We start from the raw sequence: 115,343 nt of genomic DNA, 5'->3' as shown, positions 1-115,343 counted from the left end.
TGGAAAGGAAGCTGTAGTGTCGTGGGACTTTCCTTATCGCCTGGGAGGTCCCGTGCTGGCGTGGGAAATGCATCGAGGTAAAGATCGTCGCAGCATCATCATTCTCGGCATCTGCTTTTTTCTTCTCTGCTGTCTCCATTTTGGATCGACTGCTTTACAGTTTGACAGTCGAATCAACAGCCAGTACTACGCAGGGGAACGGGATAACCAGCGCTGGCAGGATCGCATTGATTATGTGAATGAATCCAAGTTGCTCTTTGCAGCACAATACCTGGGCAAGTTCTTCCCTCTGCAACTCTTTGTGTTGTTACTGGTAACTCCCGCCTTAACAGCCAGTGCACTCGGGCAGGAAAAAGAGAAGGATACGCTGACAGCACTGTTTTGTACTGAACTCTCCGACCATGAAATTGTCTGGGGCAAAGTGCTGGGACGCTACTGGCAACTGTTTCGATTCATGCTCTTCAGCATGCCGCTGGTGTTCGTGGTTGCGGGCCTGGCCAGGGTTGATTTAGTCCACATTCTAATCTGTTACCTGCATGCATTCATCATCACCTTTGCACTGACAGGCATCTGCATTTTCAGTGCTGTCATCACCAGACGAACGCGCGATGCCATCATGGCTTGCTATTCCATCATGATCATCGTTGTTCTGTTCAGTTTGACTTTACTCGGTGAAAAACCCATTCCGACCTGGATGAATCCGGCAGAAGTGGTGGTTGGCATTTCTGCTTATCCCTTCACCAGCATCAAGCCTGAAACATTGCTGGCTCACATGTTGTTCTTTGCCATCATAGGTTGGTTCTTTGTCAAACTTTCCTGCTGGACGATTCGCTGGGCGTGCCTGCGGCAACTGGAAGACCGATCGATGCGATGGCGGTGGGGCATTCGCATGAACACGATCGGCGCGGATCCCATTCGCTGGAGGGAACGGCACATTCTGGGCATTGCACCCTTGCCTGCGTTGCGATCCATCCCGACCTGGCTGGGCGCTCTGGGATGCATGGCATTTTCCATCAGCATGATCGGCGGCATCGTCAACAACATTACCCAAGGCCGACTGGTTTATCATCTGATCAGGCTGCAATGGCGTGAACTGCTTCAACTGTTCCAGCGATTGAGTCTGAATGCCATCGAGCGGGAAGTAACTCTGATGGGAGTCATTCTGATCGTCTTTGCGGCGATCACCGTATTCCTGCGCTCTATGGGCACCATTAATGAGGAAAAACGGATGAAAACCTGGGATGATCTGCTGATGACAGCTATCCCAGTCAGAAGTATTGCCACCTCTAAGATGTGGGGCATCATCCAGGCCAGCACACTTTTCATTCTGTGTTACTTTGTGCCTGTGTTTCTGTTTGCCCTGCTGGGTGGCAGGCAAGCTGTGTATCCCGCTGCGGTATGCCTGGTCATTGTCTGGCCCGTGGTCATCATCGCTGCCTGGCTGGGAATCAACTTCTCTCTGGCATCTGTAACCAATTCTTCCACAAGCCAAACAATTTCGGCAGTTGACCAACGAATTGCTACACAGCGTACTCAGGTCATAGACTAAGAGTCTGTTGATGAACTGTCAGCTGTGGCAGGGTCATGCATGTACTCATGCATGACCCTGCAAGAATACGATGTTAATTGCACATCCAGCAGGGTCATTCGGAGTACCGAATAACCCTGCCACAGTTAATCAACAGGCTCGAATAGACATAGTTCCCATTCATGAACTTTTGACATGAATCATCTGTTTGAATTACAACAGGTCACCAAAATGTACGGCAAAATACGTGCATTGCATGACCTTACGGTGCAGGCGCCGATGGGTGCTATTGGCCTGTTAGGCCCAAATGGCGCTGGCAAAACGACGATGATACGTACCCTGCTTGGCCTCATTTCCATTAATAATGGTTCCGGCAAAGTGCTGGGACTTGATATCAAGCGTGATCCGTTGACCATTCGTCAGAAAGTGGGATTTGTACCTGAAGATGAATGCCTGTTCCCGGGCACGGCCGGGATTGAATTTGTCGCCTATGCAGGAGAATTGGGTGGCATGGCCAGCAGCGACGCCATGCAGCGGGCCCATGAGGTACTCGATTATGTTGGCCTGGGAGAAGCTCGCTACCGGGCTACCGACAGTTACTCCACCGGTATGAAACAGCGACTGAAGTTGGGGGCGGCACTGGTGCATGATCCCAAACTGCTCATCATGGATGAGCCGACCAATGGCATGGATCCTCCAGGCCGTGATGATCTGATTGAACTGGCTCGCGATCTGTGTCGCAATAAGGGGATCAGTCTGCTTTACAGCAGCCATCTGCTTCCGGATGTGGAAGCAGTCTGTGATTATGTCATTGTGATGGGGCGTGGCAAAGTGCTCACGCAGGGCAAAATCACTGATCTCAAAATGATTCATCAGCAGGCGTTTGAAGTCCGCGTGAAAGTTGAGCAGGACAGATTCAAATCACGCCTGGTGGAACTGGGATGTGAAGCGCGATCCATTGACGATCATTTAATCGTGACGCTGCCTGAAAATCGAGACGAACGGATGCTCTGGGAACTGGCGAATCAGGAGTCGTTCCAGATCAGGCATCTGCGCCCGCGCAGAAGCACCCTGGAAGATGTGTTCTTGGAAGCCATTGGCAAATAGTCACCACCAAGCGAGACCATGATCCATGCCGATTTTTGATCAAGGTTACCAGCACTGGAATGGCAAGCTGGCCAGCCAGGTGTGGCGATGGTGGGCGATCACCCGTCATGGGGTGCGGATGCAGTTTCGCAGCAAGCTGACCAGGCTCTGCGTAATATCCTGTTTTGGCCCTGCCCTGGCTCTTGCTACGTTCATGATTATCTGGAGCTTATTTGAGCAAGGCAACACCTACATCAAACCACTGATAGGATTCATTCTGCCTGAAGAGCTACTCAACGTACCTGAAGAATATCGATTGACCGTTTGGACGCTGGCTTATCATTTTTTCTTCTACATCCAGTTTTTCCTGCTGATGATCCTGGTGCTTCTGGTGGGGCCAAACCTTATCAGCAAAGATATTCGTTTTAACGCTTTGCCTTTGTATCTCTCTCGCCCTATTCGCCGCTGGGAGTATTTTTTAGGCAAACTGGGTGTCATAACGTTTTTCGTGATGCTGGTGACGGCAGCGCCTGCGGTATTTGCCTGGATACTGGGCGTGCTCTTCAGCTTGAAATTCTCGATCATCATTGATGTACTACCTTTGTTGTGGGGGAGCATTCTGGTCAGCCTGATGATCTCCGTCGTATTTGGTTTGTGGATGCTGGCTCTTTCGTCGTTGACCAAAAACTCACGTTACGTCTCCATGATGTGGTTTGGCTGGTGGCTGTTGACCAACAGTCTCTGGGTGATGCTCTTTTTTGCATCACGATTTGAAGAATGGTCTAACCTCGCAAGTTTCACAAAGAATGTGCAACGAGTTGAGGAAGCGATCTTAGGCACTGAATCAGCCTGGAAGAAAGTGGATGACGCCTACAAGCTGACACGAGAACTTGCATTGAAAAAGGCCAGTAATCTTCCGGTGCCTGGCATGAACTTCGGGCGTGGCAATCGCAACAATCCCGACAAGCCATTGCCTGAAGATTATCAGGTACTCACCCAACGGATAACGGTGGGTGGAAAAGTTCTGGTACGCAGCAGTGATGTCCGTTCGCTTTACCCCTGGTACTGGTCCGCTGGTGTCCTCGTTTTCATGGGAGTGTTATCCCTGTGCATACTGATGTTCCGCGTGAAATCGCTGGATCGACTGCGCTGATCCGTTTTGACAATGTGTCGAAATGGTACGGCAACGTTATCGGCCTGAACAATATCACGCTCTCCATCGGACCTGGCGTTACCGGCTTGCTTGGCCCCAATGGCGCTGGCAAATCGACTTTTCTGCAACTGGTCACAGGGCAACTGAAGCCCAGCAAGGGAACGGTTCACATACTGGGGCAGATTCCCTGGAATAACCCCGGGCTGTATCGTCACCTGGGTTTGTGCCCGGAACAGGATGCGTTTTACGAATGGATGACCGGCTGGCAGTTCATTTATGCGTTTGCCAAGCTGCGTGGACTGACAGGCACCGACGCCAAGGAAGCTGCTCGGAAAGCGATTGAGTATGTTCAACTGACTGACGCACAGAACCGGGCGATTGGCGGTTATTCCCGTGGCATGAGGCAACGCATCAAGGTGGCACAGTCGCTGGTGCATCAACCCAAAGTCATCTTTCTGGATGAGCCATTTACCGGCACTGATCCGGTAGCACGTCGACAATTGATGGATATCATCCTCAAGCTCGCCAGCGAGGGAAAAAGCATCATTCTGTCGAGTCATGTTCTGCATGAAGTGCAAGGACTCACCCAGCAGATTATTCTCATCAACCGAGGCCGGCTCATTGCCGAGGGCAATCTGCGAGATATCCGCGAACTGATTGACAAATACCCGCACCGGATCGTGTTGATTGCCGACCAGGTGAGAGAATTGTCAGCAGCCCTCGTCAGGCATCCGGATGTTCAGGGGATCACAGTACAGGACAAGGATTCGAGAGTTATTGCAGAAACTAAAAGTCCCGATCTGTTCTATTCAAGACTGCCAGAATTGCTGCAATCGCAGTCACTGCGGGTGAGCGAACTTTATTCGGAAGATGATAATCTCGAAGCGGTGTTTAAGTATCTGACGAACTAAATCGGTACATCGGAGATTGTGCACGGAATCTGTGCCACACTCCGACTGTACTCAGTCGGGGTGTGGTTGCGGGAAACTATTTCTCAACTCAGTTATTCAAAGTGACACCACCAACGATAGCAGCACACCTCGACATGAGTACATGTCGAAGTGTGGCACGGTCACAGAATGTACGGATGGCGTCAGGAACACTGTTGTCGTGCCAGGATCAATGCACCCTGCACTACTACCAGTTCGCCGAGAGCGGCGAGTTGAATGTCGTAACATTCTGCAAAGGGTGGAAACACTATTTGTGCCAGCTCTTTGCGAAGTGGTTCCAGAAACAGGTGGCTGGGAGCCAATGATACTCCACCGCCTAGTACGATCCGTTGCGGGCAGATCAGTGCTATGACATGGCTGAGAGCAACAGCCAACCTGCGTCGGGCTTGGATCCAGATAGCTTCTGCATGCACATCACCATTTTCGATTGCCTTTAGTAAATCGGGGACATTGGCACAGCGGGATTGTTTCTGCAATGCCCAGCCTGATGCACGATGTTCGAGGATTGACCAGGCTGGTTCCTGGCGTGGATGCCAGAGAGTTTCATCAACATCGTAATCAATCCAGACATGGCCAATTTCACCTGCACCCAGGCCCGTGCCCCGGTGAATCTTTCCATCGAGAATCAGTGCTCCGCCAATTCCCGAACCGATGTTCATGTAGAAAACAGGATTAGAGCCTTTGCCTATGCCACAGGTAGCCTCAGCCAGGCCTGCAACGTCGGCATCGTTGCCAATGACAGTTGGAATGCTCCAATTTTCTTTGGCCCATTGTGCCAGGGCAAAGTTATCCCAACCGTTCACCTGGTGAGAGGTAATCGTGTTCTGCGTGCGATCATCAACAGGCCCGCCAAAGCCAATGCCACATGCTTTGATCTGTTTGAGTTGAACCTTGGATTTCTGCAGTAATTCAGTAACTAACTGTAGCAATTGTTTTCTGATGCCTTCTGCGCCTGCTTCGGGCTTTGCGGCTATTCGTTCACATGAGTGAACCTGCTCCAGGCCATCACCCAAGGCAGCCTGGAGCTTGGTACCTCCGATTTCAATGCCGAGATAGTACATGTACGAGTCATCCCACAAAAATAACTATGCGGGGAATTGGCACGGTTAGCGCGAGTACACGCAAACCGTGGCACCCACCCCGCATGACTAATGGGTGGGCACTTAGACTGCCGGGTAGGGACGAAGGGTTCCAGGCACATCAGCGGGTGCAGTTTTTTCTTCCACTTTAGGCGGAGCAGTTGTCGCTGGCTTGGTATCCTCCACGATAATTGGAGGCAGCACATCCAGGGATTCTGCATTCAACAGTAAGTCCACTTCTTCCTTGCTGAGTTCCTCACGCTTCAACAATGCTTCAGCCAGCAGATCGAGTTTCTTGCGGTGAGTTGTGAGATGTTCAATTGCTTTGGCTTCAGCCTCGCGGACAATACGTCGCACTTCTTCATCAATCAGCTGCATGGTGCCTTCGCTGAAGTCACGAGCCTCCTGAATTTCCTTACCCAGGAAGACATGTTCTTCGCCGATACGATAATGTACTGGGCCAAGCTTATCGCTCATGCCGAATTGTGTCACCATGAGGCGTGCAATACGGGATGCCTGCTTCAAATCCATAGCAGCACCGGAAGATGCTTCATGGAAAATGAGCTTATCGGCTGCCCGGCCACCCATGGCCATCACCAGCTGAGCCTTCAATTGTGGTTCGGTATGTTCCAGTTTGTCGTCTTCTGGACGGAATTGTGTTACTCCCAGTGCCCTGCCACGCGGAATGATCGTGACTTTGTGGAGCGGGTCGGACTTGGGTTCCAGCCAACCGCACAGAGCATGCCCAGCTTCGTGAATGGCAGTGCGATACTTATCGCTTTCCTTGAGCACTTCTTCCCGCTTGGCGCCTAATGCAACACGATCTGCTGCATCGGTAAAGTCACGGGTGGTGATCTTGTTTCTCTTGGCGCGAGTGGCATTGAGCGCAGCTTCGTTCGCCAGGTTACGGAGATCGGCACCAGTCATACCGATGCTCGCACGAGCAATGGCTTCCAGATTGACATCGGCAGCGAGAGGCTTATCGCGGGTATGCACTTTGAGAATGGCCAACCGGCCCTGCCAGGTTGGCCGGTCTATAGTGACGTGGCGGTCGAAACGGCCGGGACGCAACAAGGCAGGGTCTAATACATCGGGTCGATTCGTAGCAGCCAGCACGATGACCGATTCGGTGGGAGAGAATCCATCCATTTCGGTGAGTATCTGATTGAGAGTCTGCTCGCGTTCATCGTGTCCGCCACCCAGACCAGCACCACGAACCCGCCCTACTGCATCAATTTCATCAACAAAGAGGATGCAGGGAGAGTTCTCACGTGCCGTCTTGAAGAGATCACGCACCCGGCTGGCGCCTACGCCTACAAACATCTGAATAAACTCAGAACCGCTGATGCTGTAGAAAGGCACACCAGCTTCACCAGCTACCGCACGGGCAATCAATGTTTTGCCGGTTCCTGGCGGACCAATCAGCAATACACCTTTGGGTATCTGACCACCGAGTTTGTGGAACTTCTCCGGACTCTTGAGGAAATCGACTACTTCCTGGAGTTCAGCTTTTGCATTTTCCATCCCTGCGACATCATCGAACGTTACGCGGGTTTTACCCTTTTCATACTTGCGAGCAGGGCTTTTGATGTAGCTGGAAATGAAGCCTCCGCCCATCGGATCACGCATACGGGGCAGAATGAACATGAACAGGGCGATCAGGATGAGTATGGGCGCCAGATACACGAGCAGCGTAGTGATGGTACCCGAAGAATCAGCTTCGTAATCGTAATAGTCCAACCCATTCAAACGTGCTTTATCCAACTGAGCACTCAGTTCCTTGTCTTCCGTTCGCAGGGTAGTAAAGCTGTTGTCTGAATCTCTTCTGCCTTTACGATTATCTTCCGGCAATACTTTCCAGTCGCGCAGTTCACCACGGATAACAGTTGCCCCGATCCTGACGAACTTGACATTGCCTCGGGAGAGTTGCAATTTGAACTCACTATAAGGAATGCGTGTGTTGCCCAGGTACTGTTCGCGCATCAGCAGAAAGACAAACAATGCCAGGGTAACGACAATCAGTATCCACCAGGGACCGTTGAGAATCAATGGTGGGCGTTTGCGATCTGTTCCGTTATCGTCAGGCGAGTTATCTCGCGTTGCCATGCGTCGTTCCCATTCGTTCAAACAGTTACATCAAAACCTGTTGCAAAGTCACGATACTTTGCATGATGTATTCTACCCGTCATCGAGGTTGCTGACCAAGAATACCAAAAGATAAAGATACTGTATCATCAAATTTTTATTGAATTACAGATTACTCGATTTGTTGAACAGTGCTTGCAGACTGGTTATTTGTTCTTTCAGTTCTTGTACTGTCTGTTCAAGCTGAGTTACACGGGATTCCAATGCTGAAGATTTCGAGACAGCAGAAGTTCCTGCAACTGGCGGTGGCTCATCAAAAGCAAATCGTTCTGCCCTTGCCTTAATCAACTGTAATTCATCTGGAGTATGAAATCCATGTGTGACCATGGTTCCACGTCGACCTTCCGGAGTCAGGTAGACAACTAATCCACGTTCTGAGAGTGCCTTGACAACTGGTCTGATGGCATCGAGATCTGCAAAAGGCTCCATTCGAGAAGCACGGCCACGCAGATCGCCTTCCGATTGAGCACCTCGAAGAAGGAGCTCGCCGATGATGGCTATTTGTTGTTTATCGATTCGCCAGGCATCATACAGACAGTGGCGGAACTTATCAGTGCGGCCACTGCCCAGAATCTGTTGCATGAGACCTAATTGCTTGAGTCTTGGAATAGCTTCTTCAATTTCAGCATCAGAAACATCCATAACCGGTTCGCGGTTACTTTTCTGATTACAGCCGGTGACAAGAGCATTTAAGGTCATGGGGTAATTGTCGGGAGTGGTTTTTGCCTTTTCGATGAGTACTCCCAGAATTCGCCTTTCTAGCGGATTCAGACTTGGCAAGGTAATAGCTTCCCCAGCTTGTGCATTTACCGGCATCGCAGCGTCGCTCATTTTCGAATCCCGTTTCCGTGGGTCTAACCAGTCAAGATTACACATCCTAGCGAACTCAGGTGGATCAGGAAAGATGATTAAGTGAACCTTAACAGTTCGGCGGAATGTAGTGAGGTTAGGGATTGTTTCAAGAATAGCAGCTAAGCAGGCCGATGATTCACGCATCTGCTATAGTCTGCTTGCGCCAGTTGAGTCGCTGCAGACAACCAGGCAGTGGGGGACACGTGCCTCCGCCGTGGGGCCGTCAGGGGAACAGATCATGGCGAATCGCTGGGCAACTGGACTGCTGGTAGGGTTAGGGGTCGCGGGACTGTGCCCTGGGGTACAGGCTCAAGGCTATCCTGGTGAACCCATGCCCATGAACATGGCACCACCCAGTGGCATGCCTGGTGGCCAGACGCCAATGTTTGGCACAGGCTATGGTCCTAGTGGTCCCCCCATGCCAACGATGGCACCTCCTGGTGCTGGTGGCCCGATGATGCCAATGGCTCCCGGACCCATGATGGGCGGGATGGGGATGCCTGGGATGGGCGACCCCGGAATGCCTGCTGGGCCAACGATGAATCATGGACAGATGGGCCCCAATGGCATGCCCGGCGTTGGTTTGCCTATGGGTGCAACCTATTACCCTGGCATTTCCTGCGATAATCGCAGCAGTTGCTGGGACAAAATTTTCTTCTGCGAAGATGGCGAACGCCGTCGTTTCTACAGCAAGATTGGCTATGTCGGATTGAAGCGAAACAGCAATCCGGAATTCCCGGTGGTTTCCATCGAGCCAGCCTTCAACAATATTGATGGCGATGGCGACCCGACCTTCGGCTTAACGCCATTCATTCGAAGCTGGAATGATGTTTCCGGCCAGCTCAACAGTGGCGTTCAAGCCTACATCGGTCTGCAGGATGATCACGATGGGATCATCTACGAAATTGGCGGCTGGTACATTGATAACCAGAATGTTCAGAACACCACGGTCAGTCTGGGACGACTGAATTCACCTTATACCAACGCACCGGTTGGTTTCCAGGATCTTTTCGGTCTGTGGACCAATGCTGATCTGATGCAACTGACTTACACCAACAGCATCTACAGCGGTGAAATGAACGTTCGATTCTTCGGCGATTGCTGGAAGACTCTTGATGTGAATTACCTCATCGGTCTTCGCTACATCTACCTCCAGGATCAGTTCAAACACTACACCGTGGATGATGATCTGCAGTTTGGAATCAGTGATCCCACCACGCGAGCAACCCTTCGCTGGCAGGGTGAAAATAATATGTTTGGTGGCCAGGTAGGCTGGAGCCTGACGCAGCGATTCACCCAAACCTGGAGCTTCAGTTGGGATCAGAAGATTGCCTTGCTGGCCAATGCCGCAAGAACGAAACAGTCTCTGATTCGTGATGATGGTTTCCAGGGCTACAATGTCGGTGAAACCTCCTGGCGGTTTGCCCAGGCCTATGAAACCGGTTTGTATTTTGACCTGAACGCAGGCAACATGCGAATTCGTGCTGGTTACGATTTAAAGATCTTTGTTGGTATTGCCTCGGCTCAGCGGCAATTCAACTATAACCTGGAGTTAGGGCCAACCATGCGTAACACGGCCGACACTGCGGTTTACCATGGCCCCTCGGCATCCATCGAATTCGTGTTCTAATTGCCGAGTGTTATTTGATACTGAACAACCTCCGATGATCTCGGAGGTTGTTTTGTTAGAATACCTGCATGGAAATTCCCTTCTACCAACAATACAGAACGGCTCCGATTGCGTTTGACCTCGCTGCATTCGGCAAGGTGGCTTTAACTGGCAAAGACCGTTCCTCGTTTTTGCAGAACTTTACCACCAACGATGTCATTAAGCCTGGAACGGGCTCCGGTTGCGAAACCTTTCTTACCACTGCACAGGCTCGAATTGTCGCCTGGCTGAGGGTGGCGATTCGGGAACATGATCTCTACGTCAATATGGAACCTGGACTGGCAGCAGCGGTTATCCAGCATCTTGAGAAGTACATCATCGGCGAAGAGGTACAACTGCAGGACAAGACCGCTCAGGATTTTCTCCGGTTGATAACCAATTATCCTGATGCGAAGTCGATGGTGCCATGGCAAGTGAAAGATAATGCCTGGGACATCACCGGTGTTTCGATGCAGCGATGCGATTTTCCTGGAGCATCGTCCTGCTTTATCTGGGGTGACCGTTCACTGTTGCCACTCGTTGAAAAGAAAACTGCAGGTATTCCACTGTTGACGATACGCGATCCCTTGTGGACAACATTACGGCTTGAGACTAACACACCAGCACATGGCCTGGATTTTGATGCCAGCAATCTGCCACAGGAAGTAAACCGGAATGAAAGTGCGATCAGTTTCACCAAAGGGTGTTACATCGGACAGGAAACGGTGGCACGCATTCGAGCCTATGGCCAGGTCAACAAACAACTGCGTCGTATCAAGATCGAATCTTCGGATGCAATGAGCATGGAAGGCTTATCACTACTGCATGACAACAAGGCTGTTGGCACCATCAAGACGGTTGCGTATTCGCCTCAGTGGAAACACTGGTTGGCTTTTGCGATGATTCGGAAAGAGCATCTTACGCCGGGGACGAGACTGAGTGTGCAGCATGATTCGCAGAGTGTTTGGGTGGAAGTGATGGAACCCACGTAGGATGGGTCGAGCGCCAGAGTGCCAGGGTGCCATGCCCACCCCCAAGGTGGGCATGGTAAGTGCGGTTTGACTCTACGTACCTCGCTTTTGCTAAACCGTCACCAATAATCGTGGCAGCGATTCCAAATCGAGGGAAAGTGGGCCACTGCCTCGGTTGGCATGTTCTCGAGCACTCGACCAAAGCCAATCTTCCGGCTTCTGACACAGCCCTCGTTTCACCGGATTGCCGTGAAAGTAATCGATCTGTTGATGGATGACAGCTGGTTCGTACAGGTTGCGATCATATCCTCCGCCCCGTTGCCAGAATCGAAAGTGGATATCTCCATTCGGCTGCCGGTCAGCCATCTGTTTCAGGAATGCTGACGCATATTCACGCACCCAGAGTAATGCCTTTTTGGAAACAGACTGTTTCACCGAGTTCAGGAATTCGCTGACGTTGTAGGTTGCCAATGTTGGGCAAACGAGAACATGGGCATGTTCAGGCATGATGACGTAAGCCCACAGGTGATACGCGTGCAGTTGTCGGGCTCGATTCAGAGCATCGAGCATCCATTGACAAGAACGATCCTTGCTCAAGAAGGGTCTTCGCTGAAATCATGAAAAAGTCAAGGCATGAGCATGCCCCGGTTCGTTGTATCGCTTACAGCGTTTGCGGTGTGACATGTCCATATCGTAATTCCGAACGAGCAGTAATGCACGCAGGAAATCGGAAGTGAAGTATTCTCATTTACTCCATGCCCACCTTGGGGTGGGCATGGCACCCTGGCACTCCACGGATGGCTATCAAATTCATCAACCAGATTCGGTGCAACGGGGAGGATCGATTCGTTTACCGGTTCCTCATCGCTTTCACCACCAGTTCATCAATCAATCGATCCAGTTCAGCATCCCCGGGATTGCCCTCAAACTTCCGGCGAAGCACGCCTTTGTGATCGATCAAATACAATGTGGGCCATGCACGCACCTCCCACGATGTAGAAATGGGGCCACGAGTTCCTTGCGCTCCATTCCAAAACGAGCGCCAGGTGATTTGTTCCTGTAAGTTCTTGATCTTGATCTCTTCTCGATCCCTATCACTGTTAACGCCAATCAGGGCGAAAGGGTAGTTTCTCAGGCGTTTCACAAGCGACCGCTCGTGAGGGAACATGGCCCGGCAAGGCCCTCACCAATGCCCCCAGAAATCAAGCAGGATCACCTTGCCCCGGTAATCACTGATTTTGAATGGCACACCATCCAGGTCTTCCCCGCTTATTTCCTGTACCACCTTGCCGATGGCCGAATTCTTAATCAAATCGATTTCCCGGTTCGCCAGCACAGCCGCGTTCCCACTCATTCCCATCCCTTTGAGTGTCACTTCGCTATATTCCGCAGCCACCTTCTCAAACGCTGCAATCGCCTGCTTCATCTTCGTCTCGATGTCGGCATCTCTTATCTTGACGCTTTCGGATTGGGCCTTGAGGCTTTTGGCCAGAAGGAACGAAACTGTTCCTTTCACGCTCCTGGAAGGGTTCTGGGCCAGCACACTCTTCAGAAGGGCTTCATCATAATCACGATCACGGCGTGCTACATTGGGCAGCGCTTCCTCGATCTTGGGATTTTTCAGATGTAACTGGATAATCAACCGGCGTGCTTCGTCTTGAACAGCTTTATTCCCGCCATTCTTCGAGACAGCATAGACCAACGCTTCCAGCCCGACATCATCCTTGGGATTTTCCCTGGCCAGTGCCAGCGCCAGCCCAGCCAGCCTGGGTTGCAGTTCACTAACAATCATCCGAGACAGCTTTTGCTCAGCCGCCCGCTTCTCGCTGGCATCCTGAATCTGTTCGATCTTCTTGCGGCCTTCGGCAGAAACCCGGGCAACTTCCGCCTTGATGGCCGCCAACCGATCGGCTCGCGCTTTCGCATTGTTAGATTGACCAGTCTGTGCAGAAATAAGTCCGCACCAGCACAGGGCGAGCACCCCGGCCAGGATGGTACGCATGCGGTTTCTCCCCGAAAGAGCCTGATGATTTGTTCAATTCTACAAGCATAATTATCAGTAATCTAATCGAAAAATATCACAACCGACGGATTTGAAGAGCTATAGCAGTGTCATGCTCGGGTGGCATAGTCTGCTCGGTCGAGTAGCCCGGTGGAGTTTCACCCCCAGCCAGGTGCCCGGAACAATTTGTCCCAAGCGACCAGCCGTGGCAGGATCGTGCGGTACTCCGCTCGACCCTGAAGTCTCGCGGAAAGTTATTCCTCAGCAACAGGGTCGAGAATGAGTACATTCACGACCCTGCCACCACTTGTCAATCTCAAATGTTCCGGGCACCTGGCCGTGTGCTCATCACCGCGTCATCTCGACGGAGCGAGATGACTACAAACTTACGCCTCGCTTATTTCCAATTCGGATATTCATGCAACAGCATCGATATCATTGTTGTAAGGTTAAAGAGAATATGCACAGTTATGGGACCAATCAGGGAACGGGTCCGATAGGCTAAAATGCCAACAGCCAGGCTGAAGAGGAAGAGTGGAACAGGTTGTGGCCAGGCACCAGCGTGCAATGCTGCAAAAAACAGTGATGTAGCGAAGATGCCCCGTGCAGCACCAGGTTCACTGATCCAAGGCTTCACCCAGATTTCAAACAGGTAATATCCCGGTGCTGCAAAGAACACAAAGAGCAGCGGCCCCAGGCCCATGCCTCGATCTGGCCCTGTACCCGGCGTCATCAAGTTGGAAAACGCCCAGATGATGGAAAGTATGACAAGAACATCCGATGCCACGGGATTCCGTACCAGATACGGCTGCACCACGCCACGCAGCAGCAGTTCCTCTTTCAGGGGAGCAATCACACACGTCAGTATGCCAACGAGAATCCAGGTGCTGTACCGTGAATCCTGCATGAGCAGCATACCCATGGGATGTTCCGTATTTCTGCCCCACAGGGTTTCCCAGAAGTGAAGCAGGAGAATCAATAACAGGACATTGCAGATGGGAGTGATGACCAGCCAGACTAACGTGCCGAGTGTAAAGTTCTCTTTCCAGCGATTCAGGTGCAATCCCATCTGATAGAGCCTGGCCCCGCAGAGCCTCTTCATCACATTGAAAAATACAACCAGGAGCAGCGGGAAGAACAGCACCGTGTTGATGATGCGTGAACGAGCATCTTCGAGCTGTCGTGTTAATTCCGGCTTGTAGCTGACGAGAGCGCCAGGAAGAGTGAGTAAGCCACCGCTTAATCCCTGGTCAGCAGCAACCTGCATCGCGGATGCAGCGACACTGATTTGATACCCTGCATAATCTTCCGTCTGAAGTTTGTGTTTTCCCCACGGTAAAGTAATGATCAGTGCATCCATGATAAAAAGGAGAAGCAGTGCTGCCAGAAAGACTTCGAGCCAATCCCAGGGGACTCTGACTGCACGTTGTTTGCCTACTAGCACCTTGGGAATGCCGGTCTTGTACCACATCACAAACAGGACGATGCCGCACATTGCCGTAATGAGTGCAATGGCTGAACCGAGTAATTGAAGTTGATCAATGTACTTGCTGACTTGTGATGAAATCGAATCAGGCACTCTGATAATCCCTTAAACGTTGAATTATTATTCATCTTACGAAGTGAACACGCCAAGGTTCCATGTTTATGCACCCTACAAGTTCCCCTGTTTTCGGGATTGGTGCAGAATGATTGCACCTTATACGTCCTACGATTTGACTCGTAATCGCTCAAAGAATCAAAACATAGTGAAAAGTGCATGGCGTATCGAATCACGCCCCGGTATGATAAAACCATGAAACAGGCCGGGGACACCTGTTTTGCACTACAGCTTCGCCCAGCTTTCCGAAACTTCCACGGAAGGATGTCCCACCAGGTTGCGTCCATGAGTGATAAGATGCAGAACAGGCGTGCCGCCGATCAAATTGTCAATGTTGATCGCCGTGCGACCGTAGATCGACGTGGATCAGGCTCATCTGATCGTCGTAAAAAACAAATACCTGTGGCTTTCGAGCGCAGAACCGGCACCGATCGACGTACCGTCGAACGCCGCCGTCAGGTAGATCCCACTACCTGCGAACGTGATTACTCCGGCGAGGAAGTCGAGTTCATGAGCAACATGGACTTGTACAAGAGGTTGGCAGGTCGGCAATTCCCCACGTGGAGTGAAGTCCTGGAAGTGCTTCATGCCATGGGTTACAGAAAGGTGGCCGAGCCTACTCCACTACCCGGTCAACCAGGGCACATCAGTCGCCGACAGCAGTCATCTCAGTCTTCATGATTTCTGCCAGGAATACCGTGGCATAACTACCGGCAGGCAAACGAAAGTTCAAAGTAATAGAGCTTTCGTTTGCCTTCCATTGCAGTTCATCGACATAGATAAAGTTGTGCCTTCGGGTTCCTTCCAGTAATTTGCCGCCTCGATCAAATTGATCCATGGTCAAATGGTGTTGTTGCAGCAGTAGCATTTCTCTTTCATGAGCCTGCTGTTGGGCTGCCCGCATGCGACTGCCGAACATCGGTCCCATGGGAATGATCTCGCGATTATCAAGTCGAGTCTGCTCTGTTGTAAGATCTTCTGCAATAAACATACCACCGGCTGGCCACTTCCCCATGACATCACCCGGAAGTACCTGTCTGAAAAATCCATCCTCCATGCGATCGGATAAACACCGGTTAAACAAGGCAGACTGCACTGCGGAGAGCGACAATTTCCGGACAAACGGATTCAGCTTGAGGCGTTCCCCGTGCAGCATCCGCCAGCCTGAATGCAACGTCTCCTGATCTCGCCCGAACCTCTGCTGACCATAATAATTAGGCAAGCCTGCCTGGTTAATCCGATCAATAATTGCAGAAAGACTCTCTGATTGACTTATCTCTCGAACCACAATTTCAAACCGGTTGCCATGTAAATGCCCCAGTCGCAACTTGTTTTGGTGTTTACTGACTTGCAGTACCTTGATTCCATCTCCCTCAAGTTGACTCAATTTTGGCTCTGCCTTGGTTGGAACTGATACCCATTGGCGGGTGACCGCTCGGCGGTCTTTATTGCCCGCAGTTCCTATTTCACCGATAGGTATTTCAAGGCGTTGGGCAATCTGGCGCAGGAAGAACTCAGCACCTATATCGCGTTTTTCAATCCAGAGGTAAAGATGGTCTCCTTCGCCTGAGGGTAGATAGGCTGGGATTTCTTCGACTTGAAAATCCTCCAGTTGCTGCTTGAGCATCCCACCAATACCAGGCAGGTCTGCAGTCAACAGACGCCATGGATGCATCAGACTGGCTAATCCCGCTTCATTCACCATAGGTGATTTTCTCCATTCATCTTTTCTTGTCTGCTGGTTCCTGCACTCTACGCCGGTATATTGTAATGAACCCGCGAAACGGGGTATCAAGGTGACTATCGTTTATCGTGCATATCGGAATGACGACAACCCAGGTCTGGTCGATCTGTGGAATTCATCATTGACTACGCGCGGCTGTTGTAAAGGCATCAAACCGTTTTTTCTTGAGTTGCAATGGTTCTGCAAGCCATGGTTTGAACCAGCTGCCCTTCAACTGGCACTGGATACAACTCGCCAGGACAGCAAACAGATCATCGGCGCTGCATTGGCTGGGTTTGGTGCTGCTGCCACCAAAGACAAGGTTGATTATGCCAAGGGTGTCGTGTCGCTCCTCCTCGTTCATGCTGATTATCGTCGTCAGGGCATTGGTACGAAGTTGTTGAAGTCTGCAGAAGGCTATCTCAAATCCAAAGGCACGACCGATGCACGGTTCGGATGCAATGCAGACCGGATGCCTTACTGCTGGGGCATGCTGGGAAGCATCAGCCCGGCTGGTGTGCTCAAATCCATGACAGGCGTCGATCTTTTCATTGAAAAGCAGGGTTACACTGCTGCTGAAAAGTATGAGATTTATCATCGCCAGATGACGCAGGCTATCTCCTGGGGTGATCCACGTTTTACACACCTGCGGCGCAAATATGAAATGAGGAATATCCCGCGACCCGTCATCAACTGGTATGACGAGGCGCTGCATGGCGGCATGGAGACCACTGTTTTTCAACTTCTCGATTCGGCTCTCGAGCAACCGGTAGCAGAACTTCGTGCTGCTGAAATGACACAATTCCTGAGCAAGAACCAGCCGCCACAAGCCGGGCTGTATGATCTCAAGGTGAAAGAAGAACTGCGCGGACAGGGGCTGGGTAAATTCCTGATGGCCCATACGCTCCAGCATTTGAACGACCAGATGTTTCAAGTCGTGGAAACCGTGATTTCGTCGGATAATACCGAGGCCCGCAAGATGCTCACCTCGCTGGGATTCATCCTGATCGATGAAGGAATCAGTTATGCAAAGACTCTGCGTTAGCCTGCTTGGATTACTGTTCATCGGCAGTGTTGCAATGACACAGGATGTTCAGAATCCTGCCGACATTATTCTGTTCAATGGGAAAATCTGGGCTGGGATCAAATCACCGAATAACCATGCAACCGCCATTGCGATTCGTCAGGGCACCATTCTCGCGGTCACCAATGATCAGCAGATCAGGCAGTATCAGGCACCAGCGACCAAGCGCATTGACCTTCAGGGAAAACGGATTGTTCCCGGCTTTCACGATTCCCATGTTCACTTCCTGGGGGCAGGCATCTTTCTCAGCCAGGTTGATCTGAAGCTCTGTGCCAATGAAGCTGAGTTTGGCGCCAAGCTGAAGGAATTCGACCAGAAGCTGCCACCAGGTCGATGGCTGCTCGGTGGCAACTGGGATCATGATCGAACGTTTAACGGAATACTGCCAACCGCCAGCATCATTGATAAATATGTTTCGCCGGGCCGACCCGTCTTTCTTCGCCGATACGATGGGCACATGGCACTGGCCAACACGCATGTGTTGAAGCTGGCTGGAATCAATGCCAATACCAAAGACCCCAGTGGCGGAGAAATTGTTCGAAACCCGGATACGAAGGAACCAACCGGCGCTTTACGCGATAATGCCATGGGCCTGGTCGGGCATCTGATTCCCGAATCTGATGATGAGGCGATTCTGCAAGGGGTCAAGCGTGCACTGGAAGAAGCTCGATCCGTGGGTGTGACCAGTATCGACGATATCGATGGATCAGGAAAGAACGTCAGGCTGAAACTCTGGAACATTTACAAGAACCTGCAAGCCAAAGGGGAAATGACACTACGCATCAGGCATTTCTGGCCTATTTCGGAATCGCGACAACTAGCCAGCCTGATAAAGAGTGAGGGAACACGCCATGGTCTGGTTCAGCTTGGCGGTGTGAAGGGATATATGGATGGCTCGCTCGGTTCGAGCACTGCCAAGATGTTTGAAAGCTATCGCCATGAAGCCGGGCAAACCGGTGTCTGGGTAACGCCGCCGCAAAGCATGCTCAACATGGCCCTGGCTGCAGACAAAGCAGGACTGCAGGTAGTGGTGCATGCCATCGGCGATGAGGCAAACGCCCGGCTGCTTGACATCTTTGCCGAGGTGAACAAACAGAATGGCTCACGAGACCGTCGCTTCCGCATTGAACACGCCCAGCATCTGCGTCGCGAAGATTATGTGCGTTTCAAGGAAAGCTCAGTCATTGCATCCATGCAGCCTTACCACGTAGTGGATGATGGCCGATGGGCGGAAGGAAGAATAGGAACCGAACGTTGTTCCAGTTCTTATGCCTACCGCAGCCTGCTGGATAATCAGGCAACACTCTCGTTTGGGTCAGACTGGCCGGTGGCTCCGCTGAATCCGCTGGTTGGAATTGATGCTGCGGTTAATCGTCGTCCGCTGGATGGGAAGTATCCGCAAGGCTGGTTCCCTGCTCAACGAATCAGTGTGGAAGAAGCCTTGCATGCATATACCGCTGAGGCGGCGTATGCCATGTTTTCCGAGAAAAAACGGGGGACACTGAAGCCTGGCATGCAGGCTGATCTGGTTGCTTTGAATCGAGATATCCTTGATGCACGTGAACAGAATAACCTTGCGGAAGCCAAGGTTGTGATGACGATGGTGAATGGCAGGGTGGTGTTTGAGGGGAAGTAGCACCGAGTTGGATTTGCATCCCGAAGGGATGATAGCGATTCACGCAAGGAGTACCGCTAGACAGACTTCACGAGGTCACACCCTAGTCAGGTCGAGTACGACCAGACTAGGGCACCCGAGCCCGATCCTCAGCATCACTGATATCCAACATAAGTTTCTTAAGATCCTCGATGTCACATTGCGACATATATCACCTTCAATCATGGAAAGTAATTCATCGATGACTTTCCTCGACAGCCAACCCGCTAACGACTCATCGTATGTGCTCGTTGCCATCGATTAGTAGCATTCAACCTTGCGGTACCTCTCGATAGCTCGACACACTTCTCCTTCTACTCGAAATAAGTTGAATTAGCAGGATCAGGACAGAAGGTATTGCTGCGAAGGAAAGTACTCTAACCCATGGTGATCGAGGTGGCACGTCCCAGAGTTGTATGCCGTCTGACCCATAAATATAGCAAATGCTGCTGTCTGCGGTGTAGCTAATGCCATAACTCCGCAACTGATCATGGATGGCACCGCGTGAACGCCCTGTTGCAACATCGAAGAACCTGATTTCCGAATGCGGATCACCTATCCCGCGATTACCGTTTGCCTTAAAGAGAAATTGAAGAGTCCTAAGATATTTCTGAATCACTCCATCCTCGTCTTGATGATAAATTACCTTCACCGCCAGCAGGGTGCCGTCTGGGCTGAATTTCAAAGGATTGACTGACAGAGTAGGACGATCGACTTTCAGCTTTTGAATTTCTGCTCCTGATGGCAGATCAACGATCACAACATGATTCTTCAATGTGTTTGGAAATACAGGATTCGCTGGATTATCAGTTCTTTCGAAAGCCGCTCGTCTCCCATCAGGCGAAACATCCAAAACTGAAACATCTATCTGAACAGGTGGTGTTTTTGTTGCATTCCAAGCCTGTGATACAACGCCATCATGGGTAAAGAGAATCTGATTATTGTGGCTGTAGTTCAATCGAAATACACCTCTAAAGCTGGGTTTGTAGATTTTCAATGTTGGCAACACATCTAGCGTGGAAAGATTCCATTGCCTTACTTCGGCATGATTTTTGTCGAACTCATCTGGAGCTGTTGGGAAAGCATGAGTGCCTATCGCCACCATGTTCGAATCGTGTGAAATAGCGACAGATGCTGATGCGCGGATCCAGCCGTGGAGTTTTGAACGTATTTTTCCCGTGGGCAGATCACGAACATGGATGGATTGCAATTGGCTAAGAATTTCTCGTGGGAGCAATGGCAGGTAAGTTCCAGCTGCGAATAAATAATCGAAGAGTACGCCATTCCAATAAGACACAGGTTTCGCAAAATATTCTGCAGAAATGAGGGTCTTGCCGTCGGGTGACAAGCCGAAGCAGCGCACATTAGGAATGGTGGCACGAGGTTGACCGGATGGAATGTCCCAGATTTCCAGATCATTTTCGTTTGGGCTGACCAGCACCAGAGTGACACCATCTGGTGCGAAGCGCATATCGGATTCATAGCCATATCCCCTGGCGCCTTGCGGACAAGTTTTGAAACGGAAATGCATTTTGCCAGTCTGTCCATTCCAAACGGCAGCCTCACCATCCTGAGCAAGAGTGGCAATCCATTTGCTGTCCGGTGAGAAGACTACATGAGAAACGGATTGCCAATCCTGGGCGAGTTGAAAACGTTCGTTGCCGGTTTGAATGTCATGAATGCGTACGGGACCACCATAGACAGGCATCTCAAAGACCTTGTTATCCTTCAATGGTTCTTTGAGCTTGGTAGTGGTTGCCAGTAAATTGCTGTCGGGCGAAAAGCCGGCAAAGTTCAGACTGGGATCGGTAGAAAAAGTCAGGCGAGATTGAGTTGGGAGCAGATACCAGAAAACCCAAACAGATAAAAGGTAGACCAGCAGTGTCGCAAGCAAAATCCGACACCAACCCGGTTTTGTTTTTATCGCTGGTGCCGCAGCCATGGCTGATCTCGCAACGGACGATTTGCGACATTGTGACACTGGGCGATAGAGTGTCAACTTAATTTGCAGGTGGATTTACTGATTCATGCTCGAACTTAATCCCGTATCACCCCCAACTCCTTTCCTCAAAGGGAGAGGGGAGCATTTACCGATTCCACCCTGAGAGCTTCTCTTCCAGCAACTGGAAAACCGCTTCATCAGGCACGCCGTAGGGGCGGAATTTTTCGATGGTTCCCATTTCTTCGGAATGGTAGAGCGCGCGGTGTGCTCCGAGTTTGCCGGCAGCGGGGCTGTCGATGAGGTTCGAGGAATCGTTGGCGGACATCTGGAACAGAACACGCAGGGTAAACTCGCGAAGGGTAGCACGGTCGAAGGAGCGGGTTGCACCCGTGGCGGTGTCTACCCAGATGAGGAAATGTATGCCCAGGGTTGCTCCCTCTTTCACCAGTTCGGCCATCTGGTTGACAGGGGATGAACTGCTCTCACCTCCAAAATCGTCATCGCTTCTGCGGAGATCACGCAGGCGATGCAACCCGTGAATGACAACGAAAATCGGTGTCATGGGGGCATCGGGAGGTAGTGATCGTCGTGCAGTTAACTCATCGTGCAGGGTCTGCATGTGCTGGCTTACTTCGCGATGTTGACCGGTTGCCACTTCATGCGGCAGGAGTTTAATCAGGCGGTGCAAGGCCTGTGCAGGTTCCACTTCAAAGTTCGCAGCCAGGACAAAGAATTTTGCAGTACCGGGCGGATGCTGGCAGGCCAGACTGACCAGTGAACCTGCCAGGACGCCGACTGCGGCACGTTCATCCTGTCCCAGAATGAGCAACTGACTGCCCGACTGCCGTTTGAATACGGCAGTGGAAGCATCCTTGATGGCGATGGCTTCGCCGAGGAGTGCTGCAGGTTCTTTGGGGGCCTGTGCAGGTAATTTCTCCAAGGCTGCCAGCAAGGGTCTGCTGCGACTGAGTTCCGCAGGGGCATTGCCTTCAAAGACAATCGGTTCTGCAAACTGGAACTTGCCCGGCGAGCCGACATACTTTTTGTGAATGTCTTCCAGAAGTTGTTCCCGCTGATCATCATCGAGCCAGCAGATCTGGAACGGATGATTGCCTTCCACGCGGCCGCTGGCATCGTTGTAGATGGCCTCGCCTGGCCGGCTGAGCAGGCGGGCGGCATGGTTATCGTCGCCCAGAATCAGGTGCCCATCCGATTCTGAACAGGGCAGCACGATGCGAACCGCCATCTGATCGATGGTGCTGCGAGCCAGCGTGTAGGCGCCTCCCAGGGTTTGTGAACCAAGGATGACATGGATACCAAAGGCACGGCCCTGCCTGACCAACCGGTCAAGCAGCAGAGCAGCTTCCTGCGACAGCCGATCGTCATCGACAAAAAATTCCTGGAACTCATCGACGATGAGCAGAATACGCGGATACATGGCATTTTGATCTGCTTCACGCACATCCTTGATGTTGGCAATACCCAGTTCACGGAAACGCTCTCCTCGGTGTTTCAATTCCGCGTCGAGTTTCTGCAATACCGACAAGCCAAACTCTCGTTCACTTTCAATGGCAATAACGCGGGCGTGAGGCAGTGCATGCACCGCATAAGCCTTGAATTCAACGCCTTTCTTGAAATCAATCAGGTACATTTCGAGTTGTTCAGGGCTGTAGTGCAAGGCAGCATTCGTGATAAGAACATTGAGCAGAGTCGATTTGCCTGAACCCGTCTTGCCTGCAACCAGCACATGTTGCGAGGTGCCCTGCCCCAGCGTGAGGGCTTGCCGACGCGTTGCACCGACACGCCCGAGAGGGATGTTCAAACCCGTGGCGCTGTCGGCATACCACACTGGTTTCTGCTCAAAGTTAGGATGAATGAGCTTGAATGCCACCTCCACCTTGGCTGCATCGCGAGCTGCCTTGCCCACTTGATTGAGGAGTTCGGTAACACGCTGGTCATCGGGTGGAACAGTCATGCTTAAGGGCAGATCGGCAAAGTCCGGGTCGCCTGCACTGAAGCGTCCATCCTTCCACGCGAACAACAGGCTGTTCTCTTCCAGAATGGTCAGGTTGATATCTCGAGGCTGATCGGCACTGGTGTCCATGCTGATAAAGGTGCTCACTCCACATCGCGAACCACTGGCTGCCACGCTGACCAGTCGCTTGGCGGCTTCGGTATTGAAATTAGCTGGATAGTTGGCCACCACCAGCAAGCGGAAAGGTTCAGCTACTTCGCCTGCATCCTGATTGTAAGCCTCGATGCTCGGATACTGATTTCGTAGATACTTTTGAATGATGCTTTCCATGTGGCCGGTCAGATCGACCAGGCGTTGTTCGAAATGGTGCTCTTCCGTCCAGATGCGGTGGGCGATCAGTGCTTCATCGTAATCCGCCAGGTGCATGAGGGCGGCAAAGTTGTCGCCTAACCCGACAGGGTCGAAAATGGTCAGCCTGGCTTTGCCTGCAGGCAACTGGGTCAGGAACCGCAAAGTCAGTTGCTGCAAAACCTCGATAGCAGCTTCCTTGCCTGGCCCGTTTGCCTTCAACAAGACATTGCCACCGGTAGGGAATGAAGCCAATGCAGGAACAGTCTGTTTCAAAGGCGGCTCGGCTTTGAGCTCAGCATCAGCAGGAATGCCACCAGGTATGCTGGCAAAGTCGATGGTGAATTCGCCATACTGCACGACATCGGGCATGCCATTCGCCGACGGCAGTGATTTCCAGTTGTTCCACGCTGGGCAGATCGTCGCAACATCCTGTTTCAGCGATGCAGATTCATTCTTGATGTTTTCGAGTGAAGTTTTCCAGGCATGCACCATTCCCTTTCGAGCTTCCTGGTATCGCTGGCGAACGGTTACTGCATCGCGTTGATAATTTTCTTCCGCATTTTTCAAGTCGCTGGAATATGCAGTATTGATACGCTCCAGTTTTGACTTGTGCTCACTCTCAATGGAATCCATGTCGGTCTTGAATCGAGCCTGCATTTCAGCGAGCTTGGTATCCTTACTGGCGAAGAAAGATTTGGATTCCTGCTCGAAGGTAATCTTCTGCTGTTTGATCTGCGGGACAAAAGTCTTGTCGTGCGCTTCCAGGTCAGCATTTTTCTGATCCTGCAGCTTCTTCAGCAGATGCTTGATTTCCACCTCAGCTTCTTTTTTGCAATGAGGCTCGAGGGTAAGTGCTTCTGCTACGGTATCGCCCAGTGGAAACGTCGCTTTACGAGCCTGCCAGGCTGCAACCTGGTAAGCCGAGTAGACAATGGCAAAGCTGATGATTGCTGCTGCTGGTATACCCATGGCAGCGCCGACGAGTTTATTACCGGTCAGCATGATCACCGGAATGGTCAGCAATGCAGTGAGAATGATGGCGAAGGGGATGACAATTCGGAGTTGCACCAGTTTTGGGAGCAGCAAGCCTTGCAGCTTGGATAATTGTGCTTCCCCTTTTTTTACCATTTGTTCAAGCAGGTTTTTGGGCGACGTTCCCTCAGATACTTTGAGTGGCTCCACTTTGGGTAGCTCGGCATATTCAGGCCGAAGTCGCCAGGCTACCAGGGTTTCTTCCGCCTGTTTCAGGAAGCCACGCAGTTTCTGGCAGGCTGCGTGTGCCTCGTGTTCTTTCGCCCGCAGACTCTCATTGGCAGCTTTTTTGTCACCTTCGTAAATGGTCTTGGTTGACCAGACTGCATCTTCATAAGCACGTTTGAGACTTTCCGTCTCCAGGTAATGCCTGCCAGTCATGTCCTGCTCGGCTTTAGCCAATGCCTGCTTGGTCGATTCGAGTTCAGCATGGGCAGACTGAGCAAATTTCAGTTTGCGATCCTTGAACTCCTGATCCAGCTCAGCAAGTTGCTTTTCCTGCCTCTGCTTCAGATCAACCTGAATTTGCTTCCAGGTGTCTTCAGCAGCCTGGGCTTTCTCCAGGTGAACCGTTGCCAGTTCATTCTCTGACGCTGTTCGATTCTGGATGGCAGATCGAACTTGATGGACAAGGTCTCGCAAGCGCTTGAGCAAAAGTGGTTCTGGCATAGTACCATCTATCTGATGAGGGTTGGTGTTCTCTATTTGCAGTCCTGATAACAGGCCTGCATCATGCGTGACAAATCTTCCTGTGCCTGCATGGTTGTCTTCAACTGGTCGACCAGCGGCTCGATGAACTTTCGTTCAAAATCCTTCCGCACCTGATCGTCCCAGCAGGCTTTGGTTTCTTCCCACTTGATGAGCAGTTTTTTGAGTCCGTCCTGAAGCTGTACCGTGCCTACTCCGGATGTCATGGCTTGGTACCTCCGGCAACAGCGACAGGCGCCTGCAGTTTCAGATACTGATCCAGGCTTTGTATTTTCTGATCGAGAAATGCCAGTGCACGCACCATTTCCGTCTCAGCCTGCACGGATAAACCCTGTCGCGGGCCCAGGTAATCGTTCACCTGATGTTCTAACCGGGGCTTCCATTTCTTGACGTTGGCTACTTTCACCTCGGTAGCCTGCCATTTTACCTTGGCTTTCCGGGCGTCTTCTTCTGCAACGGTGGCGTCGATTTTGTGACCGAAAGCGCGGCCCAGTTCCTTGCGCTTGAGAATCTGTTTCGCTTCCACGTAGGCTTCATGCCTTTTCAGTTCTTCCATTTTCCAATGCTGCTGCTGCTGCTCAAGAAAACGAAAGGCTGAAGTTATCTCACCTTCGGTGGTTGAGAGTGCAATGATGATCTTTTCCTGCAAATCGACCCAGGCAGCACGGAATTCGGTCAAGGCATCGACGGAAGTTACATTGGCTCCGGAACTCATAGCACCTCCATCACCACAAATACTCCTACATCACTTGAGTGATGTGACTATTTAATGCCGAGAGATGTGGCAGGGTTATGCATGTACTCATGCATGACCCTGCAAAACTACTGAGTTTTGCACATCCAGCAGGGTCATTCGGAGTACCGAATAACCCTGCCACGGCTAATCGGCTGGCTGACGCGTCTGCTCATCGCTGCTGCAGATATTCTTCAATGCGCTTGGCTTTGCGATGCAGGAACGGCACGTGCTCGGTGGCCGCAGCGGTAAATCGCTGCACCATGATTTTCAGTTCCTGAAACGCTGTCAGAAACTTTTCGTGCTCCTGGTCACGCCAGGTATCACCCAGGGCATTGAGTTGTGCCTGCAGCACGGTTTGCCCGGTCTGGATAGTCTGTGTGAAGTTCTGCAACTGTTGCGCGAAACGCTTGAGCGCTTCCGGATCTGCTACGGCTTGCGGCATGATTAATTCCTCAACGATGCAGGATTGCGAGTCTGCATGATGTATTTACATTCTAACGCAAACTGGATGCCAAGTTTATCCAATTCCGCTCAGAGCACTGACATATTGGCTGAAGATGTTGAAAATCAGAACGATGATAAAGATGGCTACCATCAGCCAGACGAGCCAATAGGCTGCGGTAGCGAGTATTTTGAGACGTGCTTCAGCAATCTCGCTGTATTGTTTTGCCTGACGGGCAAAGGTTTCAGGCTCTTTGCCGCTCACTTCGGCAGTGTGAACCACATCCACAAACACTTCGGGGAAAATATGCTGCTCCCGCAGGGTATCTGCCAGGGTTTCACCACTTTTCAGCATCGACTGAGCAGGAACCACCCTGGCGATGTAGGCATGATTACTGGTAGATTCCAAGGCCAGCTTGATGCCGGTTTCCGGAGCTACTCCTGCTTCCTGTGTCACCGACATGCCCAGGGAAAACCGGGCTAATGCCAATGCTTCGAGTGTTGGCCCCAGTGCATAGAGCTTCAATGCCATGCCATCAATCAACGGCCCACGCCCCACAACATTTCGCAAAACATAGATTCCCACGAAGATGGCAAGAACAAATCCCCAAACGCCAAAGAAGAAGATGGCTGCTCCCTTGGATCCCTGCAGACCAAAGACGCTCATGCCATGTTTGCCATCACCCAGAATACCTAACAGCCAGATCAGAAGTGTGACAACCAGCGTTGCCAGCACGAACTGAATGCAAGGCCAGGTGATCTGGGCAACAAATTTCTTCCAGAGACTGAGTTGCATGGAAAAGAAGTGTTCCAACTCTCGAAGCACTTCAGGAAGATTGCCTGTCTCTTCTGCAACTGCACCCAAGGATAGATAGAGTGGGGGAAAATACTCTTTTTCCTCTTCCAAGGCATCCTGCAGGCTTTCTCCCGCTTTCAGGCTGGCAGCCAGCCTTTTGGCTACCGGTTTCATGGCAGCCGGTCCTGATTTTGCCTGATGACTCATGACCTGTGGCAACGTCAAACCTGTCTCCAGCATGTGACGGGTGGCCCGACAATGTTCAATCAACGCTGCCAGCGGAAGTTGTTTGGAAAACACACTGACCTCGTGTTTCGATTTATCCCCCTCTCCCTCCTGGGGAGAGGGGCTGGGGGGTGAGGGGAAATTTTTGTGGCGTAAGCCCATCGTCTTGATTGCAAATGATCGTAACACGATAGGCTTACGCCATGAGATAAAACCCCTCACCCTAACCCTCTCCCCGAGGGGGAGAGGGAACTACTTCTCTATTAAACCGACGAACCAGCATGATTGCCAACAGTCTCTGAGATTTTCCCATGCCTCTGGAAATAAAGAATCCGTCTCTTAGTTTAATAAGGACAAAAAAGTCAATGTTTCTGGAGACTGCCATGTTGCGTCTTGCTGTTGCACTTTTAACCTCGCTGATGCTGTCCAGCATCTGCCATGCTCATTTCCTCTGGCTGTTGCCTGGCGACAAGCCTAACACCGTGAAGCTGGTCTTCAGTGATAAGCTGGCTCCCGATGTGGACAATGCCGAGCTGATTGACAAAGTAAAGCAAACTGGTCTCTACGTTCACGATCCAGCCACCAAGCATGTTGATCTGTCGATGGAAAAGGGAACCGCAGCCTTCGTTGCCGCATTCCCAGAAAAATCCCATGTCATTCGAGGCAAGTGTACCTACGGCGTATTCCAGCGGGGCAACAATCCGCCCATGCTCTTGAACTATTACTGCATTTACAAGAATGGCGACTTGAAAGACTCCGCCTGTTTCCATTGTCAGCCTTTGCAAGCTCGTGAAGACAAGACTGGAACGTTTATCGTGGAATATGAAGGCGATCCGGTAGTAGACTCCGAAGTCGTTCTCGTTGGTCCCGATGGATTCAAAGAACTCAAAGGCAAAACGAACAAGGAAGGCGTCGTCACTTTCGATATGAAAGACGCCCCCAAAGGTCTGTATGGCTTGCGTGCCAGACACATCGTCAAGGAATCCGGCGAACACCAGGGGAAGAAGTATGAAAGCATTACGAATTATGTGACGCTGGTGTATCAACGATAAGTAACTCTGGTTGTGGCACTGCTTTCGGTATTCCGAAAGCAGTGCTGTGTTATGCATAGATTTCGCGAGGTCCAGCACTGCTTAACGAGTAGGTGAAGCAGTGGCACGGCAACCGTCTATGGTAAATCAGAGCCACCCTGCCGCTAGAACGCTAGAACTCAGCATAACGTAATTTTGTTTGCAATCAGTTTCAGAGAGATTAGTATATCGACCTGCTAATACGACTTTTTCAATTCTGAGGTTACTATGTTCACTCCTCGAAACGCTAAAGGTTTACGTAGAATTCCATTGCAACTGGAAGTTCTGGAAGATCGCACAGTACCTGCGATAGTGATTAACGGAACACCAGGCCCCGATGTTATTACTTCTGCAATGTTCCCGATTGAAGGTTCAACCCTTTACCGCGCTGAAGTGTACTTGAACGGTGAGACAGTGCTTAGTTATACCGGCAAGTTATTCAGCAACGGGTTCGGCGTTCATCTACCGGAACAACTGATCGTCAATGGAATGGAAGGCAACGATCAGATTGATCTATTCAACCTGCGTGATCCTGAGCCAACTTTCCCGGGTCAGTTCCTGCCAACGATCATACACGGTGGTCCAGGAGATGATGTGGTAACGGGCACCGTGGGCCATGATGTTATTTATGGAGATGCTGGTGCGGATCGACTGAATGGTCTGGCTGATGAAGATGTTCTGCACGGCGATGAGTTCGATCTTTCGTTCAATGGTGGCGGCGGCAACAATGTCCTGGCATTTGATTCCTTCTCAGGTACGCTTCGTGTTACCGCCACGCGAATCAATATGAATGGAAACATTCTCACAGGACAGAACTACCTCAACATCGGCGCGCTCGATGTTACGGGAAGTGAGAACGACGATGTCTTTGATTTCGACCAGTTTCCGGGATATTCTGTCAAAGTGAGAGCACTGGGCGGGAATGATGTCATTCGTACGATTGCGCAGAGTATTCAGTTGGATGGCGGCGAGGGGGATGACAACATTGTTTCACGTGGACAGTATTCCAGCTACTACTTTGACAGCATACATGGCGGGCCAGGCAATGATCGAATAATTGCTGCCTCATCGCTCAGCATTTATGGGGATGAAGGCGATGACTTTATCGATGTGCGTTCTGCTCCCTTTGATGTCAACAGCGCTGGTATCTACATCTTCGGCGGAGACGGCAATGATACCATTCACGGCTCCAACATGATGGATTATCTCTATGGAGATGCTGGCGACGATATCATTCGGGCACACGGCGAACTTGATTTTTTGACAGGTGGGGAGGGAGCAGACATTCTGATCGGCGGTGAGGGAGATGGTTTCTTCGAAGTCGATGAGCAGGATATTCGCTGGGTGGGTGGAACAGGGTATGATATTGTCACATTCGTCGAGAGTGTCTCACAAGCAAATATAACGAATACACGCGTATTTCTTGCCAATCATACCGTTCGCGCTATCGACATGGATTTCTATGTCATCAATGGTACCAGTGGCGATGACACCCTGCTGGCTGGCTCATTTGGAGGAGGCGTCTGGTTCACCGGGTTTGAAGGGAATGATAGGCTCTCCGGAGGATACGGTGGAAACAATCTGCTCTATGGTGGCGAAGGCAACGATCTCTTGCTGGGCGGCCCCAGTAACGATGAACTGGTTGGCGATGAAGGTGATGATATTTTGCTGGGTGGTGATGGCCCTGACTTTCTCTTCGGCGCCGAGGGCGTCGATCAGCTCATTGGTGAAGCGGGCGACGATTTCCTGGCTGCAGACATCAGCGACAGCATGCTCGACGGCGGATCGGGCGTGGACTTCATCAGCTTTCAATCGAATCATCAAACCGTCTTGGTTACAGACACTTTCTTCGAACTGGATGGGGTACTCATCCCTGCCGCAAGTCTTGAAGGCGTCAGCTTGTATGGCACGAGCGGTGACGATATTCTAGATGCTTCCACTTTTTCGGGATCCGTGGAGTACTGGGGGTCGGCAGGCAACGACACGATTACCACCGGTTACGGAAACGATCTCATATACGGTGAAGATGGCGATGATTTCATTAATACGGGAGCAGGCGACGACACCATCTACGGCGGCGCGGGCGATGATGTGATCAATGCGGGGGAAGGCAATGACTACCTGGCTGGCAATTCAGGCATTGACACCTTGATCGGCGGTTCCGGTGCGGATATGTTTCTGCGTGATTACGACGATATCATTGCCATCCTGGAAGCGCTGCTTTGGGATTTCAACGAACTTGAAGGAGACATCCTCTTCTTCTGACCAAATGCGTCAGCCAAGTGCCCGGATCATTTTGAGATTGACAAGTGGTGGCAGGGTCGTGAATGTACTCATTCTCGACCCTGTTGCTGAGGAGTAACTTCTCCGCGAGACTTCAGGGTCGAGCGGAGTACCGCACGACCCTGCCACGGCTGATCGCTTTGGGCAATTAATCCGGGCACCCGGCTGCCCCGACGGGCAGGTATGCTCCCATGCCATAGGTTATTTCCGTCTAACTATGCTGGCTCATAGAAGCACTCTTGCCAATTTCCCTCACCGCCGCCTACTCAATCATTACAAGGGCGATCAACTCCGCACTGGATTGATTGGAAACGATGCCGACTGATCCGTAGTGAGGCTAACGAAAGTTGTTTCGAGAATTCGACGGCCGAGTACGGCCAGACTATGGCACCAGCGCACAAAGCAACTTGACAAGTTTGTCATAAGCGATAGGATGTATTTATCATTAAGGGCCGGCTAGTCAGCATGCGCCACGACTTGCCACTCTTCACTAGTCTGTGAAAGGGTGACTCATGCCTTTCGAGGTTGTTGTCGGCGCGAAAGCACAACAAGAGTTCATCGAGTTGCCGTTAGTTATATAGCAACGTGTCAACAAACTCTTTCATCGGCTCAGTAACTGGCCCAATGTGAGTGGAGCTAAACCTCTTCGGGGCGACTTGGCTGGCCATTACCGACTTCGTACGGGTGACTATCGGTTGCAGTTCTTCGTTTCGGACAACCAGGTAGTCATCGAAAAGATCGGCCATCGTGACGGCTTTTACGAGGACTAAGTTGATGCCTGCACAAGTCACCAAACGAATGATCCAACTGGTTAAGGGCAGACGATATGTTCTGATCGAAGAAACAGAGCTGCTTCGATTAGAAAGACGTGCTGCCCGGACCCTGTCGTCACCCCTTCCGGCCTTCCCCCCGGCCGATGCCCAGGGCAACCGGCCTGCAGTGGAGTTCGCCCGCGTTTCCATGGCACGCAATATCATGCAGCGGCGGCAGGCCGCCGGGTTGACGCAGGAAGAGTTGGCTAAGCTGGCAGGAGTGAGGCAGGAGACGATTTCCCGATTGGAAAGCGGCAAACACTCACCTACCCTTCGAACGCTCGAGAAACTCGATAGAGTGTTGCAAAACACTCGGGTTCCATAATTGGCCGTAACTAACAAAGGAACGATGCCATGCCCTCTCGCCGGCACTTTGTGATGACAACCGCAGGAACTGCACTGGGTTGGGCTGCCTCCTCGCACGCCAATTGCCTCGACAGAATCCGTATTGGTCTGATCGGCACGGGCGGCAGATGTCGCCATCTGCTGCAAACCTTGATGAAATCTCAAAATGCCGAGGTGGTAGCCATCGCTGATGTGTGGGATGGCGCGCTGGCTGCGACCCAGAAGCAACTCGGCAGAGAAGTAGTTGCGGATCGTGATGGACGCAGGATTCTTGATCGCAAAGACATCCAGGCGGTACTGATTGCCACGCCGGATCATCTGCACGTTCCGTGGACGATCGCCGCCTGTCAGGCCGGCAAAGATGTCTATGTAGAGAAGCCTCTCACGCATAATCTCGAAGAAGGGCAATCGGTCATCGATGCGCAGAATCAGCATCAGCGCATCGTGCAGGTGGGCATGCAGCAACGGAGCATGCCGCATCTGATCGAAGCGTATGAGCAATACGTCAAGGCTGGGAAACTCGGTCAAATCTTCAAAGCCCATCTGTCCTGGAATCGGTGGGCCGCCCAGCGGGGTCGGGCCAAATACGATATCAGCCCCAACCAGGTGGATTGGAAGGCATTTCTCGGCACGGCTCGCGAGCAGCCTTTCGATGCCTATCGCATGCGCGAATGGCGCTGGTTCTGGGACTTTGGCGGCGGACTCTTCACCGACTTGATGGTCCACTTCCTGGATGTTTTTCACTGGATGGCGGGCGTCAGCAAGCCGAGCCGGGCTTGGTCGATGGGCAGCTCGCAGCATTCGCAAGGCGACTGGGAAACGCCGGACACCGTGCAAACGCTGCTGGAGTATCCGCGTGCCAACCAAACCCCCATTCAGGTTCACTACGAAGGAACTTTCAGCAACGCTCACTACCGTGCCATGCTGACGCTGATGGGAACCAAAGGCACGTTGTACCTGGACAGAGGTCGGTACGAATTCCAGCCCGAGGGCGGCGGCCCGCTGGAGAGCAAGGTGCTTGCGACCAAACCCACTTACAAGGGGGCTGACTTCTATGACAAGCCTGATGGCGAGTTAGTGCATCTGGAGAATTGGCTCGCTTGCATCCAAAGCAGAAAGGCGCCAACAGCCCCCGCGGAGACAGGTGTAGCGTCGGCTGCGGCTGCGCACCTTGCCAACATGGCCCTGCGTTCGGGGAATGTTGCGAGCATGCCTGGGAAATAGAAAGGCTTGCTCGATGAGGAAGAGGTGGATGCCCAGGGCAGTCCTCCGCACGGTGGAGTGGCACTGCTTTAGGTACTCCTCAAGCGGTGCTGGAAGTGCAGAATATTCGCGTGTCCCAGCACTGCTTAACGAGTACGTGAAGCAGTGCCACCCTGCCGAATCGAGTTCGTACTCCTGCGGACTGCCCCTTCGCCTCCCGAGGCTCCTGACTTCACCTTTCGGTGACGCCAGCTCGCTTGGCTACAGACCGGAGAACGACTGTCTGAAAGGACTTCCACCTCCTGATTCATGAAGTTCGTCAACGCACTGGCACTGCTTTCGGTATTCCGCAAGCAGTGCTGGTTGTGCAAAATCTTCGTGTGTTCCAGCACTGCTTTACGAGTACGTGAAGCAGTGCCACCTACTCAACTGGCTACTGTTTCTTCTTAGGCGGCTGTTTGGAATTCGATGCTTTCTTCGATTTGGTTGATTCGAGTTGCCATAATTGGGTATCATTTCCCACAAATTTTGCCTGAATAACTTTGATGTTGTCCTCTTTGGAGTTTTCCTCCAGAGTAAGAACCATGTTGCTGTGTAACACCACCAGAGAGAAATAGCCATCTTTGGTTTTGTTCAACTTCCAAAGCTGATTCTGGTTATCCTTACGGTTTGGATTCGAAGTGTATAGCACCAGAGGGGCACCTGCTATGATGCTTCGATTCGGCACATCCAATACATAGCTGCTTTTTCGATTTGCCACTTGGCAGAAGTTACCGAAAGGTACGATCTGCCATTGCTGGGTTTCGGATCGATCTTGACGAGTGAACTGCACAATTTTAGCGCGAAGGTCTCCGGAGCCATTCTCGACATCCAACACTTTTCCTGACGCTTTGTTGATGATCCGGTAGTATTCAATTTCTTGCGTGCTAGTGGTGCCCTGAAGAAAGAACAGCACGTAAACGACCACAAGTAGTTTGGAAGTCCACATGACACAAACTCCTCATATTTGAAACGATACTATCACAGAGGTTGTCGAGCAGCAAGCTACAACGCACGGGTGCCATCGTTTGGCGGTACTCCGGCTAACAATGCCGAGGAATATGATAGTTCCGTCCTGGTTAGGTCGAGTACGACCAAACCAGGGCACCCGAGCAACTCGCGAAGCGAGTGAAGTCTACTGCCGGCTTGGCACTGTTACGAAGTACCGAAACAGTGGCACCCGTGCAGTGCCACATAGCCCCATTTTGCTTTAGCGTTTGTCCTCCATCTCCGTTAAAATGACGCTCAAATAGTAGTACCCATCGTACAAGGAGTAAGTCATGGCTCATTTCTATCGGTTTAATCCACCCTTTGTCAGCCAAGGCAGCGAAGCACATTGCTGGGCTGCAGCTATGGAATCGTGGCTGGCCTGTGTTGTTGGTGTGTTTGGCGAGAAAGGCGGCACCTGGAATGGCATCAGCACTGAAGTTGATGGCAGCGCCTGGCGGAGAAGGCGACAGACTAAGGATAAACTACTCAACGACTACAAGGACCAGGAAGATAGCGATGGCTCTCTGAAGGGACACTCCATGGAGCCCTACCGAACGTTAGCGTTGGACTACGGCATGGAGATTGATTTCCTCGATCCCGCAAAGTTGACACTTGCCTACATGCGAACCAAACTGGAAAAGTTCGGTCATCTTTACATGACGTATTTTTCAAACGTCATGCGACATGCAGTCGTCGTCTATGGCGTTTCCGATGCAGATGGGCTTGCTGTCATGGATCCCAACCCCGATGTTAAATACACCCATCGCAAGATTGAGTTCTTCAAAACGCCGGAGCGACTCAAAGAGTGGATCACCGTTGGGTGGGCAACCAAGTGATAAAAACCACTGGTTGCGATGCCTTGCACGGATACTTCAGCGACTAAGCACCGAGGCAGTGCCACTCATTCTGACAAAAACAGTTATTTAAAAGGCTGGTAGACAATACTCACGCTGACTACTAAAATTTTCGGTGTCGATTCATCGGCAATTCAGGCTGCCAATGCCTGACGGCAGGGAGAAATATCTACTGTCGACTTTCCTTAGAATTATAGTCCTCGCGTTATCACTCCTCATGGGAAAGTCTCATTCATGAGTCATATGATCGAAGTTCACCAACTGACGAAACAGTTTGGCCAGGTCATCGCTGTAGATAATGTCAGTTTCTCAGTCAAAAAAGGGGAAGTAGTCGGCTTCCTCGGCCCTAATGGCGCCGGGAAATCGACCACCATGAGAATTCTGACTACGTATATTCCTGCAACCAGTGGCACCGCTACGATTGCGGGCTACGACATTATGAATGATTCGATGAAGGTACGTGAAAACCTGGGCTACCTTCCTGAGAATGTACCGCTGTACGCTGAAATGCGAGTGATTGAATACCTGCAGTTCAGGGCTCAGATCAAAGGGGTTGACCGAAGTAAGCGACGTGAACGGATCGATTACACCATTGATCGCTGTCGTCTGGAAGGTGTTCGCCGACGCCTGGTGGGCACGTTATCGCGAGGGTATCGGCAACGTGTCGGATTAGCCGATGCCCTTTTGTCTGATCCCCCTTTATTGATTCTTGATGAGCCAACCGCAGGGCTTGATCCCAATCAACAGAACGAAACACTGAAGCTGATTCGTGAACTAGGGCAACAGCATACGGTGCTGCTGTCTACTCATATTCTGCCGGAGGTTGAAGAGACCTGCCAGCGGGTCATCATTATTTCGCAAGGCAAGCTGGCACTCGATGATCGGCTGGATGCACTGCAGAAGGAAACGAGCATCGTCATCGAAGCACGTGGTTCATCGGTTGACCTGAAGCAAGCACTTCAATCACTCGATGGAGTGACCGCGGTGAAACCCATCACTGCAGAGATGGTCGATGCAGGAGTTCACGCGTTTGAAATTCAAACTCGTGAAAATACTGACATCCGGGAAGCAGTTGCCTCTCGCGTTGCAGAACGAGGTGCTGTATTGCGCCGTCTCGATTTGAAACGTCAATCGCTCCGTGATCTGTTCATGCAGATTACCACCCAGCGAAGTTCCGCTGCTTGATTCAGATTACAATGCCATGGAATCGAACAGTATGAGTCAAGATACTCTCAAACAGAATGATGCGAGTTTCAGCACGCCATCCCGTGTTGACCAGGATACGCCAGCATGGGTCAGGGTTGTCGGTCTGGCAGGCAAAGCTGCCTTTATTCTTGGCTTGCTCATGTACCTGTGGAATGCATGGGTTTATCTGTCGCCCGTCAAAGCTGCCACGGAAGGCGCTGGACTGACCACGGAACCATCGTCACGCATCTACCCGTTGGCCATTCCACTGTTTGTGCTTGGCATTATCATCATGCTGTATCACGCCAGCCGTGAACGTGATCATATTCAGCGAAGAATCATGGGCATCCTGGGCATCGTGTTCTTTTGCCTGGGTGTATTGTTTGCTACACAACTTCTGGCGAGCGAAGCCATTAAAAACTGGCTGATGACGTATCCTGAACCAAGTCTTGAGACGGCCAACAGCCGAGGTAAATGGGGTGGCTTGATTGTAACCATCATCATGGCCCTGGTGCTTTTCAAAGCCTGGATTGCACCTTTTATTCGTGCTGCTGCAGGGTATCGTGTTTCGCTCTTGGGCTTATCTGCGTCATGGGTGAAGTATCTTGGCAAACCTCTGGTGGCTGCCAACACGCTGTATGGAGTAGTTTTTTTAACGTTGCTGGTCGCCATCGCCTTTCTTTTGAAAGATCCACTACTGGCTTACAGCGATACCGTTCTTAAGTACAGCGAAGATAATCGCGTTGCTTATGGGCTAGGTTCGTATGCCCTGCTCTTCATGATGGTGGGTTTGCCGTTCATGCTGGTGATGGCGAACACCGAAGCGGAAGAGAGTCCGTGGGGTCGAGTGCCTACCAGCATCATAGGATTGGTAGGAATTGTTGCTGCCTTGATCGGGTTGCTTGGCTTCTGCACTGATCTGCTCAAGATTCCCGATTTCACTCTGCCTTACGGCTTTACACTTTCGATTCTCGGCCTGTTTTTAATCTCGCTGTATATTTCGCAGCGCAACAACTACAGCGAAAGCGGGCATATACTGGCACGTTGGACAGGTTATGCTGGCTTGATGGTGTGTGTGATTGCAGCACTCCGAAGCCTGCTCCCGTCTATCACGGAAATCACCTGGCTGCAGGATACTTTTGAATCGCTGGAGAACCTCAATCTCAAGGCTTACCTCGTTCCGAATGGCTTCCTCTACATGTTGCTGGGCGGCCTGTATTGCTTTGTCGGCTTTTTGTTTTGCTCTGAACGTAAGCTGATGATCCTGACACGGCGTGAACTGGCAAGCTTCTTTACCTCGCCTATCGGCTACATTGTTCTCGGAGCAACACTGGTGGTTGCCTGGTTCGTCTACTCCAATTGGGTTGATGAACTAGTGATGGCAACCAACATGGGTGCTGCGTTTCCCGAACCAGTGGTAGCACCCTATTTCTTCGATATGTGGATCATCATCTTCATGCTGATCGCCATCCCCATGATGACGATGCGTGTGATGAGCGAAGAGAACCGGGCTGGAACGATGGAAATCCTGATGACTGCACCGGTCGATGAGTTTTCCATCGTGGTCAGCAAGTTTCTGGCAGCCTGGCTTTATACGATCATGATTTTCATGACATGGGCGATTTACCCGCTGCTGCTTCGCATTGCCGGACAGGAAGCATTCGATTTCCGACCGATGATGAGCTCGTTGCTGGGTCTGTGTATCGTTTCCTTTGGCTTTGTGGCGATGGGTGTTTTCTTTTCGAGCATCACCAAGAACCAGATTGTCGCGCTGCTCCTGACTTTTGCAGGCATGCTCGCCATCTTCATGCTGTACTTCGTTGAGCAAACCTTATCGAGAAACCCGAAAGCTGATCCGAACAGTCCACTGTTTGAATTCCTGCGCTACATCTCGTTTGTTCATCATGTATTCCTCTCTTTTGCACGAGGCAAAGTGGAGTTCAAACACATTCTGTTCCATCTCAGTTTTGGCGCATTCTGGTTGTTCCTGACAATCCGAGTGCTCGAATCACGCAAATGGCGTTAAGACCACGAACTGATATCTGCATACATCCGGACTGTATTGAGGCGTCACCATGTCTGATATGACTTATAACACGAAACATTCTCGATTTGCCATGATCGTCATGTTCGTGTTGTCTGTGGCTGCATTGATCGGTGCGATCAGTCTTTTCACCAAGGCTTACAACCAGGTATCTGAAACGGAACCGAAATCAGCGCTCACCAAGCCTGAGAACGCCGGCGAAAAAGCACAATCAGCAGCATCGATGAGTTCTGCCTTCTCGCAGGCTACCGGCAATCCGTGGTTCTGGTTCTGCCTGTTGAATTTCATTGTTCTTTTGGGCTTGGGTTTGTTTTACCTGGCACGACTCTCTTCCGCAGAAGCTAGATCGCAGAGTTCACAGCAGGACAAGCAATGGGGCAAACTGGGTTTCTTTGCCATGTTCAGCCTGGTTGGGTTCCTGACTGTAATCTGCCTGGCTATTCCTTATACCTGGATGCGGTCAGGAGAACTGCTTAACCGTCAGGGTTGGTCAACGATGCAGCCCTGGCTGATTGTGCTTGCCTACGTGGTGGGTTTGGGAAGCATGTTTGCCAGCCTGCTGGCCATCAAATCGGAAGAACGCAGCAGTGCCGGGTTGCGTCGGTGGATTTATGGCTACAACGCTTTTCTCGGTGCGCTCTTGTTCCTGGCTATCCTGGGTGTGGTGAATGCCTGGTTTGCCTTGTATGGCCCGGAACCTTCAGACTGGACCAGCGAAAACATCTATTCACTCAGTCCTGCGACCAAGAAGCTGGTGAAATCGATCGAGAAACCGGTCAGAGTCTACGTCATCCTTCGACCTGATACTCTTCTGGAGCAGGATGTTCTGGGGACGCTCAACAACTGCAAAGCTCTCAACTCGCAACTGGAAATTGTCGAGTTGCCTCTGGTGCGAAGCAACGTCAAGCAGTTGGACGAATTGATCAAGAAATATGAAGTCCTCCGCGATGCAACAGGATTTGCTCAAGGGTTACTGCTGGTTCAGGACCCCAGCAGCAATACGCCGCTGTCCACGTTCATCAGTGAAGAAGATCTCGAAGAAGTGACTGGCGGCATGCGTGGCATGGGGCCGGGTCAGCGGTTCTACAAAGGTGAACAGGCCATCTATTCTGCACTACGCGATTTCAGACAGGAAAAGAAGAAAGTAACCATCTACTTCACCCAGGACAGTGGGGAGCTCTCCATCGATGAGAATGCTGCCCGGAATCAGCGTGAGGCACTGGCATCGAGGTCCATCGTGGCATTGAAACAGCGTATTGAGAAAGCAGGGTATGTTGTCAAGCCACTGAATCTTGGTCAACTGGAATCGGATGGCAAAACACTTTCTGCCATTCCCGAAGATGCCTTGATGGTAATAGTAGCTGACCCATTACGCATGACGCCAGAAAAGGCATCGGTACTCGAAAACTACCTCAAGCGCCCCAAGAAAGATGGCGTCGATTCGGGCAAGCTCATTGTTTTGCTCAATACACATTTTGGTCAGGATGGCAAAGTACTGCCAACTGGTCTGGAAGGGATTCTCAATACCTATGGAGTGCAGGTTGGGCAGGATGTGGTGTTTACGATTTCTGAACAAAATCCCATGCATGTACCTGTAGCGCCTGCTTCCATGGTAAGCAATCTCCCCACTGATGCCGAGATTTCTCAAAGTATCGAAGGCATCTTCAGAAACGCCACTTCGAATCTTGATTTCAAGGAAGCACGGAGCGTTAAACCTGTTTCAGCCAGCGTTGGATTTGATACTAAATCACTGTTATTCGCTGTGGCTCAGCCTATTCAGACTCCGTCAGGAACACGAATGTTTGTCTGGACTGAGAATCAGAAAATTCCTCAGCCTAAAGAATACCTTAAAAAACTGATTGAATCCAAGGACATCCTCAAGAAGATTGATTCCCACATTCCTCCCACGGTTGCAGTAACCGTTCGCGATCAGGGAGCACAACTGCCCCCTCAGCAGCCCGGCATGCCGCCGATGCCCGGCAAGCCGGGATCGCCACGCATGGTCGTGTTTGGTGATGCCTCCTTTATTACCGATGCTGAGCTGAGAACGTCGGGAGAAATGGGCGCGAATCTCATGTTTTCCTGCCTGGCCTGGGGACGAGGCAAGGCAGAACTCGATTCGGGCGATGTCAAACCCATCGAACGGAAGTCGTATCGGCTTCGCATGTCCAGCGAAACGCTGACGCGTGTCGTGTGGCTGCCACTCATCTGGCTGCTATTGGGCGTCATATTGCTTGGTGTCGGTGTTGCGATTCTTCGCCGTAGATAAGCTGCTTCAATCACACATCAGGATACACCTCAGGTGATGTCATGAAGATACGGAACACGGTCATCCTTTTTGGATTGTTTGCTATTGCCCTTTTGACTTTTGCTGCCTTCCAGTGGCTCAACATCAAAACCGGGGAGGAAAGCAAACACGCGGAACGGTTTGTCTTCCCTGATCTGAACCCGTTTAATCCTCGGAAAGAATCGCCGGAGCAGCCGAAAGATCCTTTCGCGAAGGACCAACCCAAGGGGCCTCAGCAGGCTCAGCCTGAAGAGTTTACCCGGTTCATTATCGATCGCTATCAGCATGAGGCTGGAAAGCATCAGCGCATTGAATTTCAGCGGAAGGCTTCCGGAAAAACTTCCAAGTGGACCATGGTTTCGCCTGTTCAGGTACGAACCGATGATGCACAGATCACTTCGTTGATCCGCTCGCTCATTACACTGGAAAGACCAAAGACCCGCGAGAAAGAACGCGACCTCGCCAAACTCGGATTAGACAAGCCTGATACCACCATCACGCTGACTCGTGGCGATAAGGATTATGTTCTATCTCTGGGTGCAACGGGGCCGGCCACGAAAGACCCGGTCTATTACAGCTTATCGTCTGATGGAAATAACAGGCCATTTCTGTTGGCCAAATCCAAGATTGAAAAGCTCTTTGATGATCTGGCGAGCTACCGCGACAAATCACTGATCAGTTCCAGTTTTGGCCACAATGGACTGAAACTGGCAGGCACTGCCCGCCCTCTGATGGAACTGGCAAAGGATAAAGACTGGGTATTCAAACAGCCTGCCCTGGGCGAGGCTGATACGCCTGCAACGGATGAACTCACCAGGCAGCTTTCGGGCATTCGCGTCGAGAGAAATGAGGATTTTGTTCTTGATACTACTGATCAGGCGAAATTGGCCGAGTATGGAGTCAGTGATGACAAGCCTGTCTATACGTTTTCCATCACACAAAATCCCATTGATCCCAAAGACAAACCCGTGGTTGAACAAGTGCTGATAGGGAATGCCGATGAGACTGCCATCAGGCAAGCAAAGCAGGCACGCATTGCAGCGCTGGTTGTGGATTCGTTGACGTCTCCGACAACAGCACTTGCGGCTTATGTTGCCCGCGACAAGCAACCCGCTGAACCTGCCTATTATTACGCCAGGCTGGCTGGTGATTCTTCCATTGTTCGCATCCCTGCTCGTAACATCCCGATCCTGAAGAAATCGGCTGATGAACTGCGGCTGAAAAACCTTGCCAAACTCGATAATTCGAAAATCGATGCGGCATACATCTCTACCGGCAGCGAAAAGATTCGCATCTATCGGCCTGATCTTCAGGGCGCAGCATCCTGGGATATTTACGCCAATGATCGAAGCATGGTCAAGTGTCAGCCTGCTGCCATTCAGTCGTTGCTGGATGCAGTGGCCAAGATTGAAATCAAGGATGTGAGAGCATTTCTGGACGATGACGCCAAACTGAAAAGCTGGTTTGGCGATGCATCGATTGATCTGGGCCTGGACAAGCCTGTTGCCACCATTGAACTGTGGAAAGAAGGCATCCTGCGTAATAAGGACAACAAGCCCGAAGGCGACAAAGAGCCGAGATTGCGAGACGACATCAAGGCGAAGCCCACTGTCAAATTGACCATCGGCAAAAAAGATGATGCTCGCAAAGTGGTTTATGTTAAACGGGAAATGCCCGATGTGAAGCCCGTTATTCTGGCAGTGCCTGATCCATTCGTTGCAGGCGACAGCGCTGGAGCCATGCAGGCCAACGCTGCACCGCCTGATGGCAGACAACTCTATTCTCTCAGCAACCTGGCAACACGGGGATACCTGGCATATCGCGATCGTTCTCTGCCAAGTTTTCGACTGGATCAAGTGACTGGTGTGGAAGTAAAACGACCCGATGTTACCTATGTCCTGGAACGCACTGAAGCCAATGATGAACGAGGCAAGCTGGCAGCAACATGGAAGCTGACCAAGCCCGTTGAAGGTTCGCCTAACGCTGGAGTTGCTGATTATCTCATCTCCAGCCTGATGGGCGCCAGTTCAGACAACCTGCTCAATGACCAGGCAACGGAAAAAGTCATGGATGAAGAGTACGGTCTGATCAAAACTCCACTTCTTCAAGTGGTAGTCAAAACCAAGCCTGACAGTGATAAGCCAGCAACAGCATACCAGAATGTCCCCAAGGCCCACCCTGGTGGCACTTTCATTTACACCATCGGCAAGAAAATCACCAACAACGCTCGTTACCCCAATCACTTTGCAGCCAGAATAGAAGCTCAATTACTTGATAAGTCAACTCCGAATTCCAATGCATTTGTGCTGGCGGTTCCAGCCAGCTTCGTGCAATCGCTGGATCTGGAGTTGCGCAATACGACGATCTACCCAGAAGAAAAAAGCAGGCCCGATTCGCTGAAACTGACATGGAATACCACCACTGCTGACAAGAAAACTATGGCCACTTCCTTAGAACTGAAGCTCAACAACGAGCAATGGGAAATTGTCAAACTGACCGAGAATGGCAAAGACAATAAGGCGTTGCTGCCCAAGCTGGAACAGGCCAGAATCAATGCTCTGCTTCGCTATGGACCACAGCCTGCACCAGGTGGGCCGAGCATCAACCCGTGGGTGGTAGATCGCTTTCTGCAGAACTCAGGCAAGGTGGATGCCAGCTACCGGCTTGACCCATCCAATGCTTCATTGCCTCCGCTGCTGACCATTGAGGCGAAATATTCCGATGGCAAAAGTCGAACCATTATTCTGGGTTCGCTCTTGAAACCCGATGATCGACTGCTGCCAGCCTGGAGTGGTTCTCAGTTTCACTATTGTGCTTCACCAAACCTTGCGGGGGCGGTGATGCTGGTACATGAACCCACCTGGCGATTGTTGATACAGGGGCCAGGATATTTTGCACCAGCAGAGCCTAAGCCTGCTCAGTGATCACGCCGACTAGTCTGCGAGAATGGGATCAATCATCGCGAGCAGGCTCTGCTGAGTAAAAGGCTTGCTCAGGAACTGGGCTTTTAAGTCTTCCAGTTTGGGCGCCAGTTCTCTGGAAAAATAACCACTGATGACCAGGACAGGCGTTTCATTGCCCTGTCTGCGCATTTCCTGCAAGGCCGACATGCCATCTCTTCTGGGCATGGTGAGATCCAGGATGACGAGCCTGAGCGCATCGGCATGCCGATCCAGTAATTCCAGTGCTTCTTCGCCATCCTCGGCTTCGATGACAGCAAAACCCCGTTTGGAAAGCAGTTTTGCCAGCACCATGCGAACGGAGGGTTCATCATCAACCACCAGAATGGTTCCCTGCTTGCGAACCACACTGGTCGGAACAATAGTGGGAACAGCATTCAGGCTGCGGGCAGCGGATGCATCAATGGGAAAATAAATACGGAAACTGGTTCCCTGATGGGGAACGCTCTTGTAGTGCAGAAAACCTCGATGGTTCCGGACGATTCCTGCGACGGCGGACAGGCCCAGGCCACGTCCAGTGAACTTGGTGGTATAAAAGGGTTCAAAAATGCGCTGGCCCACTGCATAGTCAATTCCCGATCCGGTATCTCTGACTTCCAGCCAGACGTATTCCCCGGCGACATGCTGCTGCACAAACAGACATTGCTGCAGTGCAGGTTCATCCAACGAGCGAATGCCGGTCAGAACATCAATTGTGCCACCTTGAGATGACATCGCTTCCGCAGCGTTCTGAACGAGGTTCAGCAAAGTTTGACGAATCTGGCTGGGATCGCCAGCAATGCTGGGTAGCCCGCTGCTCAGGTGAAAGTGCATGCGATGATGACGGCTGGCTGCAGAATTCAGGAGCGCCCGGGAGTTTTCAACAAGCTCGCTCAGGTTAAACGGGCGGTTTTCCAGCTTCCCTCGTCCTGCATACGCCAGCAACTGCTTGCATAACTCTGCTGCCTGTATGCTGGCCTGCTCCGATTGCTCGATCGCGTCCTGATACCTTTCCTGCTTCGAGGCTTCCTGTTTCAAGAGGGACAAATTCCCCATGATGACGGTCAGGAGGTTATTGAAATCGTGAGCAATGCCTCCTGCGAGCACGCCCAGGCTCTCCATTTTCTGCGTTTCCTGCATGTGTGTTTGCAGTTCCTGCATTTCCTGCTCGGCCTGCTTACGAGCGGTCAAATCTTCCGCGATGACAAAGTAATGTGGCTTCTCTTGATTCTGATAAGCAATCAGCTTGCTGCGAATGAACACCGGCAGTTGCGTACCATCACTTCGGGTAATGATCTGCTCTTCCATGAAGTCCAATTCGCCGTCGCTTGTTGCGTTTTTCGGATGCAGCAAGGTGTTCCAGGCCTTGAGGCTGTCCATGCTGCAGACATGGCTGCCAATCAACTCGGCCACTGGTAATCCTACCAGGTCTGCAAATGCCTGATTGCATTCCACGAGGAAGTGATCTGGATCAATGACTACCAGGCCGAGAGGAATATCCTGAAATAACTGATGAAAGTTCTTTTCAGCAGCACGCTGTGCCTGTTCCGCCTGCAGCCTGGGCGTGAGGTCAATGATGCAACCCACCATGCGCTCGGCTTGTCCATGCTCATCGCGAATTGCCAGGAAATTGGAATGTACCGTCAGATAATGTCCATCATGATGTCTGATGCGATAGGTAATATTCCCATGCATTTCCCTGCTTTGAATAAAGCGGTAGGCTTCATCAATCGTCCGCTGTCGATCTTCTACATGTATCAGATTCTGCCACCAGGCAGTGTTTGGAATGACCTCCTCAGCAGAGTAACCGAGAATGCGATAAACACCTGTGGATCGATAGACAATATTCGATTGAACGTTCCAGTCAAAAACAATTCCCTGGATGGCTTCGGTGGCAATGCGATATCGTTCTTCACTGAGCCTGAGTTCCTGCTCGGCTTTGATCTGCTCAGTGATATCGAGATAACATCCCGTGACTCTTCTGGCTTTGCCCTGCTCGTTTCGTTCAATGATGCCATGTAATTTCATCCAGCGATATTCGCCATTCTTATGACGCATCCTCAGCAGGCTGCGATACTGCCTATCGGTAGAAGCTAACACCTGCTGGTGCTCTTCAGGAATGCGAATGCAGTCATCGGGATGGTAGAGTGACTGCCCCCATTCCAGCGTTGGCTTTACTTCATGAAGTTCATAGCCCAGAACCCGAGTAATATTGGACGAGCGGCTGAAGACGTTGGTTTCGAGATCCCACTCGAAAGTCACGCCGTCAAACGCATCGGTCGTAACCCGGTAACGCTTATCGTTCTGCTGCAGGGTTCGATAGATATTCTGTTCAACTGTTACATCACGATAGCTGGCGACAATGCGAAGCGGCTTGGAAGTTCCCAATTCCCGGTGTACGACAGCCTGGCCGCGGATATCGCGATAGTCTCCGTCCTTGTGCCTGCAGCGCACTTCAACACTCAACTCAGTCTGAGTGCTTTGCAAAAGTTCCTTTACCGCTCGATCAAATTTATTCATGTCATCCGGGTGGATGACTTTTTTCATCCAGTCAACTCCATTGCCGATCTCATCCTGCCGATAACCAAGAATTCCTTCTGGGATGTTGATACGCGAGAAACGGCTATGGATCAGATCCCAGTCGATGATGACACTGTCGACCGCGTCCAGAATCATCTGATTCTGCAATTCCACCGTCTTGAGAGCTTCTCTGGCCCGGAGCAATTCATGATGCACTCGGGCGTTCTCCGAACGCAGCGCTTCCAGGTTTGAAACGGGATCAGCTATGACAGGACGATCCATGAATCCATCACAATGGAGTGGGAGAGATACTACATCTTATTTCATCTGTAACTGGCATGCCAGTAAACTATGGAAATGATGCACCCCTTGTTCGCGACGCACACTGTAACGGCCTGTATCAAAGGATTGACTTAACAATCCTCGTTGAACATCTTCGCAAATGCCCACATCTTCTGCCTGTATCAGATCTGCCACTTTCATGCTCTCCGTCTGCCTGGCAATAGCTTCAGGCGATTGATCCTTTCCATGGAAGTAGAAATCAAAGACGACCCTGCACCTGTCTGGCCCCATGGGATACACCACATTGGTATCCATCACACCTTCGTAGGCATTGAGCATCAGATTGGGAAATATCCACCAATAGGCTGCTGCCTGGCCGGTTCGTACCTGGGCGGCTCCCTGGTCATCACCTGCCTGTGGCGCTCGCAGTGGGCTTGATTGCACACTGGTATACTTAAAGCATTCTGTCTTGTAATTCTTGTAGTCCAGCACGCCTGCCAGTGAAGGATGGATGGCGTTCACATGGTAGCCACCATCGAGATAGTTATCGATGAAGACTTTCCAGTTGCATTGGAGAATGTATTCCTTTTGACCCACACAGCGCAATTGCTCAATGTTGAAAGCCTGCAATTTCTCGGGCATGGGATGGAGGGCATCGGTTAATGCGATAGCTGGCTTCCCGAGATGAACAAAAACCAGTGGCCCCCAGGTATCCACGTGCACTACAGGCAATCCGTTCTCTTCCCGCTTGAACCCGGTAACGCCATCAAACTCAGGCACGCCTCGCAATTGGCCGGAAAGATCGTATGTCCAGCCATGGTAGGGACATCGCAATCGATCAGTATGACCACACGAAGTGGTCACTACACGTGCAGCCCGGTGTCGGCACACGTTGATGAAGCTTCGCAAAATTCCATCTTCGCCTCGAATCACCAGAATGGGTTCATCGGCGATTTGTACCGTCAAGAAGTCACCGGGTTTGGTTACCTGATCCGTGCGGCCTGCGTAAATCCAGGTGTTGTTCCAAAGAAGAGCTTTTTCCTTCTGGTAGATCTCAGGGGATGTGTACCATAGCGAGGGAATCGTCGATGCCTCATTCAATGGTAAAACCTGATAATTCACGTTCGCACCTCGGTTTCTACACAGCAAGACTTACGAGTAATTTCCTGTAACTTACCAGTAGGACATGAAGAATACTATTCCGGAATTCCAAACAATGCATTCATTCAATTGGGAACGGACTGATAATGGAAAAGCTATCGCTCGAATTCAGGATATGGTGTTGCATTGCGATGCACTCAAGGGGTTATCTCTGACTGCAGGTCATCTGCATCTGAATTTACTTTTAGGTCTTGAAGTGGTAGATGCCATCAACCTGGGTCCACAACCTCTGGCTTCGCCAGGATCGATACCGGATATGATCATCCGACAAAATACACTGACGGTGCAGTATGCCCCGACGACGAAACGACCCGTGGAATGCCAGGCACGCTGGCAACTTCACCCAGAAGGAATTATCGACCTGGAAGTATCTACGCTGACACCCGGTAAATGGGATGGATTAGCAGTGCAGACACGAACTCAGTTTAAAACTCAGAAGGCGGATGTCGAAGTTGTCATCGACGAATCTGTCAAGCCTGCCATGTTGATTTACCGCCCGATGGGATTAGAGATCAGCTATGCTGAGTTTTGTCATCCACAGGATGGAATAGAACTGTATCATCAGACAGATTCAGGCATGACTACTACACGGTTTCGGTTATTCGGTCACGATCTGGAAAAGGGGGTCATACTGCGAGGCAGACTGCGAAGTATCGTGGTGCCTCGCGCATTTGACATGCTGGCTGCCCACGCAGCGCGTGATCGATTTATGTCGGAAACACCTAATCTGGCCTTGTAATTCACTCTGAAGCTATCTCGAATGTCTACGATTAAACTGAATACCGGTTCGCAAACAGTGGAATACCAGATCCCGGATGGGAAATGGGTACAGGGACAGTATGAAAGTAAATCGCCTGCCCTACCTGATCTTCTGCACGCTGTGGCTGAACAGCTTGAAACTCCGCTGGATTTCCCTGCATTGCGCAGCGCCTTGACGCCAGATGATCATCTCGTGATTGTCTTTCGAGATTCCATGAACGGCGCTGTTCAGGCACTTCAGGCAGTCTTGGAGCATATCCAACAAGCTGGTGTTCAGATGGAACAGGTAATCGTTCTGATGCCATCGCAGCAGGAACCCATCTGGAAGCAACAACTTCCAGCTCATTGCCTGGGATTTCATCTCGAATACCACGATCCAGCAACTTCCAAGATGGCCTACCTGGCAAGTACGAAGGCAGGCCGACGTATTTATCTCAACAGGCACGTGGTGGATGCTGATCAGATTATTATTCTCAGCAATGTTCGGTTCGATGCTATTTATGGCATTGCCTGCGGACTTGCTGATGTGTTTCCCGTGTTAAGTGATGTTCCAACTCGTACCGAGCTGAATCGAGTTTTTCATTCGCATGTACCAGACTTGAAGCATTCCTTTCCCATCTGGGGAGAGGCTGAAGAAGTCGGCTGGCAACTGGGTATGCCGTTTGTAGTTTGTCTGGCCGAGGGCATAGGCACAGCAGTGAATCAGGTTTTTGCCGGAAATGCTGCTGCCATGCGCAAACAAGCCGACAACTGGCTCAGGAAGCATGCGACATACCGATTGCCGTACCAGGTAGATCTGGTGGTTATCACGTTGACTGGAACGCCAGATCAACAGGATTTCACCTCAATTGCAGAGGCAGCGATTCATGCAAGTCGAATCGTCCATCAAGGAGGGCGTATCGCCATTCTTTCTGAAGTATCCGGCGTATTACCACAGGGTTCTGAGATATTTTCAGCAGCCGAAACTGCGGTGGCAGGACTATCGCAACTTCGGCATCAGCCGGAGGTGGATCGCTTGCCCTGGTGGCAACTGGCAACAGCTTTGGAACAGGCAACGGTTTATCTTTTCAGTCATTTGTCGCAGGAAGTCACGGAAGCATTGTTTATTACACCACTGGATAATCCAAGCCAGGTGGGGCAACTCATGGAACAGGCAAAAACGGTGGCGATAGTGGAAGGTGGTAATCGTACTTTGATGGAGCTGAGTAAATCGCCAAGTTAATGGCTGAGAATTTTGATAATCAGCAAGGCGATCAGCGCTACACTGCAAATGGCAATGAGGGCAACCAAAGTAAACATCAGAGTCTGTCGGCTTACATCTTGTTGAATCTCTTCCGTGACCTCTTGAACCTTGGGTGTTTCGGTTGAATCTTTCTCAACTGGTGGTTTAGCCACCGTGTTTTTGTTACGCTTGCTTTCCGCGTGGTACATGTCTTGAAGGATATCTGCAACTTCCTTGGCCGATCCTGGTCTGTCAGCAGGATTTTTGGCCAGCAAGCGAAGGACGAAATCGTCTAATGCTTCCGGGATATCGGGCTTGTGGTTCCGCATCGATTGCGGGTCATCCACCGCCAGTGATGTGAGCAACGACAGGGTGTCTTCACCTTCAAAGGGATATTTCCTGGTACACAGCCGGTAAAGGACCACTCCCATGCTGAAAAGGTCGCTGCGGGGATCAAGTTCCTTGCCTCGTGCCTGTTCAGGAGAAACGTAGTGTGGTGTGCCGACGACCATGCCAGCCTGCGTCACGCCACCTTCCTGCTGGGCATATTTCGCCAAGCCGAAATCGAGAAGTTTGAGTCGTGTTTTACCCGCCTGCTTGTCGATGACTTCCAGCCAGATGTTGGCGGGTTTGACATCACGGTGAATCAAACCGTTGGCATGAGCAACCGCCAGGCCACGTGCGATTTCACGGCCCAGTCGCATGATCTGAATCCAGTTCAGTCTTTTCTTTTTCTGAATGATCTCTTCGAGCGACTGCCCTTCCAGAAACTCCATGGCCAGGTAGGGTATGCCCTGCTCTTCGCCAACATTGTAGATGGTGACGATGTGCTCATGTTTGATGGCAGAGACCATGCAGGCTTCGCGTAAAAAACGTTCCTTGGAGACCTGATGCATTGCCAGTTCGGGTCGCAACGTCTTGATGGCGACTCTTCTCTTGAGCACCGGGTCTTCAGCCAGGTAGACATTTCCCATGCCGCCTTTGCCGAGCAACTTCATCACTCGGTACTGCCCAAACTTCTCAGGAAAAACCTGATCGAGACTGGGAATCGGAATCTGTTCAGCGGTCGGCTGATCTGCGCTAGGGAACTTGCCCAACGTATCGTGCGGGATGGGAGTAACTTTCGGCAGCACTTTGTCTGAAGGAGTATCCATATCTCAACTCGGGCAAGTGATTACAGTGTAGCAATTCTTCGAGCAAATCAACAGTCTAAATTTAGGGAGATACATTAAAATTTCATGCCAAAGCATTTTCCCCCAGTTGCATGTTATCGATTAAGCGGGTTTCACCAAATCTGGCTGCAATCAAGGCTAATGCAGGCCCTTCGATGCGGCTGATCGGCTGAAAAGTTTCTGGATTCACAATGACGGAATACTCCTTTTCGCAGCCTTCCGTTTCTTCCAGCATACCGGCCATGATGACTTGAAGCAGCCCTGCATCACGTTCACCTTCTATGACGCGCTCTCTTACTTCATTTAATGCATGGTATAAAACTGTAGCGTTTTCGCGCTGCTTCGATGTCAGGTAGCGATTACGTGAACTCATGGCGAGTCCGTCATTTTCTCTCATAGTGGGGCAGACAACAATCTCGACAGGCATCGAGAGTTCACGCACCATGGTCTGGATCACAGATACCTGCTGGGCATCTTTCTGACCAAAATATGCCTTATCGGGCAAGACCTGGTTGAACAGTTTATTGACAACCGTTGCCACGCCACGGAAATGTCCCGGGCGGGATTTGCCATCCAAGATATCGGATATGTCCGGCACTTCCACAAACGTGCTGCGCGCCCGCTCGCCAGCGGCAAAACTGGCTTTGCCATACATTTCTTCCACACTCGGCGTGAATACCAGTTGTGCACCAGCCTGGTTGCACATTTCAACGTCTTTCTCGAGCGTGCGTGGATACTTATGGTAATCTTCGCTTGGTCTGAATTGCGTGGGATTCACAAAGATGGAGACAATGGAATAATCACATTCTTCCACTGATCGCTTTATCAAGCTCACATGTCCGGCATGTAATGCTCCCATGGTTGGCACAAAGCCAATACGTTGTCTCTTCTTTCTTGATTGATGAACTGCTTGACGTAATTCCCGGACTGTTGAGACGATAGTGGTATTCATGACCTTATCGTAACACAACCAGGTTGTTTGTACATTGTTATTAGAACGGCTTTCACCATGCCCCCTCACCCTCAACTCCTAAAGGGGAGAGGGGTGAACAAAATGAGTTTCAGGAGAAATCCATGCCTGATCGACCGGAGAATCCTGCTGGTTCCTATGTAGCCAACCCAAAACCAACCGAGCAGCAACGGAGTGAACTGATCAACATCATTAAGCAATTCCCGAAAAAACTGCGACAGGTGGTTGAAGGTCTCACTCCTGAGCAACTCAAAACGAAATATCGCAACTGGACCGTGCAACAGATTGTCCATCACCTGGCAGACAGCCATGTCAACGCCTATATTCGATTCAAAATGGCACTGACAGAGATCAGACCGACGATTAAACCTTATGACGAAACACGCTGGTCATCGCTGGAGGAGCCGCAAACCACCGATGTCGTCATCTCGTTGAATTTACTGGATGCACTGCATACCCGATGGGTGCGTGTGCTGGAAAACATGCACGAACAGGATTTTCTCCAGTCGTATTTTCACCCGGAACATCAAACCGTGGTTTCTCTTGGTGAAGCACTGGGAGCGTATGCCTGGCATTGCAAGCATCATCTGGCACAGATTGAGTTGGTTAAAAAAGAGGGGTGAGGGGATAAATGTGTCAGAGTAACTCGTTACTCTCCACGCGGCTGCTGGGTGTGCAGGAACAGTCTTGCTTTGCAGGGTTATGCATAGGCAAATGCATAACCCTACGACGGTTTACCTGTCCTAATTCTCCTGTGTCTTTTCGGTCATGTTGGCGCCGGGAAACCACTCAGCTGCTTCCTGATAGTAACGCATATCCTGTCGTTTGAGCGCAGTGACAGCTTCTGCCAATGGTACGGAGGTAATCTGCCCGCCTTTGAGGGCTGCCATCTGTCCCCATTGGCCATCCAGCACTAATTCAGCAGCTTTGATGCCATAGCGTGTTGCCAGCACACGATCAGCGGCACTGGGAGCGCCGCCTCGCTGGAGGTGGCCCAGGATTACACAACGTGTTTCGATTTTGGTCTGCTGTTCAATGATCTTGGCTACGACATCGCCAATGCCACCTAATCGAACGTGGCCAAATTCATCGTACTCGCCGACGCTGGTCACCATGCCAACTTCAGGCAGCCTGGCACCTTCACTGACAATCACGATGCCATGCGTTTTACCTTCTTCTTTGTTCTTGAGCAAAGTTGCACAGAGATGCTCTACATCGGTTGTTACTTCTGGCAACATGATGTAATCAGCGCCAACCGCCATGCCAGAGAGGCAGGCAATCCAGCCCGCATGACGGCCCATGGTTTCCACGACAATAATTCGTCGATGGGAATCTGCAGTGGTTCGCAGACGATCTACTGCTTCCATGACGATGTTCAGTGCCGTGTCAAAACCAAAGGTGACATCGGTTGCGTTCAGATCGTTGTCGATGGTTTTGGGAACGCCCACGACAGGCACCTGATAAAGATGGTGCAATTTGTGGGCAACACCCAGTGTATCTTCGCCGCCGAGGGCCACGAGAGCAGTCAGTTCATGCTTCTTGATCGTATCCAGCACCTTGGTTACTGCTTCGCACTTTTCACCCTTCTTAAAGGGATTAGTGCGTGATGAACCGAGGATGGTGCCTCCCAGACCGATGATGCGGTCGGTTTCGCGTGGCTCCAGCGGCCGACTATGATCTTCCACCAGGCCGCGCCAGCCTTCGAGAAACCCGATGCATTCACCACCTGCGTTACTGATCTTGCGGACTACTGCACGAATCACTGCATTCAGGCCTGGACAATCGCCACCGCCAGTCAATAGACCTACGCGCATCAAACAAACTCCTGAATAAATGCTCACTCTGACAGCTACCAACTTTTGGAAAAAAGCAGCAGGCTGAACAGAGTTAGCTTTTGAGTGCGGGACGTTCCTTCGATTTGCCTGCAAGATAGCGTTCGATCATGGTGGTATCCACATGACCTTCTACAAAGTTGGCAAGCTCGAAGATTTCTTTATGGAGAGGAATGGTGGTTTTGATGCCTTCGACCGCGAACTCGCGGAGAGCTCGTCGCATCGTGGCAATGGCTTCAGCCCGTGTAGGCTGATGCACCAGCAGCTTGGCTACCATGGAATCATAATTGGGAGGGACACGGTAGCCAGTCACAACATGCGTATCAAGCCTGACACCCGGCCCGCCAGGAGTCTGCCAGCGGCTGATGGTTCCCGGTGATGGAGCAAACTCACGTGCCGGGTCTTCAGCATTGATACGGCATTCGATGGCACATCCACGATGTACCACTTGTTTCTGAGTGAAGGAGAGCGGTTCGCCCGCTGCCACGCGAATCTGTTCTTTGACGAGATCAATACCCGTCACCAGTTCTGTGACAGGATGTTCAACCTGGATGCGTGAATTCACTTCGATGAAGTAGTACTTGTGATCTTTGTCTACGAGAAACTCGCAGGTACCGGCGTTATAGTAGCCTGCTGTCTTCGCGAGTCGAACAGCAGCCTGGCACATTTCTTCACGAACTTTGTTTGGCAGATGTGGTGCTGGAGATTCTTCAACCAGTTTCTGATGACGACGTTGCAGTGAACAATCGCGTTCCCACAGATGAACTACGGTGCCCTTGGTGTCTCCAATGAACTGCACTTCGACGTGGCGAGGCTGCTCGACATATTTCTCGAGAAAGACGCTGCCATCCTTGAATGCAGCTTCGGCTTCCTGCCGTGCCTGTTTCAAACCGGTTTTCAGGCTGATTTCATTATGGGCGACCCGCATGCCACGACCACCGCCACCGGCGGCAGCTTTGACCAGCACCGGGTAACCAATCTGTGCTGCGATTTTGATGGCTTCTTCGTCTTTGGTAATCAGCCCTTCTGAGCCGGGAACCAATGGGACCTTGGCAGCACGGGCAATCTTCTTGGCTTCATTCTTGTTGCCCAGTTTTTTCATGGCATCGGCAGGTGGGCCGATAAATTCAATGCGACAATCGCGACATATCTGGGCGAAGTGTGCATTCTCTGAAAGGAAGCCATATCCCGGATGTATAGCCTGCACATCGGCCAGTTCAGCAGCAGCTATGATACGACCAATATGCAAGTAGCTCTCTGCCGCGGGAGGTGGACCGATACAAATGGCTTCATCGGCCAGCTTGACATAGGGTGCATCGCGATCTGCTTCGCTGAATACGGAAACTACCTGGATGCCCAGATCACGACAGGCCCGAATCACCCGTAAGGCAATTTCACCACGATTAGCAACGAGGATGCGCTTGAACATCAGTTTCGATTAATCCGGATCAACCAGGAAAAGGACTTGACCGTATTCCACGGGTGCTTTGTCATCTACTTTGATAGATGCAACGGTACCTGAAACCTCTGCAGGAATCTCATTGAAAACTTTCATCGCTTCAATGATGCAAACTACCGTGTCAGGTTTAACCTTGGAGCCGACTTTGATAAAGGGTTCAGCATCAGGGCCGGAGGCACGGTAGAAGGTACCGGGGGTCGGACTCTTGATGGTTATCTGTTTTTTCCCGGGAGTTGGAGCCGGTTCCGATGCTGCTGGAGAAGCTGGAGCAGGAGCTGCTGTAACTGCTGCAACAGGAGCGGCAGGTGCTGCAACAGGCATGGTTGCCACGGCAACATGTTTCGGACCGCGACGAAGGCGAATGACCTGATCGCCTTCTTCCAGGTGCACTTCAGTTAATTCATGCTGGCTCATCAATTTGACGAGATGATCAACCACTTGAACATCAAATGGCCGAGGCATGTTGCTATTCTCAGTTTTCTTTGGGTCAGCCACGTTGGCATTCTCCCTGTGAGTGAGTTCGTGACTCACATAAAAGCGTAAATCTTCAATATCCAACCGGAGGTTATGACCAGTAGACTTCCATTGCTTCAAAATCTCTTGGCAATGTGGAGAGTCGCTGGGCACCGCCGGGAGTAATCAGATAGTTATCCTCAATTCTCACTCCTCCCCATTCAGGGAGGTAGATACCAGGCTCAATCGTCACCACCATTCCGGGTTGGAGAATGGTCTCCATACCCAGTCTCATTTGTGGCGCTTCATGAACATCGAGGCCGATGCCATGTCCTAAACCATGCGAGTAGGGAACCAATCCCCTAGCTTCAATTTCAGTGCGAGCAGCAACATCAATGGCAGAACCAGGAATACCCGGTTTGATGGCAGCTGCAGCAGCTTCATGAGCGACCAGCACAGCGTCGTAGATTGGCTTCAGCCTTGAAGTTATGTTTTTATGAAGGGGTAAGGTTCTGGTCAAGTCAGAGACATAACCATCGGTTCGAGCACCCCAATCGACCAGCAATAATTCCTGTTCTGCAATAATTTGCCTGGTTGGAGGTGCATGAGGCAAGGCGGCACGAGGACCTGCAGCAATAATTGCCGGGAAACTGCCCTGCTCTGCACCACCATCACGCAAGAGCATCTCTATGCGATGATAAAGGGCCAGTTCACTATCTACCGGCCTTAAGTACTGTTTGAATCGGGTAAATGATTGTTCAGCAACCTGAATAGAATGCTGAATAGCGATAATTTCCGATTCATCTTTGATCATGCGTAACTGTTCGACTGCATCTCCCAATGCATTCCAGTGAACAGCAGGCAATCCGGAACGATACATCTCGAATTCAAAGATCGTCAGGTGTATTGCTTCACAGCCAATACTTTTCCAACCCGTTTTCTGTAACCGACTGATGGCAGCGGCTGGAAGTTTTTGCCCGGCAGGGCGAATGTACAATTCAACGCCGGGGCACTCTTCCTGCAACTGCTGAGTATACCGCCCATCACTGATCAGAAGTGTCAACGAGGAATTCAGCAGCAAGTAGGTAGAGTCGCCGGTAAAGCCGGTGAGATATCGAACATTGGTTGGATTGGTAACGAGAATTCCCTGCAGGCCAATCTTCTCGATCATGCTGGCCAGACGATCACGACGCTGTTCATAAGGATGAGGCAATGGTTCCAGTAATTTCTCGATCATACATGATCCTGCTGGTGTAATTCTTTGAACAGCATAACTGGTTCTTTGCAGGATGCCAGCGGAATGCGGATTAAACTACGGTTCCCCGGCACGTACCCATGCCAATTCGAACGTAGCCCTCACGCTGGCAAAATGCAGTCATCACAACCTCATCCCCATTTTCGAGGAAGGTGCGTTGCTCACCATCTGGGAGAACCAAAGGCTCCTTCCCACGCCAGGTCAGTTCAAGAAGACAGCCTCGGTTGCTTTTATCTGGTCCGGAAATGGTGCCGCTGGCGATCAGGTCGCCGGGGCGAATTGCACAACCGTTCGATGCATGATGGGTAAGCATCTGGCCCAGTGTCCAATACATGGATGCGAACGATGCTCGACTGACCAAATGAGGTTGATTCATGGATTTGGATTTGAGCAGCGTTTCAACCGTGATATCAAACGCACCCTGGCTTGGTTCTTTCAGGTAAGGCAAAACAGGAACATCATGTGCTGATGCTTCTGTTCGAAACGGTTCCAGCGCCTCCAAGGTTATCATCCACGGAGAAACGGAGGTTGCGAAATTTTTTGCAAGGAAGGGGCCTAATGGCTGATATTCCCAACGCTGAATGTCGCGTGCCGACCAGTCATTGACCAGACAGACGCCAACCAGATGTTTCCTCGCCTGACCTGCTGGTATCGGCTCACCCTGTTTGTTGCCGGGGCCAAGATAAACTCCCAACTCGGTTTCGTAATCGAGTTCCTGGCTTGGCCCAAACTTGCCTTCGCCCAATTGTCCCGTGGGTCGTCGAATATCAGTGCCACTCACCACAATAGTCGATGATCGCCCATGATAGGCAATAGGCACATGCTTGTAATTGGGTAACAAGGGATTATCTGGACGAAACATGCTGCCAACGTTGGTGGCATGATGAATGGATGCATAAAAATCGGTGAAGTCGCCGATAGCCATGGGCAACAGCATCTCGCATTCAGACTGTAAATGCAGATTCGTTTTCTTCGAGTCGCTGGATAACAATCTGCTCCATTCAGATCGAAGTGCCTGCCGATCTTCAACATTCATCGCACAATACTGATTGAGTGTCTGCCCAGGCAGCCAACTGCTGACATCGAGGATGCTGTCTCCAATGGCGACTCCAATGCGAGGCGAACCACCACGAGGCTGATAGACACCTAACGGTAGGTTTTGAATGGGGAAATCGCAATCCGGTTTATTCGCTGATTCCACCCAGCTTCGCAATGCGGGATCATGTGTCTGATCAATCATAACCATCCTCGTGCTTGCAGGTCTTGAACAGGTTCTTCAAAGGAACATGACCCAAAGGCATGGGCAAACTGTTTTCTTGCTTCGTGAATCTGGGATTGGCTAAGCGTGCGATCCTTCCACGCAAGGTGTAGATCAAAATGAAATGCATCGGGATCCTCTTCACACAGTATGGGAAGAATATCTCGATCCCCATGCCAGGCGAACGATGCAGCCATGAAGACATTCAGAAAGCCGTGCATGGTGGCACGAGGTGAATCTGGTGCGTAGGTCAATGGGTAGACTGCACGCACCGGGTGATGCAATCCTGCTGTCGCCTTGAATGGCAACCGTAACTCAGCACATTGGATGATGAAGTCTGCCACAACTTCGACACTTGGTATACCTTCCGGCTTAACACTGCCTGTCCGTATTTTGGCGAAGCAACCTGTTTCTTTTACCTTAGCTAAATCATTGAGTGGCACTTCACAATAGACTGGTTTATCAACGGCAAGTATCCGTCTCGTTTCGACTGCAGCGACGCCTTGAACATCGTCTTCAGCCAACACCGACAAATGCGACTTCAACTCTGCCGATACTTTATTCATGTCAGTAGAATTGATTACAAACCATCGAAGCATCCAGGCATGTTCATGTTGTAAATACTGCTGAAACTTCTCAATCGCAGCAAAACAGGATAAATGTGCTGGAGGGAACATACCAGCATAGTCTATAATGCCATGAAGGAGAGCATGCAGGGCTGGAGATACCGCTTGTGGCATTTTCAATTGCTCCATGTCTCGCGACAGCGTGGCTTATGACCAATTACCTGGAAGAACTACTATTGATCAGCATATCAGTCGAGTAATCACATCAAAAATGATATTCGAAGAGAGGGTAATGTTTTTTTATTTTCTCAGGTTACAGTATTTGCCTTAACTTGATGACTGACCTATCCTTCCACAGGAGGTCGCTATGCCAACTGACACCGCTAATTCATTCCTTGAAAGTCTGAAAAAGAGTGAATTGCTGACGCAGAAAGAACTCGACGACGCCTTGATGAATTACTCAGGCGATACGGATGATACCGCGCGACTGTGCCAGTTCTTCGTACGCAGCAAGCTTCTCACGGAATTTCAGGCCAAGTTCCTCAAAGCCGGAAAGTACAAAGGCTTGACCATAGGCCCCTATCACATTCAAAGCAAACTGGGTGTGGGTGGCATGGGTATTGTTTACCTGGCCGAACACAAGAAAATGGGACGACGGGTTGCGATCAAAATCCTCCCCGAAGATCGACTCAAGGATCAGCTGGCGGTTGAGCGATTCTATCGTGAAGCACGTTCTGTAGCGACATTGGACCACGTCAATATTGTCAAAGCACATGATGTGAATGAGCACGAAGGCTGCCATTACCTGGTCATGGAATATGTGGATGGCACCAATCTGCAGAAACTGGTGGAGAAAAAAGGGTTCCTTCCCTGGAAAGCTGTCTGCAATATTCTGATTCAGGTTTGTCGCGGCTTGCAGCATGCCCACGAGCGTAGTTTTGTACATCGCGATATCAAGCCTGCCAATCTGCTCCTGGAAAAATCCGGGCAAGTCAAGATTCTCGACTTTGGATTGGCAAGATCGTTAGAGAAGAGGGACGATAACCTGACAGCAGACCTGTCGGAAGGCAAGGATGTGCAGGGGTCAATTGATTTTGTTTCGCCCGAACAAGCTATCGCCAATGCTGCGATCGACATTCGTGCAGATATTTACAGTCTGGGTGCAACAGCCCATGTACTTCTGACAGGTCAATCACCAGTCCATGGCACACCTGCGCAGAAACTGGTGCAGCATCAGTTGCAGATGCCTACCCCGGTTCATCACATCAGGCCCGAAATCCCCGTTGCCCTGTCTGAGATTGTCACCCGGATGCTTGCAAAACAGCCTTCACAACGGTTTTCAACGCCGGATGAAGTCATCTCTGCACTTCGAAGTCTGACCAATCCAACGGCAAGCCTGATAACCGATGTGACCATACTGAATGACATCAGCACTGCTCCGATTGAACAGCCGACAACGGGTTCTTTTGCCAACACGACTGCCGACGTCAGGGTTCATGACACCGCTTCAACCAAGCGGATTACCAAGAAGTTGCCACGAAGCAAGAAGTTCAAAAAGAAACAGAGCAAGAGCGATATGACGAAGTGGATTGTCATTGCTGCTTCGTTGCTCATTCTTGTAGGCGGCATTTGGGGGTTGGTAGCACTATTCTCTGGTGTAAGTGCAGAGCGCAAAGAAGAGATCAGTTACAAGGCTGAGGACATCATCAAGCGCATGCAGACAGATATTGAAAAGGCTCACAGGAATGCTGCTAATAATCAGAATCCCAAACCCGGAACAGATGTAGGATCCGGCAATAGTTTCGGACGCATCACTCTTGGTAATAACAAGAATGATAAGGAGGAAAAACCTCAAGCTGATCCTGAAACTGCTCAGAAGCCATCAACCGATACACCTCCGGGAATACCAGGTAACAATGATCCACCACCAGGCATTCCAACGACTTCCAATTCTGGTACTTCTGATTCATCACAGGACAAACTGGCGTCGAAGCCTCCAGAAAATAATCCCGGAAACAACACCGGTAATTCGAACGTTGGAACAGGTGCGTTGGGACGAAGTGCCAACTACGATGACCCTACCACTGGCAGCAGTCCAGTACCCGGATCGAACACTAACAACACCAATGCTCCTGGAATCGGCACGAACACTTCTCCTGCCAACCGGCCAACTCTGGGAGGTGGGCAACCATTACCAGTTACTTCTGGAGGTACTTCCAATAATCAGGTTCCTCCTGGCACTGCTCCTTCGAGCAATAGTTCTGGACAACCAGCAACCCAGCGACCATCAGTGGAGAATGCTGGATCAAACTGGAAGCCTGCTGTTAACCGAAATATTCCAGCTAAGAATAATAACTCACGCCAGGCACCTGCTAATCGTAACACGAATCAACCAGGTGGCGGCTCATTCAATGTGAATTCGAACGGAACAGGAACTGGTTCAGCACCGGCATCAAATCCTCCCTCACCGGGTGCGCTCAATACCACTTCGAACAGCTCACTACTGAAGGCTGGCAGCAAGATGGTTGATATTGTGGGTGAAGACCTCGATGGAAGGAGCATGAAACTTTCAGAAAATGACGGCAAAGTCGTGCTGATCAGCTTCTGGGGGTATCATTCACCTGATTGTGTGAGTATGTTTTTCTACGATAATTCACTCATCACACGGCACAATGGTCGCCCCTTCGTTATGGTTGGCGTTAATACCGATACCAATGAGCAGGTCATTGCCAAAGGGTTGGCAGCCTACAAACAGAATCGAAGATCATTCAAGAATAAACTGCCTGACGGGACCCTGGTAACCAAAGCATTGAATATCAATACTGTCCCAACCATGATCCTGGTAGATCATCGTGGTGAGATCAGAAAAGTCTGGACGGGTGTGCCGGATACGCGAGAGATTGATTTTATGGTAGATAGTGTAGTGAGAATTGCAGAAACCGCACTCGAGACGAAGAGATAAGCTACCCGCCATCCCCATTATCCATGTAACAAGGCGAAGCTCTGCTTCGCCTTGTTTCATTTGAAACACCTGGAAGGGTTCTAAAAGGCTTAATGTCTAGAAGCCGGGTCTGAACTGAGTTCTCACTTGCAATTCATCGCAGTTCGGCTATCCTTAAAGACGACAATGAATTAGGTGTTCTGCTGACCGGTCCAGCTCCTACGGACCCTGCTGCACTTAACTGCCTACCTGACTGCCTGACGCGGAGACAACTCCATGCTCACCCTCTTTGGTCGATCCTCCTCCACGCTTTGCGATGGTGTTACTCGACGCAACTTCCTGAAAATTGGCGGATTAGGTGTATTGGCAGGTGGGCTGAACCTTTCCACCCTGATGCAGAATGAGGCCAATGCCAATAACAAGGCCACCCGACACAAAGCAGTCATCAACGTCTTTCTTGGTGGTGGGCCGCCTCATCAGGACCTTTTTGATCTGAAGATGGATGCACCTTCCGAAATTCGGGGGGAAATGAAGCCCATCAAAACCAATGTTTCGGGCATCGAAATCTGTGAGGTGTTTCCTCGGCTGGCCCGGAAGATGAATCATTGTGCAGTGATTCGTTCTGTGGTGGGCTTGCGTGATGAACATGCATCGCATCAGTGTTTTACCGGTTGGCCGAGCAATGGCCCGAGTGCCTTGACTGCTCTGGGTGGCCGGCCCAGCATCGGGGCAGCGTCAGCCAGGCTGCTGGGACCGGTTGACCCTGCGGTACCGAGTTTCGTGGGACTGGCAGCACGCACGCAGCATACCCCATGGTCAGACCCGGGTGCGTATGGCTTTCTGGGGCCAACCTATGCCCCGTTCAAGCCAGATGGCCCGGGCATGGCCAATATGACTCTCAAAGGCGTTTCCCTCGAACAACTGAATGACCGTCGCAAGCTATGCAGCAGTTTTGACGGACTGCGCAAGGAAATTGATGCTTCAGGCATCCTGGCAGGCGCTGACCACGCCAGCCAGCGTGCTTTTGATGTGCTCACCTCCAGCCGACTGGTGGATGCCCTTGATTTGTCGAAGGAAGATCCACGAATACGTGATCGCTATGGTGATGGTAAGCCCTATCAGTTCCAGTACGATGGCGCCCCAACCTGCAACGAACAATTTCTGATTGCCCGCCGTCTGATCGAAGCTGGTGTGCGTGTAGTTACTCTTAGCTATGGTCGATGGGACAGCCATGGCCAGAACTTCCAATTGGTACGAGATCATGGTGCCAAGCTGGATCAATGCCTTTCCGCATTGATAGAAGATCTGGAACAGCGGGGCATGCTGAACGATGTCTGTATCGCTGTCTGGGGCGAATTTGGCCGCACTCCCCGCATCAATAAGGAAGCAGGCCGCGATCATTGGTCACAGGTCAGTTGCGCATTGCTGGCTGGTGGAGGACTGAAAACCGGACAGGTGATCGGCTCCACGAATCGTTTGGGAGAATATGCCAAGGATCGACCGGTACATTTCGCGGACATTGTAGCCACGCTCTATCATGTGCTGGGAATCGATACCACCAAGACCACCATCAATGATCCAACCGGCAGGCCACAGTATCTGGTAGAAGGAAATCCCGTCTCTGAATTGATTTAGTTTCAAATCTTCCGTCGTACTTTGTACCATGTCATGATGGTATTTCTTCTATTGCTTACTTTTGTTCTTCACGATCTTTGCGCTAAAGTAGAGCGGCAAGGGAACCAGTTGCAGATCGAAGCCTGGTTCGATAATGATACTCCAGCTGATTTGGCAAACGTGCGAATCCTGCAGAACGACATAGTTATCCGCGAATCGAAGACGGATGATCGTGGACTGTGCACCATGCCCGCACCTGATCCAGGAAAATATGTTCTGCAGGTTCATGCCGGGGGTGGACATCGTACCGAAGTTGCCTTTACCATCGAATCTCAAATGACAGAGCAAGCTGCAGGCCGTACCCATGAAGAGGTTCAGCAGCGGCGCTGGTGGGGTACACTGGCAGGCCTCGCGTTAATCGCCCTTCTCACAGTGTTTGCCCGCAAGCTTATACCATCATCTCACTCTGCATCCGGTTCCTCAGCTGTTCCTGAAGGTTAACATGCGTAACGGTCTGGTACTCATCCTCTTATGCATCGTGACAGTTGCCCTCACAGCGGGTGACCATTGGACTGAATATCGTGGCAACCATGGAACTGGCCACGCTGCACCAGGTACCACGCTTCCACAAACCTGGAGTGAGAAAGAGAACATCCGATGGAAGACGGCCATTCATGGCAAAGGCTGGTCTTCACCGGTAGTTCTAAACAATCAAATCTGGCTGACCACCGCTCCGGAAGATGGCAAGCAACTATATGCCGTGTGCGTTGATCTTCAATCAGGTTCTATTCTTCACAACATCAAGGTGTTTGATGTGGAGAAGCCTGAGTTCTGCCATGCGACGAACAGCTATGCCTCCTGTTCGCCAGCCATCGAACCGGGTCGGGTGTATGTCCACTTTGGTTCATATGGCACAGCCTGCCTGGATACTGTTAATGGCGCCAAGGTTTGGGAACGTCGCGACTTTCCCTGCGATCACTTTCGCGGTCCAGGCTCTTCGGTCGTCTTATTTGAAGACCTGCTGCTATTGAGTTTTGATGGTGTGGATCAGCAGTATCTTGCTGCAATCAGTAAAACTGACGGCAAAACCGTCTGGAAGAAAGAGCGCAGCACGGACTACAAGACCAGTAACGGCGACAACAAGAAGGCCTACAGCACACCGGGATTGTTCAAGATCAACGGGGTTGTGCAGATGATCAGCCCAGGAGCAGTGGCCAGCATGGCCTATAACCCGAAAACGGGTGAAGAACTCTGGCATGTACGGCATGGTGGCATGAATGCGTCTGCCAGGGTACTGCATGGCCTGGGACACTTTTATTTCACTACAGGTGATGGCCCCAGCAATCTGATTGCTGTGCCTGATACTGGTTCTGCAGAACGTAAGCCGACATGGACCAATACTAAAACGGTTCCCAAGCGTAGTTCTCCGATTTTAATCGATGGCTTCATTTACATGATCAGCGATGCAGGTATTGTAACCTGTCTCGATGCCAGCAATGGCAAGGAACTCTGGCAGAAACGGCATGCAGGTAACTTCTGGGCCTCGCCGGTCTATGGAGATGGAAAGCTGTTTTTCATGAATCAGGAAGGCAACACACTGGTGCTGGCTCCGGGCAAGGAATACCGCTTATTAGCGGAAAATAAGCTGGAAACCGGTGGCAATGCCTCACCTGCTATTGTTGATAACAGTTTGATACTTCGCACGAGAAGCCATTTGTACCGGATTGCGGATAAACGATGACTCATTCAGCCCGCAAACGTTTATATGTAATGAATTGGCACGGTTAGCGTGCACGCAAACCGTGGCACACGTCTTGCGGGATTTCCTATGGGAGAAGTCGATTCATTGCTCCATGCAATAGTTAAGCAATCATGATTTTTACGATTATGCTGAACTAATTCAAATTCCCATCGTCTATGGTGTTAATGGTACCACTCGTGGCAGTGGAAGTGATTTCGTTGCCATGGTATTTCATTGAAATATGGCATTTCTCACAGCATGAGCCTGTAAAGTGCGCTAGGGTTGGACAACAACACAACGCTAAGTTACAGCTTAACGAACCGCACTGCACCAGAATGATGTGCCAAATTGGCAAAGGATTGCCTGATTGTGATACAAGGCTTGCAAGTTTCTCCCTGTCGCGCATTTAGTGTGAGACAAGAAGAAACGAATCCTGCGGCAGTATATCCAAAAACTGACCAGCAGAACAACAATTCTCCAGTGAATGGCATGATCCTTGCTCCTGTCAATTCACCTTTTAGTTGAAACGTTCTCGCTGGTTTGGCGAATAATGTCTCAACAACTGGTCTATCACCTTGAGGAGAACAACTATGGCACGAAATGATGCTTTACTGAAGCTTCATCAGCGCCTGGTTGAACGTCGAGATTCTCTCCGCGCCATCCTGGCACGGGATTTGGCCGATTTGAATATAGGCGATTCAACGGGCGATGAAGCCGACGCTGCGTTTGACAGCGGCGCTGAGGAAGTGAACAGCTCCCTTGCGGAGATCGAATCTCGTGAGCTGACGCTCATCGAGAAGGCGATTTCCAAGCTTAAACACGGGACCTACGGTATCTGCGAGCATTGCTCGAAGAAAATCGTAGTGGCACGGCTGAATGCACTGCCTTACAGTGTGTATTGCATGCCCTGTCAGCGGGAACTCGAAAGGAACCCAGCTGATTTCCATGACAATCGACGTGGTAACTGGGAAAATGTCTACGATTCTGCCCGTCGTTACCACGACGAACCCAGCAAGCTCGATCTGGCTGCGCTGGAACATGACTAACTGACAAACTGTAACACCTGGGCAAGCCGGTCGGTTTCGACCGGCTTGCAGTCTTTTATATCTGCATTTTCCACGATTCTGCTGCAACTGATCCTGAGTCAGACGGCTTGAACAGGTACAATGGCATCCAGGTAAGCCCACAATAGTTACTCTGCGGTGAATTGCACGGTTAGCGTGAGTACACGCAAACCGTGGCACCCGAACGCATGACTTTTTGCATGGGCTGTCAGGTTACTTTTGTCTGCGGAGTATTGCCATGATTCGCCTGCTGATAATCACCGCAGTCTTCTGCATCTCCAGTTCGTGGAGTATTGCCCAATCGCCACCGGTTGTCACCGATGTGGTAGCACTCAGCGAACGTTTCCAATTGGTTGCCAGGAAGCTGGCTCCATCGGTGGTTTCCATCGAAGCGCGTAAAACACAAACTGTCCAAAGCGTCAAGAAGCAACTGGAAGATTCAGGATCGGGCGTCATTGTCAAACTCGATAACCGGCCAGGCTACTATGTCTTTACCAACAACCATATTGTCGAGTATTCGCAACCTGAGAATATCATTCTGCAACTGGCGGATGGCAAGCTGATCAAACCCAAAAAGGTCTGGACGTACCCTGCTGCAGATATTGCTGTGCTGCATCTTGATACCAATGATAACCTTGCTTCTGCAGCTATTGGGAACAGCGATGAGTTACAACAGGGGCAATGGATACTGGCCATCGGTTCGCCATTCGGTCTCAGCCAATCTCTTACGCATGGCATCGTCAGTGCTTTGGGGCGTGGACAGGTCAGCCTGGGTTCCGAGATTCACATCAAGGATTTCATTCAAAGCGATGCAGCGATCAACCCCGGTTCCAGTGGCGGGCCATTGATCAATCTCAAGGGCGAAGTGGTCGGCATCAACACCGCTATTGCATCGCCCAGTGGTGGCAGCAATGGTATTTCCTTCAGCATTCCCATCAATTATTTCAAGAAGGCTGCAGAGCAATTGATTGACAAGGGCTTTGTATCACGAGGTTACATTGGCGTACAACTGGCGGTTTCACTGGAACCCTTTGAGGCACTGAAGTTGGGACTCGACCGAGGCTGGGGAGCCTTGATTGAAGATGTCCGCCGCGATGGCCCGGCTGGTAATGCCGGGTTGCAGCGAGGTGATGTTATTCTGGAGGTGAATCAGCAGGTTATTCGCAATGAAAACCACTGTATTAACATGATCAGCAGTTTGCCCATCGGCAAACCAGCCACGTTTGTGGTCTGGCGGGAACGACGCAGGGTAGTGGTTCAGTGCCCGATTGAAGATTATTCGGTTCGGTTTCCCAATATTCGAAAGTAAAACGAAGAAACCCACAGACAGCAGTCCGTGGGTTTCTGAATAGTAGAGTGTGTTTACTCTTTTTCTTTCTCGGTTTCAGCGGTTTCCAGAGCAGGAAGCACTTCTTCCTCGCTGCCTGATGCACTGCCTTCGATGGAGGCAACATTCGCCATGGGCTTGGCATCCAGGGGAACATCTTCATAGACCGCACTGGAGAGGACGAAGTCGAGGGTCTTGCGTTCGAGAACTTGAGTCATGAGGGCTTCCATCATGTTCTCACGTTCAATGCGGGCACGCACCTTGCGAGGCGATTCATCACTGGCCTCAGCCATGGTTTCGATTTCCTGCGTGATGTCATCATCTTCAACATCAATCTTCTCAACTTCGGAAATCTTCTGCAGAACGAAGTATTCTTTCAAGCCACGAGCTGTGGTGGCCATCGCATCCTGCTGAAGGAGTGCCAGCTGGCTGCGAATTTCTGGTTCCGAGAAGCCTGAGCTACGCATTTCCATGACGCGGCGATTGAGGGTCTTGGAAGCCTGACGGCGGAGCAGATCAAGGGGAAGATCCCAGGTGGCGGAACCAGCCAGGATTTCGAGCACCTGGCTGCGGGCCTGCTGGCGCTGTTCATACTGCAACTGGCGTTCGAGTGCTTCCTTGATCTTTTCCTTCAGTCCATCGGCGTTGTCTACACCCAGTTCGCTGAGGAATGCTTCGCTCAGTTCAGGCATCACGACTTTGGAAACGCTCTTGATGCTGAAATGGCCTTTCACCTTCTTGCCACGCAGGTTTTCATCAGCCAGTGCGTTGGAAAGAGTGATGTCAGCGATTTTCTCATCGCCTGGCTTGGCGCCTACGATGCTCTTGCCAAACTGCTCAGCGATGCCATCCTTGAAGGCCAACTGAGGATCGACTCGCAGCTGCAGGTTTTCGAAGGTGGAAAGCTGGTTGTCGCCGTCTTTCACTACGACATCAGCGACGACAATGTCATCCATAGCAGCAGGGCCATCTTTGTCTTCGGTGGTAGCAAAGCGACGCAGGAACTTGGTCTGGGCGTCGGCAATGTCAGCATCAGTGAAGGTTCGGGTTGGCCGCTTGATCTTCAGCCCCTTGTAATCGGGCAGATCGAACTCCGGTGCGACTTCGACATCAAATTCATAGGTGAGTGCCCCGTCTTTGGGCATATCGACCTTGAACGGATCAATCTGAGGCTGAGAAATGGGGTTGAGCTTGTAATCATCAGCCAGTTGTTCCAGGCTCTGGAGCAGCAGTTCGCCTTTGAGCTGATCTGTCACTTCCTTGTGGAACTGCTTTTCGACCAGCTTGCGAGGGGCCTTGCCTGGGCGGAAGCCGGGGGTGTGCACTTCTGGCATCATTTCCTTGAATTTGCTTTGAACGCGCTCGCTGATGTCGTTGGCAGCCACCACTACCTTGACATGCTTCAGGCAGGGGCCGGCATCCTGAATGGTAACTTCCTGGGTGAGCGGCTTGGGCTTCTCAGGCTCGGTGCTTGCAGGTGTCTCAAGGACTTCGCTCGCCATTGCTGACTACTCCGACAAAAATGCCGCGCCACGGCGCGGCTTCTGCTAATATTGTCTAACTAACGAACTAATAATGTAGGGAAACAGGGGTGAAAGGCCAGAGAATACAAAGTGCTCAGTGCTGGGTGCTCAGTGCTCAACTTAGTGGCTAATTCATTAGGAAATGTCAAAATATCCTATTCTCACTGAGAACGGAGCACTCAGCACCGAGCACTTGTCTTTAAAGCAAATCTTCCCGTTTTTTCTCCTTGAGATGCTCGACCAGTTTTTTGATGCCCGCTTCATCATCGCGACGGGCAATCAGCGTGTAGGGGCCTTCGCGAACGATCAGTAAATCCTCCACACCCACCGTGGCGATGATCTGGCCGGTAGTGTGGTCACCCATCACAATGCATCGACTGGTATCGAGCTTGATATGCTCAGCGCCGATGACCGTGTTGTGAAGTTCATCCTGCGGGAAGTGTCGTTCCAGGGCCTGCCAGCTTCCTACATCATCCCAACTGAATGGGGCAGGTAGCACCAGACCCTGCTGGCAATGTTCCATTACGGCATAATCAATGCTGATGCGTTTGAGCGGTTCAAATTCCCTGCGAAAGACTTCCAGCCGATCGGGCGTGGGCCAGGCTGCTGCGATTCGCTGTACCGCATCATGCAAGGTGGGATGCAGCCGCTTCAGTTCAGCCAGAATCGTGGCAGCACGCCAGACAAAGATGCCGGAATTCCAGTAAAAACAACCCGCATTGATATACTGCTGTGCTGTTACCGCATCGGGTTTTTCCTTGAATGCCTTGATGCGAAAAGCTTCGACGCCGCTGCGGCCTGGCAACTTTTCTCCTCGTTCGATGTAGCCAAAGCCTGTTGCGGCATAGGTTGGCGGAATACCGAATGTTACCAATGCCTGTGGATGTTCCTGGGTGAGTTCCACCGCTGCAGAGACTACCTTTTGAAACAATGCAATCGGCTCAATGACATGATCTGCCGGGGTTACCACCATGACCGCATCAGGATCGGCCTGGGCAACGAGTGCAGCAGCCACGCCGATGCAGGCTGCGGTATCGCGCCCCATCGGTTCAGGCACCAAGCGATCTGGCAGCAAGTCAGGCAACTGTTCATGCACCAGGCTTGCCATGCTGCTGCCCGTGACGACCCAGCGATGTTCCGGCCTGGCTATCGCTTCTATCCGGTCAAAGGCAATTTGAATGAGCGAACGGTCGCCAGTCAGTTTCAAAAACTGCTTGGGTCTGGCAGCCCGACTGCGTGGCCAGAACCGCGTTCCGCCTCCACCTGCCATGATGATCGCGTGAGTAGCCATCTTTAGAAATCCACTTTTAACCCGTCGTATGCCAACTTAATATGCTCTGGCAATTCGTTGCTGATTTCGGCATGATCCATTTCATGGCTGATGTGCGTGAAATAAGCCTTGCTCGGTTGCAGTTCCCGCACCGTATCAATTGCCTGTTCCAGCGAAAGATGGGCGGGATGATGCCGACGCCGTAGTGAATCTAGAATCAGCGTATCCAGCCCGGTGAGTAGATCTTTGCTGTTGTTGGGTATTCTGCTGACATCCGTGCAATAGGCGAGGTTGTGGATGCGGTAGCCGAGCACATTGAACCTTCCATGCTCCAGGTATACCGGTGTGATTTTTTCGCCCAGCACTTCAAACGGAACGCCCGGTTCAACTCGAATAAACTGAATCTGCGGCAACATACCTCGAGGCAGATGCTCCACGCCGTCGGCAAAGGCATAGGCGAAGACCTTGCGGACTACCGCTTCAGTTTCCTCATTGCAGTAAACCTGCAGCGGTCTTTCCAGATGACGGGGAAACAGCCTGACATCATCCAGGCCATAGAGATGGTCGACGTGGAAATGGGTGAGCAGGATAGCGTGAACGAAAGGCACTTTCTCACGCAGCAGCGACAGACGCAGTTCAGGCGGTGTATCGATGAGGATTCTGCCTTGCGGTACATTCAGTAGCACGCTGCTGCGATAACGATGGTTGCATGGGTTGGTGGAGGTACACACCTTGCAATCGCAACCGAGAACAGGAACACCGGTTGACGTACCTGTACCGAGAAATGTAAGTGAACGACCTGATGGCATACTCGCATTTTAGAATTTTGCGTTGTGATTGCATTGGTATTTGCGGTGGAATTTCCGATGCTATTTGGCCCTCGGCCCTTCGGGCCGGGGGCGTGACCGCGCGAAGGTGTAATGTTATTGCAAGGGAATATCGTAGTTGACAATCATCACCGCACGCACCCGCCCCCGACTTGAAGAGTCGGGGGCTAAATGGGGAAGAGGATTTTTTAGTGGAAGCCGCCGGCGGGTTGACCGGTGGGGAGCAGTTCTGCCTTGTAGCCTCCCCTGCCCTTGAAGTAGAGGATCAGGATGAGGTAGCAGACGAGCATGAAGATCGGGAAGACGACGACGGAAATATCAGTGAGCGAGAAGAGAGCGCTCTTCTTGGAGCCATCCTGAATATCCTTGACCGTCTTTTTGTCATCGTCCGAGAGTTTGGCCAGCTTGTCATTATCGATGGGCTGATATGGGCCAAACAGACTCGCCTTGGTCTGTCCCATCACCTTGTCGTGCAGTGCGGTGTGTTCTTTCTTGAGTGTGGAATCAATGTTCTGATCCTGGATGTTACCGAGCAAGGCAGCACCGAGCACACCGACTCCAAGCATACCCACGCCACCCATCATGTTGAGCGTGAGGGCACCACCCTTGGGAAACTGTTCCGAGACCACGCCCAGCATGGTTGGCCAGAAGAAAGTCTTGCCAAAACCATAGAGGGTCGCAGCCACCAGAATCATGATGCCTGTCGATTTGGAGAGTGCCATCAGGCCAACAGCGGCAATCAAGGCACTGACTGCGAGCAGACCCAGCGGAGTGAGCTTGTGCACGATGGGGCCTGCGAAGAAGAGTCGCAGGATCATCATGATGGCTGAGGTATATATGAGCACCCAGGCCGGATCGAGTTTGCCTACACCCATGCTGATGCCGAGGGCTGCCATTTCAGGTTCCATCAGGCTGGTGATCCAGGTGTCGGTACCCAGTTCGGTGATAGCCAGCGGAATCATGATTAGCATGAGGAAGAAGAACATGAAACGGCCCAGGGAAAGTACCCACAGACCGAAGAGCAGGCTGATGCCGAGAATGATGCCGAGCTTGACAGCGAGTTTCATTTCAATGGGGAACTGGAATTTGCCTAACTCAAGCGTATAGACCACCTTGCTCCACTCAGCACCGCCGAACAACTTGACTGCATCCATGCCTTCGAGAACGCGGGTCACTTCGAAAACGATCAGTGAGGTAACCACCAGAGCGCCCAGGAAGCCGACTTCCTTGAGCATATCGCGGTAGGAAACTCCCGCTGCAACACGCTCATTAACGGGGAATTTGCAGCCCAGCATCAATAAGCCGTACAGAACGACAGGAATAGCCAGCAATAGCACTCGCGTACACCAGACGGGAGCATCGGGAATGAGCTGAAGCTCAGGAGCGTAGTTTTTCATGCCGATGACTAGCAAGCCGGCAAGGACCAGTCCGCCGGGCCAACCTGCGTGCAGGATGTTGAGCCATTTGGTTTTATCGCGAGAGAACATGGTGGCTACAACGGGATTGATCACTGCTTCCACGGTGCCATTGGCCAAGGCGACAATAAAGTTGGCAAAGTAAAGAATCCAGTAGGCTGATTGCCGCATCTGATCTGCTTCAGCGGCAGGCAAGCCGGCGGCAGGCTTGAATTTGTAAGCGTAGATGGTGAGGGCAATGGAACCAAGGTGACAGATGAAGGCAAAGAACATTGCCTTTCCATAACCGATTTTGTCGATGATCAGGCTGAAGAGAACGATACTGATCGCGAAGGGCCAGAGGCCAACGCCGAAGATTTCACCTTTCTGTGTTTCGCTGAAGCCAAATTCGGCTGCCCAGGTATCCATCGTCAGGGCACGAATGATGAAACCAAACGACGTGGCAATGAGTGCAATGAAGCACGCAATAAAAAGCCGCATATTTCCACTGTTCATCGACGTTCTTTCCTGCTGGTTGGGTAATGCTCTTCAGGCAGAGACTACGCGAGCGGGTGAGGCTTGTCAATCATGGATTTTGGAAGTTGGGTGAAACGAGCAGGGATTACGGCTTCACCCAAGGCACAGGTTTCTTATCCAGAAACGCTTTGAGGCCTGATTTGGCTTCAATGTGCAGCCGGGCATCGGCACTTTCGCGGGCCAGGCCGGAGTTGGCAGCGGCACCGGCACGGCATTCGGCAAGCAGTCTTTTGGTGATGGTTAACGCATTGGGAGAGCTTTCGCCCAGTTCTTTGGCAATGGCTAATGCACGGTCGAGAGCTGAGGTTGCCGGCTTGATGCCCAGTGCTTCATCATTGGCAGTGAGGTTGGCATCCACCACTTCGTTGATAAAGCCCATACGGAAGGCTTCGCTGGCATCAACGAGTCGGCCGGTGAGGAGCAGGTCGCGGGCGGCCCGCTCTCCGACCAGACGGAGCAGATGGGGCATTACCATGGCAGCGACCAGTCCACGTTTTACTTCGGGATAGCCCAGTTTGGCACCGGGGTCGGCTATCGCCAGATCGCAGACGGAGACAAGCCCGGCACCACCTGCTACAGCAGCACCGTTCACGGCAGCAATCGTCGGCTTGGGGTGGGAATAGATCAATTCGAACAGGTTCGAAAGCCTGCCTGCATCTTCATGGACCCGCTGGGCTTCATCGGGTTTATCGAGTGTTTCGGATAGCTCGGCCAGATCCATGCCTGCACAGAAGGCTTTTTCGGTACCAGTCAGAATCAGGCAGCGGCTCTGATCGGTCAACGCGGCCTGGAATGCATTGGTCAATGCGGTTACCAGTTCGCGGTTGAGGGCATTACGCCGTTCGGGACGATTGATGGCAATGATCGTGGCATGAGGCTGATGATTGATGAGGATGACGGAAGAGGACATAAGTATCTCACTGTTTTGAATAGGTCATGGCATCGAGGTTGTCGGGTTTGGGAATACGCATTTGGAGCACGGCCTGGCCCAGGGCTTTACCCTGAGTATCAATGCGGAGGGAACGACTGGCACCTCCACCCAGGGCATCGTAGAGCATGAAGTTGAGTGCGTTCACATTGGCCGCCTCGAAACGTTCCACTTTGCTGGAGCCGAGTGAAGCGAAGAACTGCTCAATCGCATTCGTCGTCACATGCTGTTTGATCCAGTCGTAGCCTGCGGCAGTGTACGCGAGGATAGCAACGTTGGCATGGTTGCCCTTGTCGCCAGAGCGGCTGTGTGCGATGTCGTGAAGGGGGATGGTTTGCATGGTAGTCTCTGTACTGTTTGGTTCCCTTCTCCCCCTTGGGGAGAATGGTTAGGGATGAGGGTTTCTTCTCCATGTTAAACCAGATTGTTCTTACACAATCGGGTTGAATACGATTATCAACCCCTCACCCTGGCCCCCTCTCCCCGTGGGGAGAGGGGAGAAGTTATTCCTCATACTCCTAAAGTATATCCACCTGTGGCTTCACCACTGACCGCTCAATTAGAGCGGGCCAGTAGGCGAAGACTTCGCGGACGGCGGGTCGGCCGGTGGTATAACCGGTGGTACCGGGCGGGCCAGCGGTCACCAGCGGGGCGAATTCCTTGGTGAAGCGTTCGACCGCAGCCTTGTTCGGATCGTGCACTGCCACACGGAGCATCACTTCTGTAGCCTGGCTCTTGTCATTGCCGAGCGGCACGACAGCACCGGCACCGATGGTTTCAATATTGGTACGGGCATAGGTGAAGCCAGCCCGTTTGAGGCGATCAAGAATCACCTGCCCAGCCTGGCGTGCTTTCTCGGGAGCATTGCCACCGTAAATGGCCAGGGTGCCACTGCTCATGAAACCATCGCGGTAGGCGATGGAGACTTTGAGCTTGTCGGGTGCAGGTTTGCCTTGAGCCTTGGTAACCTCAACACGGTTTTGGCCCAGGTCTTTCAGTGCAATGCTGGTGAAATCGGAAACGACATCGGGAGTGTAATAGGCAGCAGGATTGTTGACTTCATAAAGCAACTGGCCCGCCACGGTTTGCAGGTTGACAACTCCGCCGGTGCGTTCCGGCTTGGTGATGATGAAATCGCCGCTGGGAGCGAACTCTGCAATGGGATAGCCTACATTGGCGAAGTCGGGCGTCGTGTTCCAGTGTTCCCACAAGCCGCCGGTCGCCTGGGCTCCGCATTCAATCAAGTGTCCTGCTACCGTGGCGGAGGAGAGCTTGGCCCAGTCGTCCCATTTCCAGCCGAACTCGTGAATAGCCGGGCCGACGGTCAAGCAGGCATCGGCCACACGACCGGTGACGACGACGTTGGCACCACGCTGCAATGCTTCGACTATGGGCTGTGAACCCATGTAGGCATTAGCGGAAACGATCTTGGAACGAATCTTTTCAAGCGGTTCACCGGTATCGAGATTAATGAGCGGATGCCCGGCAGCTTGCAGTTCATCGAGTCGAGGCAGCAGATCGTCGCCAGTGACCACACCGACTTTGTAACTTTTGAGTTCAGACTGGTCGAGAATGGTGCGAGCCTGTTGGCCACATGCCAGCGGATTCATGCCGCCTGCATTAGTGATGACTTTCAATGGTGGCTGTTGTTGCAGGTGAGGCACCAGGCGTTTAAGCACGCCGAGGAAATCGTGAGCGTAGCCGAATTGCGGATCGCGCTGCTTGAGTAGGGCCAGAATCGACATGGTCAATTCAGCGAGGTATTCGAGTGTGAGGTAATCGAGCTTGCCATCGCGAGCGAGTTCGATGGGGGCATCGACGTTGTCGCCCCAGAAGCCACAGCCATTACCAATGCGGAGAGAAGAACGCATGATGATTCCGGGAGAGTATTTGGTTCCCTTCTCCCCGTTGGGGAGAAGGGTTAAGGATGAGGGGGTTCATCTTGTATTCAACCCTTTTGTTCAAACAATCGGGTTAAACACCATTAATAATCCCTCACCCCCAGCCCCTCTCCCCATGGGGAAGAGGGAGAACACCACTGTTATTCTTGTAGCCTGGGGGAACTTTGGCTACACTGGAAACGTCTAAGGGTCTGGCACTTATTCTATCTTGCGAACATCATGAAATATATTGCCTCACTGCTTCTGGCCTGCTTTTCGACGGTTTGTCTTCAGGCACAAGACGTTATTGCCCAGGGCCAGATTTCGTTTCTGGAACTCGGGTTCAACAACACGAACGTCAACAATCCGTTCTGGATTGTGCAAATCAATGATGAATCGACCCAGACGGTGTATGATGCAGCGTTCAGCAGTTCACTGGGACGTTTTGTGTTTGACGCGCCAGGCGGAGCGACTTTCCTGGTGGGTGGGCCACAGCATCTTTTCACTAGACCGGTGCCCACCAGTTGGTCTTTTGTTGGTGTGGGGCCTAACCAACTGTTCCGGGCCACGCCTCAGAATGGTGATCCGGTTACTCGATTGATCATGGGGGTCGCCTCGTTCAGTGTGCCTAATGGCGTGTTGGTCAATAACCAGTTCACGATTACCATGTCGGTGGCGGGCATCACGAACCCCGGTGCGTTTTCCTATTACAGCAATGATGATCCGTTCAACAGTGCGCTGGGAAACCTGGGTACGATCTTGCTTTCGACTGATCAGAACATCACTTCGTTTACCCGCTTTGCCGGCACCCAGAACAATTTCAACATGGCCTTTTCTGCTCCGGGTATTTATGACATCGATTTTCGGATCAGTGGCACACGCACCGAAGCAGCGGGTGGCGGTGAAATCATCAGTCCCTTTTACCGATACACTTTTGAGATTGCTACCTTCGCTGTTCCTGAACCAACGACGTGGGCTCTGATGATTGGCAGCAGCGTGGTGGCAGCGAGCGTGGTCTGGCAACGAAGAAGAAGACGGCAGCGGGCTTTGGATGAGGTGATTGGGTAGTAGAGTATCGAATATTGATTGTTGTTTCGGTTAATACCGAAACAACAACCTTCCTCGCGTTTCCGGCAAAACTAAGTCAAGTCTGCACAGCAAGGCTATCCGAAAAAGTGCGTCCGAATCCTGGGAAGAACTACTGGCTTGCAGGTGGTGTCTGTGCATTACTGGATTGAGCAACGCCACCACCGAGTGCCTGGTAGGTATTGACCATGGCTGAGAGTTGCTTTCGTTTTGTTTCAATCAAGACCATTCTGGCTTCCAGCAGATCACGTTGCGCAAACAATACCTCGCTGTATTCTGCGCGTGCGTTCTGAAAAAGGTTGGTTGCCGTGTTTACCGATGCTTCAAGAGCAGTCAACTGTTGTTTCCTGATTTCAATGCTCTTCCCATAATTATCCGCCATGGATACGCGGTTGATGACTTCAGTGAAGGCATCGAGGATAATTCGCTGATAGTTGTAAACCGACTGCAACTGCCTGGCATTCGCGTTACGGTATTCCGCCTGTATGGCCAGCTTGTTGATCAGGGGAGAAGTCAATTCGCCAGCAGTATTGGCAATCAATGCGTCTGGATTGAAAAAGTATTTTGGATTGAATGCCCGAAAGCCAATGCCTCCAATGATGTCGAGAGAGGGATAGAATTCAGCTTTGGCGATTTCTATATCAAGCCCTGCCGCTTCCAGTTGACGTTGCGCCTGCCTGATATCGGGACGATTTTGAAGAAGCTGGGATGGAATACCAGTATTGACAGCCTGTATTTTGAGGTCAAGGAATCCTGCAGATGCTCGTTCAACAGGCTGGGGAAACCGACCAGCAAGAAAATTGATGCGGTTCTCGACTTCAATGATTTCCTGTTTCACCATGAGTGTTTCACTCTGGTTCTTATTCACCTCAGCCTGGAATCGCTGCACTGCCAGTTCGGTATCTCTCCCAGCTTCCTTTTTAGCTTTGGCAATGCGCAAGCTTTCCTTTTGCAGTTCGATAGTCTGTTCCAGTGTTTTCAGTTTGTTATCCAAAGCCATGAGGTCGTAATATTTTTCAGCAACTTCAGCAACCAGACGGGTAACGACGTAATTTCTTCCCTCACTGGTGGCGAGGTAGCGAAGGGTAGCAGCGTCTCTGGCATTTCTCAATTTTCGCCAGATGTCAACTTCCCAGCTCACATTCGCAGCCAGCAGAAAATCGGGGAGTGGATCCGGGTAATTCCTGCCCGGCTGGTATTGCAATTCTCGTTCAGCGGTACCCAGCGGTGTAAATGCGCTCGACCTTTCGAATCCTGCACCAGCTTTCATGTTAACAAAAGGGAGGTAGGCTCCTCTTCGTACATCGATATCATTGTTGGCTATTTCAATCTCTTCAGCCAGTATTTTAAGTTCCTGGTTATTAGTCAGGGCTTCATTCATCAATCGAATCAGCATTGGGTCGTTGAAAAACTGATCAACATGGAGTTGTGCTGAACTTTCTCCGCTGCTGCTGCTACCAGTAAAACTCGAAGGCGTTTCCGGACCCGTCTCTGCTTGCCGGAGATTGGGAATCTGGCATGATGACATCACGATGGAGAATGATAAAAGGATACTGCCATGTGTGACAAACTTATGGTGTTTGCCAGGTCTGTTATTCAAACTGGAGAACATCATCAGCATCCTGCCAAGTTTACCCGCCACAAGAACCATGCGGTGCATTGGCACGGTCACGCCATCTGTGGCATCGAGGCTTTCTCACATTGCATGAGCAGGAACTCAAGGTTCCCTGACCCACACAATCATGGTAATCGTCATTTTGTCCGGTTTGAGAGCACTGAAAAGGCATAATCTATTCAGAAATTCTCATGTAATTGATGCCTTGTGACGACGCACCGGGTGCGCAACATTGGCCATTCATGTATCCAAAGTATTGCAAGAACCATTGCCGGAAATGAGAACTGCTGCTCGTATCAGATTTAGTGGTCGTTGTTCTCCGGAGCTATGGCATTGTGTTCAAAAAGTTCACTGAGTGGTTCATCCACCTCGTCTCGAAGGAATTTCTTTCCTCCTGAGAGTACGCCAAACAGATAATACAGCCCTGGAATAACCATAACCCCAAAGACCGTACCTACGAGCATACCGCCAACACCAGTGGTTCCAATCGTACGGTTTCCGATGGCTCCAGCGCCTGTGGCAATCACCAGTGGAACCAGTCCAGCAATGAATGCAAAAGAGGTCATCTGAATCGGTCTGAATCTGAGCTTTCCGCCTTCAATGGCAGCTTCCTTGAAACTCAAGCCATCCCTGTGGCGTTGGACGGCAAATTCCACAATCAAGATCGCATTCTTTCCGAGAAGTCCCACGAGCATGACCATGCCAATCTGTGCATAGACGTCGTTCGCCAACCCCAGCAACTCCAGGAAAAAGAATGAGCCAAAAACCCCGATAGGCAGGGAAAGAATGACAGCCAATGGCAGTATGAAACTTTCGTATTGTGCAACCAGAATGAGATACACAAAGGCAATCACAATGAGGAAGATGTAGAGAGCTTCATTTCCCTTTTTCGATTCATCATAGGAAAGACCTTCCCAGCCGATGCCATATCCTTGCGGCAGGGTCTGTGCAGCAACTTCCTGAATGGCTTGCAGGGCCTGCCCGCTACTGAACCCATGAGCGGGAGCTCCCTGGATTGAGGCGGAAGGATAGAGGTTATAGCGAGTGATTTCATTCAGCCCCTGCCTCTTTTTGACTGAAAGGAAGGAAGTGTAGGGAACCATCTCGCCATGATCATTCTTGATGAATAAATTGTTCAGATCTTCCGGAAAGCGGCGGAACTCAGGCGCTGACTGTACATACACTTTGAAGAACTGCCCAAAGAGTATGAAACCCTGCTCGTAGGTGCTACCAATGAGGATGTTGAGATTATCCAGTGCCTTGCCAATCGAAACACCCTTCTGCATGGCAACATCATTGTTGATGATCAATTCGTATTGAGGAAAGTCGGCAGTATAGAAGGTAAACAGATTGCTGAGTTCAGGACGTTTTTCCAGCGCTGTCATGAACTTCGCGGTTACCTCGCCAAGTTGTTTGTAATCGGTTGAATTGGTCTTGTCGAGGAGCCGCATGGAGAAGCCTCCTGCAGCTCCGAAGCCTGGCACTGCTGGAGGTTCAAAGAACTCGATTTTGACATCGGTTATCGCGTGGCATTTCTTTTCGAGTTCTTCCATCAGTTCGCGGGCAGTCCGTTTGCGTTCAGACCAGTTTTTCAGATTGATAATGCAGGTACCGGCATTCGATCCTCGTCCTTCCGTCAGCACTTCATAACCCGCCAGGGACGTGACGGAGCTGACTTCGTCGAGTTCCTTCGCAGCTTTCTGCAACTCATGTGATTTGGCATTGGTGTATTCCAGAGTGGAGCCAGGAGGTGTCTGGATTACGGCATAGATAATTCCCTGATCTTCACCTGGGATAAAACTGGTAGGCAACATCAAGCCAACCACATAGATACCGGCGATAAAGCTGCCAACAAAGGACACAGTCAGTAATCGACTGGTTACGATCCATCGAAGAATCCCGGTATATCCACTGGTAATTTTCTCCACTGCATAATCAAAAGGACGCCTCAGCACAGGAACTGCCAGCAGGATAAAACCCACTTTGCCCCACAAGTAATATGCCAGATAGGTGACCAGGCCCAGTACCAGTAATCCTCCCAGGGCAAAGATCACTGTACCAAGGATTGAGCGCCGCTTCCTTTCAGAATTCGAATGTCCATTGGATTGATGAAGAGGCTTGAGGATCATCGCGCAGAGAACTGGAGTTAACGTCAGGGCAACGATACCCGAAAGAACGATGGATGTTGCCATCGTAATTCCGAATTGACGGTAGAATGTTCCGACAGGTCCGGGAATAAAGGTTACCGGCACAAAGACGGATGTCATCACCAGGGTGATAGCAATGATGGCGCCGCTGACTTCATGGAGAACTTCCCAGGTTGCTCGATACGGCGAAAGGTGCTTTTCATGCATCTTGACATGAACTGCTTCGACGACCACGATGGCATTATCCACGACAATACCAATCGCCAGCACCAGGGCAAACAAGGTGATGAGATTGATGGAAAGCCCGAACATCTGCATGAAAAAGAATGCTCCCACGAGGGAGACGGGAACTGCCAGGATCGGGATCAGCGTTGATCGCAAATCACCCAGAAACATATAAACGACCAGTGAAACCAGGACAAATGCTTCCAGAAGCGTGTGCAGCACTTTTTCAATGGAGGCGTCCAGAAACTTGGAGACATCATAAGCAAGCTCGTAATCCATTCCGGGAGGAAATGACTCTTTCTTGATCTGCTCGAGTTCTTTTTTGATTTCCTCAATCACCGCAGTAGCATTGGAGCCGGGACTCTGCTTCAAGATAATGGATGCTGCAGGATGGCCATCGAGATCGGAATAGATGTCGAAAAACTCTGATCCCAGTTCAACATCTGCAACATCCTTGAGTCGAAGTATCTCTCCTTCGGGATTAGCTCGGAGAATAATATTGGCATACTGATCCGGCTTGTTGTATCGGCCGATGTAGGTCAAGACGTATTCCTGTGATTGCGAAGTCTTGCCTGTAGCCTGGCCGAGTCGGCCCGGTGAGCCAATCACGCTTTGTTCTGCCAGCGCTTTCATGACATCTTCAGACGATATTTTGTAAGCGCGCATACGATCCAGCTTGAGCCAGATTCGCATCGCATAGGCGCGGTTGCCCAGATTACGGGGAAGCCCGATGCCCTGGATTCGCTTGATCGCAGGCATCACATTGACATTGGCAAAATTGTAAAGGAATTTCTGATCCGTGTTCGGAGCCGTGCTGTAGATATTGACATACATCAGCATGCTTGGAACAACCTGGCTGACGAGAATACCTTCCCGTTGAACCAGGGGAGGCAACCGGTTCATCACAATGTTGACACGGTTCTGCACATTCACCACGTTGATATTGGGATCCGTTCCCGGCTCGAAGAAGATTCGAATGGTGGCTTCGCCGGCACTGGTTGCATCGGAAACGATGTAACGCATATTCTGAACGCCGTTGATGGATTGCTCCAGTGGGATCAGAACGGAATCCACCAGCACATTTGCACTGGCGCCAGGGTAGGCAATAGCTACTTCCACGGTAGGTGGCGTGATGGAGGGGAACTGCGCAATGGGAAGGGTATAAATTCCCAACACACCCAGAAATAACAAGATGATCGAAATGACAATTGCCAGTGCTGGCCGGTAAAGGATTTTAGTGAACATGGCTCGGTACGTTCTCGCTGATCAGGACTTCGATATGATGTAGGCTATTCGGAGTGATACTTCTGCTTGGACAGCACTTCATCTGCTTCTTTTAATTCGTAATCAGAGACCTTATCGCCATGGTGCACCTGGCGAACACCTTCCACAACGAATCGATCCTTTGCATCCAGTCCCTTCTTAATCACAAAAATGTCATCCAATTCCTGTTCGATCACAATCTCGCGTTGCTGCACGACGTTGTCCTTGTCAAGGACATAGACGAATCGCTTGTCCAGAATTTCAAAGGTTGCCCGCTGAGGAATGACCAGGGCATCATGCAGCTTTTGATGAATCAGGACATTTCCCGTTTGCCCATTTCGCAACAGTCCATCTGGATTGACGAAGTCTGCCCGAAAGGCAATATTTCCCGTTTCATTATTGAAATCAGCTTCAATTGCTCCAATCTTTCCGGTCTGAGAAAACTTGCTCCCGTTGGCCAGGACGAGTTCAATCTGGCGATTGTCTTTATCATCGGGATAGCGTTGAAGAATCTTGCGATTGTTGACGGAATCTGTTGATTGTTTTTCCTGATCGGAATTGGACATATATTCGAGATAACGTGCTTCAGGCACATTGAAATAGACCCACATCAGGCTGTTATCTGAAAGAGTAGTCAACAAATCTTCTTTCTTGACCAGGCTGCCTTGCTGCTGTCGCAAACGATCAATGATGCCATCGTACGGAGCTTTGACAATTGTAAAGTTAAATTCCGCTTCTGCCTGCGCCACTTTGGCTTTGGCTCGAGCCAGCTTGGCTTCGAACAGCGCAACTTCCTGAATGGACACGACTTTCTGCTCATGCAGTCTTTTGGTGTTATTCAATTCCAGAAGTGCCAGTTCTGCCTCTGCCTTTTCTGCATCCAGTCTGGTCTTGTAGAGAGTTGGTAGAACTTTAAACAAGACATCCCCTGCCTTGACTGTCTGCCCTTCTTTGACAGGAATCTGCTCAAGATAGCCTTCCTGCAAGGCTCGGATTTCAATGTGCCGATGCGAGTGAATCTGGCATACATATTGTTGAGTAACGACAACATCCATTTGCTTAGGTGTTGTGACTACAACCTTATGATGGACCGATTCCGAATGTTCCTTATGCTTGTTGCATCCGGCGAGGGTGAGCACCAGCCAACCCAGCAGCATCCATAAGCAGTATGACGTTCGTTTCAGGCGAATCGCCGGAAGTGCAAGGCCAGACATTTGATTCTCGTTCATTTTCAGTTTCGTGGAAAACAGGCGTTGTCTTGCGGATTCAGTCATTGGATACCACACGTAGGGAAACATCAGGTTACTGCTCATTGATCTCAATTGACCAGGAAGCTGACTTCATCACGAAGACCTGCTTGACCCATGAGCGCAAGATGTCGGAGCATCAAAAAGATTGGAATAGTTTCGAGCGGTTGGATGGCGAATTAGATCACTGATCACAAGATTGCGCAACAACACTAGTTGTTTGCGACATCATGATGATGAGATACTTCGAGACTTGGCAGTTCAAATCTGGAGACGATTAATGGAAGTGAGCAAATCTCGAGAAGACTTGAATTCGGAAAAGTGACTTTCACTTAATCTGGACTCGATTCTTACAACACATTGAGTCCCAATAGCATCTGTGATGTAATCTTTGAAGTCAGTATCTACAATTTTACCACTTTCCCAACATCCTTCACATGGAACCGGTATTTCGGAACTGTCGGCAGGTAGGCCCGTGTGAGACGGTTGTGAAATTGAAGATTTAACTATGCCTGGAAAGAAAGTAGCGCAGCTAAAATGCAACAAATAGCATATTAGAATTAGTTTGGCTAATTGAGCAAAACGCATCCTTCTTCCCTCGTCTATTGCAGGATATACCCAATCCAAAGTTAAAGTCAATAACAACAGTTATCATTACTACGCAGGAAGAACGTGAATCATTCAAATTCTTGTTCTCGATTTACAGCTAAGTTCGTCTGTTAATGATTTCACTGCGCTTCGATATTTGTCGTGAATATTTTGCGGTAAAGACTTTATCGAGCTGCATTGAATGTCATCGTTTGTATGACACCACAGCCTGCTGATTAGTGGGTGGAAGAGGGTGGAATTCGCTTCGAGCGAAGCCGCATCGGGCGAACATCTGCTCCAATTCTGCATAGGTGTATGCATCGCCTCGTGCCGTGCTGGCCAGCATGACCAGGGCAAAGCTCGCGGTAGAAGGTGGCGAGATGCGATCTTCTTCTGGGATAAACTCGAGCGTGATGGCACATCCGCCTGGCGCCAGTGCCTGATGAGCCTTCGCAGCGAGTTGCTCGCATGTTGGCTTATCAAAGTGATGCAGGAAATTGGTCAGCAGCACCACATCGTAAGGTCCGCCCCAGTTTACATCAAAAGCACTGCCGGGGTTCAAAGTGTACCGCTCTTCTACACCCGCCTGCCGGGCATTTGCCTGAGCAACCTTCAGCACGTTGGGCCAGTCGAGCGCCGTCACCGTCGCCTTGGGAAATCGCCTGGCAAAGGCAATACCGAACATGCCATGCCCTGCTGCAACATCGAGCACGCGCAAAGGCTTGTCTGTCACATCACCTGCCAGTTTCGTCAGTAATTCTGCAGGCAAAGTCATGAGCGGGCCCATGGCTTGGGCAAAATCGACCCAGATCGGGTTATCATGCGAGACGGTACCCTCTTCGGAGATAGCTGTACCCCCGCGTTTCACCGCTGCAGTCAACTGGTAGAAACCTTCTTTCAAATTTGGCGCCAGCATGAATTGCACCGCACCACCAAGATACGCATGTGACTGCTTATCCAGAAACACCTGTGAATCAGGCGTCAGCGAATAGCGTTCTCCCTCTTTGTTCAGAAACCCGATAATCGTCAGGGTGTCGGCAAGAATGCGAACGCCACGCTCGGCTGCTTGGCACGCCATAGCAAGCTGTGCCGCCGTCTGATGTCCCCGTGCAATCTGTGTGAAAATTCCGAGTTCGATGCCTGCCTTCAGGGCTTCGGTCCGCTGATAGGCACTGAGGGTATCAAAAAACAATGCTGGCGATGGACCACTCATGGCAGCTCCAGAACGAACACGTTTGTTTCGTTATACGAGTGCGAGTTAGCGACGGTAGGCGTAGGTTGATGTGACGAATTACGCTGTTAAAATTCCAGGGTCGAAACTGAGTATAGTTACGACCCTGGCACAGGCTGACCGTTTGTTTTAACACGTTACAAACGAGTCCCACGCTTTATTTCTTCGTCTCCGCCTCGGCATTCTTGACAAGCGTTTCGATGGCTTCATCGAGCACTTTGTCGCCGGGGCTGCCTAGCCACTTGTTGCGGATGATGCCCTGGTGATCGATCAGATAGAGCGTGGGCCAGCCGCGGACGTTCCATTGTGTTGCAATCGCACCAGCGTCCCCTTCTCTTTCGTTTTTGAACGAACGCCAAGTGACCTGATGTTTCTCCATGTTCTTCTTGAAGCCATCGTTATAGGTATCGGAATTGACGCCGATGATGACAAAGGGCTTACCTTCGAGGCGTTTCACAAGCGACCGCTCGTGAGGGATCATCGCCACGCAGGGGCCTCACCAGAAGCCCCAGAAATCGAGCAGCACCACTTTGCCTTTGTAATCAGACAGTTTGAATTCCTTGTCGTCGAGATCTTTGCCTGCGATTTCCAAGGCGGGTTTGCCTACCGAGAGAAACTTGAGTTCATTCAGCTCTCCCGATGCCATGTTCTTGACATTCTTATCGAGCTTGGGAAACTCCTTCAGAACGCGTTCGAACATTTTCTCTGCATCGGGGTGGGTAAGTTCCTTCTTGGCATATTGCTTGCCCAGGGCCAGGCACGCCTTGGCTTTGACATCCTCATGCTTGGTCTTGTCGAGAATTTTCTTCAATGTCTCTGTTGCTTTGGCATCTTCGGAATCGGCCAATGACATGCAGACATCACCCAATTCAGGTGCTTCAATAAACTGATCGAGCATCAGCTTCTGAGCATCGCCTGCGACCTTGGCCGCCTGGTCGGAATAGACACCCTGACGGGAGACCCAGACCAGAAGTGGTACTGCGTGTTCATTCTTACCTGCGGATTTTACCTTCTCAAAGACTGCAGCAATGACCTCGCGGTTGTTGAGATAGTAGTATCGTTTCAACTGCTGATTGAGCGCAGGAAGATCGGTCCTGGTAATCCAGCTTTTGAGCCACTTGGCACAGGCCTCTTCCTGCTTGCCTTCCACACCATTCATGAAACACCAGAGCACAGCATCTGCAGCCTTGGGTGCAGTGGGGTTTTCGTTAGCCAGCTTCAGCACACGCTCGGCATAAGTGTCAAATTTGGGTGCTTCCTTCTGATAAAACTTGGCTCGTTCATTCTGATCGTTGATTTCCTGGAATTTCTTGAAGAACTCGCCCCGCTTGGTGTTCCATTCGGATTGAATGGCACTTAGCTGTTTCTGAACTTCATCCTGTACAGATTTTTGGGCCGGCGGATCATCGGCCTGCATGGATCCTGCCAAGAGGATTCCCATGCACAGCATCCACGTGGCATAACGCATTGGGATACTCCTTGTTGATTGAATGGCTGGTGTTATGTGTATGCGGCGAGGGGCGTGGGGACAGGGTGCAAGAATAATGACACGTTGAAAACGTGTCCCACGGAAACGTTCTGAAAAAGTTGGCAACTAACAGCGTAGCCTCTATCACAAGCCTTGCATCCTTGTGAAAGGCTTCTCCCATGCGTGAACTGGTAGCGAAAATAGAGACCGAGGCAAAGCAGATTGTCCTGGGTGGCGGCAAGAAAGCGATCGAAAGGCAGCATGAAAAAGGGCGACTGACCGCTCGCGAACGCATTAACAAACTGTGCGACCATGAAGGCAAGAAAGTCAAGTTTCTGGAACTCGGTTTATGGGCTGCCTGGGGCATGTATGAAGAATGGGGCGGCGCTCCGTCGGCAGGTGTGGTGACTGGCGTCGGCACGGTGGAAAAGCGGCGGGTGATGATCATCGCCAACGATGCAACGGTCAAGGCTGGTGCGTTCTTTCCGATGACCGCCAAAAAGGTGCTCCGTGCCCAGCGAATTGCCCAAGCGAACCATTTGCCTCTCGTCTACCTGGTTGATTCGGCGGGCGTGTTTCTGCCTTTGCAGGATGAGGTATTTCCGGATGAAGATGACTTCGGCAGAATATTCCGCAACAACGCGGTCTTTTCCGCGGATGGTTTGCCGCAGTATTCGGCGATCATGGGCAACTGCGTAGCGGGCGGAGGCTACCTGCCTGTGCTGTGCGATAAGTTGCTGATGACGGAAGGTTCAGGTTTGTATCTGGCCGGCCCGGCACTCGTGAAAGCTGCCATCGGGCAGACGGTGGATCACGAAGACCTGGGCGGGGCGAAGATGCATGCCTCCATTTCAGGCACCATTGATTTCCGTGAAGCGGACGATGAAAGCTGCATCAAGCGGCTGCGTCGACTGATTGCCCTGCTGCCCGCCAGCTATGCGGTGCCTGAACAACCTTTTGAGCCAGCCACCAAACCAGTGGAAGAGATCAACACCATCATCGATATTGATGGTCGCAAGGAATACGACGTTCGTGACCTGATCACCGGCCACCTGGTCGATGGTGGCGTGTTTGATGAATACAAAGCCGAGTTTGGCCAGACGCTGGTGTGTGGCTACGCAAAGATTGGCGGCATTCCAGTCGGTATCATCGCCAATCAAAAAAAACGGAGCAAGAATTCCAAGGGTGCGCTCGAATACGGCGGAGTGATTTATGTCGACGCTGCGGACAAAGCTGCCCGCTTCATCATGGACTGTAACCAGACCCGTACCGCGCTGCTCTTTCTGCAGGATGTCAATGGCTTCATGGTCGGTCGCGATTCGGAGCAGGCCGGTATCATCAAGGCGGGTGCCAAGCTGGTGAATGCGATCTCCAACAGCGTGGTGCCGAAGATCACAGTGATCCTCGCTGGTTCTTATGGAGCAGGCAACTATGCCCTATGTGGCAAAGCATTTGATCCACGGTTCATCTTTGCATGGCCTACGTGCAAGTATGCGGTGATGGGTGGCGCCCAGGCGGCCAACACGCTGCTGGATGTTCAGGTTAGCGCTCTGAAACGGCAAGGCAAGAACCCTGAAGCGGAGGAACTGGAAGAACTTCGCAAGAAAGTCAAAGCAGCTTATGATGAGAAAACCGATGTGCGATATGCCGCTTCGCGGTTATGGGTCGATGGCATTCTTGATCCTGAACACACGCGGGATGTGCTGATTGAAGCGTTCCAGGTCGCCAGCCGGGTGGATGAAGGCAAGCCGTTTAAGACGGGAGTGCTGCAAGTATAGTGCTAAGTCCTGAGTGCTAAGTGCTGAGAACTCAAATATATCTACTTGATACTTGCAGCGTTCAACTCTACAATTTCGTGACGATTCACAATTCTGCGTTGCCGCGGTGCGGCGAGGCGGGAGGGGACCCACGCAATGGGGCTTTGTGAACCTGGTCAGGCCGGAAGGAGCAGCCATAAACATCCGCTCTTTGTGCGTTGGATCAGCCTCTCCCGTCTCGCCCTGCCGCGGCAATTTTTTTATGAATAAGAGATGAGTGACAAACCACTCATTTTTCAAATCGTTGTCCACTCTTCCATTTTAACCTCGTCTAGACAATAAGCGGCACACTGCACGGAGTTGTCGTGCTGCGCGGTGGCTGCACTACCTGATGCGAGGGTCATCATGTCTGCACATCTCTCCCCGGCTGTTGCGTTCCTTTCCTGGATGCTGATGACAGGCTGCACCGAAGCGCTGCAAAATGAACCAAGGCAGACGCTGCCACCAGGCAAAACAGAACCCGACATAGTGAAGGAACTCATCGACGATGCAGAGCAAGCATTGCAATCGGGCAAGAGTATTTCCGTGTTGCTTTCCGATGACAAATATATGCCTGCCCATGCCTGGCCCCGCTTCAGGCACCTGATACGCGATCATGCCAAGCCGGGCACTGTGACCATGGTGACCGAGAAGGAACCAGGCGAGAAGTTTCTTTTCGAAGGCGTGGTGAAGGATGTCCAGGGTCAGCCGATCAGCGGGGCATTGATTTATCTCTATCACACTAGCGCCAAGGGTTGGTATTCAGACAAGGCTGCACACATCACCGGCAACGGTGGCGATTTTCAGCACGCCCGCCTCTTCACCTATCTGAAGACCGATGACAAAGGCCGTTATTCGTTCCGCTCCATTCGCCCGGCGAGTTATCCGCAAACCGATCTGCCTCAGCATGTGCATGTAGCCATCAGCAAGCCAGGCATATTGCAAGAGCTGCTGCATACTGAGATTCAGTTTGAAGACGACCCGATGCTGACTGCAGAGAAACGGAAAGATTCCGTTCGGCACGGCTGCGTTGTCGTTAAGCCGGTGAAACAGAAGGATGGGGTTTTCCATGTGCAGGCGGATTTCAAGGTGGGACGGTAGGGGTGTGATCTTTGGGACACGTTTTCAACGTGTCGTCGGCGATGATGGAGTAAGTCATTGCTCGACGCTATCACGATACAATCGTGACCAACGATTATGTGGGACAGGTCTCCGAACCTGTCCTCGATGATAATACGTTTATTTCGCTCGACACTGTCAGAATTGGAATTCTGACCCACCAATCACTTCTCCAAGTAGGTACGTTTATACCATCGATTTGCTTCACCGATGATTAATACGCCAGAACTGATGACAATGATCCAAAGCCATTGCGTTGCGGTCAGTGGGTAGGTCGAAAACACTGCGCCGCCGAACTGAGTGATGATGAACTGTCCGATGAGAATGGCCAGGGCAATGCCCCAGAAGTAGCCATTTTCAAAGGGATGATCAAACACTGAGCGGGATTGCCCAAACCGCCGGGCATTGAACAGGTTCCAGAACTGGAGCATCACATAGAACGTGAAGAAGATGGAAAGCCGTTGCTGGGTAGCATGTGCTGCTTCCTTTTCAATTTCACTCGAATGTACATCACGTAGTATGTGTTGCGCCGCTTCGTAATCAAAGCTGCCTTGCGACTGGAACCAGAACAGCAGGCCGGTAAGCAGTACGACGAAGAAAGCTCCCATCGCCAGGATACGGCGGGTCATAGCAGGCGTGATGATGAAATCATCGGGATGGCGTGGCGGCTTCTGCATCACGGTCGGGTCGGGTGGTTCACTAGCCAGCGCTAATGCTGCAAAAGTATCCATAATCAGGTTCACCCAGAGCAACTGCATGACGGTCAGTGGTGTGCTGCCCCCGGTAACAAACGCAGCCAGCAGTGCCAGGGTGAGCGCTGAAAGATTGATGGTTAACTGAAACAGCAGAAACCTTTGGATGTTCTGATACAGAGACCGGCCCCAGCAGATGGCGTTGACGATGCTCTTGAATGAATCATCGAGCAGGATGATATCGCTGGCTTCCTTGGCGACCGCGGTTCCTGTCTTGCCCATGGCCAGGCCCACATCGGCATAGTTCATGGCCGGGGCATCGTTGGTGCCATCGCCCGTGACTGCAACCACTTCGCCCTTCTGCTTGAGCAGTTTCACAAGACGGAGTTTGTCCATCGGCCTGGCTCGTGCCATCACTTTGAGCAGATCGACTTCCTCCAAGGCCTGTTGATCGCTCAGGGCAGCGAATTCGGGGCCGGTGATGATGCGGCCTTTTACCTTGTCATCCTGATCGTTCCACAAGCCAATCTGCCTGGCGATTTCCCTGGCAGTGGCAGGATTGTCGCCGGTTACCATTTTGACTTTGACACCCGCCTGCTGGCAATCGAGCATGGCCTGTGGCACTTCTGGTCGAATGGGATCGTGAATCGCGAAAAAGCCGAGCCAAACCATGTCGCGTGTGATGTCTTCCAGCCTGGTATCATCGTTGATGGTGGTGGTTACAGCATCGTGATAGGCAATGCCGAGCGTCCGCATGCCACGCAACTGATACTCTTTCAGTTGCTTATCAATGGCCAACTTGTCGTGCGGTTGAAGCGGCTGTTTGGCACCATCCTGCAGAACAAATTGGCATTTCTCCAGAACAATTTCGGGAGCGCCTTTGAGATGCAGAATGCCCGAATCCATTTTTGGCGCTTTGCCAAAGGTGCCCATGCATTTGCGTTCGGTGGAGAATGTCCATTGCCTGACAACACGAAACCGCAGCCGCCAGGTGCGGTAGTCGATTGCCTGGTCATGCAGCCAAAGAAGCGTTGCAGCTTCGGTGGGATTCCCTACAGGATTGGTTTGCCCAGCCTGCTCGCTCAAATGCGCCGTGCTGTTAACGCACAGCCCTTCGATAAGCAGCCCGGCGGTCTGGTGCTGTAGCCAATCCGCTTTATCAGTGCCTTTTGGCCCTGGTTCCTGTCCCCATAGAACTGGAACATGTACGGCATGAACGCGCATCTGGTTCATGGTGAGCGTGCCGGTTTTATCAGTGCAGATCACGGTGGCAGCGCCAATGGTTTCGCAGGCATGCATCCGGCGAACGAGGTTGTTGCTGGCCGCCATGCGTCGCATCGAATAGGCGAGAGCGAGTGTCACACTCATAGCCAGGCCTTCGGGCACAGCCACCACGATGATAGTGACCGAGACCATGAAGTAGCGGAGAAGCATTTCACCGACGTTGCCGGTGAGCCAGGTGCTGGGCTGATAAGTAATCCAGCCGAGTGATGCGAGGAGAAAGACCCCTATGACAAAAAGCAGACCGCCAGCCAGTAAGGCACCGATCCAGTTCATGATCGATTCGGATTCGAGCCAATCGGGTTTGCTGACCTTGATGCGGAGCATTTCCAATCCGTCGTAAACCATGGGCAGCCAGACGCGGATCATGGCGAGGAATACGCTGGAGATGGTCAGCCAGGTGAAGACCCATTGCTCATCACTGAGAATGATGCGTCGGCTGAGCCAGGCCTGGAGCAGTAAGCCGAAGAAAGTAATGATGGCAAAGCACATACCGAGCACACCGATGAGCTTGCTGAGGCGCGCCAGTTGCTTGTTCAGTGGCGTTACTTCCTTGACTTCCTCGCTGGCAGCCCGGGCTGTTTTGCCAATGTCGGTATGATCGCCCACTGCAGTGACTTCGAGGATGCCGCGGCCATCAGCAACAAAGGTACCTCGCAGCAACCGGTTGCGGGCGTAGGCAGCTTCCTCCCGTTCCTGTGTGGCAGGTGCAGGGTTGGCAGATTTCGTAACTGGCACCGATTCGCCTGTCAGCCGAGATTCATCAATCTGCAGATTAACAGTCTCTAGCAGATTGCCATCGGCAGGAACTTCCTCACCGATCTCAACCAGCAGAATATCTCGTACTACGACATCGCGTTTGGGAATTCGTGCCACCTCGAAATCTCGAATGACCTGCACTGGCACATCATCATCGAGACGGTTGAGCAGATCGAACTCTTTGCTGGCACGAAACTCATTCCAGAAAGCCAGGAAGGTCGAGAGGACAATGGCTAGCAGTATCCCCACGCCTTCGATGTAATCGCCATGATAAATGCCTGCAGTAATGGCAATAACGGCGGCAATAATGAGGATGCGAATGACGGGATCATTGAATTTTTCGAGGTAGAGTTTCCACCACGGTTCACGCTTGGCAGGCGTGAGCACATTGTCGCCATGTTGTGAACGGCTGGCAGAAACCTGATCAGACGTCAAACCGGAGTAAGGTAAAGTTGCTGGCATGCGATCTTCATTTTTCCGTAAAGTAATGGATCGCAACGGGTTTGGCAAAAGCACAGAACCACACTGGAGCAGTATCCACGGTTAATTTTGGGACAATTGGCCTAGCTTTCCAAGACTACCTGAGCTATATCGTCTAATCTCATCGATGCATAATCCAGCCAGGGAGGGCTCGATTTATGTCAGGTACCCGTTCCGCTCATATCCATTCTACTGCAATTGTCTCGTCGGAAGCTATCATTGCAGATGATGTGGTGATTGGGCCTTTCTGTATAGTTGAAGGCCGAGTCCGCATTGGAGCGGGGTGCATACTGCATGCACGTTCGCATCTGATTGGGCCGCTCACCCTGGGCGAAGGCAACGAGGTCTTCAGTAACGCCATCATCGGCGAGAAGCCTCAGCACTTCATGTACAAAAACGAGCCGACCAGTGTGGAAATCGGCGATAACAATATCTTCCGCGAGAATGTCACCATTCATCGTGGTACCACTGGTTCATGGACGACGAAAGTTGGCAGCGGCAATTACCTGATGGCCGGCGCTCATATTGCCCATGACTGCAAGATCGGCAATAAGTGCATCCTCGCCAATAATGCCCTCATTGGTGGGCACGGGGAACTCGCTGACAATGTCTTCATTTCTGGCAATGCAGCAGTGCACCAGTTCTGCAAGCTGGGCCGACTGTCGTTCCTCTCGGGAACTTCGGGAACCACCAAGGATGTTCCGCCCTTTATCATTCAGCAGAACATCAACCATGTGGTGGGTGTGAATATCATCGGCATGCGACGTGCCGGACTGACCACGGTGCAGATCAATGCCATCCGCCGGGTCTATCACATCATGTATCTGCAGCATCTTTCGGTGCCTACTGCCATATCGGTTATTGAGGCAGAACTGGGGCATATTGACGTAGTGCAGGAGTTTGTCCAGTTTGTGCGTGAATCGAAGCGCGGCATCAACGGCTGTGTGGAAGGTACGGCCCACGCCCTGGATATGGCTGCTTAACGATATTAGCTGAGTTAGTATTGGCAGGGTCGTGATGGTACTCCATCTCGACCCTGTTTGACTGTGTCAACATCATCGCAGTGAATCAGGGTCGAAACGGAGTAACGTTACGACCCTGCCCTGTCACACCTTACTGCAATAACTCTCAGATCATCGCCCGAATGGTCTCTTGCAACGGGGCGGGCTGAGCAGTTCGTTCATCACGAACACTGCCCGCATGCCATCGCGTGATTTCATCAACGCCTTGGCATGATGAATCGGGGCAGATTCGGTTCCACGAGGCAACGAGACGACAGGCGCATCCAACTGGTATGCCGATTTCTTCGGCTTGGTAACCGTTTCCTTGATCGGATCAGGCATTTCATTCAACACCAGGGCATTCTCGACAGGCTCCCGGATAACGACCTGCCGCTGCTGCACCTGGTGCTGTTCGATCTGATGTTGTTGTACTTTCTGAATGCGCGGCGTTGCGGACTTGGCCTTGGGTTTAGGTGGTGCCTGTTGAACGGGTGGCTGCGGCGCAGCTTGCCGGGCCTGCTGTTTGCGCCGGTTTACTTCTTCCAGGAAACGATCTATTTCAGATGAAGAGGGTCGCGCCTTGGCCATATTTGGTCTCCGCAGGGTCGAGTGGAGTACCAGGCGACCCTGCTACGGTTTATTTCAGGTAATGCTGGCACGGGTTTGATTAGCACCGGTACCGGCAATTGAACTGCGCATTTCGGTGTCGGAGATCAAGTTGCGCATGTTGTAGTAATCCATCGCACCCATTTTGCCTTCGCGGATGGCTGAGGAAAGGGCTTGTGGCACCTGAGATTCAGCTTCCACGACCTTGGCCCGGTTTTCTTCAACGAGTGCACGCATTTCCTGTTCGCGGGCCACCGCAGCGGCACGTCGCTCTTCAGCTTTGGCCTGGGCGACTTTCAAATCGGCCTGAGCCTGGGCAGCCTGCAGATTGGCACCCACATTCTCGCCTACTTCCACGTCGCCAATATCGATGGAAACGATGTGGAACGCGGTGGCGGCATCGAGACCTTTATCAAGCACTTCGCGGGAGATAATGCTTGGATTAGCCAGCACTGCCTTATGATCATCTGCCGAGCCGATTGCGGAAACGATACCCTGCCCCACGCGGGCGATGATCGTGTCCTCAGTGGCACCACCGACGAGGCGTTCGAGTTTAGTCTGCACTGTCACGCGGGCTTTGACCTTGAGTTGAATACCATTCTTGGCGACGGCATCCAGTGTCCGGGCGCCCTTGGTAGGATCAGGGCAATCAATCACTTTGGGATTCACACTGGTTCGCACTGCATCGTAAACATCACGACCGGCGAGATCGATGGCAGCAGCGGTTTTCCAAGGGAGTTCAATGCCGGCTTTGTAAGCAGCAATAACCGCAGCGGCAGTCTTGGGCACATTTCCTCGTGCGAGGTAGTGTGCTTCGAGGTCACGATTTTCAACTCGCACACCAGCCTGAGTAAGAGCGATCTTCTGCTGGACAATCATGGCATAGTTGACTTTTCTCAGCATCATGCCCACCAGGGTGGGTATGCTGATGTTGGCGCCGGTCAGCCAGGCCTGAATCCACAAGTTGAAGAACTTGAAGAAGAGCAGGATCAGCACCAGAGCTATGATGGCAACAATGGCCAGGCCAACATACCAGACGATGTCGCTGGTCTTCATGTTGGCAGGTGCCTGGGCAAACAGATTCATCGTGCTGAACATATCGAGCATGGGGAAACCTTTCCTCTTTCTGCTGATTCACAGTTGTCTTACGATTGTCACCAGTACGGGGACAGAGTCAAGCAGTTTATCTGGTCTGAAACGAAACCGATGAGAGTTTAGTATCGATGGTGTCGATAACACAGGAAAGATTTATCAACTGGTCAGATCAGTTGGCAGATCTGTCAGTTCCTGTCTGCCGAGTGGTCGTACGATCAGTTGGCTGCCTGATACGCCGATGACACGGACGAGTTGGCCGGCTTCGACAAAGATGCCCTGTGTGGTGCTATCGTAACGTTTGCCCTGGATTTCGGTGGCACCGGATGGTTGATGCAGCGTGACCGTTTTGCCAACCTGATCATAGAGTTTTTCAAAAGCCTGCTGAGCTTCGGTGACCACGGCAGATTCTTCTTCGGTAGGCTGTTTCAAAAATACAGCTCTGCCCATCGGTGTGTGAGGCCACCAGTAGAACAAACCTCCACCGACAACAGGCAACAGCACCAGCAACCCGACGATGGTCATGATGCCGGCACGCTGTCCGCCACCTTCGCTTTCGGGAGTGAAGAAAATGAGCACGACGCCAGCTCCAAAGGAGAACAGCGAGAGAATGAGTAAGAGCCCGGCTGAGGGCAGAAAGACTTCCAGCACCAGAAACAAGATACCCGCCAGGATGGCAATAATCGCCCAGGTCATAGTGAGTCCTTAAACAGGTTTGACTACCACGCGTAATCCATCAATTTCAATAATCTGCACACGCTTGCCGGCTTCGACAAAACCACTTTCGGTGGTGACATCAATATATTCATCGCCAAAGCAGGCGCGGCCAGCCGGGCGCAATTCGGTGACAGCAGTCCCAACGGCACCCAGCAGATTGGGCGATGACGCGGGTGGAATGGTACCCGCCGCTTCGCTGTTGTCTTCATCAGGCGCTGGCAGAATCAGCCAGTTGAACATCGGCACGCTGGGAAGGAAACGGGCGATGGCAAACGCCCCAATGATGGACAGAATCAATCCACCGCTGAAGATGCTGAAGTTCTGCCCCAATGTCTTGTATTCTTCGGGAGTCTGAGGCCATTGCTTGACGACGACCAGAGACAGGGCCAGCAGGATGAGAATGATGCCACTGACACCAGTGACACCGAAACCGGGAAGTACGAAGACTTCCACTCCCAGCAATACCACTCCGAGTAGAAAGAGCAGGATAGCCAGAGCATTCACCTGACCGGACAGCCACGAATGCGCCCAAAACAGCAGCAGGAAGCAGCAGGCGGAAACAATGATGGGCACCGTGGTACCCGGCGCTTTGATTTCGAGAATCAGCCCCAGGAAAGCGAGAATGGCCAGCAGGGTGGTGGTCGCGGGATGCTGAAGGAACAAAACAAGATTATCGAGCCAGCTCGCACGCATAACCACGACATCGCCTGCAGAGATGCCATACAGCGTAAACACTTCATTAATGGAAGGAGCAGCGCCGGCGGCATCCTTGGTCTGCAGATAAGTGCGAGCCAGGCCGATAGCCACAGCCTGCTTGGCATCGAGCACCATCAACTGGCCTTTTCTCTTCACTACACCCAGTTCATTCCAGCCTGGCCGGAGTTCCACTTTGTCCTTGAGCTGGATGGCAAGATTCTGTTCCGGCTTGTTCGGATCGGGTACTTCCTGCACCTGAACGATTTCCAGATCAGGCTGAAACATACCTTTCACAATGACTTCAGGAACTCCCGACTTGCTGCAGATATTGATCAGGCTCTGTTGACGTTCGTTGATGAGATTGCGCTCGAATGGCTGGTTGGGTTTTTCGTAAACGAGATTGTTCATATCGCCTATTTTTGCTTGCGGACCCATAACAATTTCATCACAAGCCAGGGCAATGAAGTTGGCAGTACCCAGACAGCTTTCAGGGATATAGGCAACGGTTTTGATACGGCGTTCGCCTCGTGTTTTGTCGAGCAGTTCGTTTGCCATCTGGGTTGCAGAGGCAACCGTTTCGGGTCCGCCGTTCATATTGATCAGGTGAAAAATGATGCAATCAACGTTCTCACGAATAGCCCGTCGGATTTTATCCTGAGCCATTTCATAAGTACCATTGCCCACATCACCGGTGATTTCAATGACAGCCGCTTTGGGATGCTCCGGTAGCGGACTACGCCCCATGGGCACTCCTATACGGGTGGCAATTTCTGCCTTCGTCTGATACACGCGGTTGATCAGGCTCAGCTTTTCCGCTTCATCGGCCTGGTAAATTCCTGGTGTGCCTGCTCGCAGATATTCCTGAGGCTGCACGCGAGCATCGTCTTTGCCCAGCAGGTGCTTGTCGGAAACCGGCAGGTTGAATTCATCGCACTGCTGTTTGTTCAGGCGGAACTGCAGACCATCGCGATCAAAGCGGTAGACGATCAGTTCGGGCTTGAGCATCTTCAAGAGCAACGCCACTGGCCTGCCACGGTTTTCGCCTACTTTCATGTAGGCAGCAACTTTGGTCACATCAACCTGGCCGCTTTTTTCGAGTGCACGCTGATCGAACCCCAGGCTGGCGCGTGGTGTGGCATAGATAGATCGGCAAGCCAGCACCGCCAGGCAGGCGTGTCCGTTAATGGGGCCATCGATGACCGCAAATGTTTGAATGCGGCCTTGAATGCCTTCGAGCAGAAATGTGGAAAGATCGAGACAGGGGCCGAACTCGCTCAACTCACGGGATTGAAATTCATAGACGATTTTCTGCACGCCACGCTTGATGGCCCGCTCGGTATCATTGCGGATAGTGCGATAGACTTCGGTGGTAATTTCGCCAGGAACGACAAACCATTCACCGTCTACAGGCTGGGCAGCAAGGGGTGAAGGTACAGAGGCCAGGCACGCGAACATCACCCACGACAGCAGAATTACACGGATGATAAGATGATGCGGTGCACCAGTCAGCAGAGAAAACTTCATGAAATGCACCATGCGGAAGTCATAAGCAGGCCAACGTCACCCGACGCTGGCAATATGGGTATCGTTATTATAAACTCAGACTACCCCGTGGGCTACAGAATAAGAAAAGAGGATCCACAGGGAAAAGGTGAGGGCGAAATAATCAATAGGTTTTGTTCTGACTTTTATCTTTTAACATCCTTATTCGTACCGGGGCGTTGAAGTTCGTCGAGTTTTTGCAACAAGAGTTCAGCAATTTTGTTGCCCTGCTGTTGGCGTAACACCATCTGTAACTGTTCCCGGGCATCGGCGTACTTTTCTAGCTCAAAATAGAGCCGGCCGAGGTTGAGTCGCCATTCGGTCTGCAGTGGCCTGGCACGCACGGCGATGAGCAGGTTCTGCAAACCCTGTTCCCGTTTATCCACGCCCCACAATGCCATGCCGTAGATAAACTGGTTTTCGGGGGACAGTACATCTTCCCGTTTTTCGAGCAGTTCGATAGCCCGTTCCATGTAAGGTTTGCGAGCTTCCACCTCTTTGGCCTCAGGATGGAGCGCCCAGGCAGCACTGACCAGTTGGGATGCGGAAGAAGGAGGCAGCAAACGGGTCATGACCTCTTCCCGCGACAACCTCATTTCTGGTTGGAGAGCATCCTGATGACAACTGATAACAATCTGCGCGATAAACTCATCGGAAAGTTCGAGACATCGACGCCAGCTGGCGATGGCTGCAACGCGCTGACCGTTGAGCCATTCCAGTTGACCAGCCAGATACCAGGTTTCGGCACGATGTGGCTGCAACAGCTTGATGCGATCAAGATAGGCTGAAAGGCTATCGCAGATCTTCCAGTAAAGCTGAAGGTCTTTCTCCTGCAGAGTGGCGTTGGCCGGCGGAACGTGCTCTGCGATCGCCAGGTGCGGTTTCCACAGCACCGGGCAACAGTTACGGGCCGTACGGATTTGATGTGCCTGCATATTCCAGGATGTCTGATGCGATTTTCGCAAGTCTTCCGCCATGCTGGCCTGTACCAGGTATGGCAGCAGGGCATCCTCGGCAAAGAGACCGAGCGGGATGACTGTCATGCCCGTGAGACTCGTTGGAATACGAACAAGGGCCTGTGCCGTCAGCCGACGGCTCAGGTCAATGCGTGCATGTTCCTCGACTTTGACGAGCCGCTGCTGTTCCACTTCGTAGCGTTCCATGCGAACGCGTGCATGTGCCGGTGCACAATAAATGGCCATGTCAAGAAGATCGACGGCTCGCTGGAAGGCATCGAGATCGTTTTTGTCTTTGCCCTGCTGCATGGCAAGAAGGCCTCGCTCACGGAACCACTCGCTTTGCCAGTATCGCCAGGAACCGGTGAACAGGATAAGTGCCAGTGTTCCAGCAAAGACTGCTGCGATGACCGGCCCCAAACCGAGGAACCTGCTTCGGATCAAGGTGTCTGTATCTCCATCGTCGAGTCGTTTGCGGGACAATGCCTGCAGGAATCCGCCCGTCATGGCGAGAGCGCTGGCAATGGCAGGCAGATGTATGCCAAACTCAACGACACTGTGTAGAGCCACCGTGACACAGGCAGCCCAGGCCCCGAGAATCATGCCGGTATCGCGAATGCCAGATTGTGGATGCAGAGCCAGCCAGCCAGCCCGCAGCACCAGCCATACCAGGGCCAGAGTGATAAGCAGCCTCAACACGCCACCTTCAGCAAACGCTTCCAGATATTCATTGTGTGCATGTAAATGAGCGATGATCTGATCAACGCCGGCAGGGCGATAGACTGGTTCCACGTGGGTAAAGGTGCCAAAACCAGTCCCCATCAGGGGGAAATTCCTGCCGATTTCCCATGCCGACTGCCAGATGCTGAACCTGCCTTCCATCGCAACAGCCTGTTCCTGTTCCAGTCGGGCGATGGTTGGCGAAGCGCCAAACCAGGCAAGGATACCCATGGCCAGTACTGGAATCAGAATCAAGGCAGCGAGATTTCTGCCACCTGCCCGTCGCCGCCAGATTAACAGGGTAAGGGCCAAACCGGAAACCAGGGCCAGAATACCGCCACGCGAAAGGCTGGCCAGCACACCAGTCATGCAGGTGGCAATGGGAATCAGCAGCCACATGGCGATCGGGTGCTGCAGGATTTCACTCCAACTATCCGTGCTGTAGCTGATGGGCTGCCGCTGCCCATCCATGCCAGTTCGGTATTGCGTTTTCCGGCTGCGCATCTGGCTGATAAACAGGCCCAGCCCCAGGAAAATGCAGATATTCACATAGGTTGCGAAATGATTGCGGTTGATGAACGGACCGAACGGTTCACCGGCAACACCGATTCCGTAGATGGTGTTCCCCGTTGCTCGAAGTTTCTGCAACAGTGCGAAGATGGAAAGCAGGCAACCATTGATAACCATGGCCCAGGCAAATCGCTTGAACCGCTCAGGATCGGCCAGGCTATGCCGAACCAGGAGGAAGACCACCATGACAGCCAGCAGTTCCAGCAGTGCCTGCTGTGTTGCACCGGGGTAAATGCTGAGAGTAGTGCCGGGAGGGAATGGTGCAGGCTCATTGATTCCCCCCTGCTCCATCTGTTCCTGCTGACGGGGGAGAAACTTCTGATACCACGATGCTACCTCAGGCGAGATGGATTTCAGTGTTGCAGGAGGTAACGATAGCAAACTGAAAGACGAAACTACAAACAACACGACCAGCAGCAGTGATGCAATGCAGAAATGCAGTTTGAGCTGCCAGTGAATGATCTGCTTGATGGCCCAGAGAACAAGCGCAATCGACAGCCCTGCACAGGCCAGATGCTGGAAATAATTGTGGTAGCCCCCGAACAGCCAAGGCGTGATGAGCACGATAGCCAGCAGTACCAATTCCATGAGTCCATCGAGTACCAAATCCACCCGATGCAGCAGGCTTGGCGAGGGCTGTATGGTAGTGCGAGATTGTCGATTCATGATTTCGTTACGTTATGAAAACAAAACTACCCGGATAGCAGTAAGCTAGCCGGGTAGTGAAATGGATCAATCAGGAATTCTTATACACCACGGAAATTGAAAACGTGAGGCGAAGAATTGTTCCATGATGAGGTGGTAGCACCAGAGCGAGTGTAGGTAATGGTAACCGCCATGCGGTAGGTAGCTGCTGCGAGAGTGTTCTGTTTGAAGAAATCGTTCAGCGAAGGATTGTATTGCAGTGCAGGATTCTGAGTAATAAAGCTGTAGGGCGGGAAATTGAACGGATCATTCGCCACGCCGTATCGTTGAATGGAAACGTTGACGTTGATGCTGCCATCCTGAATGTAGCTACCGAAGCTGTGACTGATGCGAACCAGTTCGCTGGGATCGGTAACACGGAAATCACGAATAGCAGTGACAGAAACCTTGGTGACGCCGGAAGGAGCTGCAACAGCACCCATGCTGATCGTCAGGCCGTAGTTGTTAAAGTCATCAGTGAATGTTTGGGAAGTAATACCGGGATGTGTGGCGAAGAACTGCCAGCCACCCAGAAAAGTAATAGCCAAAGCGGGTACCGGAAGCAGTGCCACGAGTACCAAAGCAGTGGTGAGGATTTTACGAACGAATGATGTCTTGTTCATGGGTCCCTTTCCTGTCGGTGAACCTATGAAAGATAGATAAACTGTCTCTCTCATAAGAACTTATAGCAGATTGAGCATGATTGCAAAGTTCAAAACAGGTAATTTCATCATTTTTATGCAAAAGTCGGAGAAATGTGTTTTCATGAGAACCGAACAATTCCTACAAAAATGAGGCGGCTTGTCGCTTCCGTCTGAATCTCGCGAACCTGCAATATATCGAGATTCTCTCCAGTTGGCTGAATAACTCCCTACCACTCCAGGAGTCTTCCATGAGGTCTGTTGCGATACGTTGTCAGGGCCTCAAGAAGACTTACCCTGCCAAACCGCCGGTGGAAGCGGTACGAGGGCTGGACCTGGAGATAGAATCGGGGGAATGTTTTGGCCTCTTAGGCCCCAATGGAGCAGGCAAAACCACCACGATTGAAATTCTGGAAGGCCTGCTGGAACCCACCAGCGGAGAAGTTGAAGTGCTGGGCATGACCTGGAAACAGCATGGCACCAGCATTCGCGAACGCATTGGCATCTCACTGCAGGAAACTAAACTTTCTGAAAAGTTGAGCGTGGGCGAGACAGTTCAATTGTTTCGCAGCTTTTACGCCAACGGCACGCCACCGGATGAGGCCATCCAGGCAGTCAGCCTGCAGGAAAAGGTGAAAACCTGGGTGGGGAAACTTTCAGGCGGACAGAAACAACGGCTGGCAGTTGCCTGTGCCATCGTTGGCCAGCCTGATCTGCTTTTTCTCGATGAACCAACTACTGGCCTTGATCCCCAATCAAGAAGACAACTTTGGGACATCATTCAAGGGTATAAAGACCGAGGCAAAACTATCCTGATTACTACCCATTACATGGATGAGGCAGAAAAGCTCTGTGACCGGGTCGGCGTAGTTGATCATGGCAAGATGATAGCTTTGGGAAAGCCAAGGCAACTCATAGATGAACTCGGGGGCGGGCACGTTCTCGAATTTGAGTTTGATGTGCATCAGGAAAGTGATCTGGAATCGCTGAAGACCATACCTGCATCAACGGAAGTGAGACGGGAAGGCCAGCGGTTCACCATGGTGGTGAAAGAAGTGCATGTCGCCTTGCCTGCGCTGCTCGAGTGGACCAGGCAGAATCAGCGTCAGGTCACCAGCCTGGCAACACACACGGCTACCCTGGAAGATGTTTTCGTGAAACTCACCGGCAGACACCTGCGTGATGAAGGAGCCAACTCGTGAATACTGCTGCATCACGCTGGGAACCGTTCAAACAACTGACTTTGGCACGTTTACGCGAGTTTTTGCGGGAACCCGAGGCTGTTTTCTGGGTGTACGGCTTTCCCTTGCTCATGACGCTGGTACTGGGCATTGCCTTCCGTGAAAAGAAAGCTGATGAACTATACCTGGTGGATATCGAAGAGGGGCCGCATGCATCGTTTGTTGAAGCAGCATTGAAGGCAGAAGGTGAGCGGTTCAAACTGCATCGAGCGCCATTTGAGGATTGTAAAAAACGGTTGCGAACAGGAAAAACCAGTTTGGTGATTCAATCGGGTCAGCCGAATGGTGTTGAGGTGGCATATCTCTCTGACCCGTTACGCCCGGAAAGCAGCCTGGCGGAGAAAGCTGTAGACGATGTATTGCAGAAGGCGAAAGGCCGTAAGGATTCCATGACGCATGTAACGCATGTGTTTAATGAACGAGGAGGCAGGTATATCGACTTCCTGGTGCCAGGCCTGCTGGGCATGGGGCTGATGGGTGGAGGCATGTTCGGCGTGGGGTTTGCCATCGTTGATATGCGGCTGAGAAAGTTACTCAAACGCTTCCTGGCTACGCCTATGCGCCGGGCCGATTTCCTGCTCGCCATCATGACGAGCCGTTTCTTATTCATGCTGCCTGAAGTTTTGATGCTGCTGATTTTTTCCTATTTCATATTCGATGTACGCATACAGGGCAGTTTTCTTCTGGTGGTATTGTGCATTGTCATTGGTGGAATAACGTTCTCCGGCATCGGGTTATTGGTAGGCAGCCGGGCCAAGACGCTGGAAGCCGCCTCAGGTCTGATGAACCTGGTGATGTTGCCGATGTGGGTGCTCAGCGGAGTCTTCTTCAGTGCAGATCGTTACCCTGAAGCAGTGCAACCGTTCATCCGGGCACTGCCATTGACTCTTCTGAATGATGCGCTTCGTGCGGTGATGAATGAATCAGCCGGGCTGATAGATATAAGCTGGAAACTTTTAGGATTACTGCTGTGGGGTCTCGTGACGTTTGCCATTGCTCTGAGAATTTTCCGCTGGCAATAATTCGCTGAGATTACCTGCTTGGATTGACCGTAATCCGGGCAGGTTGCCTAACAAACAGGCAGAATTGATGTGAAAAAAGGCAAAGACAACATTGTAATCGTGTTGAATTCAAACAACATATGTTATTTGTATTTAATGACTTATGCCAATCATATAGTTAATAGTACTGATTAAATAAACTTTGGCACGGCGGGTGCTTTAAGAGTTAGCATCGATCACGGACCATGTTGGCTTTCAGGAGGGAGAGGCCTGACTGACAACATGTGCCTGATTGAGCAAAACCTGGAGCCACGACTCGTTCAGTTGTTGGGAGAGGCAACTGTTAGGAGTCGTGGCTCTTTGTGTTTTTCTCACCCAATCAGAATGGCAATAATGGATTGTGTATCGAGTGGTCTGCCTGCCGCTGATTTAATCTGAACTTCGCCGATCAGTTGCAGACCTCCACGCAGGTTATCCTGCTCAATGTAGCCACGGATGATGGCAACGCTGCCGTCAGCACTGACACCCATACCCACGAATAAACCATCAGATGCCACATCTCCTGCACAGACATATGGAGTTGTGATTCGGCCGTTGGTCATTGCCAGATTTACGGTGAATGTGTTACTGGTACCATCGGTGATTTGAGCTGCGAGCGAACCTGTCACCCCTGTTATCGTGCTGCGAAAGCTGCCTTCATAATTGCCCAGTACCTGTGGTTTGGGTAAAGTACCAGCCGTCATCGGTCGGAACAGAAACAGTGTGCCGTTGCTTTTCAGTGATGGCGACTGAAACGATGCTGAGCCAAACAAGCCGCCTGCTCCATTGCCCAGTTTCTCCCATTGAGCCTGATACACCAGGCTGGTTTCGCCACTGCGGCCGATGCAGGTGCAAACGCCGCTGGCCGCCACCGTGCCTGCAATGGGAAAGCGGGTATTGCTGGTGCCATCAATGATCATGTCGCCTGACAGACGACGCAAGCTGTCTTGCTCGATGTACGGAATGGACACACCACGAACGGTTCGGCTTGCGGTATCCAGCAGTACTCCGGTGTAGGTACCACGCAGATTGGGTACATCTGCTGCCAGAACTTTTGCACCAGACATTAACCCGACAAGAAGTATACCAAGACACAACAATCTCGCTGAAATAAACATGTCAACCTCAGAAGATAAATGGTGAACTCCTGAAACATCAGGAGTTGGCTATTTTTGAGTACTGCCAACGGCATAAAACATTAACAGGTAATTCGGATTATCCTTTTGCTGTATGCCTTCATTGGCTTTGCAATCCCACCACCAATGCTACAATACCGTGGTATCAAAACCCTCCATCTGGAGTTGCACCATGCTTTGTTGTCCCGTTGTAAAATCCGGATTGTTGCTGGCTGGCCTAGCTTGCCTGGGCTACACCGGCTGGGAGGCTTCTTCGTATTACCAAAGCTGTCAGCAGAAAACACCCTGCTGCTCGATGCCCCAGATTGAAGTGATCCAAGATGAAAGCGATTGCTGTGCTTCCGACGTAACTGCAAGCACGACACCCAACTGCTGCTCCAAAAACTCCCGTGCTGCAACCCTGGTGTCTTCCACCAACAAAACTATATCTGACGAATGCTGTGAGGATGCCACACCATCTACTACTGCAAAGCCGGTCGTAACCACGATCGCTCCTGCCCATGTTGCTGCTGCCGAAGGTTGGGCCACCCTCAAGGGACAGGTGGTATTCGCCGGCGATGTGATTCCCAAGGCAGAAGAATCCAAAGTCACTTCTGATCAGGCTCATTGCCTGGCGAAAGGTGCACTCACAGATAAAGTCTGGGACGTGAACCCCAGCAACAAGGGACTAGCAGGCGTGGTAGTATTCATCGCTCCGGACCGTGGCGAAACATTACCGGTTCATCCTGATCAAAAGGCCCCTGCCCCGTTCGTGCTCGATCAGCCTTACTGTGTCTTTACACCGCGCATTTTTGCCATCCGAGCTGGCCAGGAAATTACTGCCAAGAATCCAGACCCTGTTGCACACAATGTGGTCATCAAGGGGTTGAAGAACGATTTGAATGTTCAGATTCCGCCCGGAACGGAGAAGACCATCAAACTCGATGCAGAAACCAATGCCATGTCGGTAGCGTGTGGCTCACACCCGTGGATGAAGGGCTTCGGCTGGTGCTTCGATCATCCCTACTTTGCCGTAACCGATAAAGACGGCAAGTTCGAGATCAAGAACATTCCAGCGGGCAATCGCAAAGTAATCGTCTGGCATGAAACAGGTTATCTGCCCGGCTACAGCAAGCGGGATCAGAAAACCGTTTCGCTGGCTGCAGGCAGTGTAACTGATCTGGGGACCGTGAAGGCGATGCTGAAGTAAAACTTTTCACCAAAAGCAAAAACCCACGGACTGCAGTCCGTGGGTTTGTTTGTTTTCCGATCGTTTCTTTACGCGACTTCCTTGCGATTCCAGAACTTCTTGCGGTATCGCACCACACCAACACCTGCCAGGGTAACCAAGCACAGGGCATAAGCGGAAGGTTCGGGTACAGCAGCAGAAACGGTGATCATATCGAACCGCCAAGTGCCTGTGGTGGCATAAGCGGTGGAGCCACTGCCCAGATAATTGGTGCCAGCGTCGAAGGAGGCAACAATCTGGAAACCGAAGTTGGGGTTATTGTCCACACCTGCAATGCCTGTCAGGTTGACGCTGCGGCCATTAAACCAGTCGTCGCCAGCTCCGGTGACGGTTTCATCAAACGCTGAAAAGGTTCCGTTGGCTCCGTAGCCACCAGCAGTGCTGGCTGGGGCTCCACCGGAAGGCGTTGTGCCAGGGTTGGAGTTGAGTGCCGAAAGAGCCAGGCGGGTGAAATTGGCGCCATCGGTAGTGTAGTAGAAGGCGACAAAGCGAGATGCGGAGTTGCTGTGCCGCTGATCCCAACTGACAGTAATGTTGGAGAAGCCGACAGTGGAGGTGAGTACAGTTATGCCCGCGGTTTCATTACCTGATTGTGGTGCTGGATAGCCTGTTGTCTGAAAGCCGGAGTTATCGTTAGTGCCTGCCGGATCGGAAGAGCCACCACTGGCGGAACCGCTGGCGAAGGTAAAGGACTGTGCCAGATTCAAAGTGGAAATGGTACCGGTTCCTATGGAAGGAACGTCCGTTCCAGTAGCTGTGTTGTTATCTGGCACCGGCGAGTTGAAATTCCACTGGGTGATCACCTGGGCCTGTGCCACACCGCAGAGAGTGCAGGCAAACAGGCAGGCCAAAGCTGTTTTCCAAAACCGCATAACCATCCCTCCAGGAAACAGAATCGCATTCAAATGAATGCAGACGATACTAGAGGATATGTTAAACAGCTGACACTACATGTCCCGTGAATAAGCTGTGGAGAATTGGTGAAGGGGAGGAACGATGAGCATTCCGGGGTGAGACGCCTTGGCTGTCTGGTTACTTCATTGTGTCCCCTGGCTGATAGAACTTATCTTATCATGCCCGCTACCATCTACAATTGGTATCGCCTGCTCAGACCGGCACATTGGATCAAGAATCTGGTCTGCCTGGCGGGGGTGTTCTTTTATTCCGCCTGGGATCAATTGGCCTATGCACTCCTCGTCGCCTTGGCATTCTGCCTGATTTCTTCCGCCATCTATGTTGTGAACGACCTGTTCGACCTCGAACATGATAGGCAGCATCCCAAAAAGAAAAACCGGCCCATTGCAGCCGGGCAAATCAGCAAGCATGCTGCAGCACTGGCAGCATTGATGTTGGCAGCAACGTCCTTGACGCTGGCATTCAGCTTGAAACCCAGCGTAGGCTTTTGTGCATTGGCATATCTAGCAATCAATCTGGCCTACTCCTTCAAGCTGAAACACTTGCCGGTGATTGATGCTTTCTGCATTGCCTCCGGGTTCATTCTCCGCCTGCTGGCCGGGCTTTACGTCCTCGATCTGCTGCCCAGCCCCTGGCTGACTCTGTTTACCTTTTTCCTGTCACTGTTTTTAGGTTTCGCCAAGCGACGGGCTGAGTTGGTTGCATTGGAAAAACCTGTCGAAATTTCCCAACGGCGACCCGTGCTCGATCATTACTCCCTATCGTTTCTCGATGGCGCACTCGATATCGCATCAGCCCTCGCCATGATCTGCTACGCTTTGATGCTACTCCTGCCAGGCTCAAAGTTTTATCACCCGACCCAAGTGTTGACGGTGCCTTTCATTGTGTTCATGATACTTCATTATCGACGGCGGCTGACTCATCCAAAATATCGCATCGAACCCAACCGTATCATTTATCACGACCGGGTGATGCAAGGCTGCACGCTACTCTGGCTGCTATCGTATTGGATGATTCAGTACACCGGCGTGCAGTGGTTTGGATAGTAGTCATCATGCTCCGCATGATGACCATAACGCGCGAAAACAATAGGAACATTCGTCCCAACATTGCACTGTCGGTCATCATTCGGAGAATGATGACTACTTTCACATCCCCCCCAGCTTCCACATCCTAACTCTTCCCATCCTTCACCTTGACACTTGCTGCAACTCGTGGCATATGCCCTCTCGCCCACGGATTGGGCACACGCCTCGGCGTTGACGGGAGGGAGTCTGCGCTTGTTGCATCGGGGACGGTCTCTGCAAACCCTGTTGCTGGTCTTGTTCAGCGCCACGGTGATCCTGGCTGCTCAACAGACCGCTGCGCCATCTTCATCTTCGCCTGACAGCAAACCCATCACTATTTATGCTGATTCCGTGCAAGGCTGGTCGGAAGACGCCTACCACGGCCTTTATGCCAAGGGCAATGTCAGCATCGAACGCGGCCTCACCCGCATCAAGCTGAAAGACGTTTATCTGTGGGTCAGCAAGGTGGCCAGCGGTGAAGAAACGCATGCCGTCATCTATGCTGAAGGGCCTATCACGCTCGAAGAAAAAAGCCAGCCTAAACAACAGTTGGATAAGTTGAGCCTGAACTGGAACATGTCGGGCGAGTTGCGCATCATTGCCCCGGAGAAAACTTCGGGCCAGCCAGATCTGAAAGATGCGGTCTATGCTCGTGCACGGGCGGTACTGCTTTCGCCACCTGCATTAAATACTTCGCAATCGGTTGCCAGCAAAACAGTACAGACACCCGAAAGGCTCGCACCCATTCCTGCCAACGAGTTGCCGAACAGCCCCGGTTTAGTGCAGCAGAAAGTCGAACAACGCGAACGTGATTTCGGGCAGGATCCCATCAGTCCATCGCCCGATGTCGCCAGCGTCCTGCAGCGATCCAGCACGCTGGGCATCGCCTCACGCACCTCATCGTCGTACCAGTATCGCATTCTGCCGAGCAATCCGAATGAATACACGGTCATGATCTGGGGTGGCATCACTCTCTATGCTGGCGACAGCAACAACATCATCGATATCAGCACCGATCGGGCGGTCATCTGGGCCAAGGGCATCACCGGTAACCCAGGCCAGGGCATTCCCAACTTCAGCAACTTCAAAAAAGAACAGATCGAAATCTACCTCGAAGGGCATGTGGAAATCCGCTACCGCAGACTCTCCGGCCCCTCGGCGAATGTCGATCAACTCGTTCTGGCAGATCGAGGCTACTACGATCTCGGTCGCAACACTGCACTGCTGAGCAAATGCGAACTAATCTACCGCCTGCCTGGCCTGGCTATACCCATCCATGTGCAGGCGGCAGAAGTCAGACAACTCGATCTGAACAATTTCTCAGCAAGCGATGCTGTCTTCTTCGCCAGCCGGTTGCCCAGCGATCCTGATCTGAAGGTGATGGCAGGCACCATGGCAGTGCAACTGCAGGATGTGCCTCGCAGAGGCCTCTTTGGAACCACTGCCTTTGATCAGATTCAGAACACGACTGCGGAAGATGCCCAGATTTTTGGTAAAGCCGACAACGTTCAGTTCAAATTCATGGATCTCACCATCGGAGCGCTCAGCCATACCGAAGGCGATCTACGCGATCCGCTCGGACCACTTGAAGGCGTTCGCTTCAAGTCTGACAGCATCTTCGGCACCGGTATGGAAGTGCAACTCGATGCCATGGAAATGTTCGGGTTGGATAAAGGCACGCAGACTCGTTGGAATCTGAATCCGCTGTTTTATAGCCGCCGTGGTCTGGGGCTTATTACTGAATTTCAAACACAGGGTGTCGGAGCACTGGGCTTCCCAGGCCGCTACGACACATTCCTGCGTGGACATCTTCAATGGGATTATGCTGACTTTGATCAACTAGCCCAATTGCGTCAACCTGCGGTGCCTAATGATATCCGCGGCCTGGCTACGTTCAGGCATAGGCAGGAACTGACCGAGTTCTGGTCGTTTCAGGCCCAGGTCGGTTACCAGAGTGATCGTAATTTCTACGAACAATGGTGGAAGCGTCAGTACGATGAAGACTTGAATCAGGAAACATTTGCACTGCTCAAATATCAGAACGAGCAGTTTGCCATGAGTGCCCTGGTGAAGCCGAACATCCGCAACTGGGTTAACGAAGGTGCTGCATTGCCTCGTGGCGACCTGTGGCTCATCGGGCAGGATTTGTTCCGCACGATGACCTATTATGGCCACGCCAGCGCAGGTATATATCAGTTCCATGCGACAAGCGATCTGGATCAAGCTTATTTCGACACGGTTTTTCCGAATGAGTTTGCCCGATATCGGCCTTTGCCTCCATCGAGCGATATGCCCAACCGTGATTCGTTCTGGCTGGGCCGTGTTGATTTCATGAACGAACTCGATCTGCCCATCAACCTGGGCATCATGAACCTCACGCCGTACGGCTTGGCTGATCTCGCTTATTACAGCGATGATATGTCGGGTGCTGATGGCGGCAGGTTCTATTATGGCGGTGGCTTGCGAGGCGCCTTGCCTTTCTCACGCCTCTATTCCAATGTGCAAAGTGATTTCTTCAACGTTCGCGGCATGTATCACAAGCTGAGCGTGGAGGCTGATTACCGCTACACCCGCAGCAATGTCGATTTCCGCCGACTTCCTCTGCTGGATCGCCTGGATGATGATCCCACCGATCAGGCCCGGCGCGATCTGCGTACGTATCGCCTGGCGAACAATCTCAATCTTAACCTGGCAACTTCGCCACTGTATGATCCGCAGCTCTATGCCTTGCGGCGAGGTTACCTCAATTCACCTGATAATCTCGATGACATGGAATATGTCCGCTTTGGCGTTCGCAATCGCTGGCAGACCAAGCGTGGCAGCGAGGAAGCTGAACGCATCGTCGACTGGATGAGCCTGGATATCTTTGCCACGTGGTTCCCGGATGAAGGCCGGGATAATTATGGCCATCCCTTCGGCCTGATTGATTACGATTTCCGCTGGCAGATCGGCGAACGGACGAGCATCCTTTCGCAGGGTTATTTCGATCCGTTTGAAGGCGGCTCACGCAGTGTCAACATTGGCATCCTGACTGAACGTACTGACAGGCTTCGCTTCTACCTGGGCTACTACTATCTTGATCCGGTAGGCACCAGCGCTACTGTCTTCAGCACAACGTATATCATCAATCCGAAGTATGCCTTCACGTGGTCATCGTCTTACAACTTTGGCGAGTCGCAGAATCTGGGACAATCGCTGATGATTACCCGCACCGGTTCCGATCTGCAGGTGAGTCTGGGATTAGGTTGGGACCCCCTGCGGGACAACTTCAACGCAACGTTTGAGGTGTACCCGACAGTGATGGGCCCGACCCGCCACATGCGAGCCATCGCGCCAGGCCTGGCACAACTTGACCCAAGTGCGATTCAGTAGCGATCGAAGCACTTGTAGGCTTTGAATCTTTATGTTGATTCCTCAATCTTACCAATTTATTGTTTGTGTAATGTAGTTGCATGCATAAAACTATGGAAAGTTCCGTTCCTGCTGTATGTGGAAAGCAGTCTGCGCTCAACTTGTATCAGTGCCATCAACCGTCTTCTTGGAAATGCCTGTTGGAGACTGGATTTGGACCATCTGGATTTGCCGCTCGATGCATGGAATCTACTGCCTTTGCAGCAGTTAATCCAGAAAATCCAGCAGGATCAGGATGTACGCTGGCAGAGTGGCCAAGGCCTGTTGGTGGAACACTATCTGAAGCATTATCCGGCAATTGAACAGGAAACTGAACTCCTGTTGGGGCTCATCCTTAATGAGGTGAACCATCGGGAGGCATTGGCACAAAAATTCACCATGGATGAATATGTCAAGCGTTTCCCTGCCATTGCAACTCGGCTGGAGATGCAACTGCACAGGCATTCCATGAGTAGCAAGGCGCTACCCGATCCGGATCATGATGAGGAAGCCACGGAAACCTATGCGTTTCAAACGACGGATGAGGGCATATCGGCAGGTGGTGGAACGCCACCACAAGATTCCAGTCGGACAGTGGGACGGTTCATCATCAGAAAAGAGCTGGGACAAGGATCATTTGGTATTGTCTACCAGGCATACGATCCAACACTGGAACGGGATGTCGCCCTCAAGGTTCCCAAACGTACGGATCAGCAGGATCAGGTAGAACGGTTTGTCCGCGAGGCCAAAGCTGCTGCCAAGTTGCAACATCCCAACATCGTGACCGTCTTTGATTGCTCAGCGGAGCCAGGACAGTCGTTCATTGCGATGGAATGGGTGGACGGCGTGCCGCTTCATCAACAGGTGGAGCGATATCGACCGAATCATCAGCAGGTGGCCAAGTGGCTGCGTGACCTGGCATTGGCGCTGCATGCCGCCCATGAGCAGGGTATTCTGCATCGCGATGTCAAGCCTGCCAACATCATGGTGGATAAGCAGAACCGAGTCCGGCTCATGGACTTTGGCTTAGCAAAGAAACGCAAGCTGAAACCCGACAGTAGTGAAACGGAAACGGGAGCCGACAAAACAGTGGAGGGAGCGATCGTCGGCACCCCAGCCTACATGTCGCCTGAACAGGCAATGGGGATTGCCGAGAAGGTCCATTTTGCCAGTGATCAGTTCAGCCTGGGAGTGGTGGGTTACCAATTGTTGACAGAGAAACGGCCACTTAAGGGAAAGATGATGGAGTTGTTGGCGCAATTACGCGATCCATCACTTCAAATTGTTCCGCTGCGTGAACAGGACAAGACTGTTCCTTTGGGCCTGGAAGCAATCATCATGAAATCGCTTCACAGGCAACCAGGCGAGCGATATGAATCGCTGGCAGCCATGGCTCTTGATCTGCATCGCTGGCTCAAGGGAGATGAAATCAAGGCGCCGGTCATCAAGGCTCGCAAGAGCTGGAAATGCCCATCCTGTCAACGTCTCAACGCCAAAAGCAAGACTCGATGCGTCTATTGCAAGCATCATCTGGGTGGTGGCGTGCCCGTTGATTGGACTGAACAGCCCGTTATCCCCATGAAGAGCAGGCGAACTCGCACCAGTGATGAAGATGATGATGCACCTCGGTTTCGGGTTCACCGGTGGGAATGGGGAATTTTGATTGTCTGCCTGCTTCTGCTCGGGTTCATTCCGATTCTCCAGCGTGTAGATCGGCAGGCTTTGGAAACCGGCAGGCTCTTCTTCGGCATGCGGGAAGTAGGATCGGCCCTGCTCAGCTATCAAATGACGTTTGGCCACTTCCCATCCAATATCGTCGACAAGACAACTGGCGAGCCTTTGCTCAGTTGGCGAGTCAGCATCTTGCCTTTTCTGGAGCAGGAGCAACTTTACAGGAAATTTCATCTGGATGAACCCTGGGACAGCGAGCACAACAAAGCACTCCTGGCCGAGATGCCGGAGATTTTTGACGAATCACTGCCAGCAACCTTATGGTTCGGCCGAGGCGAACACGACCACTACACCACAGCCATTCAGGGTTTTGCAGGGAAGTCTGCACTGTTTGAACCTGACAAGAAGATCAGGCTCAACCAGGTTTTTGATGGAACAGCCCAGACGATTGCCCTGGCTGAAGCACAAGTCCGTGTGCCTTGGACCAAGCCGGTCGACATGCCTTTCGATGAAAAATCTCTACCCGCACTGGGGAAGCCGGGAGCAGAGCAGTTTCATGCAGTGTTGCTTGACAGCGCTATCTATCAGTTGAACCCACACATGTCTGCTGAACTGCTGAGGGGACTTATCACCACTTCTGGCGGTGAGATGGTCAAACTGGATGATGCTGCTGTGCTTCAGCAGATTTCAGTATCACCTGTTTTCTGGCGCAAAAATTCCGAAGGTGAACCCTATCGGCCACTCACCAGGTACCCCAGTCATCGTCCCAGACACTGGAGCCAGTTCAGTGGCTGGATCAACTACTGGGTGATTGAATCTGGAGAAAAAATCTGGATTGGGGCAGCCATCGTATTGGCGCTCCTCCTGGCGAAGTTCGCCTGGGTCTGGAACTTTTATCGCAAGCAATCGCTTGCAGGATAAGGCCGTATGGACAATGCAACCACACGAAGCGATGAAGCGTTCGGCATGCGGGTTCTGTACCTGCTCGATGCAGTCAAGCATTTTCCGGAGATATCAGAAGAACTCCTCGAACACGGACTCATCGATGGAGGTAAGGTTTCGCGAGAGGAAGCGAAGCTGGCAATTCGGCTGGTTCCCATTGCACTCGGCTATCTGATGTTGAAAGAACTGGGATTGAAAGACTTTCCTACCAGCTTTTTAGTGATGAATCAGCAAGGTGAGTTGGTCTCCTATGCAACTGCGCAAATACCACATTTTCGACTGGCAAATCAAATTGCTGCGGCTGCTGCTCATAGTCAGTTCACGAAGTTTGCCAGCCTCGCGGCTCTCCATAACCTCTCGGATCGAAGTCCTGCGATGCAGGGTTTATACAGTTACCTGCGAGCGGGAAACGATATTTCCACTGTGAAAGAATTACGGCTCGAACCACCGATGCTCATGGGCATTTCCGCAGAGGAAGTTGAACAATTTTTGCTAGATGCCGAGGATCAGCTAAAGGAAGAATAAGAGGATCTGACTGAATAATATCTAATTCTCCCCTCTCACTTTTATAAGAGGGTCCGGGGTGATACTTGAAATTAACCCGAATGTGAAACACGATGAATAAACATCAATTTGAAACCCCTGATCCCTAACCCTTCTCCCCTAGAGCATTTTCAGTTCCATTCTTGCGGCGCATATCCTGCATGTCGGAGGTAGTTGGCGCATTCATTAGGCGAGAACCAGTCGAGGCACTGGCCGCAGAGTTGATCACATGCTTCCTTGGTGCGTGGCTTGCGTTTGCGA

86 protein-coding genes and 1 other RNA gene are annotated in these 115,343 nt (G+C 51.6%); 40 read left to right on the top strand and 47 right to left on the bottom strand.

What is annotated here, in order from left to right; translation table 11 throughout:
- The first annotated feature begins 16 nt into the window (after positions 1-16).
- From JNJ77_09380 to JNJ77_09365, 4 genes are all read left to right on the top strand, one after another.
- On the top strand, positions 17-1,549 hold the full coding sequence (locus JNJ77_09380; protein MBL8822785.1) for an ABC transporter permease subunit: 1,533 nt from the start codon (positions 17-19) through the stop codon (positions 1,547-1,549).
- Positions 1,550-1,723: 174 nt separating this feature from the next.
- Positions 1,724-2,635, top strand: a complete 912-nt coding sequence (locus tag JNJ77_09375; GenBank protein MBL8822784.1) for an ABC transporter ATP-binding protein — start codon at positions 1,724-1,726, stop codon at positions 2,633-2,635.
- A 25-nt stretch (positions 2,636-2,660) separates the two neighbouring features.
- On the top strand, positions 2,661-3,767 hold the full coding sequence (locus tag JNJ77_09370; protein MBL8822783.1) for an ABC transporter permease subunit: 1,107 nt from the start codon (positions 2,661-2,663) through the stop codon (positions 3,765-3,767).
- A complete protein-coding gene (locus JNJ77_09365; protein MBL8822782.1) occupies positions 3,722-4,678 on the top strand; it encodes an ABC transporter ATP-binding protein in 957 nt (318 codons plus the stop codon). Before JNJ77_09370 ends, JNJ77_09365 begins: the two co-directional genes overlap by 46 nt.
- A gap of 182 nt (positions 4,679-4,860) precedes the next feature.
- Here JNJ77_09365 and JNJ77_09360 read toward each other — a convergent pair whose 3' ends face one another.
- The 3 genes from JNJ77_09360 to JNJ77_09350 form a co-directional block, all read right to left on the bottom strand.
- Positions 4,861-5,778, bottom strand: coding sequence for an ROK family protein (locus JNJ77_09360; protein ID MBL8822781.1), 918 nt, complete (start codon positions 5,776-5,778; stop codon positions 4,861-4,863).
- 102 nt (positions 5,779-5,880) lie between these two features.
- On the bottom strand, positions 5,881-7,902 hold the full coding sequence (gene ftsH, locus JNJ77_09355; protein ID MBL8822780.1) for an ATP-dependent zinc metalloprotease FtsH: 2,022 nt from the start codon (positions 7,900-7,902) through the stop codon (positions 5,881-5,883).
- Between the two features lie 144 nt (positions 7,903-8,046).
- Positions 8,047-8,772: a YceH family protein gene (locus tag JNJ77_09350; protein MBL8822779.1), complete on the bottom strand. Its 726-nt coding sequence runs from the start codon at positions 8,770-8,772 to the stop codon at positions 8,047-8,049.
- Between the two features lie 259 nt (positions 8,773-9,031).
- On the opposite strand from JNJ77_09350, the gene JNJ77_09345 reads away from it, so the two are divergent.
- Both JNJ77_09345 and JNJ77_09340 read left to right on the top strand, forming a co-directional pair.
- Positions 9,032-10,423 carry a BBP7 family outer membrane beta-barrel protein gene (locus JNJ77_09345; GenBank protein MBL8822778.1) on the top strand — a complete coding sequence of 464 codons (1,392 nt, stop codon included), beginning with the start codon at positions 9,032-9,034 and terminating at the stop codon, positions 10,421-10,423.
- A gap of 68 nt (positions 10,424-10,491) precedes the next feature.
- A complete protein-coding gene (locus tag JNJ77_09340; GenBank protein MBL8822777.1) occupies positions 10,492-11,433 on the top strand; it encodes a hypothetical protein in 942 nt (313 codons plus the stop codon).
- 90 nt (positions 11,434-11,523) lie between these two features.
- On the opposite strand, the gene JNJ77_09335 is transcribed toward JNJ77_09340, so the two are convergent.
- The 3 genes from JNJ77_09335 to JNJ77_09325 all read right to left on the bottom strand — a co-directional run bounded on the left by JNJ77_09335 (position 11,524) and on the right by JNJ77_09325 (position 13,414).
- Entirely contained in the window at positions 11,524-12,009 is a 486-nt protein-coding gene (locus JNJ77_09335) for a hypothetical protein (GenBank protein MBL8822776.1), read from the bottom strand.
- A 253-nt stretch (positions 12,010-12,262) separates the two neighbouring features.
- Positions 12,263-12,556 (bottom strand): hypothetical protein, encoded by a 294-nt coding sequence (locus JNJ77_09330; protein MBL8822775.1) that lies wholly within the window; start codon positions 12,554-12,556, stop codon positions 12,263-12,265.
- Positions 12,557-12,595: 39 nt separating this feature from the next.
- The gene (locus JNJ77_09325) at positions 12,596-13,414 is read right to left on the bottom strand and encodes a hypothetical protein (protein ID MBL8822774.1); all 819 of its coding nucleotides are present in this window, start codon (positions 13,412-13,414) and stop codon (positions 12,596-12,598) included.
- Positions 13,415-13,526: 112 nt separating this feature from the next.
- Here JNJ77_09325 and JNJ77_09320 point away from each other — a divergent pair, with 112 nt between their 5' ends.
- On the top strand, positions 13,527-13,697 hold the full coding sequence (locus JNJ77_09320) for a hypothetical protein (GenBank protein MBL8822773.1): 171 nt from the start codon (positions 13,527-13,529) through the stop codon (positions 13,695-13,697).
- Between the two features lie 114 nt (positions 13,698-13,811).
- On the opposite strand, the gene JNJ77_09315 is transcribed toward JNJ77_09320, so the two are convergent.
- Positions 13,812-14,993 (bottom strand): CPBP family intramembrane metalloprotease, encoded by a 1,182-nt coding sequence (locus JNJ77_09315; GenBank protein ID MBL8822772.1) that lies wholly within the window; start codon positions 14,991-14,993, stop codon positions 13,812-13,814.
- A gap of 318 nt (positions 14,994-15,311) precedes the next feature.
- Between JNJ77_09315 and JNJ77_09310 the strand changes: the two genes are divergently transcribed.
- Positions 15,312-15,695 (top strand): hypothetical protein, encoded by a 384-nt coding sequence (locus JNJ77_09310; protein MBL8822771.1) that lies wholly within the window; start codon positions 15,312-15,314, stop codon positions 15,693-15,695.
- On the opposite strand, the gene truD is transcribed toward JNJ77_09310, so the two are convergent.
- On the bottom strand, positions 15,661-16,689 hold the full coding sequence (gene truD / locus JNJ77_09305) for a tRNA pseudouridine(13) synthase TruD (GenBank protein ID MBL8822770.1): 1,029 nt from the start codon (positions 16,687-16,689) through the stop codon (positions 15,661-15,663). The two genes, JNJ77_09310 and truD, sit on opposite strands and share 35 nt — an antisense overlap.
- A gap of 121 nt (positions 16,690-16,810) precedes the next feature.
- Between truD and JNJ77_09300 the strand changes: the two genes are divergently transcribed.
- Positions 16,811-17,782, top strand: a complete 972-nt coding sequence (locus JNJ77_09300) for a GNAT family N-acetyltransferase (protein ID MBL8822769.1) — start codon at positions 16,811-16,813, stop codon at positions 17,780-17,782.
- Positions 17,763-19,457: an amidohydrolase gene (locus JNJ77_09295; GenBank protein MBL8822768.1), complete on the top strand. Its 1,695-nt coding sequence runs from the start codon at positions 17,763-17,765 to the stop codon at positions 19,455-19,457. The genes JNJ77_09300 and JNJ77_09295 overlap by 20 nt, the downstream gene beginning before the upstream one ends.
- A gap of 289 nt (positions 19,458-19,746) precedes the next feature.
- Here JNJ77_09295 and JNJ77_09290 read toward each other — a convergent pair whose 3' ends face one another.
- The 6 genes from JNJ77_09290 to JNJ77_09265 form a co-directional block, all read right to left on the bottom strand.
- Positions 19,747-21,417, bottom strand: coding sequence for a hypothetical protein (locus tag JNJ77_09290; GenBank protein MBL8822767.1), 1,671 nt, complete (start codon positions 21,415-21,417; stop codon positions 19,747-19,749).
- A gap of 145 nt (positions 21,418-21,562) precedes the next feature.
- Positions 21,563-25,444, bottom strand: coding sequence for an AAA family ATPase (locus JNJ77_09285; GenBank protein MBL8822766.1), 3,882 nt, complete (start codon positions 25,442-25,444; stop codon positions 21,563-21,565).
- Between the two features lie 32 nt (positions 25,445-25,476).
- A complete protein-coding gene (locus JNJ77_09280) occupies positions 25,477-25,689 on the bottom strand; it encodes a hypothetical protein (protein MBL8822765.1) in 213 nt (70 codons plus the stop codon).
- The gene (locus JNJ77_09275) at positions 25,686-26,198 is read right to left on the bottom strand and encodes a hypothetical protein (GenBank protein MBL8822764.1); all 513 of its coding nucleotides are present in this window, start codon (positions 26,196-26,198) and stop codon (positions 25,686-25,688) included. Before JNJ77_09275 ends, JNJ77_09280 begins: the two co-directional genes overlap by 4 nt.
- A 190-nt stretch (positions 26,199-26,388) precedes the next feature.
- On the bottom strand, positions 26,389-26,661 hold the full coding sequence (locus JNJ77_09270; protein MBL8822763.1) for a WXG100 family type VII secretion target: 273 nt from the start codon (positions 26,659-26,661) through the stop codon (positions 26,389-26,391).
- A gap of 75 nt (positions 26,662-26,736) precedes the next feature.
- Complete coding sequence (locus tag JNJ77_09265; GenBank protein ID MBL8822762.1) at positions 26,737-27,756, bottom strand: type II secretion system F family protein; 1,020 nt, start codon at positions 27,754-27,756, stop codon at positions 26,737-26,739.
- A gap of 308 nt (positions 27,757-28,064) precedes the next feature.
- On the opposite strand from JNJ77_09265, the gene JNJ77_09260 reads away from it, so the two are divergent.
- The 4 genes from JNJ77_09260 to JNJ77_09245 all read left to right on the top strand — a co-directional run bounded on the left by JNJ77_09260 (position 28,065) and on the right by JNJ77_09245 (position 33,415).
- The gene (locus tag JNJ77_09260; GenBank protein ID MBL8822761.1) at positions 28,065-28,733 is read left to right on the top strand and encodes a hypothetical protein; all 669 of its coding nucleotides are present in this window, start codon (positions 28,065-28,067) and stop codon (positions 28,731-28,733) included.
- Positions 28,734-28,979: 246 nt separating this feature from the next.
- Positions 28,980-31,016 carry a hypothetical protein gene (locus JNJ77_09255; protein ID MBL8822760.1) on the top strand — a complete coding sequence of 679 codons (2,037 nt, stop codon included), beginning with the start codon at positions 28,980-28,982 and terminating at the stop codon, positions 31,014-31,016.
- 978 nt (positions 31,017-31,994) lie between these two features.
- On the top strand, positions 31,995-32,171 hold the full coding sequence (locus JNJ77_09250) for a helix-turn-helix transcriptional regulator (GenBank protein ID MBL8822759.1): 177 nt from the start codon (positions 31,995-31,997) through the stop codon (positions 32,169-32,171).
- Between the two features lie 29 nt (positions 32,172-32,200).
- Complete coding sequence (locus JNJ77_09245; protein MBL8822758.1) at positions 32,201-33,415, top strand: Gfo/Idh/MocA family oxidoreductase; 1,215 nt, start codon at positions 32,201-32,203, stop codon at positions 33,413-33,415.
- 412 nt (positions 33,416-33,827) lie between these two features.
- Here JNJ77_09245 and JNJ77_09240 read toward each other — a convergent pair whose 3' ends face one another.
- The gene (locus JNJ77_09240; GenBank protein MBL8822757.1) at positions 33,828-34,382 is read right to left on the bottom strand and encodes an RICIN domain-containing protein; all 555 of its coding nucleotides are present in this window, start codon (positions 34,380-34,382) and stop codon (positions 33,828-33,830) included.
- 331 nt (positions 34,383-34,713) lie between these two features.
- Between JNJ77_09240 and JNJ77_09235 the strand changes: the two genes are divergently transcribed.
- The 5 genes from JNJ77_09235 to JNJ77_09215 all read left to right on the top strand — a co-directional run bounded on the left by JNJ77_09235 (position 34,714) and on the right by JNJ77_09215 (position 43,717).
- Positions 34,714-35,259 carry a hypothetical protein gene (locus JNJ77_09235; GenBank protein ID MBL8822756.1) on the top strand — a complete coding sequence of 182 codons (546 nt, stop codon included), beginning with the start codon at positions 34,714-34,716 and terminating at the stop codon, positions 35,257-35,259.
- A gap of 261 nt (positions 35,260-35,520) precedes the next feature.
- The gene (locus JNJ77_09230) at positions 35,521-36,462 is read left to right on the top strand and encodes an ATP-binding cassette domain-containing protein (protein ID MBL8822755.1); all 942 of its coding nucleotides are present in this window, start codon (positions 35,521-35,523) and stop codon (positions 36,460-36,462) included.
- Positions 36,463-36,493: 31 nt separating this feature from the next.
- On the top strand, positions 36,494-38,488 hold the full coding sequence (locus tag JNJ77_09225; protein ID MBL8822754.1) for an ABC transporter permease: 1,995 nt from the start codon (positions 36,494-36,496) through the stop codon (positions 38,486-38,488).
- A gap of 49 nt (positions 38,489-38,537) precedes the next feature.
- Positions 38,538-40,775: a Gldg family protein gene (locus JNJ77_09220; GenBank protein MBL8822753.1), complete on the top strand. Its 2,238-nt coding sequence runs from the start codon at positions 38,538-38,540 to the stop codon at positions 40,773-40,775.
- 41 nt (positions 40,776-40,816) lie between these two features.
- Complete coding sequence (locus tag JNJ77_09215) at positions 40,817-43,717, top strand: DUF4340 domain-containing protein (GenBank protein MBL8822752.1); 2,901 nt, start codon at positions 40,817-40,819, stop codon at positions 43,715-43,717.
- 9 nt (positions 43,718-43,726) lie between these two features.
- Here the strand turns inward: JNJ77_09215 and JNJ77_09210 are convergent, their stop codons facing one another.
- Positions 43,727-46,534 (bottom strand): PAS domain-containing protein, encoded by a 2,808-nt coding sequence (locus JNJ77_09210; protein MBL8822751.1) that lies wholly within the window; start codon positions 46,532-46,534, stop codon positions 43,727-43,729.
- A gap of 36 nt (positions 46,535-46,570) precedes the next feature.
- Positions 46,571-47,656 carry a Rieske 2Fe-2S domain-containing protein gene (locus JNJ77_09205; GenBank protein ID MBL8822750.1) on the bottom strand — a complete coding sequence of 362 codons (1,086 nt, stop codon included), beginning with the start codon at positions 47,654-47,656 and terminating at the stop codon, positions 46,571-46,573.
- A gap of 94 nt (positions 47,657-47,750) precedes the next feature.
- Here JNJ77_09205 and JNJ77_09200 point away from each other — a divergent pair, with 94 nt between their 5' ends.
- Both JNJ77_09200 and JNJ77_09195 read left to right on the top strand, forming a co-directional pair.
- Positions 47,751-48,434, top strand: a complete 684-nt coding sequence (locus JNJ77_09200; protein ID MBL8822749.1) for a hypothetical protein — start codon at positions 47,751-47,753, stop codon at positions 48,432-48,434.
- 21 nt (positions 48,435-48,455) lie between these two features.
- Positions 48,456-49,676: a DUF2088 domain-containing protein gene (locus tag JNJ77_09195; GenBank protein ID MBL8822748.1), complete on the top strand. Its 1,221-nt coding sequence runs from the start codon at positions 48,456-48,458 to the stop codon at positions 49,674-49,676.
- On the opposite strand, the gene JNJ77_09190 is transcribed toward JNJ77_09195, so the two are convergent.
- Together JNJ77_09190 and JNJ77_09185 are read right to left on the bottom strand one after the other, a co-directional pair.
- Complete coding sequence (locus JNJ77_09190) at positions 49,673-50,830, bottom strand: serine/threonine protein kinase (GenBank protein ID MBL8822747.1); 1,158 nt, start codon at positions 50,828-50,830, stop codon at positions 49,673-49,675. The two genes, JNJ77_09195 and JNJ77_09190, sit on opposite strands and share 4 nt — an antisense overlap.
- Before the next feature lie 82 nt (positions 50,831-50,912).
- Entirely contained in the window at positions 50,913-51,800 is an 888-nt protein-coding gene (locus JNJ77_09185) for a pantoate--beta-alanine ligase (protein ID MBL8822746.1), read from the bottom strand.
- Positions 51,801-51,922: 122 nt separating this feature from the next.
- Here JNJ77_09185 and JNJ77_09180 point away from each other — a divergent pair, with 122 nt between their 5' ends.
- Positions 51,923-52,441 carry a putative metal-dependent hydrolase gene (locus JNJ77_09180; GenBank protein MBL8822745.1) on the top strand — a complete coding sequence of 173 codons (519 nt, stop codon included), beginning with the start codon at positions 51,923-51,925 and terminating at the stop codon, positions 52,439-52,441.
- Between the two features lie 120 nt (positions 52,442-52,561).
- Here the strand turns inward: JNJ77_09180 and JNJ77_09175 are convergent, their stop codons facing one another.
- The 6 genes from JNJ77_09175 to JNJ77_09150 all read right to left on the bottom strand — a co-directional run bounded on the left by JNJ77_09175 (position 52,562) and on the right by JNJ77_09150 (position 58,815).
- Entirely contained in the window at positions 52,562-53,632 is a 1,071-nt protein-coding gene (locus tag JNJ77_09175; protein ID MBL8822744.1) for a 6-phosphofructokinase, read from the bottom strand.
- Positions 53,633-53,705: 73 nt separating this feature from the next.
- Positions 53,706-55,079, bottom strand: coding sequence for an acetyl-CoA carboxylase biotin carboxylase subunit (accC, locus tag JNJ77_09170; protein MBL8822743.1), 1,374 nt, complete (start codon positions 55,077-55,079; stop codon positions 53,706-53,708).
- Between the two features lie 9 nt (positions 55,080-55,088).
- A complete protein-coding gene (gene accB / locus JNJ77_09165; protein ID MBL8822742.1) occupies positions 55,089-55,571 on the bottom strand; it encodes an acetyl-CoA carboxylase biotin carboxyl carrier protein in 483 nt (160 codons plus the stop codon).
- A 103-nt stretch (positions 55,572-55,674) separates the two neighbouring features.
- Entirely contained in the window at positions 55,675-56,799 is a 1,125-nt protein-coding gene (locus JNJ77_09160; protein MBL8822741.1) for an aminopeptidase P family protein, read from the bottom strand.
- 70 nt (positions 56,800-56,869) lie between these two features.
- Positions 56,870-58,063: a fumarylacetoacetase gene (gene fahA, locus JNJ77_09155; GenBank protein MBL8822740.1), complete on the bottom strand. Its 1,194-nt coding sequence runs from the start codon at positions 58,061-58,063 to the stop codon at positions 56,870-56,872.
- On the bottom strand, positions 58,054-58,815 hold the full coding sequence (locus tag JNJ77_09150) for a hypothetical protein (protein ID MBL8822739.1): 762 nt from the start codon (positions 58,813-58,815) through the stop codon (positions 58,054-58,056). Before JNJ77_09150 ends, fahA begins: the two co-directional genes overlap by 10 nt.
- A 193-nt stretch (positions 58,816-59,008) precedes the next feature.
- Between JNJ77_09150 and JNJ77_09145 the strand changes: the two genes are divergently transcribed.
- From JNJ77_09145 to JNJ77_09120, 6 genes are all read left to right on the top strand, one after another.
- The gene (locus JNJ77_09145) at positions 59,009-61,603 is read left to right on the top strand and encodes a protein kinase (GenBank protein ID MBL8822738.1); all 2,595 of its coding nucleotides are present in this window, start codon (positions 59,009-59,011) and stop codon (positions 61,601-61,603) included.
- A gap of 255 nt (positions 61,604-61,858) precedes the next feature.
- On the top strand, positions 61,859-63,217 hold the full coding sequence (locus tag JNJ77_09140) for a DUF1501 domain-containing protein (protein MBL8822737.1): 1,359 nt from the start codon (positions 61,859-61,861) through the stop codon (positions 63,215-63,217).
- A 33-nt stretch (positions 63,218-63,250) separates the two neighbouring features.
- The gene (locus JNJ77_09135; protein MBL8822736.1) at positions 63,251-63,697 is read left to right on the top strand and encodes a hypothetical protein; all 447 of its coding nucleotides are present in this window, start codon (positions 63,251-63,253) and stop codon (positions 63,695-63,697) included.
- Between the two features lies 1 nt (position 63,698).
- Positions 63,699-64,937 (top strand): PQQ-binding-like beta-propeller repeat protein, encoded by a 1,239-nt coding sequence (locus JNJ77_09130; GenBank protein MBL8822735.1) that lies wholly within the window; start codon positions 63,699-63,701, stop codon positions 64,935-64,937.
- A 590-nt stretch (positions 64,938-65,527) separates the two neighbouring features.
- Positions 65,528-65,983 (top strand): TraR/DksA C4-type zinc finger protein, encoded by a 456-nt coding sequence (locus JNJ77_09125; GenBank protein ID MBL8822734.1) that lies wholly within the window; start codon positions 65,528-65,530, stop codon positions 65,981-65,983.
- Positions 65,984-66,239: 256 nt separating this feature from the next.
- Positions 66,240-67,310 (top strand): trypsin-like peptidase domain-containing protein, encoded by a 1,071-nt coding sequence (locus JNJ77_09120; GenBank protein MBL8822733.1) that lies wholly within the window; start codon positions 66,240-66,242, stop codon positions 67,308-67,310.
- Positions 67,311-67,363: 53 nt separating this feature from the next.
- Here the strand turns inward: JNJ77_09120 and tig are convergent, their stop codons facing one another.
- From tig to JNJ77_09085, 7 genes are all read right to left on the bottom strand, one after another.
- Complete coding sequence (gene tig, locus JNJ77_09115; protein ID MBL8822732.1) at positions 67,364-68,830, bottom strand: trigger factor; 1,467 nt, start codon at positions 68,828-68,830, stop codon at positions 67,364-67,366.
- A 220-nt stretch (positions 68,831-69,050) separates the two neighbouring features.
- Positions 69,051-70,142, bottom strand: coding sequence for an NTP transferase domain-containing protein (locus JNJ77_09110; GenBank protein ID MBL8822731.1), 1,092 nt, complete (start codon positions 70,140-70,142; stop codon positions 69,051-69,053).
- 2 nt (positions 70,143-70,144) lie between these two features.
- Entirely contained in the window at positions 70,145-70,930 is a 786-nt protein-coding gene (locus tag JNJ77_09105; GenBank protein MBL8822730.1) for an MBL fold metallo-hydrolase, read from the bottom strand.
- A 206-nt stretch (positions 70,931-71,136) separates the two neighbouring features.
- A complete protein-coding gene (locus JNJ77_09100; GenBank protein ID MBL8822729.1) occupies positions 71,137-72,858 on the bottom strand; it encodes an MFS transporter in 1,722 nt (573 codons plus the stop codon).
- Positions 72,859-72,964: 106 nt separating this feature from the next.
- A complete protein-coding gene (locus tag JNJ77_09095; GenBank protein ID MBL8822728.1) occupies positions 72,965-73,789 on the bottom strand; it encodes an enoyl-CoA hydratase/isomerase family protein in 825 nt (274 codons plus the stop codon).
- Between the two features lie 7 nt (positions 73,790-73,796).
- Complete coding sequence (locus JNJ77_09090) at positions 73,797-74,147, bottom strand: hypothetical protein (protein MBL8822727.1); 351 nt, start codon at positions 74,145-74,147, stop codon at positions 73,797-73,799.
- 178 nt (positions 74,148-74,325) lie between these two features.
- Positions 74,326-75,678: a DUF1446 domain-containing protein gene (locus tag JNJ77_09085; protein MBL8822726.1), complete on the bottom strand. Its 1,353-nt coding sequence runs from the start codon at positions 75,676-75,678 to the stop codon at positions 74,326-74,328.
- Between the two features lie 249 nt (positions 75,679-75,927).
- On the opposite strand from JNJ77_09085, the gene JNJ77_09080 reads away from it, so the two are divergent.
- Entirely contained in the window at positions 75,928-76,755 is an 828-nt protein-coding gene (locus tag JNJ77_09080; GenBank protein ID MBL8822725.1) for a PEP-CTERM sorting domain-containing protein, read from the top strand.
- A gap of 130 nt (positions 76,756-76,885) precedes the next feature.
- Here the strand turns inward: JNJ77_09080 and JNJ77_09075 are convergent, their stop codons facing one another.
- The 6 genes from JNJ77_09075 to JNJ77_09050 form a co-directional block, all read right to left on the bottom strand.
- The gene (locus JNJ77_09075) at positions 76,886-78,385 is read right to left on the bottom strand and encodes a TolC family protein (protein ID MBL8822724.1); all 1,500 of its coding nucleotides are present in this window, start codon (positions 78,383-78,385) and stop codon (positions 76,886-76,888) included.
- 305 nt (positions 78,386-78,690) lie between these two features.
- Positions 78,691-82,005, bottom strand: coding sequence for an efflux RND transporter permease subunit (locus JNJ77_09070; protein ID MBL8822723.1), 3,315 nt, complete (start codon positions 82,003-82,005; stop codon positions 78,691-78,693).
- Positions 82,006-82,049: 44 nt separating this feature from the next.
- On the bottom strand, positions 82,050-83,237 hold the full coding sequence (locus tag JNJ77_09065) for an efflux RND transporter periplasmic adaptor subunit (protein ID MBL8822722.1): 1,188 nt from the start codon (positions 83,235-83,237) through the stop codon (positions 82,050-82,052).
- Between the two features lie 826 nt (positions 83,238-84,063).
- Complete coding sequence (locus JNJ77_09060) at positions 84,064-85,071, bottom strand: methyltransferase domain-containing protein (protein MBL8822721.1); 1,008 nt, start codon at positions 85,069-85,071, stop codon at positions 84,064-84,066.
- Positions 85,072-85,246: 175 nt separating this feature from the next.
- A complete protein-coding gene (locus JNJ77_09055) occupies positions 85,247-85,546 on the bottom strand; it encodes a TlpA family protein disulfide reductase (GenBank protein ID MBL8822720.1) in 300 nt (99 codons plus the stop codon).
- A 39-nt stretch (positions 85,547-85,585) separates the two neighbouring features.
- Entirely contained in the window at positions 85,586-86,557 is a 972-nt protein-coding gene (locus JNJ77_09050) for a hypothetical protein (protein MBL8822719.1), read from the bottom strand.
- 179 nt (positions 86,558-86,736) lie between these two features.
- Here JNJ77_09050 and JNJ77_09045 point away from each other — a divergent pair, with 179 nt between their 5' ends.
- The 3 genes from JNJ77_09045 (at position 86,737) to JNJ77_09035 (ending at position 89,454) form a co-directional block, all read left to right on the top strand.
- Positions 86,737-88,335: an acyl-CoA carboxylase subunit beta gene (locus JNJ77_09045; protein MBL8822718.1), complete on the top strand. Its 1,599-nt coding sequence runs from the start codon at positions 86,737-86,739 to the stop codon at positions 88,333-88,335.
- A 119-nt stretch (positions 88,336-88,454) separates the two neighbouring features.
- Positions 88,455-88,551: signal recognition particle sRNA small type (gene ffs, locus JNJ77_09040), an RNA gene on the top strand.
- 168 nt (positions 88,552-88,719) lie between these two features.
- Positions 88,720-89,454: a hypothetical protein gene (locus JNJ77_09035; GenBank protein MBL8822717.1), complete on the top strand. Its 735-nt coding sequence runs from the start codon at positions 88,720-88,722 to the stop codon at positions 89,452-89,454.
- 182 nt (positions 89,455-89,636) lie between these two features.
- Here the strand turns inward: JNJ77_09035 and JNJ77_09030 are convergent, their stop codons facing one another.
- On the bottom strand, positions 89,637-92,666 hold the full coding sequence (locus tag JNJ77_09030; GenBank protein MBL8822716.1) for a cation-translocating P-type ATPase: 3,030 nt from the start codon (positions 92,664-92,666) through the stop codon (positions 89,637-89,639).
- Positions 92,667-92,842: 176 nt separating this feature from the next.
- Between JNJ77_09030 and lpxA the strand changes: the two genes are divergently transcribed.
- On the top strand, positions 92,843-93,667 hold the full coding sequence (gene lpxA / locus JNJ77_09025) for an acyl-ACP--UDP-N-acetylglucosamine O-acyltransferase (GenBank protein ID MBL8822715.1): 825 nt from the start codon (positions 92,843-92,845) through the stop codon (positions 93,665-93,667).
- Positions 93,668-93,817: 150 nt separating this feature from the next.
- On the opposite strand, the gene JNJ77_09020 is transcribed toward lpxA, so the two are convergent.
- From JNJ77_09020 to JNJ77_08995, 6 genes are all read right to left on the bottom strand, one after another.
- On the bottom strand, positions 93,818-94,273 hold the full coding sequence (locus tag JNJ77_09020) for a hypothetical protein (GenBank protein MBL8822714.1): 456 nt from the start codon (positions 94,271-94,273) through the stop codon (positions 93,818-93,820).
- A 54-nt stretch (positions 94,274-94,327) separates the two neighbouring features.
- Complete coding sequence (gene floA, locus JNJ77_09015) at positions 94,328-95,377, bottom strand: flotillin-like protein FloA (protein ID MBL8822713.1); 1,050 nt, start codon at positions 95,375-95,377, stop codon at positions 94,328-94,330.
- A 165-nt stretch (positions 95,378-95,542) separates the two neighbouring features.
- Entirely contained in the window at positions 95,543-96,079 is a 537-nt protein-coding gene (locus JNJ77_09010) for a hypothetical protein (GenBank protein ID MBL8822712.1), read from the bottom strand.
- 9 nt (positions 96,080-96,088) lie between these two features.
- The gene (locus tag JNJ77_09005; GenBank protein ID MBL8822711.1) at positions 96,089-98,320 is read right to left on the bottom strand and encodes a hypothetical protein; all 2,232 of its coding nucleotides are present in this window, start codon (positions 98,318-98,320) and stop codon (positions 96,089-96,091) included.
- 164 nt (positions 98,321-98,484) lie between these two features.
- Positions 98,485-101,250 (bottom strand): O-antigen ligase family protein, encoded by a 2,766-nt coding sequence (locus tag JNJ77_09000; protein MBL8822710.1) that lies wholly within the window; start codon positions 101,248-101,250, stop codon positions 98,485-98,487.
- 80 nt (positions 101,251-101,330) lie between these two features.
- On the bottom strand, positions 101,331-101,891 hold the full coding sequence (locus JNJ77_08995; GenBank protein ID MBL8822709.1) for a hypothetical protein: 561 nt from the start codon (positions 101,889-101,891) through the stop codon (positions 101,331-101,333).
- Positions 101,892-102,160: 269 nt separating this feature from the next.
- On the opposite strand from JNJ77_08995, the gene JNJ77_08990 reads away from it, so the two are divergent.
- On the top strand, positions 102,161-103,111 hold the full coding sequence (locus JNJ77_08990; protein MBL8822708.1) for an ABC transporter ATP-binding protein: 951 nt from the start codon (positions 102,161-102,163) through the stop codon (positions 103,109-103,111).
- Positions 103,108-104,172, top strand: a complete 1,065-nt coding sequence (locus JNJ77_08985) for an ABC transporter permease (GenBank protein MBL8822707.1) — start codon at positions 103,108-103,110, stop codon at positions 104,170-104,172. The genes JNJ77_08990 and JNJ77_08985 overlap by 4 nt, the downstream gene beginning before the upstream one ends.
- Positions 104,173-104,522: 350 nt before the next feature.
- Here JNJ77_08985 and JNJ77_08980 read toward each other — a convergent pair whose 3' ends face one another.
- The gene (locus JNJ77_08980; GenBank protein MBL8822706.1) at positions 104,523-105,308 is read right to left on the bottom strand and encodes a hypothetical protein; all 786 of its coding nucleotides are present in this window, start codon (positions 105,306-105,308) and stop codon (positions 104,523-104,525) included.
- A 190-nt stretch (positions 105,309-105,498) separates the two neighbouring features.
- On the opposite strand from JNJ77_08980, the gene JNJ77_08975 reads away from it, so the two are divergent.
- A complete protein-coding gene (locus tag JNJ77_08975; GenBank protein ID MBL8822705.1) occupies positions 105,499-106,515 on the top strand; it encodes a hypothetical protein in 1,017 nt (338 codons plus the stop codon).
- A gap of 68 nt (positions 106,516-106,583) precedes the next feature.
- Here the strand turns inward: JNJ77_08975 and JNJ77_08970 are convergent, their stop codons facing one another.
- Positions 106,584-107,426, bottom strand: coding sequence for a PEP-CTERM sorting domain-containing protein (locus JNJ77_08970; protein MBL8822704.1), 843 nt, complete (start codon positions 107,424-107,426; stop codon positions 106,584-106,586).
- 201 nt (positions 107,427-107,627) lie between these two features.
- Between JNJ77_08970 and JNJ77_08965 the strand changes: the two genes are divergently transcribed.
- The 4 genes from JNJ77_08965 (at position 107,628) to JNJ77_08950 (ending at position 115,064) form a co-directional block, all read left to right on the top strand.
- Entirely contained in the window at positions 107,628-108,515 is an 888-nt protein-coding gene (locus JNJ77_08965; GenBank protein MBL8822703.1) for a UbiA prenyltransferase family protein, read from the top strand.
- Between the two features lie 234 nt (positions 108,516-108,749).
- Positions 108,750-111,908, top strand: a complete 3,159-nt coding sequence (locus JNJ77_08960) for a hypothetical protein (GenBank protein MBL8822702.1) — start codon at positions 108,750-108,752, stop codon at positions 111,906-111,908.
- Between the two features lie 192 nt (positions 111,909-112,100).
- Positions 112,101-114,518: a protein kinase gene (locus tag JNJ77_08955; GenBank protein MBL8822701.1), complete on the top strand. Its 2,418-nt coding sequence runs from the start codon at positions 112,101-112,103 to the stop codon at positions 114,516-114,518.
- A 6-nt stretch (positions 114,519-114,524) separates the two neighbouring features.
- Positions 114,525-115,064, top strand: a complete 540-nt coding sequence (locus JNJ77_08950; GenBank protein MBL8822700.1) for a hypothetical protein — start codon at positions 114,525-114,527, stop codon at positions 115,062-115,064.
- The last annotated feature ends 279 nt before the right edge of the window (positions 115,065-115,343 follow it).

This window comes from Planctomycetia bacterium (genome assembly GCA_016795155.1).
In the GTDB taxonomy this organism is placed as follows: domain Bacteria; phylum Planctomycetota; class Planctomycetia; order Gemmatales; family HRBIN36; genus JAEUIE01.
Note: the sequence above shows the minus strand (reverse complement) of the source record. Positions and strands in the feature narration are given on the sequence as shown.

Excerpts from the sequence above, each read along its gene's own strand:
- JNJ77_09375 (MBL8822784.1), top strand. The coding sequence starts at position 1,724 with ATGAATCATCTGTTTGAATTACAACAGGTCACCAAAATGTACGGCAAA.
- JNJ77_09370 (MBL8822783.1), top strand. The coding sequence starts at position 2,661 with ATGCCGATTTTTGATCAAGGTTACCAGCACTGGAATGGCAAGCTGGCC.
- JNJ77_09360 (MBL8822781.1), bottom strand. The coding sequence starts at position 5,778 with ATGTACTATCTCGGCATTGAAATCGGAGGTACCAAGCTCCAGGCTGCC.
- ftsH (MBL8822780.1), bottom strand. The coding sequence starts at position 7,902 with ATGGCAACGCGAGATAACTCGCCTGACGATAACGGAACAGATCGCAAA.
- JNJ77_09350 (MBL8822779.1), bottom strand. The coding sequence starts at position 8,772 with ATGAGCGACGCTGCGATGCCGGTAAATGCACAAGCTGGGGAAGCTATT.
- JNJ77_09345 (MBL8822778.1), top strand. The coding sequence starts at position 9,032 with ATGGCGAATCGCTGGGCAACTGGACTGCTGGTAGGGTTAGGGGTCGCG.
- JNJ77_09340 (MBL8822777.1), top strand. The coding sequence starts at position 10,492 with ATGGAAATTCCCTTCTACCAACAATACAGAACGGCTCCGATTGCGTTT.
- JNJ77_09325 (MBL8822774.1), bottom strand. The coding sequence starts at position 13,414 with ATGCGTACCATCCTGGCCGGGGTGCTCGCCCTGTGCTGGTGCGGACTT.
- JNJ77_09320 (MBL8822773.1), top strand. The coding sequence starts at position 13,527 with ATGCTCGGGTGGCATAGTCTGCTCGGTCGAGTAGCCCGGTGGAGTTTC.
- JNJ77_09310 (MBL8822771.1), top strand. The coding sequence starts at position 15,312 with ATGCAGAACAGGCGTGCCGCCGATCAAATTGTCAATGTTGATCGCCGT.
- truD (MBL8822770.1), bottom strand. The coding sequence starts at position 16,689 with ATGCATCCATGGCGTCTGTTGACTGCAGACCTGCCTGGTATTGGTGGG.
- JNJ77_09295 (MBL8822768.1), top strand. The coding sequence starts at position 17,763 with ATGCAAAGACTCTGCGTTAGCCTGCTTGGATTACTGTTCATCGGCAGT.
- JNJ77_09290 (MBL8822767.1), bottom strand. The coding sequence starts at position 21,417 with ATGGCTGCGGCACCAGCGATAAAAACAAAACCGGGTTGGTGTCGGATT.
- JNJ77_09285 (MBL8822766.1), bottom strand. The coding sequence starts at position 25,444 with ATGCCAGAACCACTTTTGCTCAAGCGCTTGCGAGACCTTGTCCATCAA.
- JNJ77_09280 (MBL8822765.1), bottom strand. The coding sequence starts at position 25,689 with ATGACATCCGGAGTAGGCACGGTACAGCTTCAGGACGGACTCAAAAAA.
- JNJ77_09275 (MBL8822764.1), bottom strand. The coding sequence starts at position 26,198 with ATGAGTTCCGGAGCCAATGTAACTTCCGTCGATGCCTTGACCGAATTC.
- JNJ77_09270 (MBL8822763.1), bottom strand. The coding sequence starts at position 26,661 with ATGCCGCAAGCCGTAGCAGATCCGGAAGCGCTCAAGCGTTTCGCGCAA.
- JNJ77_09260 (MBL8822761.1), top strand. The coding sequence starts at position 28,065 with ATGTTGCGTCTTGCTGTTGCACTTTTAACCTCGCTGATGCTGTCCAGC.
- JNJ77_09255 (MBL8822760.1), top strand. The coding sequence starts at position 28,980 with ATGTTCACTCCTCGAAACGCTAAAGGTTTACGTAGAATTCCATTGCAA.
- JNJ77_09250 (MBL8822759.1), top strand. The coding sequence starts at position 31,995 with ATGGCACGCAATATCATGCAGCGGCGGCAGGCCGCCGGGTTGACGCAG.
- JNJ77_09245 (MBL8822758.1), top strand. The coding sequence starts at position 32,201 with ATGCCCTCTCGCCGGCACTTTGTGATGACAACCGCAGGAACTGCACTG.
- JNJ77_09240 (MBL8822757.1), bottom strand. The coding sequence starts at position 34,382 with ATGTGGACTTCCAAACTACTTGTGGTCGTTTACGTGCTGTTCTTTCTT.
- JNJ77_09235 (MBL8822756.1), top strand. The coding sequence starts at position 34,714 with ATGGCTCATTTCTATCGGTTTAATCCACCCTTTGTCAGCCAAGGCAGC.
- JNJ77_09230 (MBL8822755.1), top strand. The coding sequence starts at position 35,521 with ATGATCGAAGTTCACCAACTGACGAAACAGTTTGGCCAGGTCATCGCT.
- JNJ77_09225 (MBL8822754.1), top strand. The coding sequence starts at position 36,494 with ATGAGTCAAGATACTCTCAAACAGAATGATGCGAGTTTCAGCACGCCA.
- JNJ77_09220 (MBL8822753.1), top strand. The coding sequence starts at position 38,538 with ATGTCTGATATGACTTATAACACGAAACATTCTCGATTTGCCATGATC.
- JNJ77_09215 (MBL8822752.1), top strand. The coding sequence starts at position 40,817 with ATGAAGATACGGAACACGGTCATCCTTTTTGGATTGTTTGCTATTGCC.
- JNJ77_09210 (MBL8822751.1), bottom strand. The coding sequence starts at position 46,534 with ATGGATCGTCCTGTCATAGCTGATCCCGTTTCAAACCTGGAAGCGCTG.
- JNJ77_09200 (MBL8822749.1), top strand. The coding sequence starts at position 47,751 with ATGCATTCATTCAATTGGGAACGGACTGATAATGGAAAAGCTATCGCT.
- JNJ77_09195 (MBL8822748.1), top strand. The coding sequence starts at position 48,456 with ATGTCTACGATTAAACTGAATACCGGTTCGCAAACAGTGGAATACCAG.
- JNJ77_09190 (MBL8822747.1), bottom strand. The coding sequence starts at position 50,830 with ATGGATACTCCTTCAGACAAAGTGCTGCCGAAAGTTACTCCCATCCCG.
- JNJ77_09185 (MBL8822746.1), bottom strand. The coding sequence starts at position 51,800 with ATGAATACCACTATCGTCTCAACAGTCCGGGAATTACGTCAAGCAGTT.
- JNJ77_09180 (MBL8822745.1), top strand. The coding sequence starts at position 51,923 with ATGCCTGATCGACCGGAGAATCCTGCTGGTTCCTATGTAGCCAACCCA.
- JNJ77_09175 (MBL8822744.1), bottom strand. The coding sequence starts at position 53,632 with ATGCGCGTAGGTCTATTGACTGGCGGTGGCGATTGTCCAGGCCTGAAT.
- accC (MBL8822743.1), bottom strand. The coding sequence starts at position 55,079 with ATGTTCAAGCGCATCCTCGTTGCTAATCGTGGTGAAATTGCCTTACGG.
- accB (MBL8822742.1), bottom strand. The coding sequence starts at position 55,571 with ATGCCTCGGCCATTTGATGTTCAAGTGGTTGATCATCTCGTCAAATTG.
- JNJ77_09160 (MBL8822741.1), bottom strand. The coding sequence starts at position 56,799 with ATGATCGAGAAATTACTGGAACCATTGCCTCATCCTTATGAACAGCGT.
- fahA (MBL8822740.1), bottom strand. The coding sequence starts at position 58,063 with ATGGTTATGATTGATCAGACACATGATCCCGCATTGCGAAGCTGGGTG.
- JNJ77_09150 (MBL8822739.1), bottom strand. The coding sequence starts at position 58,815 with ATGCCACAAGCGGTATCTCCAGCCCTGCATGCTCTCCTTCATGGCATT.
- JNJ77_09145 (MBL8822738.1), top strand. The coding sequence starts at position 59,009 with ATGCCAACTGACACCGCTAATTCATTCCTTGAAAGTCTGAAAAAGAGT.
- JNJ77_09140 (MBL8822737.1), top strand. The coding sequence starts at position 61,859 with ATGCTCACCCTCTTTGGTCGATCCTCCTCCACGCTTTGCGATGGTGTT.
- JNJ77_09135 (MBL8822736.1), top strand. The coding sequence starts at position 63,251 with ATGATGGTATTTCTTCTATTGCTTACTTTTGTTCTTCACGATCTTTGC.
- JNJ77_09130 (MBL8822735.1), top strand. The coding sequence starts at position 63,699 with ATGCGTAACGGTCTGGTACTCATCCTCTTATGCATCGTGACAGTTGCC.
- JNJ77_09125 (MBL8822734.1), top strand. The coding sequence starts at position 65,528 with ATGGCACGAAATGATGCTTTACTGAAGCTTCATCAGCGCCTGGTTGAA.
- JNJ77_09120 (MBL8822733.1), top strand. The coding sequence starts at position 66,240 with ATGATTCGCCTGCTGATAATCACCGCAGTCTTCTGCATCTCCAGTTCG.
- tig (MBL8822732.1), bottom strand. The coding sequence starts at position 68,830 with ATGGCGAGCGAAGTCCTTGAGACACCTGCAAGCACCGAGCCTGAGAAG.
- JNJ77_09110 (MBL8822731.1), bottom strand. The coding sequence starts at position 70,142 with ATGGCTACTCACGCGATCATCATGGCAGGTGGAGGCGGAACGCGGTTC.
- JNJ77_09105 (MBL8822730.1), bottom strand. The coding sequence starts at position 70,930 with ATGCCATCAGGTCGTTCACTTACATTTCTCGGTACAGGTACGTCAACC.
- JNJ77_09100 (MBL8822729.1), bottom strand. The coding sequence starts at position 72,858 with ATGAACAGTGGAAATATGCGGCTTTTTATTGCGTGCTTCATTGCACTC.
- JNJ77_09095 (MBL8822728.1), bottom strand. The coding sequence starts at position 73,789 with ATGTCCTCTTCCGTCATCCTCATCAATCATCAGCCTCATGCCACGATC.
- JNJ77_09090 (MBL8822727.1), bottom strand. The coding sequence starts at position 74,147 with ATGCAAACCATCCCCCTTCACGACATCGCACACAGCCGCTCTGGCGAC.
- JNJ77_09085 (MBL8822726.1), bottom strand. The coding sequence starts at position 75,678 with ATGCGTTCTTCTCTCCGCATTGGTAATGGCTGTGGCTTCTGGGGCGAC.
- JNJ77_09080 (MBL8822725.1), top strand. The coding sequence starts at position 75,928 with ATGAAATATATTGCCTCACTGCTTCTGGCCTGCTTTTCGACGGTTTGT.
- JNJ77_09075 (MBL8822724.1), bottom strand. The coding sequence starts at position 78,385 with ATGTTCTCCAGTTTGAATAACAGACCTGGCAAACACCATAAGTTTGTC.
- JNJ77_09070 (MBL8822723.1), bottom strand. The coding sequence starts at position 82,005 with ATGTTCACTAAAATCCTTTACCGGCCAGCACTGGCAATTGTCATTTCG.
- JNJ77_09065 (MBL8822722.1), bottom strand. The coding sequence starts at position 83,237 with ATGTCTGGCCTTGCACTTCCGGCGATTCGCCTGAAACGAACGTCATAC.
- JNJ77_09060 (MBL8822721.1), bottom strand. The coding sequence starts at position 85,071 with ATGAGTGGTCCATCGCCAGCATTGTTTTTTGATACCCTCAGTGCCTAT.
- JNJ77_09050 (MBL8822719.1), bottom strand. The coding sequence starts at position 86,557 with ATGCGTTATGCCACGTGGATGCTGTGCATGGGAATCCTCTTGGCAGGA.
- JNJ77_09045 (MBL8822718.1), top strand. The coding sequence starts at position 86,737 with ATGCGTGAACTGGTAGCGAAAATAGAGACCGAGGCAAAGCAGATTGTC.
- JNJ77_09035 (MBL8822717.1), top strand. The coding sequence starts at position 88,720 with ATGTCTGCACATCTCTCCCCGGCTGTTGCGTTCCTTTCCTGGATGCTG.
- JNJ77_09030 (MBL8822716.1), bottom strand. The coding sequence starts at position 92,666 with ATGCCAGCAACTTTACCTTACTCCGGTTTGACGTCTGATCAGGTTTCT.
- lpxA (MBL8822715.1), top strand. The coding sequence starts at position 92,843 with ATGTCAGGTACCCGTTCCGCTCATATCCATTCTACTGCAATTGTCTCG.
- JNJ77_09020 (MBL8822714.1), bottom strand. The coding sequence starts at position 94,273 with ATGGCCAAGGCGCGACCCTCTTCATCTGAAATAGATCGTTTCCTGGAA.
- floA (MBL8822713.1), bottom strand. The coding sequence starts at position 95,377 with ATGAATCTGTTTGCCCAGGCACCTGCCAACATGAAGACCAGCGACATC.
- JNJ77_09010 (MBL8822712.1), bottom strand. The coding sequence starts at position 96,079 with ATGACCTGGGCGATTATTGCCATCCTGGCGGGTATCTTGTTTCTGGTG.
- JNJ77_09005 (MBL8822711.1), bottom strand. The coding sequence starts at position 98,320 with ATGAAGTTTTCTCTGCTGACTGGTGCACCGCATCATCTTATCATCCGT.
- JNJ77_09000 (MBL8822710.1), bottom strand. The coding sequence starts at position 101,250 with ATGAATCGACAATCTCGCACTACCATACAGCCCTCGCCAAGCCTGCTG.
- JNJ77_08995 (MBL8822709.1), bottom strand. The coding sequence starts at position 101,891 with ATGAACAAGACATCATTCGTTCGTAAAATCCTCACCACTGCTTTGGTA.
- JNJ77_08990 (MBL8822708.1), top strand. The coding sequence starts at position 102,161 with ATGAGGTCTGTTGCGATACGTTGTCAGGGCCTCAAGAAGACTTACCCT.
- JNJ77_08980 (MBL8822706.1), bottom strand. The coding sequence starts at position 105,308 with ATGTTTATTTCAGCGAGATTGTTGTGTCTTGGTATACTTCTTGTCGGG.
- JNJ77_08975 (MBL8822705.1), top strand. The coding sequence starts at position 105,499 with ATGCTTTGTTGTCCCGTTGTAAAATCCGGATTGTTGCTGGCTGGCCTA.
- JNJ77_08970 (MBL8822704.1), bottom strand. The coding sequence starts at position 107,426 with ATGCGGTTTTGGAAAACAGCTTTGGCCTGCCTGTTTGCCTGCACTCTC.
- JNJ77_08965 (MBL8822703.1), top strand. The coding sequence starts at position 107,628 with ATGCCCGCTACCATCTACAATTGGTATCGCCTGCTCAGACCGGCACAT.
- JNJ77_08950 (MBL8822700.1), top strand. The coding sequence starts at position 114,525 with ATGGACAATGCAACCACACGAAGCGATGAAGCGTTCGGCATGCGGGTT.